The organism is Paenibacillus sp. NPDC057934 (assembly GCF_042887565.1).
Classification (GTDB): domain Bacteria; phylum Bacillota; class Bacilli; order Paenibacillales; family Paenibacillaceae; genus Paenibacillus_AQ.
Genome location: NZ_JBHVPB010000009.1, coordinates 173,014 through 288,356, shown reverse-complemented (window position 1 = coordinate 288,356; position 115,343 = coordinate 173,014). Strand labels below are relative to the sequence as shown.

The following is a 115,343-nucleotide window of genomic DNA, read 5'->3' as shown; positions in this document are numbered from 1 at the left end:
ATGATATAGCGATTAACTATAATGAAACGGTAGCGGATAAAACGGCACTTTCCTTTCCCTACACAGCGAGCACCGTGGAACTGACATCTGTAAAAAAAGCGGTTGTAGCGCTTGGAGAGGGAGTCACCTTAAAAGCACAAATTGTTGAAAGTGGAAGCAGCTTAATTCATTTGGTTGACCCGCAGGGGAACACGATACCTATAAGTAACAATAGCTTTATCATCCCACAAAATATCGCGCAGGATTATGCTGTGAACGTGGGGGACAGCATGAATGTTGAAATCAACAATACGCAGTACCATTTTAAAATCACAGCTATAAGTGAACAATATTTAGCCAAAAGCCTATATATCAGCCAGGATCTGGCTCACAACGCCGGGATTGAGATTGATCAAAAGATGGCGCTGGTAAAACTGCAAAATCCTGATAACACCGGACATCTTGCAGAACAATTGAAATTAGACAAAACCGTTTCCGACGTTACAACACGGCAAGATCTGATGGATAAAAGCAAAGATATCACCACTATGCTGAACGCTATCATCCTTGTGATTACTTTGGCTGCGGCGATGCTTGCCATAACGGTTATTTATAACATCACTTCTGTCAATATCCTTGAACGGACACGGGAGTATGCGACACTGATGGCTTTGGGTCATTCCAAAAAGCAGATCACCCGAATGATGTTAACCGAAAATACAGTTCTCACCATGTTAGGCAGCATAGTCGGACTTCCAGTGGGGTATCTTCTGTTTAGCTATTTGACAACCATTATTTCTCGCGGGGATTTGACGTTGACGAACAACCCAAGCATAATTGCCCTTTTAGGTGCAGTTGGATTTTCGCTTCTGTTCGTATTTCTGACCAATCTACTCTTGAGTCCTAAAATCAACAAAATATCTCTTGTAGAAACGCTAAAAGGAGTGGAGTAGAACAATGAAAACAGCTCAGAAAATCCTTTCTAAGGTTCCGGAAATTACAATCTTTTTCTGGATTGTCAAAGTGTTATCTACTGGGATGGGCGAGGTATTCTCTGACTATCTATTGACCACGATTAATCCCGTAATTGGTGTTATTCTCGGGCTAATAGGACTGGTAGGATCGTTGATCCTTCAGTTCTCGGTCCGACGTTATGTACCATGGATCTACTGGTTAACAGTTGTTATGATCAGTATATTCGGAACGATGGCAGCTGATATTTTGCATGTTGCATTGGGCATCTCTTATCAAGTCACGACAATATCTTTTGTGGTGGCAACAGCCGTTATCTTTGTTGCTTGGTATGTGTCAGAGAAAACATTGTCTATACACAATATTTTCACCAAACGTCGGGAGTTTTTTTATTGGTCCATTGTATTGGCCACGTTCGCACTGGGCACTGCAGTGGGAGATTTGACCGCAGGACCTCTGGATTTGGGTTATCTTCCCTCGGGTATATTGTTTGTAGTATTCATGATTATCCCCGCTTTGGCCCATCGGTTCTTTGGTCTGAAAGAAATTCCCGCCTTTTGGATCGCCTATATCATGACGAGACCACTGGGGGCTTCGTTTGCAGATTGGATGGGAACACCTAGAGTTGAAGGTGGGCTAGGATGGGGCAAAGGTCCAGTGAGCCTGGTCATGACTCTTATTATTATCGCCCTAGTCGGCTACCTGACACTCACTCACAAAAAGGTAAGGAACAGACATGTTGAATCAGAATCATAACAAGCATTTATACTACTCAAAAGAATGGGCCTGTGATCGGAATATCTGCTCACAGGCCCATTAGCTTAGGTTATCGAGTTCTCACAATTCTAAATCAAGTAGTTGGACATATTGTTGACCAGAATGCATATCTCGTTCATACCGATGTCCCTGCGGATTTCGCCGGGGCACAGAAATTTTAACAACATTCAGGTTGGCAAGGTGAAATATTTTAACTTGACCTGGTTCGACATGATAAAGCCGACCAATATTTTCATGGCTGATGGCAGGAGATTCTTTTAACTGTATATAATCATCCGGGGTTTCACAAAACAGATCTATTGTTATCCAAAAGGGGCCTGCGTTTTTGGAACGTACATATTTAGTGACATCTTCAATTTTTGGCATGGGATTTCCCTCCTGTCAAGAATTCCTCATATACGATTTTTACGAGTTCCAAAGGGGAGGTAACTTCTACTACATGGTTGAGTTTAAACTCGAAAATTTGCCCCTTTTCAATCTCGGCAGGGGAGAATGCAAAAGCAAATGAATGCAGTTGCTCGTTCAAATGGACCGGAAAATGAAGGAGCAATGGATTAAACACCTTGGCTACCTTAGTAGCTAACTCTTGAGTGGATGCAGTAACGACCAGAATTACACCAATTTCTTGCGGGACATAGGAGTCCGGCTCAATTGTCTCTCCTGAAACAGCATTCCAACCGTAAGGTTTAAGTTCAAAAGAATACTCACCCGGTATTTCTAACTCCGTCATTTTCGATTTCGCATAGTCACTCAGTGCATTGAGCCACTGCATGGGATTGCGCATGATTCGTTTGTCCCGTATCCCAACTATTGAGATCGTCTGATATCCTGCAGGGGCGGCTCCCTCAAGTTTCATAGTATACTGAGAAGCTTTTTTGATGGTCGTACCTGTTACCCGCACTCGACGTTCATCTAGTTGTGTATATAATGCAGTAGAAGTATCGATGGTGCCCGAAGGCTCAGTAAGTTTCTCTGGATCAACATTCTCATATAATAGGTGTGCAGAAACAGTGAACACGGTGCATCTATTATTAGTAGCCGTTGGTTCGACTGTAAAGCCAGTATCATCAAAGTTTAAAAATACGCCACCAGTCATGGGATTGGTTGTGCAGAGCGCGCCGCATTCGGCTATCTTTGCACCATGCCAAGCAGCAGCGACATTACACTTTCTCATAATCGGCATTGCTGCTATGATGGCTGTGTCCGTAGCTCTGCCACATAACACGATATCTGCTCCAGCTTCAAGTGCAGTAATAAAGGGTTCGACACCTGCTAAAGCAACGATATTGGAACATTCTGCAAAGGTTTCTGAAGATATGTTTGGAGCTGCCTCAAGAGGGTGAATCAAGCCAGCATTATATTTCTCCATGAGTATTTTAGGGTTTTGTTGAGTGTAGATTTTCGCTATTTTAAAGCTTAACTGTTCTTCCTCACAAATTTCCCTGCAAATGGCTGCCATCTCATCGACTCCATAATTGCTTCCACAAGTCCCGCAACTTCCAATTGTAACTGGGATGGATAGTTTTTTGGCCGCAATCATAATGAGCTGCATATCTTTTTTAATAGCTTCTTTCGCGTACTTTCCAATACCTTTTCCTAAGTAATAGGGTCCTGAATCTGTTGAACCAGCATCACACGAAATAATATCAGGTTTCATTTGGATCCCATTATCGAAAGCCTCTTTTGTAATCCCGGTTCCAATAGCGCCAAACGGTACAAATACTTTACAAGCATTCTCCATATCTTTAGCCTCCGTAAAAAAATAAACGTACTGGTAAAATAACCATAGCACGTTAATCATTATCGGACTAATATTTAAAACAATATACTTCCTATAGTTTTTTTATTATAAGTAGATCGCAAATCCACCTGAGTTGTAATTTATTCGATCGGAGGATTCGAAAAGACTTGGTTAATTATGTTTATAAGCTCTAAGAGAGCTTTGGATAAATAAGCGTTTTTTCTATAACAGATATACATCTTATGTTTGAAGTTACCACCGTCAAGGCGATAGTAGTCAACATCGTTTTCAAGGTTAAAATATTTAATATTTGATTCAAGAATGATTGTATGTCCGATCCCCTTAGACGTAAGCTTAAGTGCGGTTTGGATATTTTTTGTTTCTAAAATAATATTGGGATGGATTCCATACCATTTGAAGATTTGATCAGTAGTCTTTCTTAATCCTTGCTCTGGCGTTAAAAGAATGAAATCCTGCGTTGATAATTTTTGGAGATTGATCGTAGGCAATGAGTTAACACCTGAATAGGTTGGATGTATTATGCTAACTGGTGAAGGAGAGGCCAATAACAATTCATCTTCAAGTACATGAATATAGATGAGCGGTTGCTGGGGCTCTAATTGACTGCTGACGATAAGGTCTGTTTTTCCCTCCATTAGCGATATATTTAACTTTTCAAATGTGCCTTCAAAGATCTCAAGCTCCATATTGGGAAATTTCTTTTTAAATTCTGGAAATACTATTGGAAGAATCCACTGTCCCCATAGTGAAGAAATTCCTAAAGTAATTCTGCCTTGTTTATTTTCTCCGATATCATCTAATTCCAATTGCAAGTTTTTTTCAATATTTAACAGTTCTTTTGCTGCCGCTACGTATCGTTCTCCGGCATAGGTAAGTGTCAAAGGCACGGTACTTCGATCAAACAATTTTGCGCCAATTTCTTCTTCAACAGAATGTATTCTCTGACTTAGTGATGGCTGTGCTATATAAAGTTTTTTTGCAGCTTTCGAAAAGCTTCTTTCTTCTGCTACCGTTAGAACGTAGATTAGTTTTTTAGAATTCATAGGATTCACTTCCTTGGAGATGGCTTCAAATGAGTTCATATAAGGTTCATATAACGACATTACGATAAGTTCAGAAACAAATCAAATCAATAAGATAGCATTGGATAAGAGGTGCGTAGATGTTCAATATTTTAGTTGTAGATGACAATGATAATATCCGAAATTTGATCATTACCCGTTTACAGGGAGAAGGGTACCGTACCTTTCCCGCAGCCGATGGCGAGGAGGCTCTTGAGGTCATTGATCACGAACATATTGATCTGATGATCGCCGATATCATGATGCCCAAGATGGACGGTTATGTACTCACACGAGAACTGCGTTCTTCGAAATACATGCTACCGATCTTAATGATCACGGCCAGGGAACGGATTGAGGATAAGAAGATAGGATTTCGGGCAGGAACCGATGATTACATGGTAAAGCCAATTGATTTTGAAGAGATGCTGTTGCGGGTGGAGGCGCTTTTGCGTCGTGTGAAAATCAACAATGAGAAAAGACTAACACTAGGGGACGTCATTCTGGACTATGATACCCTCACTGTGGACACTGGCCTAGAAGAAGTGTTACTGCCACAAAAGGAGTTTCTTATCCTTTTCAAACTACTGAGCTATCCTAAAAAGATTTTTACACGCAGGGAATTAATGGATGAAATTTGGGGGCTGGATTCGGATAGTGATGAGCGAACCGTGGATGTTCATGTTAAAAGACTACGTGAGAAATTTGATCACTTATCCGAATTCAAGCTCGTCACGATCCGGGGGTTGGGTTACAAAGTGGAGAGAGGCATATGAACAGCAACACTGCCAAAACCAAACATCTATTAGGTTTTAAATCCTTATATGCTAAGCTCACGTTCGTATTTCTCAGTTTATGGTGGGGATTGAATTTAGTTATTATGGGTGTCATGCTGCGAGTAGTTACTATAGAACGTATCAGAATATTGTTTCCAGTCATCAAAGCAGTCGGTGGCGAATTCTATAACTTCATCTTGTACACAGTTTACGCTTTCGCGGCATGCATTGTGATGGGCACTATTATTATCATCCTTGTTGTGCGCAGTATAGTTAGTCCTATTAAGGCGATTTCCGATACAGCTCGTAAGGTTGCGAAAGGTGATTTTGATGTTTCCGTTAGTGTCCAAAGCAGCAATGAGCTTGGAATGCTTGCCGAAGATTTTAACACGATGACGCGGGAGCTAAAGAGTATCGACGCCTTGCGCAGCAGTTTTGTATCAAGCGTATCCCATGAGTTTCGGACGCCGATCACTTCCATCAAGGGTTATGTCGAAATGCTTCATGAAGATGCAGCCCATGTGAAAAAACTAACGGACGAGCAGCGGCTCCACTATTGTGATATCGTCCTTGATGAGAGTAACCGATTAATTGCGCTCTCTAGCGATTTATTACGTCTGTCTGAGCTTGACAGCCAAGTGATCCGTGAACAAGACCGCAGATTTTCGATTGACGAACAGATCCGCAGATCTGTTGTGATTCTTGAGCCGCATTGGTCAAAGAAAAATATTGAGTTTGATCTTGCGCTGTCCTCGGTCGATTATCTTGGTAATAAGGAATTATTACAGCAGGTATGGCTTAACCTGATTCAGAATGCAATCAAATTCTCTAATAGAAACAGTGAAGTATCTATTAGATTGTTTGAAGAAGATGGATACCTCATGATTCAAATCATGGATCATGGAATGGGTATTGCTGCAGCCGAGCAGGAGCGAATTTTCGAATCTTTTTATAAAGCTCATGAATCACGCTCTGGTGTAGGAAATGGTTTGGGACTCGCCATTGTGAAACGAATTATAGAAATAATGAATGGTCAGATTAGTGTGGAGAGTGAGCTTGGTAAAGGAACAACGTTCACAGTGAGATTGCCTGTAAATTGAAACGCGATCTTCATTCCCATCCCCCTTAATCTTCGTTCAGATATTTATGTCGAAGAAAAAGGGGGATTTGTGTGGGTTGAACGAAGTTGTGTAATGCTCTGACTTTTACTTATAACGATTATGTACTTTCTCTGGATAAAGATTTAGAACTTGTATAATATTCAAATTTTATTGCAATCATAGTACCAGTTCTAATAAGTTGTTTAAAAATTAGTTTATTTCCCAAGGCTTGACATGGAGTCAACTCCACAATATATGATGTAGTCCTAGAGGTTGTTTTATACAGCTTACTTTAAAACAATAAACGACAAGGGAGGATCAGTGTTGCAGACTACATTTTCAATCGGAGAAATTTCCAAGGAGACGGGTCTTAGCTACGATACGATACGTTATTACGAGAAAATCGGTCTGCTGCCGCCAGTGAAGCGTCAGGAAAACGGACGTAAGGAATACGAGAAGTCCCATCTCGATCGTTTCAACTTTATTTCTCGTTTAAAACAGACTCATATGCCTCTGAAAGAAATCGAGAGGTATATGACCCTTGCATCCGATCATAATTACGAGAACTGCTATAACTTACTGAATGAACACAAACTAAAAATCGAGTCGCAGTTGTCAGAAATACAAGCTACTTTGAAAATGGTAAGCAGCAAGATGGACTATTATACGGACCTGATCAAGCGTCAGGATCAGTAGTCAATTTATCGTTGTATATAGATAATGCGTATATTATTATCTCAGGAACATAAATTTTTGGGGGTTAGGGAATCAAATTAGGCTATCCTATCAATGCGGCCCTCGTCGTGTGAAGCCCAAATCCCACGGGTCCGTCTTCTGATACTCTAGAGATTATCGGAGTTGTCAATCTTCAGCATCTGTACAAACGCTTTATACAATACATGATCATTTGGAGGTTAGACCGATGAAATCAGTAGATAAAATCTATATCAACGGTTCGTTTGTAAAACCACACGGGGAAGAATTGTTTGATCTGTTTAACCCTGTGACTGGAAAGGAAATTGGCAGTGTTATTCTTGCGGACGCTGTAGATACTCGTAATGCTATTTTGGCTGCAAAAAAAGCTCTTGTAACATTTTCGAAAACAACGAAACAAGAACGAATCAAAATGCTGCAGCGGCTTCACGATGCTGTAGTTGCCAACGAGAGCGAACTTACCGAGGTCATGCTCGAAGAATACGGAGCGCCACTATCCTTTAGTTCATGGGCAGCACGCTATGCGGCAGAGTCCTTCCTCAATGCGGCGAAGACATTAAATGAATATCCGCTCGTACGAAACATTGGAACGACGGAAGTCGTGATGGAGCCCGTAGGTGTCGTTGGTTTAATCACGCCATGGAATAGCAATTACTCCTTTATTTGCAACAAATTATCTATGGCAATTGCGGCAGGTTGTACTGCTGTTATCAAACCAAGCGAAATGAGCGCCCTTCAGACGTATGCTCTGACTGAATGCTTACATCAGGCGGGGTTGCCGGCAGGTGTGTTTAACATCGTGACGGGACGTGGTGATGTTGTCGGTGCCGAGATTAGTTCAAGTCCAGATGTATCGAAAATTTCTTTTACCGGTTCTACGTTGGTCGGAAAGACTATTATGCGTGCAAGCGCTGAAACGTTGAAGCGGGTAACGCTTGAGCTTGGAGGGAAATCCCCGACGATCATCCTTGAAGATGCAGATTTATCTGAAGCAGTTAAACAAGTTGTTGCAGCTGGATTTATCAATAGTGGTCAGGCTTGCCTGAATGGAACCCGTGTTCTCGTGCCAGCAGCACGCCTTGATGAATTCTATCCGTTAATCAAAGAAGCTATTGGTGCGTTGAAGGTTGGCGATCCACACGACCCATCTACCACAATTGGCCCAATGGTAAGCCAAAAACAGTATGAGCGCGTGCAGCATTACATTAACCTTGGTATTGAGGAAGGCGCCAATGTACTCGTTGGTGGCGCAGGCAAACCGGATGGATTGGAAGACGGATTTTTTATTAAACCTACTGTGTTTATAAATGTTACAAATGACATGACTATCGCCAAGGAAGAAATTTTTGGTCCTGTCATTGCTGTGATCAGTTATAAAACAGAAGAAGAGGCGATTCAAATCGCTAACGATACCATATATGGTTTACAATCTTTCGTGGTTTCCGGCAGCGCCGAACATGCGCGTGTGGTCGCGTCACAAATTCAGTCGGGACGGGTGACCATTAACGGGGCTCCGCATGATCAGCATTCTCCGTTTGGCGGATTCAAGCAATCCGGAATTGGTCGGGAGTATGGGGTATTCGGCCTTGAATCTTATCTAGAAGCAAAAGCTATTTCAACTATTGGTACACTTTAACAGTCAAGCTCTCTATGTATATAAAGTCAGTCAGAGATCTCTGACTGACCTTTTTATTATATAAAAAGGGATATTTGCTGAATCATCTTCGGGAGGAAGAGTACCTGAGAACGGCAGATTCAGATGTTGCCACGCTTGACGTACGTGAGTACTTGATGACTTGAATTAGACCGTATGAAAAGATACACTGATACACATATTGATCAACTTTTACTGATATTACAAATTAAACAATGCTAATTGTTCTAACGATACATACAAGGTTTTTTCTATACTTTGGAAAAGGGAGAGTGCTTGATGAATATCTTATTGGCCGAAGATGATCCACGCTTTGGGCGCCTTTTTACTCATTTGTTGAAAAATAAAGGGAAATATAAAGTGGATTGGGTTACAAATGGAGAGGACGCATATAATTATGCGCTTGCTACTCACTATGATATTCTAATTCTGGATTGGATGATGCCAGTAAAAGATGGCGTACAAGTATGCCGACGTTTACGGAAAGAAGGATATAATGGAGCCATTCTACTTTTGACAGCAAAGGACTCTGTTCTAGATCGAGTAGAGGGATTAGATGCAGGGGCTGATGATTATTTAATAAAACCCTTTGAGTTTGATGAACTCAATGCCCGATTACGTGCTCTTTCACGCCGGAATTTCGCTCCCCTTCTGGAAGAGATTATCCATATGGATAACATTACTATCAATCGTACAAGCCGTACAGTGCATAGAAAAGGACAAGAAGAAATTCAGTTAACACAACGTGAATTTCAATTATTAGATTTACTAATTCAAAATAAAGGGAAAGTCTTAACCCGCGAAGTCATACTGGATAGAATTTGGGGATATGATACTGAAGTCACAAGCAATCCAATTGATGCAACCATTAAATTATTAAGGAAAAAAATTGATACTGTAGGTGAAAATACGCTGATTCAAAATATACGCGGGGTGGGTTTCAGATTTGATTAAGTTCGTGTTTGAGCGAATGCAAAAGCGGCGGCAAAGCGAAGATATGTTTGTGAAAATGCGTAATCGATTAACCATTATGTATAGCGGGATGCTTGTGCTCTTTCTTCTAGTATTCATCATTATTGTTTATTCTTCACTTTTTTGGATGGTCTCTTATCAGCAGAAAAAAGAGGTTAATTCTCTGGCAGATCAAAAATTGCTTGAAAGCCAAAATCTTTTAAAAAGCGATATGAAAGGGAATGATTCCAATAAAGATGGCAAAAAGACAATAACTCTTAATAATAATTACTTCTTTTATTATGTATACAATCAGCAAGGTGAACTTATCGCTGCAAATGAGACTATACCTGACTTACGTCAATCCCTATTACAAATGCTCAAGGATTGGAGTGTGAAATATACAGACGTATATAGGAATACTGAAAATCTAACTTCTTCAGAAAATGGAGATGAGTTTTGGAGGCAAAAAGATTCTAATGATGGTAATTTCGATAATCGGGGATGGGAAAAGGAACTTCAAAATAATTGGGATAAGGATACTACCTTAACCGTTTCTTCTGGTAAAAAAATTCACATGGCTATAATGGCGCGGATCATTTATGATGGGGACCAGCGAATTGGGAAGATGTACCTTGGACAAGATACTACTTATTATTGGACTATAATAAACTGGATGCTTACGATTTTTATTGGACTAGCCATTTTATTCTTTATTATCTCTTTCTTAGTAGGTTCTTCTATGTCCAAACGGGCTATGGTCCCTATTATTAAATCATATACTCAGCAACGGCATTTTGTTGCAGATGCTTCACATGAGCTCCGAACTCCGCTTAGTATACTTAATTCATCTATTGATGTTCTTGAACTAGAGGAAGGCGAGAATATTTCGGAATTTTCCCGGAATGTTCTAATGGATATGAAAGATGAAGTGAAAAGGATGGCAACTCTTGTTAATGATTTATTGTCTTTAGCTAGATCAGATGCAGGGTTAACTAATATTTCTTTTGAGACATTTGATTTTATACCCGTTGTAGAACAGCTTGACCGTTCGATTCAGCCTTTGGCTGTCTCACGAAATATTAAGCTGAATCTGCATACTCCTGCCGATCTTTTGGTTTCTGGAGATAAAGAAAGACTAAAGCAACTGCTATATATTTTACTTGATAATGCCATCAAATACACGCCTCAGCATGGAACGGTCAATCTCTTTCTTTCAATGAGCGTTAGTGATGATGATGAAAGCTTACTTATTCAAGTCCAAGATACTGGCATTGGAATACAACCGGCAGATCAGAAAAAGATATTTGATCGTTTCTATCGGGTTGATAAAAGCCGTACAAAGCAAATTGAAGGAACTGGAATTGGTTTAGCTATCGCAAAGTGGATTGTAGAAGAACACAAGGGTACCATAAAATTGTCAAGTCATTTAGGGGAGGGAAGTGTTTTTACAGTAAAAATCCCACAGATCAGCCCAAAATAACAACATACCAAAAGCATAACCCAATTCATTTACGAAAAGGGTTATGCTTTTTTTGCGTATATACAAAATTCGGAATGGGCATTTTTCATTAACTTTTCATTCTTCTATTATATTATTACCTCAGATCGAGGCAGTAATTCTCAGTTTGCTAAACTTAAAAGATTGGAGAGAAAACAATGAAAAAAAACAAAAGTTCTGATTTCTTACTCATTTTGTTAATTGTTATTCTAGTTGGGAGTTTCATTTATTATAAAACGGATGGTCGTTATTTAATGAATAGCCGATCATTTAATGATCATTCTTCAATGAGTAACGATTCAAACAATGATGATTCTTCGAACATCAATTCCAACGAAGATCATTCTTCAATGAATATGGGTACAAATACCAGTCCTTCAATGAATGGGAATTCGAACTATATGTCTATGGATAAAAGTAATGGAATGAATATGGGATCTACTGATCCCAATGCAACACCCGTAACAAAGTTAGTGGCACAGAATTTGAATGCTCCAGTTAAAACCTTCAATATTACCGCTCAAGTAGCCAATTTAAATTTAGGTGGCGGAGCTATGGTCGAAGCATGGACATACGGCGGAAGTGCACCGGGTCCAGAGATTCGGGTCAAAGAGGGGGATAGGGTGGTAGTGAATTTGACAAACAAGCTGCCTGAGGGTGTAACCATCCATTGGCATGGTCTGAATATACCAGGGGCAGTGGATGGGGTTGCTGGTGTTACACAGGACGCTATTAAACCTGGGGAAACCTACACTTATAATTTTATAGCAGACCAGCCTGGAACGTATTGGTATCATTCTCATCAACAAAGTGAAGTACAAACGGGATTAGGACTTTTTGGAGCTGTTGTCGTAGAACCCAAAGAAGAAACCATCAAATACGATAAAGATTATACCGTGGTTCTCCATGAATGGAATATCAACGGTCTATCCAAAAAGAAAAATAAAGACAAATTCAATGATAAAGACAATTTCAACAGCGGTAATCTAAATAATGAACTAGTGGAAGCCATGACAGATGTGAAATACAACATGTTAACGACCAATGGGACGATTGATAGTAAACATTTCGATGCAAAACCAGGTGATCTTGTTCGTCTTCGCTTGGTCAACACAGGTAATACAACTCATTTATTAACCTTACTAGGTATTCCATTCCAAGTTGTATCTCTTGATGGACGGGATCTTGTTGGTGGCCAAGCAATGAATCAAACGTTACTGCCAATTGGCGGAGGTAACCGGGTTGATATTAGCTTTAGAGTACCCGATAGCGGGAATGTTCAACTAGTAAACGCTGGACCGGATGCCAGTCAACCAAACAAGAGGGTATCCGTTAGTATTGGGAACGGAAACTCGACGGGTACAGCCACTTCAGATAATCCCAACAATTATAAACTGTTTGATTTTATGACATACGGTACCCCACAAAAGGGAATATTTAATTCGGGTTCTACCTTCACTCAAACCGTTGACATGGAATTGAGTTCAGGTAAAGCACCAGGCATGGATTGGGCATTTCTAATCAACGGTCAAGCCGCGCCAAATATTCAGCCGCTTGTAATTAAAGAGGGCGACACCGTAAAGATAAGGTTTGTAAATGACAGTAATGATATTCATCCGATGCACATTCATGGCCACACGCTCCAAGTCCTTACGCGCAATGGAAAGGCGGCAGAAGGAAGTCCGGTTTATTTAGATACACTGAATGTGTTACCGCATGAAACGTATGAGGTTGCATTCGTGGCGGATAATCCCGGCATTTGGATGATCCATTGTCATAATTTAAAACACGCGGCAATGGGGATGAATATGATGGTTAATTACGAAGGCATATCCACTCCGTTTGTAGTTGGAGGAACATCTGGTAATCATCCTGATTAAGGTGTTGGTCAAGTTATGAAGAAAAAAACAATCACACGATATCGTATTGGCGTTTGGAAAGGAATAGCCCCACTGTTGCTGCTTATGCTTATGCTGGCATCGTGGGTATCCATTCCGACTCAGGCACATGCACATGCCATCGCCGAATTGAAGATACCCGAACCGAATGCACAAATGAACGAAAGCCCCCCAAGGGTTGAAATACGCTTTAATGAGCAGATTGAAATGGGTATCGGCGGGGTCCAGGTATTAGATTCCTTGTCCAAATCCGTCACGGAAGAGAAGAGTTCCATTTCGGTGGACCGCCGTATCATTTCACTTGCCTTACCCAAGCTTGGGGAGGGGATCTACACGGTATCCTATTCGGTGGTATCAGCGGACGGACATCCGGTCTCCGGGTCCTATATCTTTGTGGTAGGAAATCCACCTAATGCTAAAGATGCATCCGTTTTTGATCTGCACGAGCAAATAGATCAATCCGGTCAGAATACATCCACTGAGATAAGCCCTAACAAGCTATTTTTATATGCGAGCAGAGGGCTGTACTATGTGTCTTTGATGATGAGTACCGGATTGATGTTGTGGTACGGATTACTACGGAACAATACAGAGGTTCAGCAGAGGCTTCTTGACAAATGGGGATTATGGACGGTCAGGGCGTTTGTGATTGCAAGCATCTTCTACGTATTTATTCATGCTCGCGATTTGATGCAGGACCAGCCGACCGCGGATTGGAGCAAGCTATTCACAACGACCGAGATTGGTATCTCCTGGCTGATATTAATCGTCCTGAGTGTTGTGGGTCTCCTTGTAATAAAATCTGGAATTGCCGTCAAAATGATCTGGTCAACCGCGCTTCTAATATTGGAGGGATTGAACGGACATGCTGCCGTTTATGAGCCGAAATGGTACTCGCTGTTGTTGGACATTGTCCATCTCGGGGGAGCAGCGATCTGGGCAGGAGGGCTGTCGTTTTTACTACTATTATGGTTCAAAAACCGTAAAGAAGCCGGCCGTTTTGCCGTAGCGTTCTCACAGGCGGCCTGGATCAGTATCATCTTGCTGACGCTGACAGGCACTTTGAGTGTTCTGTTGTTTCTCCCAAGTTTGTCGTATTTATTTTATACGTCCTGGGGAATTTTACTTCTTATTAAGACTTCGCTTGTACTGATGGTTATTGTGACCGGAGCTCTACTCAGGCGTAGAGTGCGCCGCGGTAACCTCCTGTCGGGTAATCTACTTAAACTTGATGTAAGCCTTATGGCGGCAATTTTAATTGTAGTGGGTATATTCACTTACATTAGCCCGCTTCCTGCCAATACACCATACTTCAAACATGTGATTGAGACGGACAAACAAATTGCCTTGCGTATTACTCCGAACGTTCCGGGAGAAAACCAATTTATCGTCAAAGTTTGGCTACTGGAGAAAACCGGAGAACCAAAGCGGGTCAAACTGTTGCTCCACTCACTAGACAAGCCGGAACTGGGGGCGATTGAAATTCCCTTAGACAAATCTGAGGACAAAGACAATGATAACATTCCAGATTTTATTAAATCAACTTATCAGGCAACAGGTCAATTCATTCCATTTCCGGGGAAGTGGAAGGCTGAAATTCGAATTCTGACTCAAGAAGATAACGAAATGGTACACGAAGAAGCCTTCCGGAATTACTGAGCTGTAAAAAGAGGATGCGTCAGGAAATTTAGAGTTTGCTTATTAAAACTATATGGATAGGATGTTGATTTTTATGAAAAAATGGTTGATTGCAGGATTTACCTATATGTTCTTGTTCCTGTTCGCAGGAATTGCTAGCGCCCATGTGACAGTTAAACCCATTGAGGTAAGCCAGGGATCATATGAGGTATTTACAGTTCGTGTACCAAGTGAGACGAGCGGGACAACGACCAAGCAAATTGAAATTAAAGTTCCAGACGGTGTCGAGGTGCTTCGAATTGAACCGAAATACGGTTGGACATATTCTCTAAATAAAGGTACAGGTGACAAAATTATTGGAATTGTATGGAAAGCTGAAGGTGAAGGACTGAAAGTGACTGAATTTACGGAGTTCCGTTTTCAGGGGAAAGTCGGTGTTGATGTAAAAGAACTGAACTGGAAAGCGTATCAAACCTATGCGGACGGTAGTAAGGTAGACTGGGTTGAAACATCTGACGGTCAATACCCTGCTTCTATAACGGTTGTTACGCCAGCGACCAGTAAGGATCAAGGTCACGGAGGTAGCACTGGAGCACAGTCTGGTGCTGCTGCAAATCAGACAAATATCAGTGGAAACCAACAGCAAACGGAATCTAACGGTTTTAATCGTGGAATGGCTATTTTTGACCGTGGAATCGCTATTGCAGCATTTATACTCGGAGTCATTGCTATTGTTATTTCCTTTGTCCGCAAACCACGAAAAGGTTGAAGCGGCAGTCTCAACAATGAAGGTTCAAATCATGATAATTCATACCTTTGGCAGAGATTTAAAGATTAATCCACAATTCATGTCTTGGGGTTCCCGCGTTCGTTTGTCTGGAGTGTAACGCAGATTTGGTGAGAAAGAGCCGGCGGGAGAATAACCGCCGGCTCTTACGCAAGTCATTTTCGAAAAAGAATAGAGCAGTGGAGGTACATAAGGTGCTCGTCATCACTCCTGGTTGCGGCTAGTAGCTTACTCTTCAGCGCTGACTGGCGCCTGGCATGTGTCGTGCTGTTGCCCGCTCCTATTGTCGCCTACATGAACATGTTGGAGAAGGACATAGGAGAAGTAGAAACACATTTTATTTTGAAAGCTGAATGGAACCAATCAATTCATTCAATTCGGACTGTAATTGCAGATGGAGGTTCTCTACGATCGAAAAATCTGTGGCCGCAACATAGTAGGCCTTAATTTTAGAATCGATGGCTTCGGCCTCCGCCAGATGTGAGGTGGCCTCTTTCATTTTTGCCGAGTAGCGTGCTTTGATACCGGCTATTTCGGCAGCATGGGCTTCATCGGTTCCAGGAGCTATAGTCCATGCATACATATCTAGGATCTCATCCCCGTCCTGATCTGGAAAGTATTCATGAGGAGCTGTACTGTCGAAGATGGCTGTTCCAAGTCTCGGGAATATCAGCATATCAAGACTGTTCGGATCAAAGCCGCAATGAAACACTTGGACTTCGATCCCTTTCGTTTCGGCAGCGGAGGCGAGCTTTTTCAGCAGAGTAGATTTGCCAGATCCCGCCCTTCCTTTGATGAAAATCCGTCTTTCCAGCTGAGCGGTCAAGCTTTGAATAAAATCGAAAGCCCCCCTCGGAGTCGCTGCTCCGAAAAACAAGTGACGCGGAGCCGTTGGCGAATCGCTCTCATGATCGGCGTATAATTCTTGAATTAAATCCTGCGCAATCTGATCGGCCTTAGAGAAATCCATGTTTTCGATATAAATTTTTTCCCATTCGTCATGAATCCGCAATGCTTTTGCGAACGTTTCATACGTTTTTGAATACGTCCTCTCAAGCTTGCCTCTAAGATTTTCTATCGTTACGTTGTGTTCCGGTAAAATAAGACTGTTATCAAACGCTTCCCCGAAATGGATATAGATGATTTCACAGGCCCCGATATCAGAAATCCCCTTACAGACTTGCCCGTCGACAATACCAACCTTCAATTCCGTTAAAATAATGCCATCCAGTTCTTCGCGACGGAGAGGGGAGTGGAAGCATTGCACATGCAAGCCTTTATCCAACAGACTATCCGCCAAACTTTGAATGACCGTCGATTTCCCCGTACCTTTGGGCCCCGTAAGGACGAATATCTTGTTTAGCCCATCAAATGCGGATTTATACAAGAAATAAGCTCCGTGCGCAGTGTTGCCTTGGGCAAAATAGTGAGATGATTTTAATGCCAACTTGAAACACTCCTTTGTGCCTATTCCGATTCGCAAAGATTTCAGAATAAGCATGATTGGGATAACTGCCTATTCAATTGTATATTCTGCATTGTAAAAAGTGGTGTTCGTCCTCTCCCATTTTTTCGTTATTTGTTGACCGGACTACAGAAGGACCAGTTTCACCCGGTATAAAAACTCCGGTTGTTTTTGCTAGACATGCACCCTATTGTGCTCCATCCATGCCGTGGCCAGTCGACCAACGATCGTGCTGGCGTCCGAACCGTCTAGCCATCGGTTGGCTTGTAATCAATACTGCTGGTATCCATGAGTGGTCAAACAATCCCTAGATATGGGAGTAGGACTCGATCTAAAATATTTGGCAGGTGAATCACGTTATATTAATGGTAAGAGTAGTGCGGAAGGTGACGGACACAAGAGTGTTGACACTAACTTGGCCTATCTGAATGACTGGTTTCATGGTGAATGAAGATAGATTTCAATTAAAACATATGGGCTTCTAGTCAATTATTCTCCTAATATTATTAATGAGGCTTTCTTGGCTACCTCTTCTTTGTCAAATGGAACTTGTCCAGAAGCCCATAAGTAACCAGCCTCAAGGATAATGCTGGCATATATCGGCACATAAAAACTCTTCTCTATATCTGCGTATATGAGATCTAAACTTTTTGATAATTTTTTTTTCAACTCAAATAACATTTTATCTTTCAATTGCGGGATTAAACTAAAATAACTGCTACGACATTGAAAATTTGGTGGTTGATGATAATCACACACAGCTAGAACGAGCTGATGAATGTATTCTTTATCGAATTTCATATTTCCTGATGTGTGTTTTTCAATGACAGCCGAAGCAGATTCATTAACAATGTAATCCAATAATTCGTATTTATCATTGAAATGGGCATAGAATGTAGCTCGATTTACTTGCGCTCCTTTTGTCAAATCAGCTACTGTTATTTTTTCAAAATCCTTCTCATTCACCAGTTTAACAAACGCATCTCCATAATGGAAATACGAAGATAAGAGTATCTGCAGCCAGAATTCGGTTCATTTCCTTGCGGACCTCGAGAGTGTGGACTTTGTTAGGATTAGACCAATCTCGTTCATCTTCCAATGTATACACAGGGTTAAATCCATCATGATGTAAATCGAGCAGATCTACCTCATGGTTATTTTTCTTCAAGCCTTCTACCAAACGCTGCATGACCTGATCTGTGAGAGAATCTTGGCGAGGGTGAGTGACAGTAACTTAGTATATAGATTAAGAACGATCGTTTAATGTAATATTTCACCGATGATACAGTTGATTCGAAAGGAGGCAGTAAGTTTACGCTTGCTTGTGACATGTGGTTCGCAAGCAAAGAAAAGGTATCTTCGGACAACCTGCTCAGAGAATATCGACAATCTTTAAGCCCAGACGTAGGAAATTTAGAATAATAATCGTTCACTCAAAGCGGGAGACAGACGAGTAAACACCTTTAAGAATAGACAGCTAAATAAGTCTCAAAACTCAAGCTGGCGCCAATACGCATTGAAATCACCAAAATATTCTCTTATTCATCCACAATATGGTATAGTAACAAATAGTGACATAGGTCTATTAACCTATACGCTTCGAGTAAGAGCCAGCTATTAAATAGATTTGTGTATAGTAAGAAAAAGAACTGCGGGGGGAGCAAGGTGTTTTGTCATCAGTGTGGGGCTAAGAATGCCTCGGATCAGAAAATATGCGAAAATTGCGGGGCCAGATTGTTAACAGAAGAAATGAGATTGGCCGTTCTGGAGATGGCTGCAGATACAGAGGTGCTTCGGCAGCCGAACACTTCGGCCGGAAAGCAAGAAGAGATTGCGCTGCAAGGGACGTCAACATCTACTTCTAAGAAAGGCAGTAGCCGGGTATTCCAGTGGGTCATTCCGTTATTGCTTGCAGGGGTCATTGGTACGGGACTTATGCTTTACTACAATCATGAATTGTCCATGAATCAGGAGGTAATGACTCTACAGCAGAACGCGAAGAAGGAGGCTTTGACTGGACGTTATTCGGATGCGGTTCAACTACTGGAGCAGGCTATTGAAAAAAGACCCAGCTACGCTGCTCTGACTCGGGACCGGGAACTGGCGGTCAAAGCCGCTCAAATTAAATCTCGGTTGGATATTGTCCCTAATCAGTTAAAATCACAGAAACTAAATGAAGGCGAGAAATCGCTGAAAGATATTGCGAACATGATCGGCAAGCGGGAAGAACCGCTATTCGCTCCCCTTCAGAAGGGACTTGCAGAACAGCAAACGATGCTGAAAGTGCTTCGCATCAAGGGCGAACTGGATAAACTGAGTACAATTAGTGCATTGGCGGACAAGTTGGATAGCATTCGCAGTCTTAATGGCCAGGAAGCTGCAGCAGTCAAAGCACAGATTATAAACAAAATTACCGGGATTAGTTATTCATCCGCTGAGGCCAAGCTGCGAAAGAAAGACTTTGCCGGAGCGCTGGCAGAAGTGGATACTGGATTGTTTTATAACTCGGATAATGAGAAGCTGACGGCATATCGTAAGCAAATTACTGAAGCAAAACGGGAATTCGAGAAGGCTCAGGCGAAGCGTATACAACTTGCCGAGCAGAAAGCAGCGGAAGAAGATTTGAAGAACCGCACGGCAGCGGTCAATGTGTCAGATCTCCAAGTGATTCTTGATGATTACGGTGATCTCTCAATCACTGGGACAGTCACGAACACCGCCACTCGCCCAATCTATTCCATTAGCCTCTATCTGGAGATTTATAGCAGCGATTCGGGAAGCTATATTGGAAGTACATATGCTGACGTTTCACCGTATAAGCTGAATCCTGGAGAATCAGGATTGTTTTCAACCTCATACTATGGGGTGTATCAACAGGTACAGGTCTCGGCTGCCAATGCATCGTGGTATCTAGAATAGGAGTATCGAAGAACATGAGTAAAGGAATTTGGATAAGCACATTAACATGTCTGGTTCTTGTTGGTTTGGGAGGCGGGGGCGCCTACATGATTCACCGGACGGCCGAGAACCAGTTGACTGGGCAACCGCTACTTGCGGTACAAGCCCCATTGAAGACGACCACAGAGACTATCAAGACACAGCCGGTAAAGACTCGGAAAGCCATCATTGATGACAGTCAGAAGCTGGTGGTCACTATCGAAAGTGGGACCGGACTCGGGTCAGGTTTTCTATATAACGATCAAGGCGACCTGTTGACGAATGCCCACGTCGTAGCTGGTTCGTCCCAAGTGACGATTCGAACACTGAATCATGAAGAATATAAAGGGAAAGTCATTGGAATCGGCACGGACACGGATATTGCTGTGGTTCGTGTTCAGGAGCTTAAGAAGCTCAAGCCGCTTCCTTTAGCAGAAGGTTACAAAGCAGCAGTAGGGGACGAAATTCTCGCACTTGGCAGCCCGCTGGGACTGGAGAATACGGTGACAACGGGTATTATTAGCGGACTTGGTCGCAGTTTTGATATTGATCCTTATACATACAGCAATTTGTACCAAATCTCTGCACCCATTACTCACGGGAATAGCGGAGGACCACTGGTTAGCGCTGAAACGGGAGAGGTGCTGGGCATTAATTCGGCTTCCGTCACCGAGGAGTCAGGATTCGGGTTCAGTATACCGATCGCAAGCATTCTGCAGCAGGCCAGAGAGTGGTCTAAGACCCCGATGAGCAAACTTCCAGATGTGGCTGGTACAAATGATTATGGTACAGATCATGACGGAGTCATAGTGGACGAGCGGGATATTGTCTCGTTTTTCTATCAATGTCTGAACAATGGTGATTATGTTACAGCCTATTCTCTTTTGGGTAGCGAATGGCAGGGTGGAACAAGCTATGAGAAGTTCCGAGAGGGATACCTGAATACCGGTTACATTACACTCGGACGCCCCTCCCTTGAAAAGCAAGCGGACAGTACTTTGGTCAAGGTGGACATTACTGCCGAAGAGCGGCGGAAGAGCGGTACCATCTATCAAAATTACCGGGTGAGTTACACGGTGGGTTATGAAAACGGAGAGATGAAGATTCTTCACGGTAAGGGGAAGAAATTTTAGATTGCGGAGAGAAGGGTGCATCGGTGCAAGCAGTAGTCGACCTCCTCAGCAAGCAATTATAACTGCAAAAGTACAGAGATCGTAAACCGCACGCATACGGATAAAGACGGGCACGGCAAATTTGACCACGACAGAGAGGAATTGATTTTTCATACTATTGCTACAAGGTCTTCTCCTTCGCTAAGGACAGGACCTTGTTTTGTTATTTGCTTAACCAACAACTCCAAGATGTGGATTTCTGCACTTTCTTCTTGGTTCAGTCTTAAATCGTTGTGAAATCAAGAATAGGCTGCTCGTATTATGGCAATATAATAAAAATAGAAAGGAGAGATTCCCTTGAGAAGAACGATAGCGGATTCCATTGTGGAATCCCTTCTGAATGCCGGCGTGAAGCGGATTTACGGCATTATCGGTGATTCGCTCAATGCCTTGCTTGATGCGATTCGTCGTTCCGGAAAAATAGAATGGATCCACGTCCGCCACGAAGAGGTTGCAGCGTTCGCAGCTGGCGCGGATGCCACCCTCAGCGGGGCAATCGCCGTATGTGCGGGTAGCAGCGGACCAGGTAATTTGCATCTCATTAACGGATTGTATGATTGCCATCGAAACCGGGTACCAGTACTTGCGATTGCCGCTCATATTCCGAGCAGTGAAATCGGCAGCGGCTTTTTTCAAGAGACCCGTCCGGACATGTTGTTTCAAGAATGCAGCTTCTTTTGTGAGGTCGTAACCGGGCCGAAGCAAATACCTCGAGCGGTTACGATGGCGATGCAAACCGCGACGGCAAGGTCGGGAGTGTCTGTCTTAGTTCTTCCTGGTGATGTAGCCGCTTTCGAATACGACGAAAGTTCGGTTCCGGAACGCGTCATCCATTCCACCCGGCCGATTGTCAGCCCTTCTACAGACGAATTGAAGACGCTTGCTGACTATTTAAACAAAGGTAAGAGGATAACCTTGCTATGTGGTGCCGGCTGTGCAGGAGCTCATGCTTCACTCATGAAGCTGTGCGAGAAGCTGCAATCCCCGATGGTCATAGCGCTCCGAGGAAAAGAATATCTGGAATACGACAACCCGTATTCCGTCGGATTAACCGGCCTCATTGGATATTCTTCCGGATACCATGCCATGATGGAATGCGATGTCTTACTCATGCTGGGCACCGATTTTCCATACCGGCAATTTTATCCGCAAGAAGCGACCATCCTTCAGGTTGATTTGGATTCCTCCCGCCTAGGCCGGCGAACGCCGCTCGCATACGGGGTGTGCGGAGACGTGAAGACGACGGTCGAAATGCTGTTACCCTTTTTAAAGGAACCGCACTCCCCTGATCATCTGCAGCGCTTTGCCGCACATTATGCCAAAGTTCGCGAGGAACTGGACAATCTTGCAAATCCCGGCCGGGCGCCTATTCATCCGCAATACCTCATGAAGGTAATCAGCGATCTCGCAGATGAGGATGCCGTTCTGACTTGCGATGTTGGGACGCCAACTGTGTGGGCTGCCCGATACTTGAGGATGAATGGAAAAAGAAGGCTTTTGGGCTCGTTTAGCCACGGAACAATGGCGAACGCCATGCCTCAGGCGATTGGGGCGCAGGTTGCACAGCCGGGACGCCAGGTCATATCGCTGTCGGGGGACGGGGGACTCACCATGTTGCTCGGAGATCTATTGACCCTTCGTCAGCATAAGCTCCCGATCAAGATCGTTGTCTTTAATAATGGTGCGCTTGGATTCGTGGAATTGGAAATGAAAGCAGCTGGCTTTTTAGAATTCGGCACGGAACTCGACAATCCAAACTTTGCGGTGCTGGCTCAAGCCATGGGAATCGAAGGAATCCGGGTCGAGGATCCGAATGACTTGGAAAGCGCAGTTCGCCGAGCGCTCGAACATGGCGGTCCGGTAGTGCTGGACGTCGTCGTCAATCGTCAGGAACTGGCTATGCCGCCGAAGATTAACTTCGAACAGGCACGCGGATTTACGATGTGGATGTTGAAAGCCGTTTTGAACGGGCAAGGCAACGAAATCATCGAACTGGCGAAAACCAATCTCCTTCGGTAATAAATAAGAGTACTTTTTAAATGCTTGTTGAAGACCGAATTATTGAAGTTAAGTGAGTTGCAGGAAAAGATGAAGACGGCATCAGGATGTGCATTCAAGCGGCTAGAAAAAAACAGTTGTTGCTTTGCTCGAATAATGATCAGACCAATCTATTTAAACCAAGTTGCTGAACCGGTGATTCTTTTGCCGGCTTTTTTATTTTATCGGAACAAGTTCGTGTCCTTATATGGCTCTACTGACGAGGAATGATTGCATGTTTTCTATTCTATTTTGATGAATGAGGCTTTTGATCCCACACCAAAATGAAGGAAGGGCGAGACGTTCTTCCTTTTCTCGCATGTACTCTTCTTCTTCATCTCTAATTTTCACGATAAACAGTAAGATACCAATCGTGTATTGACACAAATTTATCCTAATGTTAGGATAAATAATATTAGGACATCTAATATTATGGTGAATTAGTTTTGATAATTACTAGGACAAAGGAAGTATTAATAAAAGAGTAAAATATTAACTTGCTTACACACTGCCAAAAATATTTAACCAAGATTGAAATAGTCATGATTAGATTGTTTGCGATATATCCTAATGTTAGGATAATTTCAAATCATAGAAAGGAGCATTAGTTATGATTTCGAGTTTAAAAAGAATTAATGAACTGGCTGCAAAAGCACGCAATGAAAGCTTAACAGTTGAAGAAACGAAAGAAAGAGCACATTTAAGACAAGAATACTTGCGTGAAATTCGCGGACAACTATTGACGACTATGACTAGTTTAACGCTTGTAAATGAGTCAGGAGAAGACATAACGCCGACAAAGTTAGTCGTCGAAAAAACAAAAAAATATAGAAATGCATTTCCATTTTAAGCTGTTAAAAATAAGAACGTCTGATTAGATTGAATGGGAATAAATTAAATTTCAAGGAAGGTTATTACATGAAAAAATATCGGATTTATCCTGAAAAAGGAATGGAATTTGGCTTATATTCAATCGGGGATCATTTAAGAAACCCGTTGACTGGTCAACGGGTTTCTGCCCAGCAGCGGATTCAAGAAATAATTGAAACAGCGAAACTAGCAGAAGAGGCAGGTCTTGATGTATTTGCGGTAGGGGAAAGTCACCAGCCTCTATTTGCGACACAAGCACATACTGTTATTCTTGGTGCGATTGCACAGGAGACAAAAAACATTAAAATTGCTAGCTCTGCAACGGTACTCAGTACATCGGACCCAGTCCGTGTTTATGAAGACTTTGCAACGCTAGATTTAATTTCAAATGGACGAGCAGAGATTGTGGCAGGACGAGGCTCCCGACTAGGTGCATACGAATTACTTGGTTTTAATATACAAGATTATGAAGAACTTTTTGAAGAGAAACTTGAACTGCTTCTGAAAATTAACGAAGAAGAACGAATTACTTGGAATGGACAGTTCCGAACACATTAAATAATGCAGAAATATTACCACAGCCACTTAATGGTTCAATGCCTATTTGGCGTGCAGTAGGGGGACCGGCGGCTAGTGCCATTAAGGCTGGTTACGCAGGGGTACCGATGATGTTAACTACACTTGGGGGGCCCTCCAGAGCTTTTAAGCCAGCAGTAGATGGTTTTCGTGAAGCAGCCGGGCAGGGAGGTTTTGATCCTGCAACATTACCAATAGCAACAACAAGCTTAATGTATGTAGCAGATGACAGTCAAACCGCGTTACGCGAATATTATCCACATCTAAATAGTGCAACAATTCAATTAAAGGGTGGAGGGTATCCTAAACAACAATTTGCTGCAGCGACTGATCATCGGGATGCGTTGATGGTGGGATCTCCACAACAAATTATTGAAAAGATTTTATATCAATACGAAATGTATGGACACCAACGTTTCTTAGGTGAAATCGATGCAGGCGGAGTTACCATGGATCAAATGAGGAAAAATATTGAGCTTATTGCAACAGAAATTATGCCAGCCGTAAAAAAATATACAACGAAGTCATAAAGAGGAAGCAACTAAAATAAAAGATAATCTAAAAGGCACGATGATGCCAAATATTCTATTAATTCTTAACAAATTAATTTAGTCTTTAGGAGGTATACAAATGAATATTGAAATTATCAAACCACAAGATCAAGCTAAAGGGCAGTTTGATGGAGGGAAAATTAAAGAGCAAAAACCGATCGGCTTTTCCGGAGAAGGCTCTAAAATCGATCGGCTAGGCTCATTATTTTACTGGGCTTGGGCGAACTCGAATGAACCTGCAGAAATTGGCTTTCACCCACATCAAGGTTTTGAAATAATCACTTATGTGATTGAAGGTAAAGCTTATCATCGTGATACGCTTGGAACGGAAAGTATTGTAGACAAGGGTGGAGCCCAGCTAATGCAAACTGGCTCTGGGGTTCAACATGCTGAATCATTAAAAGAACCATCTGAAATTTTTCAAATTTGGTTTGAGCCACATTTAAGCCAGGCAATAAAACGTACACCTACCTATTCTCAATACCGTTCTGACGAATTTTCTGTAATCGTCGATAAAGAAGGAATAACGATTAAGACACTACTTGGTCACGATTCACCAATGAAAATTGTAACTGATGCGAAGATGTGGGAAATCAGTATACCTACTGGTAAGGTGTTTACCCATAGTCTTTTAGAGAATCGAATATTAGCTGGATTAGCTATTAGAGGCGATGGAGCTGCTTCATTAGATGCAAAAGCACCAACTCGATTTGAACATAAAGACTTCATTATTGTTCAATCAGGACAGGCTGGAGAAATAGCAATTCAAGCTTTAGAAAAAGATCTGACCATCTTTTTAATTGAAGTACCGACTGAAGTAGGGTATCCTTTATACAGAAAATAAAGCAATCCTAGTGGAATGTTTAGTGTTAAATAGGAGGATTTGGCTGCATGTATCAGGGAGATGAACAAAGTCAGATTGATTTAAGACTTTTCCGGGTCTGGTTAAAGGCGAGTAAAACTATTTTTGATAATGTCGTAAAAAAAATAGAGAGTTACGAAATTAGTCCAGAGAATTTCATGGTTCTGGAACTTCTTTATAATAAGGGATCTCACACAATCCAAACAATTAGTGAAATATTGTCTATTCCTAGTGGGAGCATCACTTACGTTGTAGATAAGCTTGAAAAGAAGGAATTCGTAAAAAGGGAGCCCAGTCTAACAGATCGTCGAGTTTCAAAAGTAGTTCTAACAGACAAAGGTCAAAATTTATTTCAAGAGATCTTTCCTCAACAAGTTGAAGTGATTTCAAAAAATTTATCTTTTATTAGTAATGAGGAAAAGATTCAGTTAACGGAACTTCTCAAAAGGATTGGACTTGGTGCCAGTCAAAGTTTGCGTTAATAAAATATCTTATGAACATAAAATGATCAGTGAATATATCGACTCAGTATGTTTCCAAGTTGAAAATATAATGTAAAAAGGCACTCAAAAACATCATCGAATAAACCGATGGTGTTTTTCTTTTTGCGTACTAAGCGGGAGTAGGATAAAGTTCTATGACATCAAGTTCTTGTAAACACTGAGACCGACAGACAATAAGTAATGAAGAAGGGCTTTATTCTTAACTATATACATATGTACAAAATACGGGTTTTGTGAATAAGTAATGGGTGAAATCCTGGAACAATATGTTCTTTAGTTATGTACAGTTATTTTCACACTTAGTACTTTACTATTTGTTCATGCCGTAATTTTTACGTTTCCGTTTTACAACTCAATTTAATTTCCTTTTTATTATTTTTTACTTTTAGTCCGATTTTCCTGAAATTGTTTTGTAACTGATATCCTGAGTGACCATACAATAATGTTTCTGTAGCAAAACGCGTCACTGTAGCTCATTGCTATGATAATGTACTTTAATAACGTTAAGTATATTTGGGCAATCACTGACTTCACTCATAAAGGTTCAATTCCTCTGACTAAAACTAATCGGAGTTCTCGCTTAAGTCTAATCTTCATTCATTTTTTGAAAGCGCATTCTTTTCACTTCGTCTCTTATACACCATAATATTACTCTACGTAATAATGAATTGTTATCTAGGTCGACTATTATAACATGACGATTTAGTCCATTCCTATATTTTACATCTCACCCTCAGCACGCTGGAGTAAAAAGCTATGTACAGTAGTTCTGCCCTTTCTTCTGTTTTAACTCTAATGGCTTACTTAATGGAATATGAGTAATTTAATGATCATAAAATTTAAAGGTTGTGGAGTAATCCAATTTAAGGAGGTCATTACTAATGATTCATGCCCAAAATGAACGTCAGATGAAGTCTCATCCAATTCTTTTGGAAGCAACACAGAGTGCAGCAAATCAAATTCTAATTACGTATGATCAGCGGACAGATTTAGAATCAGCAACGCATATTTCAAACTACTGGATTAGGAGTACTATGGAAACTCCTACAGGTATTGCAACTGTGGGAATGAGTGATGCCCTCATGTCTTCCAACTCAATACGTCCAGATATGGCCCAGATCACACCAATTGATAACTCAAATATGAGATTTCATATCACGTTTAGGGTTAATGCAGTGTCAGGTGTTTTGTATACCGTACTCCCCTGTTTTGTTAGCCTTGAGGGAATGACAGGTTATATGGGGGCGAATTGGGGCCCCGCAAGTAGAAATGTATTTATTAGTATGTAGAAATTAATAATGATTATTCATTGTTACATTTGTGCATTTAAATAAACCTGCCGAGTTCAAGTGAATCCGGCAGGTTTAAATTCTTCTAACAACTACACCGTTGGATGTCAGCTCTTTTCTCTTACAGTATTCTTATATTAACAGGTGCAGCACGTCTGCGAAATAATGACTAATATTACACATTACAAACCCCGTCAATGCAGCTATCATCACCATCTGATACATTCTTTTCTTCCAATTCCTGAAGTTTCTTCTCCTCATCCCAGACCGAGTTCAACACATTCAAGAAAACTTCCTCAGGCTGAGCACCTGACAGGGTGTATTTATTATTAAACACGAAGAATGGCACGCCTGAAATGTTTAGCTTCTTAGCTTCGGCGAAGTCTGCTTTGACCGAATCTGTATAAGCATCGGATTTAAGCATTTGCGCTACGTCGCGTTCATTAAGCCCCATCTCTCTGGCCAAGGAAATAAGCACGCCATGGTCGGCAATATTCATACGCTCTGAAAGGTATGCGCGAATGAGGCGTTCTGTTAATTCAGCCCCTTTTCCCTCTTTTGCTGCATAATGAGCCAAACGATGACCATCGAATGTATTCGCAATAACAACTTGGTCATAATTGACATCGAGTCCTGCTTCTTTTCTAATCATTTCCGCTACTTGTGCTTGCTTGACTTTCAATTGGTTGACACTCATTCCCTTTTCCCGGGCAAGTTGCTGGGTACTAAGCGTTCTATTTTCTGCATTCGGATCAAGTTGAAAACTGCGATACACAATTTCTACTTTATCTCCCATTGCAAACTTGCCTAGTGCATTTTCAAGTTTTCTTTTACCTATCACACAAAAAGGACATCCAAAATCCGACCAAACATCGATTCTCATGATTATTTCCTCCAATGAATTAAATTGATTTTCCATCGCTAAACAACAACAATAAAGACCCTTAATATCCATAATTAAGACGCAAAACTGTAACACTTCTTATGTTCTCATGGCTTGTAAATGAGTTTGGATACATAACTTTTTGCAGAACTACAACTTATCTAATCCCCTCTTTCAATTGATATTATTATAGACCTATATTATCCATAATAATTGATACAACTTCATTTTGCAATGACTTCATTGATTCGAATTACAATTAACCAATATTCAAATCTTGATTTGCAAAGATGAAAAATGTACACACTTCGTCAACTCTTCGAGTGTAATTTTTTGCGGATAATACTTCTTTATTCTGCACACCCAGAGGTCATCACTTTGCGCCTGCACTTCCATACCTAGCACGAAGAACCATTCAAACAACAGCGGGTACGCTTTTTCAGTTACACGTGGCACTCCATTATACAGAGGATTACTTTCAAAAAGAGAACGTCCTGTTTGTATTCTAGGTCCTGAAGGAAAGTAATCCTTCGTTTCGGAAAGCGTATTGGTGTTAAGAAATTCGGGAGGAAAGCTGAAGGATTGTGCGGATACGTTATTCTTTTCAAGCATATGCACATGATCTTCTCCAGTCAAGCAATGGATGCCAGGCGAATTAATAGAAATAGGACGCTCGTTTAGTATTCCTTTTAACTTTTCAGACGTAATCAAAATTATCGTTAACCGTTCTGGATATGGAAGAATACTGCAATCCTCTACGGCTACAAATTCTATGTTCACGGTGTGTTCCTTGTGTCTGTCAACCTGTGGCCTGATGATCACCTATCAAATAGTATAGTTAGTTGCTTCACTTATGCCAGTGTAACATACAAGTTCAATGGATATAATAACGCTATGAATCAAGACAGGGAGGAAATCATAGTGGCTATTAAACCGTTTCATATTCATGTCTCCGATGACACTCTTGACGATCTACAATATAGACTGCAGCACGTCCGCCTGCCAAATCAGTTAGAAGACTCCGGCTGGGAGAGAGGAACAGATTTAAGATTTTTAAAATCACTACTTTCCTATTGGCGGGATCATTACGATTGGCGTGCACAAGAATCTAAGTTGAACCGCTTGTCCCAGTTTCACTGTGAGATCAATGAGATCGATGTCCACTTTGTACACGAGCGTGGTAAAGGCCCTAATCCTATGCCAATTATTCTTACCCATGGATGGCCTGACAGCTTCCTTCGTTATCAAAAGATTATTCCTCTCCTTACCGATCCGGCTAGTCATGGAGGTGATCCTGAGGACGCTTTCGATGTCATTGTCCCTTCATTGCCTGGATTCGGATTTTCAAGTCGCCCTACTAAGCCTGGCTTTAACAATTATAGTGTTTCCCAGATGTGGGCTAAGTTAATGACACAAGAATTAGGCTACACAAAATTCGCCGCTGCAGGTGGAGATATCGGCTCTGGTGTGACTAGGTATTTGGCAGCAAATGAGCCAGAACTTTTATTTGGCATCCATCTAACGGATGTTGGCCTTATACGAAGTCTCATGACTTCACAAGATGCAGAACTTTCTGAAGAAGAAGTGCAATATAAGAAGAACGCTTCTTCATGGTTAGCGAATGAGGGCGGTTATATATCCATGCAATCTACCAAGCCGCAGACGCTTGCATACGGACTATCTGATTCGCCGGTAGGTGTGGCTGCTTGGATCATCGAGAAACTTCGCGCATGGAGCGATTGTAAGGGTGATCTGAGCCAGAGATACAGCAAGGATGAGTTATTGACTCATATCATGATCTATTGGGTGACTAACACCATAGGATCATCTACACAAATGTATTACGAAAATTCTCACTCCTTGCCGCCACTCGGTCACATAGAAGTTCCAACAGGCATGGCCATATTTCCTGCAGACATCGTGCTGCCTCCTAAATCCTGGGCTGAGCGAAATCTGAATATTACTCGTTGGACTACCATGCCTGCCGGCGGGCATTTTACCGCTATGGAAGAACCAGAGGCGCTGGCGAACGACATTCGCGCATTCTACAGACCTTTGAGAATGAAAAAATAAATAGTAGTCGAGTGTAGCCCGGAGCAACTTAAAAGCTCCTGAACCGCCGCAAGGGCTAGTTCAGGAGCTTCTTCAATGTAGATATGGGGCGTTTGATAATTCAGTTCACTTTATTGTCCTTTTTCCATTACCGCAAAATAATTCTGTTCATTATCTGCGAAGTTGAACACTCTGCCATTAGGAAGCTCTACAATTTCTCCAACGGTAACATTTTTGTTCTTCAAATCACTATATAACTGATCGAGATTGTTCGTGAAGTACATTAGAGAAGGTGTTCCCAGATTCATTCCAGGATTCATTTTAGCAACGAAATCCTTGTTATGAAGAACAATGCTAGTTGCTGCATCTTTTGGAGCAAGCTCAATAAATCTCACCGGGCCACTAGTTTCATCTGCAATTACCTCAAACCCTAGTTTTTCTGTCCAGAAGTCTCTAGATTCATCTTGGTTATTTACATACAACATCACTTGGCCAATTTTGTTAATCATAATTGTACACTCCTTAGGTGAAATAATTTATCTCAAGCATTGGCATTCTAACAATACAGGTGATAGTCGACTTATAAGATCGTTACTTAAACGACTCCAATCGCTCTTCCAGGCGATTCCAAGTCTCGGTGATTCCTTGCAGCATGCCCATATCCATAACGGTTTTAAGCGCCTCTGCCGATGTATATTCAGCACGATTTATTAGTTTAGTCTTGCCGCCCAGATCTATAAATTCCAACGTCATTAAGGTCGATGGCAGGGACTCATTTATATTACCCTCGGCATCACAGAAGTAATCGTTGTAGATGATCTTCTCCGTCTCGACGATTTCCTTATAAACAGCTTTCGCCCACGATTCCATGCCATAAAATGTACCTTGATTCGGATCAACGCACTTCATACAATAATGCCATACACCGCCTGGACGGAAATCGATGGTGCATACCGGGATCTCCCAGCCTCTCGGTCCCCACCAATGCTTGATATGCTCAGCTTCCTTAAACATCTGAAATACAAGCTCACGCGGAGCATCGAATACGCGTTCCAGTACCAGGAATCGATCGTTCTCTACTTTTGACACCATATTGTTTGACATTGTGACTATCCCTCCCAATCTAATATGATTACGGCTTATCCTTATTTTGCAGTTCACGTAAGTAATTATCCAAGTTATCGAACCGTTCTTCCATAAGATGACGGAAGGACTGCACCCAAGAATCCATCGCTTGGAAGGGCTCAGGCCGGAGTGTATATATCCGACGGTTCGCATCTATTCTTACTTCTACAATCCCGCTATCGCTAAGCACTTTCAAATGTTTCGACGCTTGTGGTTGACGTAGTCCTAATTGGTCAGCGATTTCGCCCACGGCCAGAGGACCGCTGCGCAACAATTGAACAATATTCATGCGATTCGGTTCAGCTAAAGCACTCAACATCGTTATATCCATTCCCGGACTTGTGCCGGACATGTTGCTCACCTCTGCATTTAATGGTTGTTATCTAACCATCTCCTTGATTTAGAGTGACTTTCAACCTGCTGATCACAATATACCCCATAAAGAATATTCTCGTCAAGGAATATTGAAGATAAATCCCACAGGAATTTGATACCAGATATTTAGATACTGGGCATCAAAGCATGGATTCATTCTCTACCCATTTCCAAATCTCATCAAAGAACGAAAAAAGCCCTCCTCCGCTACGTCCGAAGACGCATAGGAAGAGAGCTCTCTTGATAATAGAACAACAAAATTCTGAACATAAAATAAGCAATTCCACATAACCAACCCAACATAAAAGGAACGAAAGGCAGTCAGCTTCGACCTCAGCTACACACGGACTTTAGCATAACGATTGGCGGGACGCTTAAGCCCCAGATGCTCACGTAGCGTTCGTCCGGTATACTCTGTGCGGAAGACTCCTCTGCGCTGCAGCTCAGGGACAACCAGATTCACGAAGTCATCCAGACCGCCCGGCAGATGGGAGAATGAGACGTTAAATCCATCCGCTGCCCCCTTCTTGAACCACTCCTCCATGATGTCGGCGATCTGCTTCGGTGTTCCGGCAAGGGAGCGTTTGTTAGTCACTCGCTCGTATAGCTGGCGAAGCGTCAGACCCTTGTCCATCAGATCGAGGATACCCTTGAGGACGGTTTTACTCTGATTATATTGATCGAGATCCGGACGGAACGGCAGCGGCTCATCAAGCGGGTAGGATGAAACATCCTGGCCAAGATGATGGGAAAGGATATCCAGGCCTAACTGAGGAGGTGTCAAGCTCTCCGTGAGCGCGAGTCGCTCCTTCGCCTCTTCCTCTGTCCGGCCGATAATCGGCATAATGCCGGGCAATATTTTCAGATCATCACGGTTTCTTCCGTACTTGGCCATTCTCCCCTTAAGATCCTCATAGAACTGCTGACTTGCCAGCAGTCCCTCCGCTGAATAAGAGCTGACCAGGGCGAAGACGACCTCCGCTCTAGCTGCTGCCATCTCCTTGCCGGCCTCCGAAGCTCCCGCTTGAACCAACACGGGATACCCTTGCGGGGGTCTAGCCACATTGAGCGGACCATGAACCTGGAAGTGGTTGCCCTTGTGCTGAATCGTGTGCAGCTTATCCTTATCTGCGAAGTACCCGCTCTCTTTATCAAGGAGCAAAGCATCATCTTCCCAACTATCCCACAACCCTTGCGTTACATCCACGAACTCCTCGGCTCGTTCGTAGCGATTGGTATGCTCCAGATGTTTGTCACGGCCAAAATTACGCGCCTCCTCATCCGTTTGCGAGGTAACGACATTCCATGCCGCCCGCCCATTGCTGAGGTAATCCAGTGTCGCCAGCTTCCGGGCGATATGGTATGGCTCATTGTAGGTGGTAGATATTGTCGCTGCCAGTCCGATATGCTCAGTGGCAACGGCCAACGCCGAAAGCAAGGTGAAGGGCTCAGGGCGAACACTGATGGCATGGCTAATGCCCGATTCGAAGCGATCCCACACGTACAGCTCATCTGCATAGAAGAACATATCGAATTTCCCGCGTTCTGCAGTCTGAACAATGTTCCTATAATAATTGAAATCAAGCAGTCCTTGGGGATTCGCGTCAGGATGTCTCCAGCTGGAAATTTGCCCTCCCGCCGGGAAAAACATCATCGCCCCAAGCGCCATTTGCCGCTCTGGTTTGCTCACTTTTGTTAGCCTCCCTGTCATGTGTTCTTAACGTGAATAACGGTTGACTGGCCGTGTCAGGCCCAAGGTATCCCGCAGCGTACCCCCAGGATATTCTGTGCGGAATAGTCCCCTGCGCCGAAGTTCTGGCAACACTAGCTCTATAAAATCGTCGAGGCCTCCTGGGAGATGCGCGAATGGCATAATGAATCCATCGGCCGCTTCTTCTTTAAAATAAGTTTCCATCACATCCGCAACTTGCTCTGGTGTGCCTGCAAAGCTGTTATTGTAGATTTTTTTGAACAACTGACGCGGCGTTAGGCGCTCTTTTTCCAACAGCTGGATAACACGATCAATTCTGCTCTTGCTCTGATTGTTATTTTCCTGGCTAGGAATAAAAGGAAGCGGCTCGTCCAGCGACAAATGAGAGATGTCCTGCCCTAAATAATGTGACAGCAGATCCCGGCATAATGCATCAGGGATCAGGTCTCCGACAATTTCAAGCTGCTCCTTGGCCTCGGCTTCTGTCCTTCCGACAATGGGTATAAATGACGGCATGATTTTCACTTCATGTGGCTCTCGGCCATATTTGGACAAGCGTCCCTTCACATCCCGGTAGAATGCCTTTGCATCTTCCAGTGGAACGAATGGAGAGAATATAATCTCGGCTGTTCTCGCTGCGAGTTCCTTTCCGGATTCGGAAGCACCTGCCTGAACCAGGACAGGATGGCCCTGCGGCGGACGGGACACATTAAGCGGCCCGCGAACCTTGAAAAACTCACCGGAATGATTCAGGTAGTGTACCTTCTCAGGATCAGCGAATTCTCCCGACTCCTTATTCATTACAATGCTGTCTTCTTCCCAACTGTCAAACAGGCCCAGCGTGATATCGACGAACTCGGCTGCTCGTCTATACCGCGTGCTATGCTCCAGATGCGTTTCCTTATTGAAATTTTGTGCCTCTTCATCAGCTGAAGAGGTGATTACGTTCCATGCGGTTCGGCCCTTGCTAAAATGGTCCAGCGTTGCCATCTTCCGAGCTATATGATAAGGCTCGTTGTACGACGTAGAAATCGTAGGCGCCAGTCCGATATGCTTCGTAACAGATGCCAAAGCAGCCATTAACGTAATCGGCTCCGGACGGATGCTGTTTGCCCCGCGGATGCTGGAATCATAGCGATCCCAGACGTACAGATTGTCCGCATAGAAGAACAAATCGAATTTGGCGCGCTCCGCTGCCTGAACGATATTTTTATAGTAATCGAAATCCAGCATTTGCGAGGCGTCCACCTTCGGATGTCGCCAGCTAGCAATATTCTCGCCGGATGGATAAAACATCATTGCTCCAAGTGACATTTGACGATTATGATTCCCCATATAAGAGCTCCTCCCCAATACGAACGGCAATGCTGCCAATTCAATTATCAATCAATTATTTCAGAAAACCTTCTTGCTTCAACCATGCTTTAGCCACATCTTCCGGCTCTTTCTGCTCAGCGTCTACCTGTCTGTTCATCTCACGAATGGCTTGAAGGGATACTTTGTTGCTCAGCTTATTAAGCACTTCTTTAAGTTCAGGATGTGCTTTCAGTGTCTCATTGCGTACGAGCGGTGCAGCGTAGTAAGGAATAAAGATATGTTTATCGTCCTCCAGCGGAACGAGATTGTTCACCTCAAAAATACCTTTCGTAGCCAGGGTTATAATTACATCCGCTTCTTTATTTTTAAGAGCTTCCAGCTGCAGTGGTGGGCTGGAGATACCCATAAGCTGTTTAAAGTTAAATCCGTACGCTTCCTTAACGAGTCTATATCCGTCTGGACGGTTGGATTTTTCGATCAGCGGCTCTGCTGCAAATATCAATTGGTTTGAATGCTTCGCCAATTGAGTCAGATTAGTAATCCCATATTTATCTGCAACTTCCTTCCGTATAGCAAACGCGTACGTACTGTCAAACCCGAGCGGATCCAGCATGGTCAGATTTTCCTGCTCGTTCAGCATGGTCTTCACTTTGTTATATACCTTCTCAGGATCACGCTCTGGTGCCTGCTTTAAAATATTCATTAGAGCTGTGCCCGTATACTCCACATAGGCATCGACATCACCCTTCTTAATCGCTTCCCAGAGAATATTATTATCGAGCTTCACGGTTTCTACATTAATCGAAGTATTTTCCGTCACAATCAGTTTAAGCAACTGTTGCATAATATTTGACTCGGTATTCCCCTTAGTCGCGATAACGATTTTAGAGGACTTAGCATTACTGCAACCCGCAATAACAAGTACAAGGATAGCCAACAACAGAATGCTTACCTGCTTAAACGTACGCTTTTTCAATTTCTGAACGAATGATCTCTGAGATGTTTGCATGACTTTCTCTCCATTTCATATTTGTTTAGTAGGATTTATTCTTTCGCAGCCCTTTGGGCGTTAAGAATCGATTGAGTTGAAGCAGTCCGATATTGATCAGAACAACCAGTACAGATACAGGGATCGCACCTTCGAGAATTCGCGCTGTGTTCATATCATTAATCCCAGCCGTAATAACATCTCCAAGCCCGCCAGCAGCAATGAAGGTCCCGATTGTAGCCATACTAATCATCTGAATGGCCATAAGCCTTACACCTGCCAAAATATAGCTGCGTGCGATTGGGGCTTGAACCATCCATAGCAGCTGCCAGTTTGACATCCCCATCCCGCGACCTGCTTCAGACAGTGCAGGACTGACTGAAGTGATACCCACATAAGTATTCTGGAGTACTGGCAAAATGCCATAGAAGGTAAGCACGATCAGGGCTGGTTTAAATCCGATGCCGAACACTGGGACCATAAAGCCGAACAGTGCCAGAACGGGAATCGTCTGTACGGCAGAAACGACTGTAATAATAGAATTGGCCATTCTCTTATGGTACGAAAGATAGATTCCCAAAGGAATTGAAATCAGACAAGCCAATGCCAGAGAAAGTAGAGACAAATGGATGTGCTCCAACGTTTTTTCAACAACTATTGGCCAATCCTCCTGTAGCGTGTTCCAAAAATGGTTCAAGCGGCATCCCCCCATTCTTGGGAAGATCCATAACTTTCTCCCACCTGTTTTAACTCTAAATCCATAACTCTCATCATGTTCTAATCCTTTCTCCAAAACAAAAAGATCTCACCTTCCCGTCGCGTTAGCTTACAGGAAAATGAGACCTCCGAATGGTAGGGTCGACCTCTAAAATTATTAAATTACGATAATTGATAATCGCAATTTAATATTAAATTCATTTTAGGAAATTGTCAACGATTATTCTATATTTTCTTATCGGATTTATATGTTTTCTAAATTTGTAATGTGAGTTCGTTTATTTACGTTATAGCTCCTTGTTTAGCTCCACTCTTTCACTGCTCCAGTCCCATAGCTCAACTGCACGACTGACATCGTAGGACTCTTCGGAGGAGGCAATGTCCTTTGTACCGTCCCAGTACGTTCCACTCTTCACCGATTTTTTTAATACTAACTGAGCAAGATCATTGCCGGACTGTTTGGTTGAACGTATACCCGAACTCACGAAACGGAATAATGGCATGATATGATTCCAGGCAAATTGCATAACGGGATTATAGTCCCTGGCCAGTGCCGAGCCTTTACCGGGCATCATCCCAGGATTAAAGGCGACAACGGATACGGATGGCTTGGACTGCTGAACCCGGCGAGACAGTTCGTACGTAAAATACAGATTAGTAAGCTTGGAAGTCCCATAGCGGACCATACCCTTGGAAAAGTCGTTCAGATCGTGCAGGTTCTGATCTGAAGCCGCAGGGTCGGCCATGGTTCCCGGACTTGCATAGCGAACGGATGTCGCGGAATTGCCCCTTGATTGGTGCGTATCACTGCTGACTACAACGATACGACCCGGCTCCTCCAGTTGATTATAAAGTAGCCGCACAAGCAGGAAATGACCCATATGATTGACACCAAAGGTTGCCTCAAGGCCATCCGCGGTTACTTGAGTGCCCTGTACAAAAGCGGCGCCGGCATTGCAGACGATAGCATGAAGCGGAGGAAGATCTGTCTTCGTGAATTGGTCTGCGAATTGCTCAATCGACGAGAACGAAGATAAATCCAATACCATCGCAGTTATATGGGGATTACGAGTATCCTGAATCAAAGCTTGTGCCGCTTCCTTTCCTTTTTGCTGACTGCGTGATGCGATGACGACATGCCACTCGGTTGAAGAGCTGGCAATGACTCTTGCCGTTTCAAATCCGAGTCCTGTATTACCACCTGTAATAATGACTGTTTTTATAGCTGTCTGCATTTATCAATCACCTCTACTCTTCTTTTGAAGTTTCCGTGCAATTCGTACTGCTTGGATTTTCGAAAATCTCCCGAAAGTTCTGAATTTTAAACTCAATGATTTTTTGAATTTCAGACAATCTGGCAATTTCACTTTGAATATTCCGATTATGCTCCTCCAGTAGTGACAGTCTTCCAGGTATGGTCTCATCACCAGAACTCGTCATTTCCTGAAATTTCTTCATTTCTGCTATCGTCATTCCAGTCGCTTTCAATCGGGTCAGAAAAAGAATACTATGAATTTGTTCCCGGCTATAAACCCGATGCCCGTTTTTCTTCCGATCAGCATAGGGCAGCAATCCAATTTTCTCATAATAACGAATTGTATCTTCTGTTAGGCCTGTCAACTGTGCTGCTTCCTTGATGGAGGTGACTAGCTCCGGAATTTTCCGGATGAGATTAGCCCATTCAGTCTTACCAGGGAATTGGGACATTATTGTTAATGAAGCCTCCTTGTAGATGTAAATCCAGGGTCCACCGCATCTCATCTCTTTAGAATGGATTTGAAATATAGTGGCCTGTTAAATGTACAACTTGGAGTACACTCCAAGTCAAGCCATCCGATCTAGCGACTGTACTTCAATGTTGTTTCCTAAAATGATCTCGTTTAGTATGTAATCCCGTGCATACAAACAGAAAAACACCTCCAAAGTCGTTCACCACATCTTCTGATATGGGATCATTCTCTGAAAGGTGTTTTGTTTGTCCTGCCCAATTGGGGATAAATACCCTTATTATGGTAATTATGTTCACAGATTTTTAGGCAGTGTCATTTGTTCAAAGAGTTGTCTAACTTCCTCAGTAGAGAAAGCCTTAGACAATTCTTCATTAAAAGTGACCATAGCGCTATCTATTTTAGATTGTCCGAGATCTGTCAACGCTGTATAGATACTGCGGCGATCTTCATCACAAGAGATTCTTTCCAGCGCACCACAACTTCGCGCTTCGAAACGACTCACAAGTCTGGATATCGCACTTTGGCTCAGCCCGATCATGGATTCCAGTTGTTGCAATCGAAGTTTTTTCTCAGGCGCTTGCGATAAAAACATCAACAAATAAAAATCATTTAAAGAATAATTATGTTTTTCCATTAGCTTTGCCTCTAATTTATTCGCAACAGTACTTTGCATTTGTGTAAAGGCTAACCAGTTAGCGATAAGATTATTATTAGACGTAGTAGTCATCTTACACTTCCTTTCTAAAGGTAACGCTGTGGACCATCTATCCTATAATATCATAAGTGATAATGTAAGAGTTAATGATGCACTCGCAGGTTACCTTGTCCAATACACAGCAGCACTTGTTGCAATACAATCGTGAAATAAATAATTAGGGATGCAATTCCAGCTTCTTAGCTGTGGGCTTACCATACACTTTTATTCTAATGATAATCAATAGGAAGGCCAGCACAGCAAATCCAATTCCGCACCATACAAGCTGATGTACTCCCCATTGCACAAGAAACCAGCCGCCGACCGCTGTTCCAATTGTTATTCCTAAATTCGTGAAGGTTACAAACAAACTGTTTCCAAATTCAGGCGCTGATTGAGATTCGATAATTAGCCAGCTTTGACCAATGATAAGTCCACCGGCGTGTACAATACCCCATAAGAAAATCAGTGCAAACATAGCAATAAAATGATTTCCTAAAAAATATAACATCACATAAATACCTAGGAAAATTAGAGGAAACAATGCTGTTGTGAGCGTAATATTTTTCTGCACGAACCCGCCAAATATGAAGTTCCCCAAAATCATGACCACTCCGAAAATGAATAACATGATGCTGATCCAGGAGCCATTCATTTGTGTTATTTGTCCGAGATATTCGGCAAAATAGCTATATACAGAGAACATAGCGGCAAATAAAGACGCAACAGCTGCTATATTTAACCACAAAGCAGGTTTACGTAAAACGCTGAGTTGTTCTCCATAAGTCATTTTTTCTTTAACAGGCATTGAAGGAAGCCAGATCAATATGCCGATAAAGGCTATGATACTAATTATGGCACCAAACATGAAGGCAACTTCAACGGAAATCCGCTCCGCAAGAAAAGAGGTCAAAGGTACACCAAAGGCAAAGCCTGCTGTTATCCCTGTAAATACTTTGGTTACCGCTTGACTACTTTTCTCTGGAGAAACCAGTGAGCCTGCCACTACAAGAGCTACAGAAAAGAAAGCAGGATGCGCTAAAGCTGGTATAATTCGGAATGCCAGCATTACATTAAAGCTTGAAGCGAAAATATAAACAACGTTAGAGATCGCAAACAGCAGCACAGCGATTAACAAAATGAATTTACGATTGATCCCCGAAGAGAACAAGGTTACAAAAGGTCCAGACAAGGCAACGACCAAGGCAAATACACTAACCAGCCAACCTGCCTCTGAGGTAGAAATATTGAATTTCTGCGCTACTTGAGGTAGCACGCCGATAATTCCCATCTCCGTTGTGATGATTCCGAATACACCTAAAGCCAATACTACAATAAGCAGAGGGTTAGTTTTTGTCATTCCATCCTCCTCAAATCTGGATTAACGAAATCCCATCGCGTACTGTTTAGGGATGCTATTCTCCTGTTTCAGCGAGTCAGCAGCATTCAATGCCCAGTATGGATTCTTCAACATGCCTCGGCCTACGGCAACAAGGTCAGTATCTTCATTAGCAACAACTGCGTTCGCAACTGCCGGATCATCCAACTTACCTACGGCAATAACCGGAACTTGCAATTTCTGCTTAATCTCTCTAGCTAGCGAAATCTGATAGGCCGCCTGTGTTCCCGGGGCATTAGCAGCGGTTACAGGACCTTCACCCCCAGAGCTGACATGGAATATATCCACCCCTGCTTCCTTGTACGCTCTACTGATTTCCACAGCCTCAGGCAAATCATATCCTCCATCCGTGTATTCCTTGGCAGAGATCCGCATGATTAATGGCATGCCTTCAGGCATCTCACCTTTGGCTGCAACAATCACTTCTTTACCAAACAAAGTTAAATCCTGACCGTATTCATCTGTTCTGCGATTCGTTAACGGTGAATGGAATTGGTGAATGAGGTAGCCATGTGCACCATGCAGCTCGATGACGTCCACTCCAGCCTGCACCGCGCGTTTAACCCCGAGACGGAACTTCTCCACCATACCTTTCACTTCATCAGTAGTAAGTTCCCGCGGAGTCTTGGATTTAGAGCTAAAAGGAATAGCTGAAGGCGCAACCGGAACGGCAGCATCCTCTGCTTTACGTCCAGCATGGGCAATCTGAATTCCAACCTTTGCACCATGAGCATGCACGGCATCTACAATTCTAGCTAGAGCAGGGATTTGCTCATCGTTCCAGATTCCAAGATCGTAATCAGAGATACGACCATCCGGGTCTACATCTGTCATTTCTATAATGATCAATCCAGCTCCACCAACCGCCCGGCTAACATAGTGATTGTAGTGCCAGTCATTAGCAATACCATCTTTGTTGACTACGGAATATTGACACATCGGAGGCATAACGACACGGTTCTTCAATTGCAAGGAACTGAGTTCAAACGGACTGAATAAATAATTCATGATTTCTCTCCTCTGTATATGCAATTTGATCTGTAATCAACTTGCAAGTTGTAATACCAGCATCATGAAATATAGATGCATGCGTATGCATATAATATATTAAAATAAAAGTTCATTGTCAACTACGACTCTAAGAAAAGAAAAACATCGCCCCGTAAGGCGATGTAAATTAACTTATTGTTTTTCAATTGTCCGTATAACATGTCAGAACATCTATTTATGGAGTTATAGCAGATTTTTAGTTATCACTATCTCTTAGATTCTTACCCTATCTGGAAAAAAATCTGCTTTTTTCAGATAAACAACGTCGATTTTCTCATGTAAGGGCCCGTTTTGTTCCGTTCTTTCCTTAAGCTCAAGCCACTCCGGATCTTCTTGAAAAGCCTTAAAGTTCTGTTCCCGCGCAGCCAGATCCGGGTGCTCAAGTACGTAGTACAACCGATTCGTGGATTCATCCGCTTCCACCCAAAATTCAGTGACCTTCATATGATGTTTGGCGAAAATTGTTATTGTACCGTCCCGGAATCGATCCAGTATAGATTGCATGCGGCCAGGAATTACATGATAAATCCGCAGCTCATATAGCATATACATCCTCCTCCGTTCATTTTATGAATTCAAGTATGATTCCCGTTTGCATGATGTTTTATAGATTACCACCGACCAGCACTTTGACCGCCATCGACGTGAAGGATCTCACCAGTTACGAATTGGGCAGATTCCAGATACAGAATAGCATTCACAATATCTTGAGCCTCGCCCATTACACCAACAGGATGCAGCTTAGCCAAAAAATCATGTGTCTCTACAGGGTGCATCGGCGTTTTGATAATCCCTGGCGCTACTGCGTTTACGCGAATGCCTTTATCAGCATACTCAATAGCAAGTGATTTCGTTGCCGCCGCCAAGCCGCCTTTAGTCAGCGCAGCAAGAACAGAAGGCACACCTTTGATAGGCTGCTCAACGGCCCCACTCGCTGTGATGTTAACGATGTGACCGGAACCCGTCTTCAGCATCTCCGTCACCGCACGTTGGGTCACGTGGAAGAATCCTGTGAGATTGACCGCCAGCTTGGATTCAAGGTCTTCCTTAGTGTAGTCTGTGAATGATTTCGATATAAAAATGCCAGCATTGTTCACCAAAGTATCTATACGTCCAAAGCGCGATAATCCTTCTGTAATCAAACTTTCCGTAATTTGTGGATCTGAAATGTCGCCGATGACATAAGCGATGTGTTTACCTGTTGGATCGATTTCCTTAGCAGCTTCTACCAAGAGTTGCTCACGGCGCCCATTAATCACTACATTTGCACCTTGCTGTACTAACTCAATCGCTACTGCCTTTCCAATACCGCTGCTTCCGCCTGTAACTACTACCACTTTATCTTGAAAACTCATGTTGTTATCTCCTTTGTCTACCTTTTAATAGGTAATTATATTTATCTGCCCACTCATCATACAATGATATCTGCTATCATGTATAATACAGAATCATGATGCCAAATATCTATAATCAAGATACCCAAACTAACTTTACAGGAGGACAATATGGATATTCAGTTGCTCAAAGTGTTTTTCACCACAGCCCAGGAAGGAAGTATATCCAAAGCAGCGCAAAAATTAAACTTTGCCCAATCCAATGTGACGCATAAGATTCAACAGTTGGAAGCCGATTTGCAGACACAGTTGTTTTACCGTCACAATCGAGGCATTACACTTACCCCTTCCGGCCAAACCCTGATTACCTATGCGGAGAAAATATTGCATGTTATTCAAGAAGCGAGATTGGCCGTTGGAGACGCTGCTGTTCCTGCAGGACAACTACACATCGGGTCCCTGGAAGTCACTGCTGCCGTTCGGCTGCCTGCGCTGCTTACTAAATATCACGCCGAATATCCGGCGGTCGACATTTCTTTAATCACAGGTCCGACCGAGCAGCATCTTCATGGGGTTCTTCATTATGAGTTAAACGGAGCATTCGTCTCAGGTCCTGTGGAGCATCCAGAATTGGTTCAAGAAAATGTCATTGATGAAGAAATGGTACTTGTCACACCCCTTTCTCATCCGCCCGTTCAGACCATCCGTGACATACAGCTTCGCACGGTTCTTGTCTTTCCAAGCGGTTGCACCTATCGGTCCAAATTAAGCCAGCTGCTTCAGGAAGAAGGTATCTCACCCGATAAAATGATGGAGTTCGCGTCACTCGAAACGATCATCGGCTGCGTCAGCGCCGGTCTGGGCATTTCGCTTATGCCTCGTTCCATGGTAGTCGTGTCGGAGCAGCAAGGCCGTGTCCGCTGTCATATGATTTCTGACAAACATGCCACTGCCAAAACCGTGTTCATTATGCGAAAAGACACTTTAATGACACCTGCATTGTCAGCCTTCTTGTCGGAAATGCGTTCCCACTTTAGCTAAATTATTGGAATGACAATTCGAGCAATAATTAGGCCCATAAAGCAATGAGGGTCAACCAGAACCTATACATTGCTTTGCCTGGCTAGTACAAATTAAATGCGATTTTCAGTAAAATAGAACATATGTTCTATATACGTAAAAACATCATTTTTCTCGACATATGATTATTATTGTTCATTAATATCGCAAATAAGTCATAACGCCTTTAATTCACCTATCTGAACATCCAATCGCTTCGCTTTTCAAGCGAAAAAAATGCGATATTTACCGATAGCGAACATGTGTTCTTGTCGTGAAATAGATCGTTCACCGCAAAGAAAATTAATTTGAGGGGGAACTACGAAGAAAATCCCTATCCGTTGGAGTGCCATGGCTGCTGCTTCGCGCATTCGCCATCTGTCATCATTCATAGCCGCTTGACACTTTTCGAGAATGACCTGCTTTCTTAAAAGATCTGCATAATAGAAATAAGCCCCAGCGCCTGCAGCGCACAAAAAGGTAAAAACTCACAAGGAGTATTGATAGGCGCATCAGCAACAGTTTGGTTCACCCACTTTAAGATAAGGTTCCAAGCCTCGCTCGTGACCCTACTAGATTCAAAAGCATTCGCAAAGGTATCTGCAATCTCCAAATTCGCGCGTGGGAGATCATCATAGAACCTATTCTTTAATAATTTGCTGTTCATAATGCTCCTCCTTCATTTTGGGAACTCCAATGTAGTCCAAACTATATTTGCTATTTTAAAGTATTTATCAGGATGTTAAATGAAGTTTATTATAATCGGCATCAGCACACACCAAAAAAGCAGCTCGGAACTTCATGTTCCGAACTGCTTTAGATTGGACAACAGTCTGCTATTTTAAGAGCCAGCGCCTTTATAACGTCGTACCCCATAGTTCCAGGCCATCAGACCAATACCGAGGAATACCAAGCCAACAACAGGCGTCAATAGCGCCATGCCCTTCATCTCGTCACGCTGCAGGAAGAGCGCCGCTGGATAGATTCCCACAAACGCAAACGGGATAATCCAGGTGAGTAACACCTGAATCGCCCGGTTATAGATCGTCACCGGATAACGGCCATACGACTGAATGTTGTACATCAGCGGGAGAATCCCTGTTGGTGCATCCGAATAGAACGACAGCGAAGTCAAGGCGGTATAGATACCTGTATAGATCGCTACCGCGCTCAGTGTAAAGAGGATCAGCACCGGTATCGTCCACCATTCAAACGGAAGGCCAAGATTGGACCCGCTGATGGCCATGATGATGAGGCCGATGAAGGAGCCAACCAGCGCCGGCGGGTCTATATTTTCCAGGAAAATCTGAAACAGGTTATGCGCTGGACGCGTCAGAATACGGTCCATCTCACCCTTGACGATATAGCGCTCGCTGAAACCCCACATATTCACGAAACAGCTGAAAACGCCGAACGGCACCATAAAGAAGCCGTAGACGAACACCACTTCGTTCTGATTCCAGCCGCCAAGGCTGTTGGTATGCATGAATATAACAAGAATGAAAATAAAGTTCGTTGCTTGAAACAACAAATCCGATATGACCTCTACCCAAAAGTCAGCACGGTAGGTCAGCCGGGTCTTCATATAATTTTTAAGATACTCTATCACTAATCCAAAGTAATACAACCTTCCTCAACCTCCCTGCACGAACAGACGCTTCCGCGCTGCATGGTATAGCCAGACAATCGGAATGAGAAGCAGCAGGAACCAGAGAACCTGAACCCCTAACACATTCCATATTCCAACGCCCTGTACCCGTCCCGTGAATACGGAACCCGGCAGGTACGTGATTGCCTGAAACGGCAACACTTCAAGCACGGAGGACATCCAGCCCGGAAACAGGCTGATTGGCACGATAAGACCCGAGAACAGATCGACGACAACACGTTTCATCCGCATCATGCCCTCGTTATTTTCCACGAAGAAGGCCAGCAGACCCGTGATCACGTTAATCTGTGAGTTGATCAGGAAGCTGAAGAACAGCATGACCAGGAATCCGATCCAAGCAGACGGCTCCGTCGGCAGATTCACCGGGAACAGCAGCATGGCAATAGCCATACCGGGGATCATAAACAGCATAAACCGGAAGAGCCCTTCTCCAAGTCCCTGCATCATTTTAACCAGTACATAGTTATAAGGCCGGATGAATTGGATAGCGATACTGCCATCCCGTATATCCGTCGAGATTTCCCTGTCTAAATTGTTAAAGTAAAACGCGCGCGCCATCCAGGAAACTGCAACGTAGGTGGTCATTTGGGCAGCCGTAAAGCCGCCAAGTGCCTGTCCGTCACCGTAGATTGCTTTCCAGGTAAAATAGTTGACCCCGATGTTCAGCGTATAGATTAGGATACCCGAGTAATAATTCACCCGGTAAGCCAGCATCGTTAGAAAACGAATGCGAATGAAGTCCATATAGGCACCGAGCAACAGTTTGCGGCTGTTGCCCCCGGAGTCGGGCCTGCCCGTGGAACCACTCGGGGATGAAGGTGCCACACCGAGCATTTTAGACATGAACAACCTCTTTCCCGTCCAGCTCTCCTCGTGCTTCTTCCGGCTTCTCGGCAGAGCCAGACTGGTAGATGCTACGCACGATATCGTCCGTATTCGTCTCAATGATTTTGATGTCTGTGATGTCAGCCTGTCCGACCACGCGTCCCAGCACATCAGATACGTTCAGGTCCAGTGGAATCCACGCTTTGGCATTCAGGTCATTCTCCGCAGACCAGGTCACCGGCATGCCGTCCGTCCAATGATTGAGCTGTCCAAGCTTGGTGGCCGTTCCGAATTGGAATAGCACTTCCCGGCCGGTTCCCCAGCGTTGCTTCAGCTCTTCCAAACCTCCGTCATAAATAATCCGTCCGTCATCCAGCATAATGACGCGGGAGCAGAGTGCTTCAATATCCTGCAGGTCATGTGTCGTCAGAAGAATGGTCGTGCCATGCTCACGGTTCATATCCTTGAGGAAGTCGCGAATCTCCGATTTCACCACAATATCCAGTCCAATCGTCGGCTCATCAAGGAACAAGATCGAAGGATTGTGCAGCAGTGCCGCCACAAGCTCACAGCGCATCCGTTGCCCCAGACTGAGCTTACGCACCGGGCGATTCAAGAGATCTTGCAGCTCAAGCCGTTCCACCAGCTCGTCCAGTCTCTTCTTGAAGTCAGCTTCCGATACACGGTACACCTTGCGCAGCAGCTGGAAGGATTCAATAACGCCGATATCCCACCATAGCTGGCTGCGCTGTCCGAATACTACGCCGATATTACGAACGAACTTCTCCCGTTCTTCATACGGCACATAACCACCAACCGAAAGTACACCGGAGGTCGGCACAAGAATACCGGTTAGCATCTTGATCGTTGTGGATTTCCCGGCTCCGTTCTCCCCGATGTACCCGCAGATTTCTCCTTCGGGAATCGTGAAGGAAATGTCCTTGACTGCGGTGACTTCAGTGTATTCCCGTTTAAACAAATCAGCGAAGGCCCCTTTGAGGCCCTCGCGGTTTTTCTGGACTTTAAATGTCTTTCTTAAGTCCTGCACTTGAATGGCAGCCATATTATACCTCGCTAAACTAAGAGTTGAATGAACAGATTAATATTATAATGCACAACGTGAAAAAGCACTAGCCAAAATAAGCGGCTTCCAGATTGTGTATGGAAGCCGCTTAAAAGTTATAAGCATTAAACGATTCTAATATTGTCGCGTTGCTCGCCGTTGTTATCGTCGTTTAGATGACCTGAACGAGTAACCTTGGTCCGCAGATACTTCTCGTTGAAGGAGGAAACATCGCCCCAGAGCGGTACTCTTTTCACAACATTCATTCCCGCCGCCTTCAAAGCTTCCAGCTTTCTCGGGTTGTTGGTAATTAGGGTGACAGGTTTGTGGCGCAGGTGCTGCAGCACGCTGATCGCATCGGAGTAGTTCCGGGAATCATCTGCAAAACCAAGCTCCAAATTGGCCTCTACCGTATCGTATCCTTCTTCCTGCAAAATATAAGCCATCGCCTTGCTGAACAAGCCAATGCCTCTTCCTTCATGGTTGGCGAGATAGAACAAGGCGCCAGAGCCATTCTCTACGATCATTTTCATGGATTGATGCAACTGGAAGCCGCAATCGCAACGCTTGCTACCGAAGATATCCCCGGTATGGCAGATGCTGTGCATACGGATCAGCGCATCCTCAGAACCTTCAAAGTCGCCGTAGACCAATACGCTCGACTGTTGTCCCTCAGCAAGATTCAGGGAAGATAAACGTTTAATCAGGGCTTCTGTAGCTTCCGGACCGTCTTCTTGAAGCCGTTCTTCATCAGTAACTTTCAACCAGTTATACCATTTAAAAGTCACCGTCTCCCCGTCCAGATTGACTGGCAGAGTAATCGGGCCTACCAATATATTGGTGGACTCATCCATCGTAATCTTCTTAATTTTATTTTGTAGAATAGAAATGATATCAGGTTTAATCATGAGTACACCTTCCTTGAGTTCATTTATAGGTTATGTTTGTTAAACAGAATATTGCTGCAATTAGGCTGCACTAAACAAGTAACTATTTGTAAGTTAGTTTATCATTGTAATATAACTTCGTCAAGTTATAATATATATTTTAATATTTATAATTACTTAATGTAAGTTTGTGATATAATGAATGCAGAGGTGATGCCAATGAATGATTTCGACATGTGTCCGCGCTTCGAGAAAGCCGTTGATCTATTGAGCAAACGGTGGGTGGCCCTGATTGCTTTCGTACTCATCCCAGGCCCTCGTCGATTTGGCGAAATTGAGAGCTGTCTTTCGAACCTCAGCGGTAAAGTCTTGTCTGACCGTCTGAAGGAAATGGAGAATGAGGGAATTATCGAACGCAAAGTCTATCCGGAAATGCCGGTGCGAATCGAGTATTCGCTTACGAGTAAAGGTCATGCGCTAGCCCCGATCCTTGGGGAAATCAGCAACTGGTCTTCAGACTGGATTGAGCTTGGTGTAAAGATTTGATTCCCCGCGGCAAGCAAAAGCGCCCTTTCTGACTTCCCGTTCATACGGAAGCCAAAAAGGGCTGCTTTTGTGATTGGTGGGATTTCCTGGTCGCATTACGCGGCCTCAGAGATCCTTGCGCCCAAATATCCACAGGCCTAGCAAAAATGCTACTATGGTATATCCGGCGCCATACATAACGAAAGTGCCTGATGGAACATTGACAAAATTGTTGATTCCGAATGCAGCGGTTTGTAGCGAAACTACACTTCCGAGCTCTTTCAAATTGAACAGCTCCGATAGCATCTTTCGCTGCAATCCGTCTACCGGCATGAGCAGTGAAATGAATCCCGTCATATTTTTCAGCGAATTCATAATGTCAGGCTCCAGGCCAATCGAGGTCGACAGCTTTTCAATCATTCCCCCTAGCCAGCCCGCCCCATATAACATGGTCATAAATACACCATTCCCCAGCGCCGAGAACCAGCTCGATCCCAGCATAGATACCGTCACCAGCACAGGAACCGCAGATGCAAACAATAGAAATGACAAGATCCACGCGGTAAAGTCCATTGGTATTGCTGCATGAAATTTTGTGATCATCATAATAGCAACATATAAGAGCAAGGCATAACCCAGACCCAGCGTAACAAAACCCATCCAGCGACCCAGATACCATTTCCATCGCGGGAGCGGCCGGGGCAGCAGTGCCTGCAGCACTCCTTGCTCTGCTTCTCCCGCGATGGCTGAGAAAGAACTGAAAATAGCCAGAAACGCCAGTACGAATGAGCCAAAGAAGAATCCAAGCGTCAGTATAATTGTCCCATTGGTAAACCTGGCAATCAGCAATTCGGCACCACTTTGACTCCAGCCCTCATCAGGAATCCCATGCCTTCCCAAACTGGCTGCCACAAACCAAAAGGCCATTAAAAAAACTAGGGTCATCAGCATCGTTAATACCATGACGCGTTTACGCAGCATTTCTTTCCATGTCATCCCCATAATGATGCCCATTATCGCTCACCTCGATGGTTCAGCCCAGACAGGGCGTTCACAAACCATTCTTCTAGACGTTCTTTTTTACGGGAAACTTCATATAATGTCATCCCCTGCTCCATAATCAGCGAATTTAGCCAGCCCACCTGCTCTTCGCTATCCAGCTCGGCTTCCAGCCACACTACACTGCTGTCCTCGGCTTGTGCCGGGGCTAAGGCGTTTCCGTCTCTCTTCGCGTCAATGTCCAGTTTGATTACAAGACCAGTTCTCTCTTCCAGCCAAGACAGCAAAAAAGGCGAATAGCCGCCAACTTTAAAAAGCCAGCTCATTCGCTTGTGCAGCACCTCAGATACACTGCCGTGCCGCAGAATAACGCCGTTATTCAGCAGCGCCATTCGGTCGCACAGCATTTCAACATCCTCCAGCAGGTGGGAGTTGAGAAATATAGTCTTTCCCTGACTCTTGAGCCTCTTCAGGATACTGCGCACTTCGCTGCGTCCAATCGGGTCCATCGCCGAGGAAGGCTCGTCCAGAAAAATGATTGCGGGATCAGCCACCAGCGCACAGGCTAATCCCAGCCGCTGCTGCATTCCCTTGGAATAGTGCTTGACCTTATCCCGGCTACGGATACCGATCCCGACTTCTTCCATGACCTCGCGAACTCGCCTCTCTATGGAAGTAGACGCCATCCGGCTGAGCCGGGCATGCAGACTTACCACCTCTTGGCCTGTCAACCACTCCTGATAACGGTACAACTCCGGCAAATACCCGATCAGTGATTTAGCGTCCAGCGTACCGATTCTGTGTCCCATCAGAGAAGCGGTGCCGCTCGTTGGCTTAATCAACCCCACGAGCATTTTGACAAATGTACTCTTGCCCGCCCCGTTGGGGCCGAGGAAGCCGAAGGCTTCCCCTTTCCCTACAGTAATCGTGACATTTTGGCAGCCACGGCCGTTATCATATGTCTTGCTAAGTCCTGTGGTTTCGATCGCAGCAACACTCATGATTGGATCAACTCCTGCAGTTTAGCCATCAATTTCTCTTTACTATTGAATGTATTGCCTCCATTAAAGTTGAACAACTGTCCGTCCTTCACCCAAACGGCACTGTAATTCTTATAATCCTTACCCATAACGATCGTTTGCAGCATAACCGTTACATCAGCTACCTGAACTTGTTCGCTATTATCGTTAACAAATACCGGCATTGGAATTTCACCTGATAAGATCCCGGTTTGCTGCAAACTGCTCTTTAGGCTTTCAGGGAGTAGCGGGAAGTTGATCACCGCTTCCAGCGCTTCCTCTACTTTAATGGAAGGATCTACCGTCACTACTGGTGTCTTCATCTGCTGCAAGCTTGCCCAATCATTTTTACCTTCTGCAAGATTATAATTTACAATCTCAGGAATATGCAGCGTAATCGGCTTACCATCCACGGATTCAGGCAGCAGCTTTACCGCTCCTAATCGCTTCATGACTTCGTTTGTTTTTTGAACATTTAGACTAAGCTTAATCTCCTGGGAAGACGAAACGAATAGCTGTCCATGATTATTCCGAAGTGCAGCGCTCAAGGGAGAATAACCCAACGTCTCCTGTATTTGTGCAGGGGTCATATCTCCCGAAACCATGCCAGGCGTGCTCTCGAATGATCCAAAATCATTGACTGCTTCATGGAAGTTATCTCTATCGGTGAGCTGGTAGAACATATTGCGCACATCATTTTCATTGACAGCTGTGACTGTCTCCATGCGGAACTGGTTCAAAATCGCGGCCATGGCCGTGTTGCCAACTGGTGTTGCTAGGATTACGGCAAGAGCAGCCACGCCCGCTGCCGTCGCCACCCATTTGCTGCGCCGGGTCATTTTCCGGCGGCGTAATGGCACCTGATTCTCAGTAGAGTTATCCAAAACTCCGCTTATCCCCTCCTCCGGCATCTCTTCAGCTGTTAATTCAGGACTCAAGCTTATTGCAGCAGTCCCCTCTTCTATCTTTGAAGTCAGCCCCCATTCATTCCAACGGGAATTCATCGGCTCTCCGTCAAGGGTAGCTTGCAATCTGGCCCATGCCTCATCCGTTGCTTTTTTCTCTCTATCGTTGTTCAGGGGAAGTTTTGTCATCGGTTTCACCCTCCTTAATTTTTTAAAAATTTTCAATCGATTTGTGGTTGGGATTTAGCTGCTGTTTTCCTCAATCTTGTGGTAGCCCGGTTAAGCAACGTACCCACTACGGGTGCCTTTACCCCTAGCTCACCGGCGATTTCTGCATAACTGTAGCCCGAGTATTTCAGGAGCAGCACCTGCCGGTCACGCTCCGGCAATTCATCCAGCCATTCCCGTACACCCTCCTGATCCAGCTTACGAAGCACTACGTCTTCACCAGTTAGGGGTGTAGCTTCACTGCCTAAGAACAATTCCTGCTTGTCCTGCAATCGGCGTTCCCTGGCCTTCTGGGTCATATAGTCATATCCGATCCGGGTCAGCACCCTGTGGAGCCATGCGCCCAGGGCCGCGGGATCATCCGGTGGATTGCGATACAGCCTCAGGAATACATCCTGCGCCAAATCGTCCGCAGCCGCTTCATCCCTGATCAACGCCACCAATTTACGTCTTACAATGGGATAGTGTTCATAGAATATATTTTGAAATATTTCTGATTCCGGAATTTTCATTTTGTTTATACCTCCTTATCCGCTGCAGCTATAAGTAAGACGGCTAACGGCTATTTTTTGTATCAGAAGGGTTAGAAAAAAAATCATTTTTATCTTAAAACACGCAAAAAGACAGCCCTTAAAAGAGCTGTCTTTTACTTTTCCCAGTTTAGTGCTGGAATAAGCTAGAAATCTTCACAATTTGGTATTGAATTATCTAGTAAAATATAGTAATTTTAAATAGGCAACTAAACCATATTGAGAGGCGGAATTAAAATGGAAAAAATGTGTATGGAAATGATGATGAGCATGTGTATGGAGGATATGATGGCCAAGATGAACACCATGAAGATGTGCATGGAGAAGATGACTGAAATGAACATGATGGACATGGATATGGACATGATGATGAAGAAAATGCAAGACTGTGATGAAATGATGACAATGTGCATGACTATGATGCGCGAAGGAATGCAAATGTCTAAGTAATTCCATTGTCTGATTTATTTTTCTTAACCAAGTGAATCCCCAAAATTCACTTTACAAGAAGACCATCAAGTCTTGGCAGAGCAGACAACTGCATGCCATTTTTTTATGTTCACCTTTTCTCTTGTATCTCTTCCCCTGCTATCTAATACCGATATATTTACTCTGAATCACCTTCGCCAGTCTGATCCGTTCCAGCTTCAGCTCCCAGATCTTCTCTTTCAGCGAATTCTGATCCTCTGTAGGCTCATTCTCACGCAGCTTGTTGAACAATTCCACCAATACTGCATTAACTTCGTCAAATTGTACCCACAATTCCCGGACACTTTCTTCTCTTTGACTCTGAGCGGAAGCTACCGGAAGGTTCTTCAATCGCTCGATGATGTCAGCCTGCCACTGTCCATCGTTAATTGCTTTGGCGTAATTTAAAAGATCCAGATAATCATCGACTGACATGTGTACCGACTCCTTACTCTCTGTATACCAAGTATTATACTCGGTATTAAAGAAAATGCAATGCCTTATCCATAAAAAATTGTAAATTATTCTTTCTACTATAAAAAAAGCCCGGCCTCTCCACACGGAAGAAACCGGACTTGATTTCAATAAATCTATTACTTACCTTGTTTATTATGCCAGATTAAGGCATGTAATTGTGGCAGTACCCGTACTCGATTCAACGCAGGATCGGCGATCACCTTGTTGAACAGCCATTCCAGGCGCCTTAGCAGCCTTCCTGAGATGTCACCAGTCTCCTTAACATCTTCGTTACCCGGCTGCAGAAAGAGCTGTACATCCTCATACCGTCGATGAACCGATTTGGCATACTCCAAATCCTCTTCCCCAAAGACCACAACCTTCAAATTATGTGTGCCACGTCCATGATCCCTCATATTCCGCAGAATCCGGTCCAGTACATCCCAATCCGTCTTCATCCCCGAGCTTGGCGGCTTCGGACTGATGGTTAAGACATCCACATCGTAGAACCAATCCTGCCACCGACTGCCTTGAGTTTCGATAGCTACCTGAATACCTTTTCTATGAAGAAGGTCGATGAAATGCTTCATCCCCTCGCCAATCAGCGCCGGGTTGCCTCCAGAAATCGTTACGCTGTCAAAATTACCGTCAGCTAGCGACATCAGATCTTCTACAATCATTTCCGGCTCCAACAGGCGTACCTTATCTTTAGCTGTTCCATCCCAGGTAAAAGCCGAGTCGCACCAGCTACAGCGGTAGTCACAACCGTAAGTACGTACGAACATCGTTTTCACCCCGATGACCGCACCCTCGCCCTGTATAGTAGGGCCAAAGATCTCAATGACCGGCAGCTTACTCACAGTCACACCCCCCGTAACGGCGGTAAGACGGACCTTCTTCCGGGAGATCTTCGGCCAATACTTCCGCCCATGACGTTGGGGTCTCCCAGAGCTTCACAGAATATAGCGGCAGCCCGGCTTTCTTCAACTCATGGGCCGCATAGGATGACAAATTCTCAGCTGTTGTACGAAACGAGAGTTGGGCAACCTTGGAGCCAGAGCTGTACAGCGACTCAAGTACAGGTTCATTGCCTGTGGCGAGAAAAGCATGATCTAAACGATCAATCAGCACCTCTTGCACCCTTGCCTTGATTTCGCTAAAGTCAATGACGAAACCTTCGTTAGAATGCCCCTCCTGCATTGAAGGAACGCCCTTCAGCACAACCTCCAGCTTGTAGGTATGGCCGTGAAGATTGCTGCATTTCCCCTTATGCCCGATAAGCTGGTGGGCAGCGTCAAAGGTGAAGATTTTGCATACCGAAACCTCGTTCAGCATGAGTCACCCTTCTTTCTCTCCCCTTCGTACTGCGTCAGCCCACGGCTGCGCAAGAGGCACGCGGGACAAGTCCCGCAGCCACTTCCAATGATCCCGTTGTAACAGGTCAGTGTGCACTCACGAATATAATCAAAGTGGCCCAATTCGTCGGCCATTTTCCAAGTTTCTTTTTTATCCAGCCACATCAGCGGCGTATGAATCACGAATTCATAGTCCATAGACAGATTCAGCGTCACATTCAGCGATTTCACGAACACATCACGGCAGTCTGGATATCCGCTGAAATCGGTCTGGCAGACGCCTGTTACGATATGGTGATACCCAAGCTGCTTGGCAAGAATGGCCGCAAACGACAGGAACAGCAGATTCCGTCCATCCACAAAGGTGCTGGGAAGCTCATTCGCTGCTCCTTCTTCAATGGCGATATCATCCCGTGTCAATGCGTTGGGTGCCAACTGATTTAGCAGACCCAAATCGAGAATATGCTGTTTCACTTTAAAATCAGCGGCAATTTGCTGCGAAACCTCAATCTCGGCGGCATGCCGCTGGTTATAGTTGAACGTGACCACTTGCACCTCATCATAGTGTTGAAGCGCCCAGATCAGACAGGTCGTGCTGTCCTGGCCGCCGCTGAAGACGACCAATGCTTTTTTATTCATTTTTCGAAATCTCCTTTTTTTACAAAATAGGGTTAGCGGTTATCCACTTTTTCCGGGTAGAGATCATGATTCATTAGACGGTGCTCCGCCATTGCCTCATACTTTGTTCCCGGACGTCCCCAATTGCAATAAGGATCAATCGAAATGCCGCCCCGCGGAGTGAATTTACCCCATACTTCAATATAGCGCGGGTCCATCAGGCTGATGAGATCGTTCATGATGATGTTAACGCAATCCTCATGAAAATCTCCATGGTTGCGGAAACTGAATAAATACAGCTTCAGCGATTTGGATTCCACCATTTTTTGCTCCGGGATGTACGAGATGTACAGTGTCGCAAAATCTGGTTGGCCCGTAACGGGGCACAGACTGGTGAATTCCGGGCAATTGAACTTGACGAAATAATCGCGTCCCGGATGCTTGTTATCGAACGATTCCAGCACCTCTGGCGCATAGCCAAAATGGTACTGTGTTCCCTGATTGCCCAGCAGTGTAACTTCCTTCATTTCATCTTTCAATCTTCCTTCGGACATGACAAAAAATCCCTCTCTTTTCCTTCGGCCGGGGCCGGAATTGGAAAGAAGAACGAGATTTCGAAAACTTGGCTCTACTAAGAATAAACGAGTTCTGACCTATGGACAGAGTTATCCCGTTTATACGCGGAACATCATTCGTAGTGGCATCTGACGTCCCTTAAGGGTCTTAGTTTTTTATAGAGGGAGTTTGCGAACCTCTCCTGCGTGCAATGACGCAGACTTCTTCTTTAACTGATATCGTGCGTCTTGAACTATACCATGGGGTGTACGGGGATGACAAGTATAAAAACATAATGATTAAATGGATTGATTATTAATACAATAAATTGTTTAACGACGGCAAAAATGACGGATTCATTTTGGGCGAACAGGGTAACTTATAGCCTATAGATCATCTTCTAAAGGATGGGATCAGGTCATGGAACAGCAGGTACAACAACTCTCAGATTGGCTGAATACACAGGTGAACAAGACGATTCTCATTGAGAAGCAGGAGCTTTCCGATACGGACACCATTCATTTCAAGCTGGAAGGCGTCGATTACCGTGATGCAGATGATGTTATTGACGATTATCTGGACAGTGCGTTGATTCTTAGAGGTTCGGGAAGCACTTTGAACAGAGATGGCGAACTGGTGCGCTTGCCCCAGACTAATTTCGAAATTGCAGTCAGCGGGCTGCGACTCAATCGTTCGGATGCAGAAGCCGCAGAGGTGAAGACAGACCGTGCCCATTACACCTTGTCTAAAGAATGACACTTCGGAGCGTTTAATCCACATGTAATCTGTAACAAAATAACAACGCCTGCTTCGATTGGATAACAAAAAGAGGCTGCGGATAAACGCCCGCAGCCTCTTGCCTGTTCATATCTCACTACTCTTCGCCGATGATCTCCACTTCGGTTTCCAGCTCTACGTCAAATTTATTCTTCACGGTGTCTCTAACATGTTGGATCAGACCGATATAGTCGCTGGCCGTGGCGTGATCTGCATTTACAATAAACCCAGCGTGTTTACGGGACACCTCGGCACCGCCGATGCGGGTTCCCTGGAGTCCGCTTTCCTGGATTAACTGGCCGGCAAACCGTCCTGGAGGACGCTTGAAAACACTACCACAAGACGGGTATTCCAGTGGCTGCTTCGATTCCCGGAGGAATGTCAATTCATCCATGACCGACTTGATAGCTGTAGCTTCCCCTGGCTTAAGGGCAAACCGTGCCTCCAGAACAACGTATTCACCACTTGAAAAGATACTCTTACGGTATCCCCATTGCATTTGGTCACCCTGAAGCGTTATCAGCTCACCGGCCTTGTTCAAGACAACAGCGCTGTGAAGTACATCCTTGACCTCACCACCGTAGGCTCCTGCGTTCATATATAGAGCGCCTCCTACTGTACCAGGGATGCCGCAAGCAAATTCCAGACCCGTCAATTCCTGATCCAGCGCATAGCGCGATACATCAATAATTTTGGCGCCGCACTCGGCATACAACAGACCGTCGCGCACTTCCATACCGGTCAGGTCCGAGGTTTGAAGCACAATGCCGCGTACCCCTCCATCACGGATAATGACATTGGAGCCATTGCCAAGTACCGTGAGCGGAATACGCTGCTCATTCGCATATGTAACAATTTTCTGAATTTCTTCATAAGTAGCGGGAGCTGCCAATATATCTGCCCTGCCCCCCATTTTGGTAAATACACGTCCCTTTAATTCCTCATGACTTATAACGATGCCTGCTGTAACCATAGCTTGCAGATCGTTCTGAACTTTGCTGATATTCATATTGCATACCCCTTTGATGGAATAGAAATAAACCCGCTTGACGGGACATAAACTTGTAACTATAATGATTACAGGTTAAACATTAAAAATTAATTTTCATTATGGAAAGGAAGTTAACTCATGTCAACTTTAGTTATCGTCGCACACCCCAACCTTGAACAATCCAAGATCAATAAATACTGGCAGGAATACCTCAAGGCCAACACTGATGTTACCGTACACAATCTTTATGAGACGTACCCTTCAGAGGTTATCAATGTAGAGCGTGAGCAGAAGCTGGTGGAACAGCATGACCGCATCGTGCTTCAATATCCCTTCTATTGGTACAGCACACCGCCACTTTTGAAAAAATGGTTCGATTCCGTGCTTACCTACGGCTGGGCTTATGGCGAGAACGGCAACAAGCTGCATGGCAAGGAATTGCAGATTGCATTGTCCACCGGCGGTCCTAAGGAAGCTTATACACCAACTGGCTATAACAAATTCAGTCTAGAAGAGCTGCTTAGACCTATTGAAGCTACTTCCAATCTTATTGGTACAAAACTGCTGCCTTACTTCATTATCAGCGGTGCAATGACCATCACGGATGAAGAAATTCAAGCCTCTGCAATACAATATGCCAAACTAATCACTACCTAAGTTGCAAGGGTAGATGATCAGGCAACCACAACTTTAACAACGAACAGGCTCCCTTGTCAATGACGGGAGCCTGTTCTTCTATATATATATTTATATTATGGATGATTTTATGGCGATATAACCATTTTTCCTCACGGGAATTGGCTACAATCCAACAGCTTTGTAAGCCGCAAGCTCATATGGGAGACACAGCGGAACACCCGTGCGCGGATCTGGCATAATATCGGCCTCGATGCCGAACACTTCACGCAGAACCGGTGTAGTCATTACGTCAGCTGGCGCTCCTTCGCTAATGACTGTACCGGACTTGATCGCCACCATATGCTGCGCGTACCGGGAAGCATGATTCAAGTCATGAACTACCATGATGATGGTACGGCCCTTCTCTTCATTCAGCTTTTGCAGCAATTGCAGAACTTCCAGTTGATGTGCCATATCGAGGAACGTTGTAGGTTCATCCAAGAACAGAATATCCGTCTCTTGCGCCAATGCCATCGCAATCCAGGCGCGCTGACGTTGTCCTCCGGAGAGACGGTCAATCGGGCGGTCATGGAAGTCCGACATCCCCGTCTCAGCGATAGCATTAGAGATAATTGTGCGATCTTCTGGTGTCAATGTACCGAAGCCCTTTTGATGCGGATAACGACCGTAGCTGACCAATTCCGCCACAGTGAGTCCGTCCGGTGCTGTTGGGTTTTGTGGTAAAATCGCCAGCTGGCGAGCCACTTCTTTAGTGGAGAGGTTATGAATGGATTTTCCGTCCAGCATTACACTGCCGCTCTTCGGCTTCATGATCCGGGCCATCGTCTTCAGAATCGTGGACTTTCCAGAGCCGTTAGCCCCGACAAGCGCCGTTATTTTCCCTGTTGGAAGCGTGAGGTTCAATCCCTTAACTATAGTAGCTTCCGAGTACCCGATACTTAGCTGTTCTGTATTCAAACGTTCTGACATGATCTTCACTCCCTGTAGTTTTTCGGGGTAGGCCCGTTAATATTGGATTTGTAGAATAAATTAAGCTCTTGATTTGGCAAGTAAGTATAAAAAATAGGGTGCACCGATTACAGCCACTACGACGCCTGCCGGCACTTCCGCCGGCTGCATAATCCAGCGGCCGATGGTATCGGCAGCTAGTAACAGGAGTCCGCCTGTAAGGGCAGCGGCCGGCAGCAGCACTTGATGCCGCGGTCCGACCAGCCTGCGGGCCAGGTGCGGGGCGATCAGACCTACGAAGCCGATGCCGCCGCTGACCGCCACACAGGAGCCTGCAAGAGCAACTGCAGCAGCGAGTAGCAGCAGGCGTTCACGCTCCACCGGAGCGCCAAGCCCGGTGGACATCTGGTCGCCCAGATTCAATACATTCAGCACTCGGGCTTTATAGAACGCGAATGGCAGAAGAACGACAATCCATGGCAGCAGCGCCAGTACAAAGCGCCAATCGCCACCCCAGATCTTCCCGGCCATCCAGGTGGCTACGAATTGATAATTCTTGGGATCGAGCCTCAGCGCCAGCACAATCTGGTAGGCGTTGATCCCTGCGGCAACCGCGATCCCGATCAGCACAAGCCTTGCCGGGGACAGCCCTTCCCGGCGAAAAGCCAGGATGTAGATTAGCGCGGCTGTAAGGCCGGCGCCCAGCAAGGCTAGCAGTGGAAGCACGTAAATCGGCGCCGCCGTTGTAGCTGGAAAGAAAGAAATGAACAAGATGACCGCAAAACCAGCACCTGCGGTGATCCCTAAGGTAGAAGGTTCAGCTAATGCATTGCGCGACAAGCTTTGCAGTATACAGCCGGAGACTGCAAAGCCCGCCCCGACTAGCAGCGAAATCACGATACGAGGCAACCGGAAATCAAACAGGATCAGCTTCTGCTGATGATTTCCTTGTCCGCCGATCGTATGCAGCACCTCTAGTGGTGAGAGACGCATAAAGCCTGTATTCATGCTGATGATGAACACAGCAGCGATAAGAAAACCTAGCAGTAACAGAACCGTTATGTTCCTTGTACGTCTCTGCTTCTCATAAGAACTGAGGATGAGCTTGCTCATGACAGCGCCCCCTTCCGTCTGCTCGCCAAGTAAATAAAGAACGGTACACCGAGCAGCGAGATTAGAGCGCCGATCGGCGTCTCATAAGGTGCATTCAGGAGTCTGGCTCCAATATCTGCAAAGATCAGGAGCAGACTGCCAAGTACAGCTGAACAAGGAATCACCCAGCGGTAATCAATGCCTACCAGATAACGGGTAATATGAGGAATGAGCAGACCGACAAAAGCAATCGGGCCTACAGCCGAAACCGCCGTTCCGGCAAGCACCACAACCGTGACCATGCCTCCGGCCTGTACCAGCTTTGTATTCTGACCGAGTCCCGCTGCCACCTCGCTGCCGAGGCTGAGCAGTGTAATGGAACGAGACATCATCATTGCCACAACAAGAGCTACGAGAATTGGCGTTGCCATGATCTTAAGCTGACCCCATGTCGTTCCGGCGACCCCGCCGGCCAGCCAGAACGTTAAGTCCTGAGACAGGTGGAACAGGATCGCTACTCCCTGGCTGACAGCTAGCAAGAGCGCACTTACTGCAGCTCCGGCAAGTGTAAGCCGAATGGGTGTTAATCCATTGCGGGAGAGGGAGCCTATCCCGAACACAAGCAAGGCCGCTAACGCTGCGCCGATAAAACAAAACAGCATAATCAATGTGAACGGCATCGAAGGTGTAAAAGCAAAGGCTAAGGCTAGCGCAGCTGTCGCTCCGGCATTCAAACCAAGCAGGCCGGAATCCGCTAGCGGGTTGCGGGTCATCCCCTGCATCATAGCTCCAGCTACGGCAAAGCAGGCTCCAACCAGTGCCCCGGCGAGGGAGCGCGGGATGCGCAGCTCCCATATCACCTGATGCTGCCGTATGTCAGGATTAAAATGAAATACAGCTTCCCAGACTGTGGATAGTCTGATATCCGCTGCGCCTACTGAAATTGAGAGCGCGAGTCCGAACAGAATACCTCCCAAACCAATGATCAGAATGACAATCGCCGCTGTCGGCCGCGAAGTAATTGGAAGATCAGTTGTCCTTAACTTGGTACTATCTATGGAATCTGAATCCTGGGATGAAACCATTCAATAACTTGTCTCCTTATTGAGTAATAACAAGAATCATTCTCATTATCGCAAATATATGAAGTATGTACAATATCCCGATAACGACATCTACAAAAATTGCAGTGGATCATATGAAAAAAGCTTATTATTTAACGAGAAACTTCAATATATCGTCAATGGTTTTGGAATCTGCAGTCGCTCCGCTATACAACCAGGTGCTGTTGGAACTCAGCTCATAGACATGTCCTGATTTGACTGCAGGGATACTCTTCCAGGTCGCGCTGTTCAAAATTTCCGAGCTGTCCGATTTGTCACTGTTCACCAGGAAGATATGATCAGCTTTCAGTTCAGAGAGCTTTTCCAAAGAGATCGGATTCCATGTCGCTCTCTGATCCGTCGGAATTTCTGTCACCAGATTTGGTGAAGCCAGTCCCAGATCCTTATACAACACTTCCCCGCTGGCACGTGTCTCATCTACCAGGTAGAAATTCTTTTGCACCAGCCATAGCGCAGCGGCAGACTGTCCGCCCGCAACACTGGCAAGCTTCTCTTTAGCTTCTACGGCTTTCTGATCATAATCTTTGATCGCTTGCGCGGCTTCTGCACTCTTGCCGAGCAAGTCACCAATAGTCGTCAAAGCTTTGCGCCAGTCTTTGTTCAAGGCATCGCCAAGCACATACGTAGGTGCGATTTTGTTATATTGATCATACAGGCCGTTCTGGACGGCGGATTCCGAATCCACGATGATAAGATCCGGCGCAAAGCTAGTCACCGCTTCAAGCGGAAGATCATAGCTGATCGTCGGAACATCTTTTAATTCTGGAGACAGATACTCCTGTATTCCGTTTGGAACCGACCACTGCGCTACAGGTGTAACCCCCAGTGTAACCAAGTGATCTTCAAGATAGGAAGCAAGTACCCGTTGCGGCTTAGCAGGGATGATGACCTGATGACCCATGGCATCTGTTACCGTCTTCTCCTCCCCTTGACTCGGGGCTGCAGTAGCTTCAGCAGAAGGTGCAGTCGTTGATCCAGCAGCGCTATTAGCCGCGTTCCCGGCATTGTTATTGCCACAAGCAGACAAGATCACCATGAGGGCCGCTAAACCCGCCATCGCCAGCTTTGTGCTGCCTGATTTATTTCTTTTTAATGCAAACATTCAATATCCCCCTTGTATCTACTTCCATTCCTATTCTATATAAGACGAACTTAAGATTTGAACGTAAGGCTCGGTCGTCACTACGGTGGAATGTTTGGACTTCCGGCCGCTGTTGTTTCCAGATTTCATCTAAATAACCGCTTCTAGCGGTTGAAATCCGGACACAAGCTTAGGCTTCCGATGCGAGCTTTCCTTCGGAAAGCTTTTAGGCGGTCGCTTTCGCTCCTACAGTTCCAAACTTCCCCCTTCGTTTCTTCTCGCTTTTCGTTACTTTCTTTTGTTCGGCTTATAAAGAGTCATTACCTCTTATCTTAACACTTTTAAATGATATTGATTCTCATTATCTATGTCAACATAAATATTAAATATTCTACAGGGTTCGCGCCTGATTGACACCAACATACAATTCGAAACAAAAAAAGAAGCCGCATCGCGACTTCTCTTTAATGTACAGCTAATTCTGAGCTATTTGTTCAAATGATAAGGCACTGTGGCGACCACGACATCCTTCTGGTTCATTAGATAGGAACGAATCAAGAAACTGGTCTGGTTATGCAATAGAGCCTGCCACCAATGCTTCGTAATAAATTGCGGAATCAGGATCGTGATGTGATCTGTCGAAGCGGTCTTCCACTCCACCGTATCGATGAACTTGAGCAGTGGACGGAGAATGCTGCGGTACCGAGAGCGTAGGACAATAAGTCGTACACCCGGATTCCATTCCTCCCACTTCTGCTCCATCCGGTGAATCTCCTCTTCATCAAAACCGACGTACACTGCAACCACGTTATCCGTTAACGACTTTGCGTAACTAAGCGAATGCAAAACGGCGCGGGTAACACCAGCTACAGGCACAACCACGGTGCTTCCTTTAATGACTGGTTTATCCTTGTCGAGACAGATACGGAGCTGATCCGCCGTATTCATGTAGTGACCATGTATGCGGTAGAACACGAACATTACGATTGGCAGGAAGATAAAGGCCATCCACACACTGGAGAATTTGGTGATGATGAAAATCAGCGTAATCGTTAATGTCGTCAGCATCCCGATTGTGTTGACAACAAATTTACTTTGCCAGCCAGCCGGCTTCAATTTGTACCAGCGAACCATCATACCCAGCTGCGACAGTGTAAATGGAATGAACACCCCGACAGCATACAGTGGAATCAGGCCTTCTGTATTCCCGTGAAATGCGGCTACCAATAGTGCAGACATCACACCGAGGAAAATGATCCCGTTCGAGAAACCGAGCCGGTCACCACGGACCATGAATGCATGCGGCATGTATTTGTCTTTGGCGAACATACAGGCAAGCAGCGGGAACGCCGAGTAAGCGGTATTGGCTGCCAGGAACAAAATAACAGCGGTAATCCCTTGAATGAAGAAATACAGCACGCCGCGTCCAAAGGTGGATTCCGTGATCTGGGATACGACGGTAGCTTTCTCGTCAGGCACAATGCCATACCAGTACGCCAGAACGGTTATGCCTGTGAACATAATTCCTAGAATGAGGCCCATGGCCATTAGGGTTTTGGCCGCATTTTTCTCAGCAGGCGCTTTAAAGTTCGGAATGGCATTGGACACAGCCTCGACCCCGGTTAAAGCCGAACAGCCAGAGCTAAAAGCCTTCAGGAGCAGGAACAAGCTGACATTGGATACCGCAGTCCCGATTTCGGGAACATGGGCATGCGCGCCGCCCGTGGCATATTTTATAACCCCTGAAATAATTAAGACGAAAATGGAAATAACAAACAGGTATACAGGAACAGCAATGAAAGATGCGGATTCTGTTACGCCGCGTAGATTAAGTATCGTTAGGATGATAATTACGGTCACTGCAATAAGAACAGTATGCCCATGCAAGCTTGGAAAAGCCGATGTGATCGCATCAGTACCTGCGGACGCACTTACGGCAACCGTTAGAATGTAATCCACCAACAAAGAGCCACCAGCCAAAAGCCCGGTCGGAACACCCAGATTGTTCTTAGCTACGATATAAGCACCGCCGCCTTGTGGATAAGCAAAGATCGTCTGCCGGTATGATAAAATCAGAATCGCCAGCAGTCCCAATACGGCAAGTGCAATTGGCAGGGAGTACCAGATCGCTGTGAACCCCGCGGCGACCAGTACAATCAGAATTTGTTCCGTTCCGTAGGCCACAGACGAGAGCGCATCTGAAGACAGAACAGCCAGTGCTTTCACCTTGGATAACTTTTCATGATCGAGTTCGTTCGATTTCATCGGACGGCCGATCAAAAGTCGTTTTACTTTGCTTACCATTGTAGAAACAGTTCCTCTCTTTGTGAGTTGAATCGGTCATACCGTGCGCCGTTTTCACGGGTGGATTTCATAAATGCAGGCACAAAAATAAGCATACGGAAATGATCCGCACGCCTATGGCATGGTCATTATCCCACCTTTGCTTACGAGGTTAGCTGGCGGATTCGGGCTGTGGTAGCCCTACGGTCCCGGCCATATTGGCCGCTTCCGATTCACCCCTTTGGCATCGTATGCCAAGATTGGTTCCCCCGTTTTTCCTAGGAAAATTCAGCGCATATTCAACTTCTCACAAGGTCTAATATTAGTCTACAAAGTGCATCCAGTAAAGCGGTGAAAAAAATGAAAAAAGAATGAAAAAACATTCAAAACCCGCAAATTTTATATCGGGAACTGTCCGCTCTTTCATTCTCTTCTATTATCCCTTCGGCCCGTGTTTTTATAACATTTTGACGTTATTTGTGACGAATCAGCAGGGAATATTTATTGGTTGTACTTGATTATGCTTCTTCTGTTTCCTGCTCCAGAGGCTTGCGGCCAAACCAGAGTAAAACTGTGATCAAGGCAAAAGCGATTAACGCCATAAACGGAATCGTGATAAAACCAAAATAATTCAAATAATCCTTGTTACAAGGAACTCCCACCGTGCAAGGAATAATCTTGCTGAGAGCGGGAATTTTCTGTTCTGCGTAGTGATACAGTGAAATGCTTCCCCCGATAATGCTCAGCGGCAGCACATAAGGAATAATGCGCTTGTCTCCCCGGTACGTAGCAATGCCTAGCAAAAAGAGCTGGGGATACATAAAGATGCGCTGGAACCAGCAGAGCTTGCAGGGCTCATACTTTAGAACCTCACTCAAGTATAGGCTGCCTGCCACGGCCACCACTGACACAAACCAAGCCAGGTAAAGAGCGTTACGGCGGCAAAATAGGGAGAATTTACTCATTTCACTTGGCCTCCGCCGCTTTGGCTGCAGCATCTACTTCTGCCGAAATAGCGTCAAAGTTAAACGGTTCTGCGGATTTCACGCCATTAATGAAGAGGGTTGGCGTATTATTAACCCCTGCGTCGGAAGCTGTCTTAATGTCACGCTGCAGTTCGTCATAATACGTCCGATCCTTGATATCCTTGCGCAGCAGCTCCAGATCAATGTTCAGCTTTTCCTTCTCAGCCAAGCCTACCAAATAATCCTCGGTAGCCCACTTGGCATTCTCATCTCCCTGATTTGCATATACGGCATCAAAGAACTTCCAGAACTCATCAGCATTCTGATGATAAATGGACAGCGCAGCCAGTGAAGCTGTTTCGGAATCAGGACCGATAAAGGCCATATTCACAAAGTAAAAAGAGGCTTTTCCTGGCTCAACCAGTTCTTTCACGATTTGCGGTTTTATTAACCCCGTGAATTGGGCACAAGCGGGACATTTGAAGTCTCCAAATTCAACAATTTTGACCGGTGCATCCTCTTTACCCAGTCTCGGCAGCTCACTGTAATTGAAGCTCGTCGGCTCTGCCGCTGTGGTGGTGGAGGAAGTATCCTTGGATGCCATCATAAATAGGACTACAAAAATAATGACTACAAAGACAATTGTACCGATAATAAACATTGTGTTCGTCTGTTTCTGTTTATCTTGCTTGGTGCGGTCTCTCTCCTGTTTATTTAATTGAGAAGCCGCTGGACTCTTCTTCTTAGGTTTGCTCAAGGATCGTTCCTTTCTGTCCGTTACGGACGGGCATAGTATAATATTTTAAAATTATATAATTAAAGAACTCACCTTGGCAATCAATACTGTTGAGTTTGAGGCATGTAATGTGGAAAAATAACAAACAAAAAAAGCACAGCGCCGTTAAATGACGCTATGCCCTTGTACTATTAATCTATGAAATGCCTAAGCTCCGGCTTCTTCGGCGAGAATCTCTATCTTAAGCAGTTTGATTCGAGAGATACGCTTATGGTCCATTTCCTCAACACTAATCAAATGATTGTCGAATGTAATGGACTGGCCCATCTGCGGGGGATTCACTTCCAGTTTGGAATAGAGCCACCCACCCAGGGTATCATAATCATCGGTCTCCATGTGCAGACCCAGAAGGTCGTTGATCTCCTCGATCAGCATCAAGCCATCGATGGAGTATTCATCCTCCCCCAGCTTCTCCACACCGGGGCGCTCCTCATCGAATTCATCCTGGATTTCCCCTACGATCTCTTCCATGATATCTTCCAGGGTAACCATCCCAGAAGTTCCACCATATTCGTCAATGAGAATGGCGATCTGAGTCTTGGCCCGCTGCATGACCTTTAGCAACGCACTGATCTGGATGGATTCCGGTACGGTAAGAATCGGGCGAATCAATTCATGATACTGGGGAACACGTTCCCTGATCAAGTCCTTAATGTGAATGAAGCCAAGAATATGGTCCTTGTCGCCATCACAAACTGGATAACGAGTTCGCATGCCTTCAAAGGCAATATTAATGTTCTCCTCCACTGACAGATGATTGTTCAGACAAATCATTTCCGTACGTGGAATCATAATCTCTCGAGCCATCGTATCAGCAAATTCAAAAATGTTGTCAACCAGTGTCATTTCAGTGTTGTCAATCAATCCGCTTTTATTGCTTTCCTGCATCAGAATCCGAATCTCTTCCTCAGTATGAGCTGTTCCGAGCTCAGTTGGAGGCGTCAGTCGGAAAAGTCGTAGTAAGCCACGCGCCAGATTGTTGACAACCCAGATAAATGGAAACATTAGCTTGTAAAAGACATTCATCGGTCCTGCGGTTAGCAGAAGTACTGCTTCAGCCTTGTTGACAGCAATCGTCTTCGGTGCAAGCTCGCCAAGCACAATATGCAGCACTGTAATTAGCATGAAGGCAATAATCAGAGAGATCACATAAACCGTAGTTGCGCCAAAGCCCATACTAACCAGCAGCGGCCCAACCAGCGTCGCAATTGCCGGTTCACCCAGCCATCCTAGCGCGAGTGATGCCAGGGTAATCCCAAGCTGACAAGCAGATAGATAAGCATCTAAGTTGTGAACAATAGGTTTAACAGACAGCGCTCTTTTGCTGCCCTCTTCGATAAGTGAATCAATGCGCCCGCTGCGCACTTTCACCATCGCATACTCCACGGAAACAAAAAATCCGTTCAACAGCACCAATAAAATCATTAAACCTACATTTAATATACCGGGTAAAGGGTCGCTCAAATTTTGCTCCTATCCACCGTTCTCACACGGGGCGGATAGGCCCACCTCCTTCGTTTTTTCAAAATGTCAGCATGTAAATCGTTAGTCTTCTGAATCAATTCCCCAATGCTTTCAGCTCCTGTCTATAGTCACGAATATAAATATATACATTATTATATATTTATAATCTACACAGTCAAACCGCAGCGTATGACGGCATAATGAGGTTTTACCACAATTCTTTGACTTTTACTGATGAATTCGAGCTCTCATGCGTGTTCAGGCCGTTTCCAGAAGTTTCAATAATAAAAGCCCCTCCCCGGCAGTCCGGAGAGAGGCTTAAAAGTCCATTTTAGCGATAGTAACGTGTACCGGTGTTGCCGATAACACCAGGATATTGATAAGTAAGAGGTTCGTCGAAAGTCGCGTAATCAAAATTGATCATAAGTAACATGATGCGTTGTCCCGTTGTCGGGTCGCTAATGATGATGTGGTCACGTCCAGCTGCTTCCAATTTACCTTTGAAGATTTTAGCGTTCCAATCCTTATTGTTCTCATAGGTCATGTAGAATGTGCCAACCTTACCCAAATTCAGCCGTAAAATATTCTCGATGTAAGATTGTTCAAATACAGGGGCTGGTGCCGAAACTACTGTTCCTGATGGAGTCATTGGACTTCCGCTGGTTACTTGGGGAGGTACCGTTTGCATTGTGCCACCCATCGTACCCATTGTTCCCATTGGGGCCATGCTGTTTGACGTACCCATAGTGCCTGAAGATACACTTCCGATCGTGTAAGTAACAGGACGGTAAGGTTGTTGAACGATCATTGATAAATTACCTCCTAAAAATTAATCGGGAGCTTGCGCCCCCGGGCCTAATACACGGCTGGACAGTCTCCGCTTGTCGGAGAAAAGAAGCAATGAGCTTTAAAGCGGCCGGTATTACTCTGATTGTACCAAGTGTCTGGGCAATCACCTGCCGGACGGAAGAACCAAAGAGCATTGCTAGCAGGCCAGGTCCGTTCTCCCCCGATGGCTCTTTTTGCCAGACGAATATCGGCATCTCTCGCTCGCTGGTAGAAGTAACTCTTAGTCGGCGCTTCAAAACCTCCCGGACTTTGATACACCATATCATCGACATTGCGGATGTTTTTGAAGTCGAGGCAATTGCCCAAAATGCGGTTGACGCCGACATTGCCTACCATCAGCATCCCAAGATCTCCGTCCTCTTCAGCTTCCGCTCTCATTAGCCGCGCCAGTACTCTCACATCTGCCGAGTTCGCTTTAATGACGGCCACACGCGTCCCTCCTTGTAATGGCTACTTCGCAGAACAGCGATTTCGCTCTTTACTGCACGTTGTATTGTATGTGCATCCGCCCAAGAGGTGACAGTCCGTAGGCAATTTTAGCTTCCAATTCATAACTTCAGGAAATCATTCTATGGCTCGTAGATCATTTTGCGGGTCATTCCGCCATCAATCACAAGCTGGGTACCTGTCACGAAGTTATTGTCTTCTGCGCTAAGATACAGACAAGCACGGGCAATATCCTGAGGAGTGCCGACCCGCCCTGATGGATGCTGTTTATGGTCGATTGCACGCAGCTCACTGTAGTTCTCTGTTTCAATCCAGCCTGGACTAATACAGTTTACTGTAATACCATCCGGCCCTAGCGAGATCGCCATGGCATGTGTAAGCGCGGTGATCGCGCCTTTGGAAGCTGCATACGCTTCTGTATGAGCTTCAGACATCAGGGAACGTGTGGAAGAGAGGTTGATCACGGCGCCTCCCTGCGGGTTCCCCTTCATGATTTTTGCGGCCTCACGGGTTGCCAGAAAACAACTTCTGGCATTCGTATTCATCACCTTGTCCCAATCCTCGACCGACAGCTCGTACACGGAAGCGGTATGCGGATTGGAAATTCCGGCATTGTTGATCAAAATATCAATGGTACCGAAGGTTTCAACTGTACGCTGCATTAAAGCGACGATGTCGGCTTCACGGCTCACATCGCATAAGACGAAGAGGGCCTTTCCCCCATACTCGGCAATGTCATTCACCGTCTGGCGCCCCCGCTTCTCTTCCAACTCAGCAACGATCACGTTCGCGCCTGCAGTCGCATAACTCATCGCTATCGCTCTGCCGATCCCACGTCCCGCTCCTGTTACAATAACAGTCTTGTCCTTGAAGCTCATCCCTGTCACGTTCCTTTCATCTATGTAAATTTGTCGATAATATAAATATCCCCCTGTTCCGTGAACCGGAAACAAGGGGATTGTACAGGAAGCATAGGAGTATTGCAACGGCTACCTAGAGATCTTCAAGAATGACCGGCAGATGTAAAAGAAGGCTGGCGGAGGAATCCGTGATACCTGGTGCCCTGATAGCTAAGCTGCCCCTGATCTCCTTCCACGCTCATTCCGTATTCGGTGCCGTTCACCTTGAACTCCATTCTTGTTCCATCCTCCAACTCGTAGGTCAAATAGTAGTACGTCGTACTGGTTCGGCTCGATCCGCCTTCGTCCTGAAGCTGCTGGTGTCTGACTTCGCTTCGTTTGCTCACGATATGGGCAGGCGTGGTCAGCATGGGTGAGCTATTATTCCGACTCCATTGCAGCAGACCCCTGCCTGCAGATATAGCGACAATGCCAACCATCACAACGAGAAAGATCGGTATCACTGTTCCGGCAAAATCAAACATCCATGAAGGATCTGGGCCCATTCCCATGACATATTCCTCCTTATTCCCCGCGAGATTCCTCCGGCAGCCTACTCCGGGCGTTCCTGTACATGTATATGCCTGTTCCAGCTCATACAGCATCAAGAGTTGCTTCACGGCAGAAGAAATATGTGCCACATCTATAAAAACGCAAAAAGACCACTTCCTTCTCTTATCCTACAAGAAATGAAGTGGTCTCCAGTTATTCGATTCTACTGCCAACTCAAGCATGTACTAAGTCTAAGAAGTGCTTGGTTTCATCATCTTCGATTGGAAGCATTCCGTTCTCTGCCCAGCAGGCTCTGCATTGTTCTTCGGTCTCACACAGGTGGGCGTCGTCACAGTTGTAGCACAATTGCAGAAGGTTTCTAGTCATATAATCCGTTTCAAAAGTTGTCATAGTAATCGCTCCTATCGGATGGTTAGTTTGTGAAAAAAATAACTTTCTTTCTATGTGTTAAATATATCACAAGGTATCGCATTTGTCATGTGATTTTTTTCACATTTATGAGGAAAATTTTAAATAAGTTTTTTAGAAAAAAATAATACAAAAAAGCAGGCTCTCAACGAACCTGCTGTCTGTCGCTCCATACATAATTATAACACTCGCCAGCTTGCCCCACCGTTCGTGGTCTGCAGAAGAATGGAGCGCTTGTCCTCTTTCTTCTCGATCAAGAGCCAGCCAACCTCTGAGGAGAAGAATTGCAGCTTGACGATCTCTGGATACTCCAGCAGCTTGTCCTCTAGTACACTGCTTGACTTGAGCGCAGTCCAGGTCGCTCCCTGATCCTGCGTCTGGTATAACATGCTTCCATCTAGAATCCAACCGGTCGACAAATTCAGAAAAGTAGGGCTGAGATGACGATTCCCACCCGTCCTGCTCTTAAATCCAAACGTTCTGAACTTCCAGCTTTCCCCGCCATTGGCTGTGAAATAGCCGTCGTACGTAATACTGTTATCCTTATCCTTCTGGCAACCTACAGACATCCAACCTGTCGTTCTACCTCCACCGAAGAACTCTGGCCTGCCGGTAATCACCCGATCACAACCTTCAAAACGCTCGTTGATCAGGAACGGTGCGCCCTGCTGCCAGGTCTTCCCGCCATCGTTGGTTGTATAAATCTTGGGTAGTGCCCCCGTCTGCAGAGTGACGAAACCATGCATGCTATCCCTGAAGATCATCCCCGTTGTTACACCGGCCATGGGAATCGCCGGATTCGGCAGCTTAGGGTTGTATTGTTCATTCTGCATAACATTCTTCCAGGTCGCCCCGCCGTCCACCGTGGAATAGAGAGCTTTGCTCTCTTTGATCGCAGTAGTGTCCCATGAGGTCAATAGCCAGCCGTGGGTTGGAGAATAGAAATACATCGACGAAATCGGATTGGCATCCGGCAGGGAGGATACTTTCCAAGACTGCCCTCCATCCCTGGTTCGCAGCACAATCGTCTCCGTCATCCCGTACGCACTCCTGATGATCCAGCCATTACTTGGATCGGTGAAGAATATTTCCTTGCCATAGACAGGGTTAGATGGAAACTGCACATTAGCGGAAGGTGAAATATTAGCCCAGGTCGTACCGTTATCCTTCGTTATATACATACGCAGTTCGTTCTTCGTTACGCCCCAGGCCAGTCCCTCGGATTCGCTGAGTAGCTGAAAATCTGTCAGGCGGGTCTGAATCTGATACTTAGGATTATTCTCCGCATCCATATTCCGCGCATCAGGTGTTATCAATGTAATCGTCTGCCCTTCTTCCGGGGGCTCCGTAGGTTGTGGTGTCTGAGCAGGCGCCGCCGTTTTCGACATACAGGCCGACAGGATCAGCATGGACAGCATGAGTAGAAGCACAACACTCAGAACCTTGGAACCTTGAGTTTTGGACGGCAATGCGCTCTCTCCTCTCCGTTAATGGAATTACATCATCGTTCCGTACATTATTTATCGTTTCTGGAGTAGTCTGCGCTCAGCTTGCTGTTGCGATAGCCGTATAGTGCATAGATCAACAGGCCAATGACCAACCAGATTAGAAATCCGATCCAGGTCGCGCTCCCGAGATTATACATCAGATAGCCACAAGCCGCAGCACTGAGCAACGGAAGAAAAGGTACCCAGGGTACTTTGAAGCCCCGCTTCAAGGTGGGTTGACTATAACGTAAGGCAACGACGCCAATCGAAACAACTAAGAAAGCAAACAATGTTCCAATACTAGTCAGATTCGCCAGGCGGCTAAGCGGAACAAATCCGGTCAAGATAGCGCTGACTATTCCCATCATCCAGATGCTGCGATTTGGTTGCTGTGTTACCGAGTTGACCTTAGACAGGCTTTTCGGAAGCAGACCATCACGTGAAATGGCATAGAGCAAACGAGTCTGTCCATACATCATAACCAGCAGCACTGTAGTCATTCCTGTAATGGCTCCCAATGAGATCAATCCGGCAATCCCATTCTGGTCAACAAGTCGCAATGCATAAGATACCGGGTCGCTTACATTCAGATCATAATAAGGAACAATACCGGTTAGGACCAGGGACACGGATATGTACAACACCGTACAGATCACAACGGATGATATGATCCCAATCGGTATATCTCGCTGCGGACTCTTAACCTCTTCAGCAGCATTGGAGATCGCATCGAAGCCGATATAGGCAAAGAACACGGTCGCTGCCCCATTCATAACCCCATGCATACCGAAGGGGAGGAATGGCGACCAGTTCTCCGGTTTTATATAGAAAATCCCCGTAAAAATGAACAATAAAACTACAGCCAGCTTTATTACGACCATAATCGCATTAAAACGAGCTGTTTCTTTCGCTCCACGGGTCAGCAGCATGGAGATCAGTAGAATAATGACAACTGCTGGCAGATCGATAAAAGTACCTTTGTCCGAATTATACGCCCCGGAGAGCAATGTAGGCAAATGCAAGCCGAAGCCTTCTAGCAGTCCCTGAATATACCCGGACCAGCCACTACCCACTGCAGCAACTGCTACTCCATACTCAAGCACCAAATCCCAGCCAAGAATCCAGGCAAGCAGCTCGCCAAAAGCAACATAGCTGTATGCGTAAGCACTCCCGGACACCGGTAATGCGGAAGCCAGCTCGGAATAACATAAGGCGGAGAGTACGCAAGCAATGCCTGCCAGGATAAAGGACAGAATAATTCCCGGTCCAGCATGCTCGGCTGCTGCAACCCCGGTTACGACGAATATGCCTGTTCCGATGACTGCCCCCACTCCAAGCGCCGTCAAATCAAAGGCACCCAATGTTTTGTTCAATTTGTTAGTGTCGCCGCCCAGGACTGCGGTCAGCGATTTTTTTCGAAATAAATCCATTTCTTACTACTCTCCTATCAGGTAATTAAATTATACATTTAAAGCCCACAATAGCTTCCATAAACAACACTAATGTGGAAATGGTACACATAATCCTTCTTTTTTATCCTTAAATTGTGCGTTGACAGAATCGCCTTCGGGTATTGGATGAAAAGCAATCCTCTTGAAAACACTACCTGTAACGATTATGATGGATAAGATTGGACACAAAAAATTCGCAATTCGGAGGAGATGGAACAATGGCCCCCCCAAAGCCCAACCGCGTAGTCGTAATCGGTACAGGCGCCGTCGGAACAACAACCGCCTATACTTTATTGTTGCGCAGACGGATGCAAGAACTGGTATTGATCGACGTTAATCATCAGAAAGCGCTCGGTGAAGCGCTTGATATGAATCACGGCATGCCTTTTGTCGGCGGCGTGAAACTATGGGCAGGTACTTATGAAGATTGCCGGGATGCGGATATCATTATTGTAACCGCCGGCGCCTCCCAAAAACCGGGCGAGACTCGGATTGATCTGCTTAGAAAGAACATTTCAATTTTCAAAGACATCATTCAGAAAATAACCAAATACAATCAACATGCCATTCTGCTGATTGCTACGAACCCGGTTGATATTTTGTCCTATGCGACATTGAAAATAAGCGGATTTGACCGCAGACGCGTTATCGGCTCCGGTACCGTACTTGATAGCGCTAGATTCCGTTATCTGATCGGACGCCACAAAGAGATTGACCCGCGCAGTATCCACGGTCAGATCATCGGGGAGCATGGCGACTCTGAGCTGCCCGTTTGGAGTCTTGCAAATGTGGCCGGAATCGAGCTTGGCTTTGACGAGGAAGAACGTAAGGAAATTTTTGAGGATACCAAGAATGCCGCGTATGAAATCATCGACGCCAAAGGGTCCACATCCTATGCAATTGCCCTGGCACTCGACCGGATCGTTGTTTCGATCCTTCATAATGAAGGTGCTGTTCTGAACGTCTCGACACTGCTTAACAACTACAATGGCGTCTCCGATGTGTTCCTTGGTGCACCTTGCATTGTTGACCGTTCCGGCGTACGCGAGGTCCTTGATCTTCCACTGAACGAAGAAGAACAAGCCCTCTTCCAAAAATCAGCTGAGAAGCTCAAATCCGAAATCGCAAAGCTTGAACTATAAGCATTCTGTACAAGTTGCTGTCAGTCTTTTGACTGGCGGCTTTTTGTTACCTCTAAATCAAATGAGATGCTATAATCTGGTTCCAAAATGTCCTCGTCCAGCTTTATAGTTAACATAATAATTATTATGTAATCATATTAACAGTAGAGTACTACCGCTGCGGCAGCGATATCTGCAGTCTTGCCATAGCCTCTTCCTTCTCCCGGCTCGTAATATGCGTATACACCGTTGTCGTCTGGATGGACGAATGGCCCAGTAGCTCCTGAAGCGTCCGCAAGTCTGCACCTTTACGAAGTAACATAGTTGCGAAGGAGTGACGCAGCTTGTGGCTAGAATATGATCGGCGCTGGGAAGGAGGAATCTCCTCTTGAAAACGGTCGAACGTCTCAGTAGCGATCTGCTGAATGGCCCGGATAGAGAGCCGCCGTCCTTTTTGCGAGATAAACATGGCTTCCTCTTTGTTTCGCCAAGGTGCAAGCCGCTCGGACAAAGCCTGATCCAGAAATGGTGCAATATCCTCCGGCACTGGAATGTTCCGCCACTTCCGCCCTTTTCCGAACACTCTGAGCGAACGTCTTTCTACATTATAGTCACCCATATTTAGCGTATGGACTTCCCCTACCCGCAGGCCCATATACGACATCAGCAAAAAGAGGGCCAGATTGCGTTGTCTGTATTTGCCTTCTATGGCTGACATAAAGCGCTGCAGATCGCCTTCATCGAGATAGACAGGCTCCCGGTTCTTTTCCGTTTTGGATTTCTTAATTCCTGCTGCGGGATTATCCCTATGCACCTCCAGTTCAATCAGCGCTTTGAAAAAGCAGTTCACCGAAGCATGCTTGCGGTTACGGGTGGCATCGCTGACCCCACGTTCCCGGACAGAAGTCAGAAAGGAGACGACATGTAGCTTCTTGACCATATCTAGTTTTTTGCCGTTCAGACTGCCCAAAAACTCCTTTACATCTGCAAGATAGGATTTCTGCGTATAAGAGGTGTATCCGGCATCCTTCATCCAGATGAGGAAGGCATGCAATTCTTCTTCATATTCTTCATTCAAGTCGTCCACGCCTATGCTGCCCCTCTCTGTGATTTCGACAATCTATTGTACCATAGTTTGCCCCGCGCGAAAGCAGTCTTTCTTCCTAGAGGATGAATCCTGTACGCCTGCTAGCGCGTCATTCCACTCGATCCCATGCTTCTGAACCGTCAATAGAAATTCGGCCAGTGCTGGTGATTTCCACTTTTTATGATGATAAGCAATTTGGGTAGCTACACGCTGAGATTCATCATTCCAGTTCAGCTTGGCCATCTTGCCTTCGGCTAGCTCGCTTCTGACTGTGACCAGCGGTACAAATGATAAACCCAGTCCAGCCATCACACACTGCTTAATCGCCTCGATGCTCCAGAACTCCAGATTGGGATCGGGAAAAACACCATGACTGTTCAAATAATGCTCAAACAAGGTCCGGTAAGTACAGCCGGTCTCTGTATGAAGAATGGTCTCTCCTTTCAAGTGAAGCGGCTCGACTTCTTCATGGATCAGCAGCGGGTGATCCAGCGGAGCGATAAGCGCCATCTCTTCATGGATCAAAGTCTCAACGTACAGATCTTTATACTCAGTCTCCGGCTGCAGCAGAAAGGCTATATCCAGTTCTCCCGAACGCAAGAAGTCGGTCAGTTCCCAGCAAGCCCCCGGCTTGAGAATAATCTGGACCTGCGGATAACGGCCACGGAATTCCCGGATAATCCCCGGCAGACGAAAAGCCGCCAGCGATTCGGGCGCACCGATCCGCAATGTGCCTGTAATTTCACTGCCAGCGCGCAGTGCATCCTGAGCCATGGCATGCATCTTGGAAATTTCCTGAGCATAGGGTAGCAGACGGCGTCCCGCATCGGTCAGGATGATTTTTTTGCTGATTCGGTCAAATAAGGGCTGGCCCAATTCCCCCTCCAGCGCTTGAATCTGTGCGGTAATACTAGATTGTGCGTAATCCAGTTTCTGCGCCGCACGGGTAAAACTACCGCTCTCCACCACAACCAAAAAGGTAAATAAATGACGCGATTCCATGTGGCCTCCTGTCTATGAATTCAACCATCGGTTTTTCAGATGGATAAGATTCGATAATTCTGTTTTTCCAATGGGTTTATTATCTGATACTCTATAACAAAACACAAGGAAAGCAGGATTACTATTAATGAAGCAAACGTTACAACGTCATATTGGCATGCCACAAGCAATCGCACTATATATAGGGGCTGTACTTGGTTCTGGTATCTTGATTGTCCCCGGACTAGCTGCGGAAATGGCGGGCCCCGCCTCCCTACTGGCCTGGGGATTCATGACACTCCTGATCCTGCCGATGGCACTCTCCATGGGGCTACTCTCCGCCAAATTCCCCAATGCCGGGGGTGTATCCCACTTTGTCACCCTGGCCTTCGGACCAAAGGCAGGCGCTCTCGTGGGCTGGTTCTTCCTAATGTCCGTCCCGATTGGCGGCCCTGTCGCCTCCTTGACCGGAGCGGGTTATATGACTGCCGCCATGGACTGGGACAACAATATCAGAATTGCTCTGGCCGCTGGCATGTTAGCCATTGGACTTATCACTAACTGGATCGGCATGCAGCTAGCCGGTAAAATCCAGGTGGCCGTCGTCATCGCCATCGTGGCCGTGCTCGTATTTTCTTTTGCCGCAGCACTACCCCGTATGGAGAGTGTTCACTTTGCGCCTTTCGTGCCACACGGCTGGATGAGTGTTGGGCAAGCCGCAGCCATCCTATTCTGGTGCTTTATTGGCTGGGAGGCGGTCTCCCATCTCTCCGAGGAATTCAAAGACCCGCAGCGTGCAGCTGTAAAAGGGGTCACAATTGCCGCGATTATCGTCGGCGTCTTGTACTTCCTATCTGCCTTAGCCACTGTGGGCACACAAAGCTATCTCCAAGGTGGCTCTGACGCATCACTCGTCTGGATCATCAGCCAGCCGCTTGGCCACTGGGGCGGATTCATCGCCGGACTTACCGGCATGTTCATCTGCACGGCAACTATTATCGCTTATTCCAGCGCAGCCTCCCGGGTTGCTTTCGCCCTAGCACGACAAGGTTATGCGCCCAAGTGGATGGGAACTCTGTCGGCACGGTATAATACGCCCACTGGAGCTATCGGCTTTCTGTTGGGATGCTTTGTGATTGTCTTCGTACTATATGGAAGCAGCCTGCTCTCCATTACGACGCTAATCCAATTTCCGAACGCAACATTTATCCTGACTTATATTGGCGGCTGTGCCGCCGGAATTCGCCTTTTGCGCGGCAATCGGTTAGGCGTGATAATCAGTTGGATTTCTTTAGTGGCAACACTCGCTGTATTTCCGTTCACCGGTTGGGCGATCGGTTACCCATTGATCATCACCCTACTATTTGGGTTGCTTGCCTACCGTAGCAAAAATAGCAAAACAACTTCGAGTCAGAAAGATATTAAACTTACAACTGAAGGTAAGCGACATGAACTTTAATTCTCTTCAATGGGGATTAAAAAGTAAATATTAGAGATAGAGCCGGACCTCATGAACGTTCACAGGGTCCGGCTCTTTTTCATTAAATAATGTGATTGTGCGTTTTTCGAATTTATCCCATTTTATCAATCTAAATTATATAGTTAACATATTATTATTTATGTAAACTAACGATTTATTCATCTCGACCCCCTCAGATCAGATCTTTCATAAACGATGAAGCTTATCACCCGATTTTCTCATTTCCCTAAAAATGTAATCTATAGCTAACCCACTTCTTTGAGTGCTAACGAAAAAGCCTGTCTCTTCTTATCATAATGGTCTTAAGTGATTACATAATAAGGTAAAAGTAAGGCTCGTTTGGCCCCTATTCTTGCCCAAGAACCACTTATTTAATCGTTTTAAACTAAAACAGCGTATAATTTGTGTTATACGCTGTTTTTTTAGCGGCTTTTTGGCCTTACTTAGCCTCATTTCGGAGGACAAGAACTTGTACCTATTGCCGTAGATATTCTCCCCTAGACCGTAAAAAAACACTGATGTTAACTCAGTGTTTTTTTACGTATGATTCGACATAGTCATTCAAATCAATGCTATTGCGATTTATTGCAACAATTTGTAAATAGGAAACTTAAGATTCTCACTTAAGGCCCGGTCTTCACTACGGTGATTAGAATAACGGGAATGACTCCTGTATTTTCATTCAAACGGCTCCTTTTCTACAAACAACTGGAAAACTCCTGTTAATCACCTCATTACTAGCTAATTGCGGGATAAACGAGATTTTTAACGGGAGAAATTCCCTTTATTTATGACAAATACGGTGAAAGCAAATAGTTAACGGTATATTTTCCTGTTATTAAAGTGCCTCTTCAGCTCGAACGCGGGATACACAAGATACACCAAGTTACGATCTTATTTACAAAGGATTTCACCCGCCCAGGACGTTAGATTTTTAAGTTCACACTATATACCATTATAATTTTGCGAGATATTTGGCGGTGCGAATCATTTGGCTGGTAAAGGAGTTTTCGTTATCGTACCATGCTGCTATTTTCACCAGGGTATCTGTTCCTAGTTCCGTTACCTTGGTTTGCGTAGCGTCAAATAAGCTACCATAAGTCATGCCGATAATATCGGATGAAACAAGTTCTTCCTCTGTATAACCGTATTGCTCCGATTGGGACTGCTCCATTTTCTTGTTGACCTGCTCTGCCGTTACGGAACCGCCCACAACTGCTGTCAATTCTGTCAAGGAGCCCGCCATAACCGGTACCCTTTGGGATATACCATCTAGTTTTCCATCCAAGGAAGGAATTACAAGCCCTATTGCTTTTGCTGCCCCAGTTGACGTTGGGATGATGTTGCCGGCGGCAGAACGCGCCCGGCGCAAGTCGCCTTTGGCATGAGGGCCATCAAGGGTATTCTGGTCGTTTGTATAAGCATGTATCGTCGTCATAAACCCTTTTTTAATCGGCGTCAGTTCGTCCAGGTAATAGACCATTGGGGCCAGACAGTTCGTGGTGCAAGATGCGGCCGAAACAATAATATCCTCTTTAGTTAATGTGTGTTCATTTACACCATATACAATAGTAGGCACATCGTTTCCAGCTACGGTTGAGATGACCACTTTTTTTGCACCTGCCTCAATATGAGCTGTAGATGCTTTTTTTGTTGCGAAAAAGCCTGTACACTCTAGTACCACATCAATTTCCAAATCTTTCCACGGGAGTTTACCTGGATCTCTTTCAGCATAAATCGGAATAGACACGCCGTTTATGATTAAACTGTTATCGCTATACTCAATTTTCTCATTATAACGTCCCTGCGTTGTGTCGTGCTTTAGCAAATGCGCAAGCATCTTCGGACTCGTCAGGTCATTAATGGCGGCAATCCGATAACCTTCCTCACCAAAAAGCTGCCGAAGGGCAAGCCTGCCAATTCTTCCGAAACCATTTATTGCAATGTTAATTCCCACTATAATAACCACCTTTCTTCATCTTAGATCATATTATATCCCTGGAATCTTTGTGATACACTGTCATAAGTGAATACATTGACTATACTATCTGTTAGGAGAGCACTATGCCGCAAATTGACCGTCACAAAGACAGAACGGTAGCTATTGAATTTATTGCCGCCGATGATTTAGATTGTCTTCCCTATCCCGAGCGGCTTACATTAATCTTTGTTACTTCCGGTAGCATCAACGGTGTACTCAACGAACGACCAATAGCGGTTTCAGCACCCGGCGTTCTGTGTTTGTCTGAGGATGATACGATACAAATTTTCAAGAAGCATACTATCTCTGCGCAATCATTCAGTTATCATCCCGATGTTCTTAATAGCGTCCCGATTTCTGAAACGGAAGACTACTTTCCAATCTATCCTAAAATACAAACCGGGCTTTCACTTTTTCAGAACAATTCAACACGCACCGGAGTACCTTTTATTACCGAGAAAGCCTTTCCACAATTATTGGAGTGGTTTTTTGTGATTGGAACAGAAGTTTATGCGCAAAGCGATGCAAGCTGGTTATGTAGAATAAAAAAATATCTCATTCAGATATTGGGCTTGCTTGAGAATTTGAGCCTCAAAAATGAACAATCGCCTGTTGATCTAGTGCTGGAATATATACACACTAATTATTCCAATAAAATCACCTTGGAAGACTTAACAAAATGCGCACACTTGAATCGAGTATCGCTTAATAAGATGTTTCAGGAAAGATGCGGATTTACAGCAATGGGATATTTACTATCCCACCGCTTGAAAGTTGCTGCGGATCTTCTCACCCACACAGGGATGAACTTGAACGACATTGCACGTTCCACCGGGTTTGAGTATGACACTTACTTCATCAAACAGTTTACGGCTAAGAAAGGGTTGTCACCAACCGTATACCGGAATACCTCCCGCCAGTTCGCCACTTCTCAATAAGGGATTGGAGCGTGAACGGAGTATCGCTGCCAGTTGACAGGTTTAATTGCACAACTTCCTCCTGAATTATGTTCCTCTCGGAAGCGTTCTTTTACGGTTGAAGGTTCCTTAACCTTGATCAAAATCTCATGATCATAGGTGAGGTCGTTAATGGTCGGGTCTATGCTGACTGGTATACACGTCGGAACATGTTCTTGTCCCTCGACACTCCAAATTAACTACATCCTGTCGGGCAACGTATACTCGTTCCTATAAAGAAAAAAGCCGCTAAAAAGCCGCTAAATTAGCGACTTTTAATTGAGCTATGTTCTTCTGCCTCAATATCTTATAAGCAAAGTTGTTCAGATTCCTTCCCTCGTCCAAACACTGGCATGTTTTTTGGCGAAATCTATAAAAGATATGGGAGGTTTGCCGGTTACTTTTAATACCGTATCGGTGATTAAATCCTCTGACCCTTCCTCTCGAATTCTGCGGTCAAGTTCGGTCATGAACTCTGCATACTCCTTGTCTAGTCCTAACGCTACCCAGCTACGGGTGAGTTCATGATCTGCTATAGATGTATGCTTTATGATTCTTCCCGTTACATCGCTTATAATTTTACTGACGTAATCATGAGAGAGTGAATCCGGTCCGGTAATGATGTGATCCGTATTATGGGCATGCTCATCCACAAGTGCTCTTACTGCAACTTCTGCAATATCTTCAGCGGCGACAAAACCGATCTTCCCCTGTCCAGCAGCACTAATAATCCGATCTTGACTGGATATGGTTGCTGGATGCTGACCTTCGGTGAAATTTTGCATGAAATAGGATGGTCTTAGTACCGTCCACTCTGGGGCCTGCTTCTTCAACAATTGATGAACAGGGCCAAAGACTGGACCATTCTCTGAAATGGATGCACTGCTAAGCAGCACATAACGTTGTACGCCTTTTTCCAATGCGAGTTCGATAAATGGTCTCATGACTTTAACAGGTTCAGGATCGCCCACAGGTGCAACCAGATAAACGCGGTCAATGTTCTGCAATGCCGGGAGGAATGTGGAGCTATCGTACCAGTCGAATTGGACTTCATTTGCCGGGTCTGTAATGGCTTGAACATCCCTAAAAGTCGTAGTGAAGGACCACCCCAGTTGTCTCAGCTGTGCTGCAATTTTCTTTCCTGTTTTCCCTCTTCCACCTGTAATAAGGATTTTTTGTTGCTTCATCATCTATGATCCATCTCCTTGTTTTGTATGATTAGTTTAAAAAATTTAATCTTACACAGCTTCAAAATAAGAGCGTCGGGTTCCAGTAATCCTTAAACAGTGTTATTTTCCCGTCCCTTGTGTGTATGACTGAAATATACTTCTGATAATACGATTTTCCGGTTCCGAGAACCTCTCCGTTGCACGTATACTCAGCGACAATTTGCTCTCCAGATACGATTAGTTCAGGCGTTGAAAAAGACTGTATCTTTAGCAGCTTGAACAACTCTGTAACATAATTACGAATCTCTTCAATACCGACGAGTCTTTGTGTGTACCCTCCTGGAGCGTAAGGAAACTCGAAGACAGTATCTTCGCTAAAAAGGCTAAACCAGCTCTCAAAATCCCTTGCTACTAAATGATTTTGAAATGCATGTACAATTTCTACTGCCTGCATCTCATTTGAATTTCTGTTTGTCATCATTATTCCTCCTATTTTTCATGACCATTCAGTCCGAAATGATCAAAAAAATAAATTTATCAAGCACTTTTCCAGACTATTCAGTCTATAATAGATAAAATAATAATGAAGCCATACTTAGCTCCATTATTAATCCAATGCAGATAAACAAACCTTAACGTAATCATCCATTACGACAGGGTCATTCGTCATTTTGGCCAATTGTGTCAGAGAATGTCTTGCATAATTCAAATATCGTGCCAAGGCCCGCAGATCTCGATCGCTCGGTAATTCTCCATTCCTTTGGCCGCGAAGAAGAGTCTCATAAAAGACTTCTTCCAGGGTATCTAGATCTTTGGATAAAAACGCTCGGATCTCCTGGTCATGTGGCATCTGATCAATAGCCGAGAATATGATAAAGCATTCCCTTTGTCGGTCTGGATCTTTCAAAACAGCGGATGCTTCATGAAATACGTTGGTTATGCCTTGCTTTGCTGATTCAGAGGTTGTTAAGTACCTTATAACAGCCTTACTCTTCTCTGTAACATAATGCTTCAAGGCAAGGATAAATAAGTCCCGCTTCGTACCATAGGTGTCGTACAAGCTTTGCCTAGCAATACCCAATCCTTTCAAAAGCAGAGGCAGGGATGTTCCTTCATAACCATAATGGCCAAATACCTCCATCGCTTTATGCAGCACTTCTGTCGTATCGAACTCTTTATTTCTCCCCATTTCATCCTCCTTTGATCATTATCATAAACATTTCGGATCGTTCAGTCAAGAAAATATATTAAAACGATGCTAACTATATTAAAACCAAGCCTAACTCTCAATTGACAAAGGACTAGTCCCTAGGCAAAAAAACACAGCAATCGCATGAGAGGTACCTCACCTCATACAATTGCTGTGTTATCTTCTTAATAGTTTTGGAGAATGGTCTTGTTCTTCTCAAAGAAACGAGCGTTATGAGACGAAACACCGGCCATATCTGAGGCTGCAGGTTCCATGTACAGTTTTGCGCTGTTCACCGCTAGGACCGCATCATTAAAGGCACCAGCGATCAAGCGGACCTTGCTGCCGTAAGTGATACAATCACCGGCCCCGAATACCCCTGGGATACTGGTCCGCATCCGCGGATCAACTGTCAATCCGTAATCTTCCTTGGCTAAGCCCCAATTCAATAATTCGCCGAAATCACGATCAAATCCATGACTCACTACCACTTCATCGACAGCAACATATTCAATTTCACCAGTCTCTGCATGTTCGAGGGCCACCTTTTCTATTTTATCCCCCACCCCATGTAAGCGAGAGATACTATACGGTGTCATAACCGTCGCACCGGCCTTCATTTCTGCAACAGGTAGTTCATGTGCCGTGAATTGATCCCGTCTGTGGGCTACGGTGACATGCTTGGTCCATTTTACAATCTCGTTGGCCCAATCAACAGCAGAATCCCCTCCGCCAGAAATAAGAACACGCTTATCTTTGAATCTCGACAAATCCGTAATTGTATAGTGAAGATTCGTTAATTCATAACGGTTCGCACCTTCAACATCCAACTTTTGAACTTGTGTCATGCCCCGACCGGCACATAATATTAGTGTGCGAGAATAATGACGTTCCCCCGTTTTTGCTGTGATTACAAAGGTATTGTCAGCAAGGCGTTCCAGATGCGCAATTTCTTGGCCAAAGACAATCGTTGGCTCAAAGGTTCTGGCTTGTCTTTCTAAAGAATCAATTAATTGTTCACAAGGGATCGGATCAACTCCGCCAACATCCCATACCAGCTTCTCAGGATAGGTCCGCATGAAGCCGCCCAATTCCATTTTGGCTTCGATAATTTTGGTACGCATGGCTCTCATCCCGCTGTAGAAAGCCGCATACATTCCCGCCGGGCCACCGCCGATAATCGTAACATCATATACATCCATATCATGAGTATTCATTAAGGCACCAGCTTTTCTACAATATAGTCAACCAACTTGGCAGATCCGATTGGACCTTTAGCCTGGATATAATCATTGGTACTTAATGCATACACATGATTATTTTTAACGGCTTTCATGCCTTTCCAAAGCGGGTTGTCCTCTAATTCACTCATAGACTCCGTGCTATCAAAGTCGACCATGCTTCTTTTCTCCAGGAAAATATAATCCGGATCCATACTAGGTAAAATCTCGAGTGAAAACGGAGTGAACCATTCTGTCGAATCCTTTATGACTTCCGGACTTTTTAACCCAAGGGTATGATAAAAGAATTCACTAAGATCGTCCTTAGCTTGTGGCCCTAAATAACGGTACCGGGTAGGTTCTACACGAAGCACAAGTACGGTCTTGTCGCCGATCACTTGATGAATTGTCTCCTTGGCTTCATTCGCCTTCTGATCAAAGGCAGTTAACAACTTGTCTGCTTCCGCTTCTTTATTGAAAAGCACGCCCAGCTCTTTCATCGCGCTATGCAACCCAACCCCTGCATTCAGAGCGACGGTTGGAGCAATTTTGGACAATTCATCATAGACTTTGGTATCAAGGCCTTCACCCGGCGTAATGATCAGATCCGGCGATAAGCTGAGCAATTGCTCAAAGTTATATTCATATTGTGTTTGCGAAATCATGTTGACTCCATTTTTCTCCAAATAGGGAGACCGGTAATCCGGTTCAATTTCTGGAACAACTACTGCATGCTGCGGGGTAATTCCCATCTCAATTAAATCCTCTGCATAACTCGAACTCGTGACAAGAATGTTTTTGGGGTCAGTTGGAATCGTTACATTACCGAAAAAATCACTTACAACCCTTGTTTCACTATGATTTGCTGGCGCTTCTGCAGAAAACTCATCTTTCTTACTGGATTCGTTGGAACATGCAGCTAAAACAACAACCAATAGCGCTGTTCCAAGAAACTTGGACAATCTTCTTACCATTATGTACTCGCTCCTTTATGTATTGATAATAATTATCATTATCAAAGATTATCAAATAAAAAGCCATCCTTCCATAGCGAATGGTGCGAATTCAAATGGATTATTGTGCTACATCCTGCTAATGATTTTTCAATCTGCTAACCACTTGATCAATAATTATGGCCTGGCCAACGACTCCACATCCATCTACCCACAGACTTGTATCAATGTAGAAAACACGCTGATCTTTTACCGCCCTTAAATCCTTCCACTGCTGACTTCCGCTTAGTTTCTCCATATTTTCTTCAGTATTAAAATACTCCATCATGCGTTTCTCCACGAATAAATAAGCCGGATCAGCATCAGATAATTGATCGGTTGTACAAGGATTGAACCAACCCTCTCCGGCCTTTAAAGATTCGGGAAGCGCTAGCTCCAATCTCTGATACAATAGCTGTGACACTCCGCTGGAGTTGCCGCCCAAATACCGATATCCGAACGGTTCTACCCGCAAGACCATTACTGTGGCCCCTGATTCAATTATTGAGCTTAATTGTTGCCTTGCAGCATTCACTTTATTGTTCATTTGAACCTGGAGAGTGTTAGCTTCTTCTTGTTTATTAAACCAAGCGCCAAACTGTTGGAGCAGAATTTCTACATCATTGGTCAGACCGGTTATGATTGGAGCAACCCCGCGTAACTTCTTCTTGATATCTTCTGTTATGAAATGCCCTATAATGATCTCAGGCTGCTCTTGCTGAATAAATTCGATGTTAGTCTCATATTGGGGAACTTCCAGCAGTTTCACCCTATGCTTTTCAAATAGCTCTTGTTGATGCCGAGGCAATAGTAAAGGTGTTACCATAACAGCCTGGGGAATGATCCCTAATGAGATTAGAACCTCGGCGCAGAGTGCTGAGATTGATAATACCTGCCGCTCGCCCAAATGCTGAACATAATTCCTTGGTGACATACCTGCAAACTGTTTGAAGCGACGGCTGAAATAATGTACATCTTCAAATCCTATCTTTTTGGCAATTTCTTGTGAACTGGCTGAAGTTAATAGCAACTCCTCTTGAGCACGATGGATTCTGTAATTTGCCAGGTAGTCTAAAGGAGGCTTGCCACACATTTCACCGAATTTGCGAGAATAATGCCACTGACTGATGCCGGCAATTTGCGCTAGCTCTTCGCGAGTAATCGTCTCATGATAATGCTCCTGCATATAAGCAATTGAACGCAGAATTCCTTCTTCTGTCGTGTGCTGATCACTCGATGGTTTATGATATAAGTTTTTCAATAATCCGTATAAAAGAGCCTGCTGCTCTACAAACTGCTCAGCTGCTCCCATAGACTGCTGTGTATTTAAAGAATCACTAATACTCGTTAAAAAACCGCCGGTTAGCTGCACAATCTGGTATGTGTTACCTATCGGTACTTGCCAGTCTACTTTAATTACTGTTCCTTGTACTTTGAGAATGGAGCACGTATGAAATTGGATCTGCCAACCTGCTAAATCCAGATTTCCACCCTCTAATACCTCAACGAAAGAGTTCTCTTCAATGGCAATTAATTGACCAAAGGCTACGTGAACATACTGCCCGTTAATATTCCAAACCGCCTGGCCATCTGTGATCACGATTAATGTATGGGATGTACAATAATTGATTTCTCCAGCAGTCATCCATTTCTCAGATAACAATGTGGTCGACTCCCATTGAGCGATCCATGGGCTTACATTAGGTTGCTGTGGTTCTGTCCAACTCAAGATGTCTAACCCCCTCATATCCTCTATAACTCCATAACGCGCCCTTTTGTCCACATTACAGTGCAGAGACTTTCATTCTACACGAAATTGCCATGAGCTTGTAGTCGGAGCTGGACACAAAAAAACACCCCCAAATGCTATGCATTGGAGGTGTTCACTATTTCTATAATGCAAAAAAGTATAACAGCCTTCTTCCTCTTACTGCGGATGCGGAAGACTTAACTGCCAAGATACCCCGAAACGGTCGGCGGTCCAGCCGAATTTTTGGCTGAATGGATAAGCACCTAGTGGCATAAGGATTTGGCCTTGCTCCGACAGCTCAGCGAAGATCCTGTCAATCTCTTCTTCAGAATCGCACGTGACGAACAGGGAGATCGCCGGTGTGAACGTAAAGGCATGCTTGACACTGCTGTCGATACACATATAGACTTGACCGTTCAACGAAAATGAGGCCTGCACAACGCTTCCTTCAGTCCCGGCCTCATTGGGTCCATAACGCTTGATGCTGATGATTTCAGAGTTTTCAAACAAGGAGATATAGAAATTCATCGCCTCTTCAGCCTGTCCTTCAAACATTAGAAACGTGGATATTTTTTGTGAAACTTGTCCCATGTGTAGTCAACTCCCGTAGCTATTTTAAAATGTACTATTCTTATTTTAAAGGAGTTAGAAGGGAATTGCTACAACCCTCAACTCGGTTTGGTTACCATCCTTATTTCTTCTCCGCCGGAGGGAAAACAATCCTCTCGTATACCTTAAAAACAATAAATAGTATGAATCAATGTAAATCATCCGCGTTGTTTTTCCGCTTATGGTAAAAGAGCCCTCATAAGAGGACTCAAAGTTCATTACCATAAAATTTATTTACCCCTCCAGCATTCTTATAGGCCGTGAGGACGTTTTGTATTGCCTGTTTCTGACGTTTACTCAAAACTATGTCATTTACGTATACACCATCTCCAACATTTCGCACAATTGTTTTCTCAGCATTAGCCATCGCCTTTAACATTTTTAGGTCATTAAGATCAACACTGCTACTATAAACCTCTCGTACAGTACTATAAGAAAAATACTTTTTTATTGAACTACTTACTCTAAGTTCAAACAGTTGATCATCAGCTCTAATCTTAATCCGCTTTGTGTCAATTTCACGATTACCTACATAATTAACTACAAAGTGAAGATTTGAGACAATACCTTCTTCGTCTTTGATGAAATAAACGTAGACATCATTTTTGCCTTCATTTTCAATAGTTGTTTGTGCATAATATCCAGATATCTCTTGAACCTCATCCTTCTCTTCAATCAGACCGGACAATGCTTTTTTGACTTCTTCAGGTGATTTCGTAGATACCGGCGGTGTGTTCTGCGCCATATTTGAAGAACAGGCTGATAAGGATACGATGACGAGTAATGATAATATTAATTTTCTCATTTACTTCCCCAATTCTGCGATCTTAGCATCAATATCTGCTAGTTGTTGCTTGAGTTCAGCGAGTTCGTTCTTACGCTGTTTTATTAAGTTTTTGTATTCTCTGGATGAACCAGCATCTTTTTAGGCACACCTCCTTGCTAGATGTGTAGCTTTATTATCGGTGTTTCCAGGTAATTTTTATAATACTACGTGTCTACGTTTCATTGAATCATAACTTTGTTTTCCCTATCTTTTTCAAGATCCGTCTACCGTTTGAACTCGTGTCTTGATCCAAAGCTTCGAGATATCCAGAAAGCCGAAAACCCCGGTGTGTAATCCGTTAAGACTTTGATTAAGTTGTGCTCTTTTATTGACGTGACATCCAAAGAGCAGCCAGCAGTTGTCGCGGAGTAGGCTTTCCGCCTTATCCAGCAGCTCCGTCCGCCCCTTCTCATCCCGCTGGGCAAAATCCTCCAGTTCTCGGTGGATTGTAGTCTTCTGACTCTCCAGCAGGAGTGAATGCAAGTAATTGGCTTCGTTCTTGAAGTAATTGATCATTCCCCACTGCCAGTCATCCTCCAGAACTTCTTCGGCAAGCAGTAACTCTGCATGATCCAAGGCCCCTTCTGTACTGAATGTCTCGAAAGGGCGTAGCTTAAGGGTAAGTCCGACATCAGCACAACGGCGCTGCACCCATTCGGCCTCTTCACGTTCTTCTTTTTTGGACATGTAAGCAAGCGTCATTGGCTCTCCCTCATATCCACTCGCTGACAGCAGCTCCTTAATCTCCTTGGCTGAAGCTGGTACTTCTTCCCACATTCTCTGTTTACTGTTCCATGGCAAAAAACTGTCTGCTGGCGTTAACCTACTCCCCCCAAGCTCCTTAATCACCGTTACTTGATGATAAATAAGACGAAGCGCCTGACGGAATGCCAACTGATGATGCACACCTATTTTATGAAAGTTAAATATAAGATATCGGCTGCCCAGTGCCGGGTAATCGATTTCGTTGTCGTCCCCTTGTCCATGATCAAGCTCTTCCCTCTGCAAATCCGGAAGGTCATACTGCCGATCATACGAGACATCATGGGGCAGAAACCAAATGTCGACCTGATCCAGCAGTGGACGTAGCCCGTAATAGGAGTCAAACGCAGTCAATACCAAGCGATCATTGCGTAGCTCTTTAAGACGATAAGGTCCCGTTCCGATAATATCCATACTGAAATCTACATCGTACGGAATTATGGACATATGGATACTGCTAAACAAATGCATAAAGAACAGATTTGGCTGACTCAAACGAAAGTGAATACAATAATCCCCCTGAGACTCCGCATTAATGATATCGCGAAAAAAACACAAGGCCGAGCTATCCAAATCCCGTAGCCGCTGGAGCGTTGCTCTGACATCCTTGGCAGTCATGACCCGGCCATGATGAAAACGAACCCCTTTACGAAGATAGAACACCCAATGGGTATGTTCGTTATTGCATTCCCACATGTGAGCCAAACCGGGCAGAAAAGTATTACTCTGAGCGTCATAGGTCACCAGTGTGCTACAAATCTGTCCCAGTAAGTACGCTTCAAAAGCAGTATAGACAAAGGCCGGATCTAGCTTTTCCAGCTTCCGATTGCGCATCATCCGCAGCACATCCTGTCCGGAAGGAGAGTTCAGCTCACTGTGAAAACCCATTTGTTTATTAAGCGCGCCGAATAGACGCTCCTTCAAAGGTTCGTTGCCGCCGGCCATGCCGAACAGCGCAGTCGCCTCCTTTATCTTCCCCTTACCCATCAGCTCCTCAAAGCTGTCCTCAAGCACATCGTCGATACTTCGTAAAAAGGTAATCTGTGAAACTCTCCCTCTTCCCCGTCCGGGATGCCACTCAATCAAGGCCTTTTCTTCCAGCTTGCGCAGGATAAACTTCACATTGCGGGAAGTACAGCACAAGATCTCTGTAAGCTCATCTATCGTGACAGGAAGCGGCTCTTCCAGGCGAAAAGGAGTATTTAGCACGGCTGCGAGACTCATATAATGCGATGTGATGTTATGATTCATAGAGTATCTCCTTTTAAAAGGTGAAGAGAACGTATGATTTCTTACACTTTTACTTCCCCCTTTTTCAGATACAATTATACCTAAGATAAAAATAAAAACATAGAAAATCAGAACGGATTAGGAGCCATTTTCAATGAAACAACACTTGAAACACATTCACCCGCTTGCCTGGACGATTATTATTGGTACTTTATTTGGACGTCTAGTGACCTCCATGAGTATTCCATTTCTCTCGATTTACTTAACTCAGGTCCTTGGTGCCACCCCAACCCAGACAGGGATCACAGTAGCTGTCAGTTCATTGGCAGGCGTTCTAGTCAGCTTCTATGGCGGTTATATCTCCGATATCATCGGCCGTAAGCTTGTCATGCTGATCTCCGTATTCGGCTGGGCGGCTGTGTTCTTCGGCTTCTCTGAGGCACGTTATTTATGGGTCTTCTTCCTTGTGAACACACTCAATGGATTATGCAGGGCCGTGTTCGAGCCCACCTCACGTGCGCTACTGTCAGATATTACGCCTGCGGATCATAAGCTGCTGGTCTTTAACCTGAGATATGCCGCCATCAACCTTGGAGTTGTCTTCGGTCCCATTATTGGTTTGCAGTTGGGCGCTGCGGAGTCGACCTTCCCATTCCTGATCGCGGGGTTCATCTACATTGTCTATGGTTTGGTATTGTTCCTGCAGTTTTACATTCACCGTGCGAGTATGCCGTCCCGCTCTCATGCCACGGCTCCGCGTCTTCGGGAGGCGCTAGCAACTACAGGCCGGGACCGCGTCTTTCTGCCCGTGTTGATTGGAACCACCTTCTGTATACTGGGCTATGGTCATTTTGATTCTACCCTGGCGCAATATTTGGCAATGAATACGCATTTTGCAAACGGGAGACAGCTCTTCACCTACATGTTATCCCTTAATGCGGTTACTGTACTGGTTGTGCAATATCCCATTGTCCGGACGGCGCGAAAGTTCCAACCACTGATGCCTTTAATTCTGGGAAATGTCTGTATTGTCGCCAGCCTGCTGCTTTTTGGCATCAATAGCAGTGTCATTCTCTTGATGTCCAGTGTCGTACTGTTCACGATAGGAGAAGTATTGCTGTTCACGATGATGGATATGCTGATCGACCGCATTGCCAAGCCGGAATTTAAAGGGACTTACTTCGGCACGATTGGTTTCAACAACATGGGAAATGTATTAGCTCCCGTGCTGGGTGGAATTATGCTCGACCATTTCGGTGCGCTTAACGGCCCCGCGGTCTTTGTCCCACTCGCTCTGATCAGCGCGCTAGCTTTCCCCTTCCTGCTAACGGCTCATAAAAGACTAACCGCCCGTGAAAAAGCTGCTGCTAAAGCGAGAGAGACCATAAATATAGCTTAAATGTATACTCTATAAAATGGACAAGACCCGGTAAAGAGATGAGATCTCTTGGCCGGGTCTTTATTTTAGCGCATATGTGTGCGGGATCGCGAAGTGAACTATACTTCTAGAAACGATAAGTACCGTTGGACCAGTAGGCGAAATTACTTCTTTTACTACTTCTTTTACGACACAAGGCTTGAAGGTGCTTGAAAGGAAAATAATGAGAGTTTATATTGCCTATCTCCCTTATAGTTAACATATTATTTTTTCCGTAAACCATCGTGTGTGTTTCCTGAACATTGTGGAGATTCGCTCACTGACAAACTCCCTCAGATCTAAAGACTCTACGATCTCAGCATACCCGATGAGCCTCAGTGCTGTGTTACAAGCCGACTCATAATCGTACATATTCACGGTAAACAGTTGTTGTTCCCCCTCTTCTACCAAACTTATGATCTCCAGATTCCCGAGCGCATGAGCATACCTCAAGGTTTCCAAACGAGGAATAGCTGCGCGCTGTCCACCATGGCGAATCGCCGAAATAAAAGCGATGTTTGGCTTTTGCAACATCCTCCTAGTAAGCGGGCGGCAGCGTCTTTTCCAATTTCAAAAGGGCACTCTGCAGCTTCAATAATTCTAGGTGAAACAACAGGGGGAAAGTTCACTTTTTCTATTGTTTTGTTGATAGATATGATTAGCATGTAGTATATGCGTCGTATGTGATAGATATAGGGGTGTTTTCGATTTTCTATTGTGAATTTTTCATATGTTGAAATCGAAGAATTGGTTTTATATTTACTGATTCGTTGATTCTGTCGTTGATTCATTAGGTTGGACTGTCGTTTCGTTAGTTAGTTTAATTGATCTTTTAAGTTGATCAGTTACTATATCACCGCCCTTAATTAATCATATAGCCGAAAAAACGAAGTTATAGTTAACCTAATTATTATTATGTTAACTATTCTTCTCTCTCCTATTCTTCCCACCAAAAAAGCTTCGTCTCCCCCAAGAGGTAAACGAAGCTTTTAAAGGGCTATTCAAGTAACTACAGACGTTCTGTATAAGAGGTTCAAGAAGACAAAATACGCCCTCCCCCTCTTTTACTTCATAGAATTAATATTTAATGTACTGAAATATTGACTCGGGTTGCCTTGACTCGGATTAAACCGCTCCTGAAAAGCCCCATTCGTATAGCTGCCGATCACTCGGTGCCAAAAATTACGGGCCGGAATGTTGGCACGTACCTGCGACACCTTCCAGTCACCTGGAAACATGTCAAACAGCTTGTGCGCAGCCCAGGTGCCAACACCGGTACGGCGATATTTTTGCATCACAAAAAATTCTGTCATATAAAACTGCCCTTCCGTGCTGCGCAGTAGCCTGTCCACCAACGCAAAGCCAGCTGTGGCACCGTTCACCGTCATCAGATAGGCAAATTTATTGCTCCCACTGCTCCAATAGGCTTCCAGCCCTGGATACATCGGGAAAGAACCATCACTATTCACATCAAGCTCCAGATACTGCGTGAAGTCGTACAGATAGAACTGCATCAGATTGCTGATCAGTTGTTTACGTTCCTTGGGAACCAGTTCAATTCCAAGTTCCATGCGGTTCACCCCTGCAAGTCGCTTTTTTTATAACCCATCATATAACTTTGTCTCCTTGGGAGCAAGGCGCGCTCACCTTTAACCCCCTGCACTTCGGGCCAAGCCAAGTAAAACATGTTAAGATAGAGTAAAGTTAACCCAATGGAATACATATAAGAAGGTGTTATTGATGAGCATTCAAAAGACTAACGACCGCAAGCATCTGGACCTGAAGCTGCCGCTCATGCCCTGGTTCGTGCAGCAGTTTATCGATTATAAACGGCCTGACCTTTCTCCCTCCACCCTACTGGAGTATATCCGGGATTATGAGTCTTTTTTCAATTGGCTGCGTGCTGAGGGTTTGTCTATTGCAGACCATAATACCGGAATAACTCTGCTGGAGCTGGAGACGCTGCATATGGACAGCATTATCGGCTATCGGCTGCATCTCACGACCCGTGCAGAGAGTACGAACAGTAAGGTCACCGTCGCCCGCAAGCTCTCCTCTCTTCGGTCTCTGTTTCATTATTTGAGCCAAATTGCTGAAGATGAGGATTTCTACCCCCTCCTCAAGCGGAACATCATGGCCAAGGTGGAAATCAAACGCATTCACAAGCCGAAGGATACGGCGGCCAAATTGAAGGGTAAAATTCTGGAGGAAGAAGAGCTTCTGGAGTTCGTTGGCTACATTTATGAGGGGTACGGACGCGATGTAGAAGGTAACAAGCAAGCCTATTATTCTTTTCAAATCAATCGGGAACGGGATGCCTGCATCGCCAGTCTGATTCTCAACTCCGGTCTGCGTGTATCAGAGGTCGTCAATCTCAACGTGGATGATCTAGATCTGAACAATAAAATGCTGTATGTATATCGCAAGGGTCACAATGATGAAACCTTTAAAACCCCGGTCTATTTCCGGGAACAAGCCAAGGATGATCTCACTAATTATCTCGGCTTACGCTCCTCACGGTATAAGACTCCTAAGCGGGAAAAAGCGCTCTTCATCGCTCTCCCGAACGGCAGCCAGGAAGGCAAACGGATGACCAAGCGGGCCATGCAGGAGATGATCATCAAATACGCCAAGCGTTTTGGCAAGCCTTATCTGACGGTCCACAAACTGCGACATTCTTTCGCAACCGACTATTATTTGCAGAATGATATCTACAAGACCAAGGAGCAGCTTGGACACGCCTCTACGGAGACCACCGAGGTCTACGCCCATCTGACTGATAAAACGATGTCTGAAGCGATTGAACGTCGTCTGGAGTCCTAATTCCTCTCTCCCTCGGCGGCTCTGCCCTATCCACTAACTGGGCTGGAGCCGCTGCTTTTGTGACATGGGGGTTGTGGGACGTGTCGGGAAAGCGACATATGGAAAAATCCTCGGATTTCTATTGTGAATTTTTCATATAATGATGTTTGGTAAATAATGAGCGAAGGCGGAGCATTCTTCTTCGTTGCCGTTCGTTGTCATTCGTTTATTTTCTGTAAAAAAGAAAACGGATACGCCTTCCGAAGAAGTTTTGTATCCGTTCTCATAATAATTCATCTTTAATCGTTAAATCACGTGTTATAGATACCGTGTGGATTTCGTAGCCCGCTTGAGCCGTTCGATCTCCTGATCGGACAGTTTCTCCTTGCCAAGCAAGTGATTATACACTTGTTTCGTCGTAAACTCAGGCATTGCATTCACTTTCTTGTCTGTGAGGTCTGAATCCCAGATCGAACCGATAGTCGCACCTTTTAGCATTGTTTTACCAATATCTTTTAAAGAGGTGATCGTCTGTTTCTCATCCTTCATCGTGATTGCCTCCTGTGAAATTAATTGCCTTGCTACTTTAGTATTACGACTGTTATGTAAAAAAGGTACATCAAAACGCTGGTGAAATCAACTAATTCCACCCATAACTAGATAACTAGCGCCCATCCTTGTAGTCTTTCAGCGCTTCTCTGACTTCTGGTATGGCTGCCGTCCTCATTTCTTCGTCTTCGTCCAGCTTACCAGTCGGAAATCACTCATCCGTTGATCCTCCAATTTCCATTTCACTACATCCTTTTCTCCTCCATCTCATAAAAAAAGCAGAGCCGCTCATACTGACGCGTCTCTGCTTGAAGCTTGGGTGTCACCTGCCCCTTCGGCCGATTTTACCGGTACCAAAGCGGGTTTTGGGCTTGCTAATTTTGGGCTTCGGCGCATTGAAAAAGTCAGATCCGCCCTTTTTACGGGAAATGCTGCCTTTGCTTGTACCGCTATCCGACTTGCTGCTACCTCCGGTCACACTGCCTGGATCGGTGACACCCTTACTGTTGCCCCTACGGGTGAGCTGTCCTTTCCGTTCTACGGTGATCGGTGGCGCAATTTTTTTATCCTGATCGGTCGGCTTGTGATACGTTCCTTGCTTGGGCTTATATACATCCTTACTTCCATATCCCCGGTAAGAGCCATATCCGCCACCCGAACCGAACAAATCGCCAATCAGCCTGGCAGCAAGATACGTTTCCAAAAAGCTGGAGTTATAGTTGCTGCGCACATACTCTTCGGAATCGACTTCGACCAGCGTATCCTCCGGCTTTTTCGGGTCCTGTTGCAAATGGTACCACTGTTTGCCGTATACCAAGAACATATGTTCCGAATTAGCAGATGAGATCTGATCAGGCTTCTTCTGTGACGCCAGTTCATCTGCTACTTCCTCTACCGATTGGTCACTTGCCCTGTAAACATAGGAGGTGGAATGGCCATCCTTGTTTACCGATTCCAGCGGATAGTTCTCCTTAAGGTCGGGAGCGCTGCCGCATGCGGCAAGCAGGGAAGCCAGCAGCCCCAGTACCATGACTAAGGATAACAAGCGTGCTAACTGTCTTTTCATGGGCACCCTCTCCTATGAAGCCCGGATTACCCTTACATCTCCCGGGATCACTTTCTCACCTTCATACAGCATAAACCGTCCATTCTGCCATTCAATACGCAGCAGACGGAAGTCGTCGGACTGATACTGCCACACATGCTGCTCCCCCCCATTCATAAACGGGGTCTGCCCCGCCACTGCTACATGACCTTCGTATTCTTCCTCCAGGAAGAACTCATGATCATCCAGTTCCAGCGTCGTTGGCACTTCTGCAGGATTATCCAGCCGTCCGTCAATCGGTTTATACAACCCATATTGTAGCTGCTCCCGCTCCTCAATATGCAGATAGGCGATTTCACGTCCATCGCGTAGTGTCAGCACGACTGCATTCCGTCCCCGATTATGGGTCCTTCCAGTGACCTCATACGTAACCAGCGAGACTTCACAGATATCCCCGGGCGCAAGACTAAGCATGCTCTTGGGTACTGCCGGAGGCTCCGGCTTGGAGAATAAATTGCCTATGCGTTTCCAGATACTCAACCTCCATCAATCCTTCCTACAAAAAAGCTGAAATAATTAAAGCCCCGACGATATGCAGCGAACCGGAAAGCAAGCCATAGCCGATTTTCCCCTGCTGTGTCCCATGATCCAGATCCAGCTTGCCCCAAACGGCAAACAACAGACGCACGGTACGCTCAAGCAGCAGCAGCAGTACAAAAGACACCACCGATACAAGCAGCGCTTCCCCGAGCCGGTTTGAAGTTGCGATCGAGGTCGATAATATGTATGCCTGAGTCAGCAGCTTCAGTACGAGCCGAGTCGTGACAGCCATGTTGCCCGCTTTCAGTTCCGCAATATCGTTATAACGGGTAAAAAGTGAATCCACGTACATCAGTACGAACAGCAAAATAACACTGCATACTGTCCACACCACCATGGACACCAGTATATGGAGATCCATTACCTTCAGCCCCCGCTACATTAATTTTCATAACCTGTACTTGCATAGATAAAAGCGAAGGAGAAACGATCCCACTGTCTCCCCTTCGCCTATTCATATTAAGCCGCTATTCCGGCTCTGCCTGTCTTACTTCTTGTCGTATTGCTTAAGAAGAGCTGCCAGTTCGTCTTCGACGGCCTGGTCCTTGGTGAGCTTCTCGAATTCGTCGTCCAACGATTTGCTGCCCGAACTCATTTCGTTGCTGGCTTCCGCCTGTGCTTCTGCTTGTAGCATCTTCTCTTCCATACGTTTGAGGCCTGCTGAGGCCGAGTCGGAGCTGAATCCACTCATAGCTTTGTTGATTTCAGTTTGCGCTTTAGCAGCGTTATAACGCGCTACCAGCGTTTCGCGCTTGTTCTTCATCTGAGCAAGCTGTTTGCGCATCTCATCCAGCTTACCGCGCAAGTTGTCTGCAGAGGCTTTATTCTGATCAAAGCTGGCTTTGTACTCCACCAACTTGGCTTCCGCCGCTTTCTTCTCTTCAAGTGCACGGCGGGCCAGATCAACATTACCTGCTTGAGCAGCCGCGTGAGCCTGCTGGTTGCGCTTGTCAACCAGTGCTTCCTGTTCTTCGTAAAGCTGTTTGAATTTCTTCTCGATCGCGATCTGAGCAGCTACCGCTTTCTCAGCATCCTCCAGATCCTCAGTCATATCGCGGATATACTGATCCGTCATCTTAATCGGATCTTCCGCCTTATCGATAATCGAATTAATATTGGACATTGTGAGATCGCGTAATCTTTTAAAAATAGACATTGTTCATTCCTCCAAAAGAAAAGTTTAAAAAACTGTTTGTTATCTCTTACGCAAAGATGCCGCCGCCGTTTCAATTTTGTTGCGATAAATACTGTTCCACTTTGGCATTAACAATTTCCACAACCTGTTGAATGTCTTCCTTAGTCAGATCATCATAATGAATGCCCATGACTACCGTCACCGATCTCCGCAGTGCGGTCGCTACCTTATGAGCAATTCCCTCACTCAAAGTATGCTCTTTGTGATGAGGAACGGCCGAGGTTAACACTTCAACTTGATCCCCGATCAGAAAAGCTGTACTGGCTGCGCCGATATGACTTACACCACCGGTAATAAGCAGCAGCAGATCACGGCCAACCTCCAGTGCGGTCAGTTCAATATCGCCCGGATGATATTTCTCGTCAGCCAATTTCATTGCCTCCTCTTATATTAACCGAATCATCAAGAAATAACTTCCTTCCCACCTGCTACGGAGGTAAGGTGAGACCTCTGTTACTTACTTTATTATATCACGGGATTGGCTGTTCCTGGTAGCACACCAGAAACCTTACCTATAGATCATGCTTTGTTAATAGTTTGGAGAACAGTCCCGAAGAATACGGGGGCTGCACCTATATTTTTATATAATTCCGCGAATTTCGTCCAAAGAACTGATCTTTTCTTCTTCCATAAAATTCCACAATTCGTCGACCAGCGTGCTGCCGCCCCGCAGGTTCATGAAGTTGTAAGTACCCACCTGAACTACCGTAGCGCCGGCCATAATAAATTCAATAATATCCGTGGCTGAGGTGATTCCGCCCATGCCCATGACCGGAATGTTCACGTTCTTGGCCACCTGATGCACCATCCGTAGTGCAACTGGCTTAATAGCCGGGCCGGATAATCCGGCATATAGATTGTTGAACACACTGCTTCGTTTTCGGACATCAATCTTCATCCCTGAAATGGTATTAATGAGCGAGACGGCGTCCGCACCTTCCGCTTCGCACATTTGTGCCATCACGGCGATATCCTCCGCTTGGGGCGACAGCTTCACCGCGAGCGGAAGCCGCGTAGCCCGCCGCACGGCCCTTACCACTTCTTGCGCAGCAGGTGTTTTGATGCCAAATGCGATCCCGCCCTCCTTGACGTTCGGACATGAGATGTTCAGCTCGATCATGTCCACCGCAGTTGTTCCGGCGCGCTCGCGAGCGTCTGCGTCCCGCTGGATCAATTCTGCGCCGAGCACATAGTCCTCAAGTGTCCCCCCGCCAAGATTGACGATACGAACCGTATCTAGGGTCTCCCAGTAAGGACATTCCTTGGCGAGGAACGCTTCTATTCCGGGATTCTCCAGTCCAACGCTGTTGAGCATACCTGAAGCTGTCTCGTATACGCGAATACCGGGGTTGCCCGCCTTGGGATGCAGCGTCAGACCTTTGCCGGAGATCCCCCCTAATGTGGACACATCGTACATTTTCCCATACTCATGTCCAAATCCAAAGGTGCCGGAGGCCATGACAATCGGATTCTTAAAATGAACATTGCCAATCTTGGCACTCAGATTAATCATGGAAAATCACCTCTTCCGCCAGAAAGACAGGTCCGTCCGCGCAGGCTTTGCGCTGTCCGTCACGACAAGACACACTGCAGACTAGACAGGCACCGATGCCGCAGGCCATCCGGTTCTCCAAGGACAGATACACCCGAGTTTTGCTTCCAGCTTCGATAGCAGCTGTACCCTTCTGCTGGGCTGATTTCAGCATGGGATGTGGTCCACATACGAAGATATGATCATATTCATTAAAATCAACGCTGTCGAGGATCCGTCCACCCACATCCACCGTTAAGGATGCAGCGCGGGAAGAAAAGGCCTCCGTGCGGAAGGCTTCCCTGCTGAATCCCAAGTAAACGTCACTGCCGGGCAGCTTCTCGGCGCAATAAAAAAGCGGGGCAATGCCGATCCCCCCGCCTACAAGCGCTACTTTCCCGGAGACAAGCGGAAACCCGCTGCCAAATGGCCCTTCCAGATTTACCGTGTCACCAGGATTTAAACCAGCTAATATTGCTGTACCCTCGCCAACCACATGATACAGAAATTCAACCCCGTCATCGTTCACTTGATGTATGCTAAGCGGCCTGGACAGCAGCGGATAGGCCCCCCATGCCCGCAGCATGTAGAATTGACCCATTTGTCCGCCATGATTCCCCCCCACCCTGAGATGGAAGACCCCTTCTGCCAGCCGTTCGTTACTTATAACTGTCGCCACGTTATCAAGCTCCTTCAAATTTAATCTTATTAAAGATTGCCTTAGAAGGAGCTTGAAATCTGTGACAATATTCACACTAGCAACAATCTATTTTCTATTCCACAGCCCGCGCTCATAAGCTTTGGGCACCTGATTTACGCCTCCCAGCGCTTCCTCTGCATGCAGCGCCCAATAAGGATCACTCAGCATGCCACGGCCAATCGCGGCCAGATCGGCCCGTTCATCTGCTACTACGGCCTGCGCATCCTCATAGGATTCCAAGCGCCCTACCGCAATCACAGGTACCTGCAGTCCGGTCCGTATGTACTCGGCCAGATCCGCCTGATATGCCGGAACGGCATTCGGCCCGCCATTGGAACCGATAGGACCTTCCCCGCCGGATGATATATGAAACAAATCTACTCCGGCATCGCGATAGCGGGTGCAGAATTCAAGCGCATACTCGCGGTCATATCCCCCGTCTACATATTCCTTGGCTGAAACCCGCATGATGACAGGCATGTCCGCTGGCAGCACTTCTTTGACGGCTCTGACTACCTCCTCACCGAACAAACCCAGATCCTTGCCATACTCATCTTCTCTGACATTTGTCAGCGGGGAATGGAACTGATGGATCAGGTATCCGTGCGCACCATGGATCTCCACGCTGTCAAATCCCGCCTCCACCGCTCTGCGCGCAGCTTCGCGATAAGCTGTCACCAGTTCGGCAATCTCTTCACGTGACAAAGCCTTAGGAGTCTTAGAGCGGCTGTCGAAAGGTATCGCAGACGGTGCTACCGGCGGCTCGGCATCCACTGCCTTGCGTCCAGCATGGCCGAGTTGAATCGCAATTTTGGCACCATAACCATGCACGGCATCTGTGAGCCTGCGATAAGCTTCAACCTGCTCGTCATTCCAAATACCGGTGTCTTTGTTCGTGATGCGGCCATCCGGATGAACGCCCGTCATCTCTACAATAATAAAGCCTGTACCACCAACGGCACGGCTGACATAATGCACAAAATGCCAGTCATTAGGGATGCCATCCTGCTTGTCTACGGAATATTGGCACATTGGAGGCATCACAATCCGATTTTTCAGCGATAAACCTTTCAATTCATAAGGGGTGAATAAATTCGGCATACTTGTCTCCATCCTTCCCTGATCCTTATTTATCGGGCAGTTTTATTGTCCCGTTCCATAAGTATACACGCATTGCCTGCTGGAAGAAATAATGGCTACAGAACGAAGGAGACAGCATAAAATCCGGCATTCTGGGAGATAACAAAGGAAGATAATGGCCGTGATTATGACAAAAAAGGAGGTACTTTCGGATGAATGATCTGTCCAAGGGCTGGAGACTAACCCTTATGGTAACGGCGATCTGTGCCCTGCTACTTTCTCCCCCGGCACCATTAAAAGCTTTAGCTACTGCTAATCAAACACCCGCGCAGCGGATTAGCGCCAACGATCCTGAGGCCTCTTTTTCGAATGGAAATCCCGCAGGGCCTGCTGAGACAACCTCTTCCAAGGAGGCAGCCCGGCCGCGGAAGGATTCCAAAGGGCTTACACTGAGCCAACTGCTGCACAAATATCCTGAGACGATCAAGACCAGCGGCCCCCGGCGGAAGATCATCGCCCTCACCTTCGATGATGTGCCCGACCCGCGTTTTACTCCACAATTGCTAGATGTCCTCCGCAAGTACAAAGTGAAGGCCACCTTTTTTGTCGTAGGAAGCCGGGCAGAGAAACATCCGGGACTTGTTGCCCGTATGATCAGGGAAGGGCATGTCATCGGCAACCACTCGTATAATCATCCACAGTTCGTGAAGCTGAGACTGAATGATTTTCGAACACAGATCGTTCGTACTGAAAATATTTTACAAGCCATCGCTGGCTATAAACCCCGCCTGATCCGCCCTCCTTATGGAGATATCAATGAGCAGCAGCTGAAATGGGCGAAATCACATGGCTATAAGCTGGTCAACTGGAATGTGGATTCGCTAGACTGGAAGGGACTCTCCAAGACGCAGGTCAAGAACAATATCCTCTCTCATGCCGGCAAAGGAGCGATCATTCTTCAGCATGGTGGAGGAGGACATGGGAGCAACCTGAGGGGTAGCATACAAGCGCTGCCCGAGGTGATTTCGAGCCTGCGACAACGGGGCTACACCTTCGTTACAGTTCCCCAGCTTCTGCAAATTTCCAAAAGTAAATAACAAAAAAGGAGGACGCCGCTATCAGCGGTCATCCTCCATTTGTATTTCATGCTAAGTTTTAATGAACTATTGAATAACGTATAATTGTACATACTGATAACCAAAGTCAGCTACAAAGCTCGGACTTCCTGGGATAAAAATATCAATCCGGTTACCCTTGATGGCACTCCCCATATCAGTAGCCGTAGCAACAAAAGCGGACTTTGGCAGTCCAGGGTGGGTATAACCCGTCACCAAAACTTTGGTGCCGATCGGAATGACGGAAGGATCTACAGCAATTGTCCCCAGCTTCAGTGGGTTGCCAAGGTAATCGACCGCGCCCCATTTCCCGTTCTCGCTGCTAGCAGACGAGTAAGCAGAAGCTTTGACTTGCAACGTCCGGTCATAATTGAATACTTTTCCCCAAGCTGACACGGTATTGGTCTCTGGTTGAACGTTGAGATTGGCAGTAATGACCTCCGCTTTGGCAGATTCACTTTGGGCGACAAATGTGGGCGTTTTGCCAGGGATGTTCAGTTTCAAGCCTGAATAAATGTTGGTTGCAGACACCTGCGGGTTAGCTTTCATAAGGGCGTCTACACTGACCCCGTATTCCTTAGACAACGTATAGAAAGTGTTCCCTTCCTTGGCAGTGTGGATGCCGTCAGCATGGACAGGAACGGCTTGCAGCGCAGCGCTGATTCCTACAAGAGCAGCAAAGGTTTTGATCATTTTGAAATTAATCTTCATTTCTTCCTCCTTGGTTTACAATGCACGGCGGCCGGTGAACAGCGCACTGCGCAAGTCTTTACCCTGTAGCTATGTATGAATTACTAAGGGCATCAAAATGCAGCTCTTTGTAAACTAACAGAATCGAATATATCACAATTCTGTAACCAGTGCCAAAGCAATTGTTACCATTTTGAAAGAACTGTTCTTTTTAACGAAAAAGAGACCTTTAATTTGGAGAACAATATAGATTACATAACTTTAATTATGTTAACCTATATTTCACTATCCGACCTACATCGGCAAACTTTCGGCAAATTAACCCAAAGATTTTACACAGATTTAACAAAACTATCTTCTTCAAATAGTAAAATGGTAAAATACGATAAGCCGAAATTACGGCTGCACCGCCACCAAAGCGGTAACGAAAGAAAAAAAGAATGACGTGGAGGGGCCATGAGCAAAATGATCGAAGAAGAGAAAAAGAATATCTTTAGCAGCAGTCCTGCCACTGCCTATCTTAACCGTGACCTCAGTTGGGTCGAATTTAACCGCCGGGTGCTGCAAGAGGCCCAAGATGTGGACAACCCCTTGATGGAACGGGCCAAATTTCTGGCTATTGTGTCCAGCAATCTGGATGAGTTCATCAGCGTGCGTGTAGCGGGTATCCAGGATCAGATTCGTGCAGGATATACGAAAAAAGACTTCACCGGTTATACTCCATCCGGCTTGTACAAACGCCTCTTCAAACGGGTCTCCAAAATCATTGCCGACCAGTACCGCACCTTCCGCGATATCTCCAGGAATCTGCACAAGGAAGGTATTGTCTTCGTAGATTACGGTGATTTGACACATGCACAGGAGCTTTCCATAGAGCAATATTACCGAGACATTATTTACCCTGTACTTACACCGATGGCAGTGGATCAGAGCCGTCCATTTCCGTTAGTACATAGCCAATTCATTTATCTCGCGGTGGTTCTCTCCCGTAAAAATGCTCTGGAGGAAGAACCGTATTTTGCGATCCTGCAAATTCCGTCCAATCTTCCAAGATGTATCCCTCTGCCCCATCGCTCCAACAGCAAGAAGCGGCAGTTCGTATTCATAGAGGATGTTATCAGACATCATATCCAGACCTTGTTCAGCGGTTATGAGCCGGTCTCGGTTAGCGAGTTCCGCCTGACACGCAATTCGGACCTTACGATTGACGAGGAAGGCGCTGAGGACCTCCTGGAGGAGATTGAAAAGGAGCTTCGCAAACGCAGACGCGGCGTACCGGCCCGTCTGGAAGTGCAAAAAGGTATTCATCCCTATGCGCTGGAGCAATTGCAGGCTGAATTCGAAATCGAAGATTTCGTATTTGAGATTGACGGTCCGCTGGATCTCGGATTCCTGCGCCAGTTTGCAGGCAGCCTTAAGGGCTTCAGTTATTTGAACTACCCTCCGGTGGAGCCACTGTATCCGGTGGAGTTTGAAGAGAATGAGGATTTCTTCGAGGTGCTGCAAGAGCGTGATGTGCTTGTATATCATCCGTACGAATCCTTTGATGCGATGGCAGATTTTATTATTCAAGCTTCTGAAGACGAACAGGTCATGGCGATCAAAATGACACTGTATCGGGTCAGCGGCAATTCTCCGCTGATTACTGCCTTGGCGAATGCCGCCGAATCAGGCAAGCAGGTCACCGTCGTAGTTGAGCTGAAAGCTCGCTTTGACGAGGAGCGCAACATTGCCTGGGCGCGTAAACTTGAGCAGTCCGGATGCCATGTCGTGTACGGCCTGGTTGGGCTCAAGACCCATGCCAAGATCACGCTGATTGTGCGCCAGGAAGGCACAGAGCTGAAACGGTATGTACATGTCGGCACCGGTAACTATAATGACAGTACCGCCAAGGCTTACACGGACCTTAGTTTGTTCACCGCGAATACCGATATTGGTCTGGATGCTTCCGAGCTGTTCAATCAAATGACTGGCTACTCTGCCAATTATGACTGGAATTCGTTCATCGTCGCGCCAACCAACATGAGCCTGTCCATACAAAAATTGATGCAGCGTGAGGCTGAGCATGCCGCGGCTGGACGTCCGGCCCGTATTATCGCCAAGATGAACTCCTTGTCCAACCAACAGGTCATCGACGACCTCTACATCGCTGCTCAAGCTGGCGTATCCATTGATCTCATCGTGCGCGGAGTCTGCTGCCTGCGGCCGGGGATTGAAGGATTAAGCGAACGGATTACGGTGCGCAGCATCGTGGACCGCTTCCTGGAGCATTCACGCATTTATTATTTTGAGAACGGCGGCAACCCTGAAGTCTATCTGTCCAGTGCAGACTGGATGACACGAAATCTGACCCGGCGGATCGAGCTGATGTGCCCTGTGCATGACAGTACCATCCGGGAGCAAATCATCAAGATTCTCGAGCTGACACTGAGCGATAACACCAAATCCAGTTTCCTCCAGCCTAATGGATATTATGAACGCGCAGACGACAAAAAGGCCCCTTCCCGGAGCCAGTTTGCTGCTATGGATGTTACACGTTGGAAGGGAAGTCGAGCTTTACCTTTAGACCCCAAACGTTCCTGAATGCCTTCAGAGCGTTCTCAATATCCTCAAGACCGATCAGAATCGCTGAGTTGCCCTGAAGGCTCATATGGAGGGTATTCCCTTGCATATGGCCTTCTAGGCCTCTGACAACACCAATCTCGGTGCTATCCAGCGCAATGCTTAACTGAACAAGCGTTCCAAGCTTGTGGATCCATTCTTCGTCGGAAGCCAGTAAAATGTCCTTGTGTTCGGTGGACAATTTCTGCTTCCGGCTTTTTGTGCTATAGGAAGAAATCATGGCACACAGGATGAGCTGTCGATGTGTGAGACCGCGAATGGGCGAGTTCATTAGCCAATATCTTGTATGCCGCTTGGATTGATAATAGTTAATATTCGATCCCGTTCGGTGCAGCATGATGGAGACATAGACCAGCATCTCGATCTCCCGGGTATCCCCTTCGATCTTCAGCATGGACAGTAGGCTTCGCGCGAGTTTGTGAATGTGATCCAGATGTGTCTTCGAGGTGCGGATATCAAAGCGGATGATGGTATCCAAACTGAATTCCAGAGCGCTGTCCCGTACCGGTTGCTCCGGCTTCAACAGATCATGCAACATGCCTTCCCGCAAGCCTTCGCCGCTAATAACGGCCTGCACAGCACCGACATACTTATACACGGTGTGGAAAATAATCAAACCGGAGACAATGATATCGGCCCGGCTTTTGGACAACCCGTCTAGTTCCTTCCGTTTCTCAAGCGGCAATGCCGGCAGTGTAGCCATGAATTGCTCAATCGTCTCGGATGACAGCGTATATCCGTGCGAATTCGGCAGTGAGTAATCATTACTCTTTTGATCCAGCTTACCCAGTGACCGCAGTGTGCCGCCCAGTCCGAACAGAGGTAGACCTTCCCCGGTAGTCAGCCAGTCATGCTCCACAAGCCGCCCCAGCACATAAGCCTGAAGCTTATGAACCTGCTCTCCAGTCCAGTTGCCGCCGTGGCCGAACATAATATTGGTATTCACAGCTCCGAACGGAAAAGAAATGCTGTGCTGATAGCGACGGGCTCTAAACAGCGTGATCTCCGTGCTGCCGCCCCCGATATCGATAACAAACCCATCCTCGACATTAAACGCATTGATCACCCCGAGGAATCCAAAATAGGCTTCCTGATGACCACTGATCACTTCAATCGGAATGTCTGAAGCTTCGGATAGGAAAGATATAATTTCAGCCGAATTAGCGGCATTACGAATAGCTGCCGTCGCACCTGCCCGGACTCTCTCCACACCGAATCCGTCGCAGATCTCCTTGAACTGACGTAGCACCGGCACAACGGTCTCCATGTCCTTCCGATCCAGCCGGCCGTCTCTTGTTATTTTCTCACTCAATCGGGCGGAGTATTTGCATTCCTTTATGATCTTATAGCCTCCCGCCGGCGTCGTGTCATAGATTACCAGACGAATGGAGTTGGAGCCAATATCAATAATGCCGATCCGGCAGAGGTCATCTTTCATATGTATGTACTCCTTTTCAGGTTCATTAACCACTTATTATACATGGTTTGGAAGCATAAATGAACTTTAAAACAAAACGGCCGCCGGTAACCTACCGGGGGCCGTTTTATATGTTATGCATTACAGCACTTTGCTCAGGAAATCCTGAGTCCGCGCATGCTTGGGATTACCGAAAACTTCTGCAGGAGTCCCCTGCTCAACAATAAAGCCCCCATCCATGAACAGAATGCGGTCCCCGACTTCTCGGGCAAAGCCCATCTCATGCGTCACAATCACCATGGTCATGCCATCTTCAGCCAATTTTTTCATGACCTCCAGCACCTCACCGACCATTTCAGGGTCAAGGGCTGATGTTGGCTCATCGAACAACATCACATGCGGCTGCATGGCCAAAGCACGGGCAATTGCGATCCGCTGCTTCTGTCCCCCGGACAACTGATTAGGATAGGCATCCTTTTTATCCTCCAGACCAACGGTACGAAGGAGATTCAGAGCGAATTTCTCAGCTTCCTGCTGCGACTGCTTCTTCACCTTGACCGGGGCCAGGGTAATGTTCTGAAGCACGGTCATATGCGGGAACAGATTGAATTGCTGGAACACCATGCCCATCTTCTCACGGGTAAGGTTGATGTCATGCTTGCGCGAGGTAATCGACTCGCCCTCAAAGGTGATCTCACCGCCAGTTGGCTGCTCAAGCAAGTTCAGACAGCGCAAAAAGGTGCTTTTGCCAGAACCACTGGGGCCGATCACCACGACAACCTCCCCTTTATGGATCTCCAGATCAATGCCCTTCAGGATTTCCAGTTTGCCGAAATGTTTCTCCAGTTTCTTAACGGCGATCATCGGTGTTCAGCCTCCTTTCGAGTCTGCCAAGCAACTTAGACATGGTAAAGGTCAACACAAAGTACATCACAGCAACGACAATTAACGGTGTAAACCCGTCATAGGTAATCGTAGTTACCGCACGGGACTGGAACATGAGATCTGCCACCCCGATAAAAGAAACGATCGAGGATTCCTTGATAATCGTAATAAATTCGTTACCGATAGCTGGAAGTACGCTTTTCAAAGCCTGTGGCAGCACAATGTGGCGCATCGTCATTGCCTGTCTCATGCCGAGGGAACGTGCAGCCTCCACTTGTCCCCGGTCTACGCCTTGAATCCCCGCCCGGAAAATCTCGGCCAGATATGCGGAGCTGTTAATGGACAGTGTAATCGCACCCGATTGTACTGCGCTGAATTCGATACCAAAGCTGGCCAGACCATAGTGAATCAGGAAAAGCTGCACCAGCATCGGTGTACCGCGTAGGAACTCTACCCAAGCCGTGGCAATAAATCTAAGTACAACCAGTTTGGACATGCGAAGCAGCGCAATGGCAATCCCCAGTACAAAACCGAAGAATACGCCGAGCACGGCCAGTAGCAAAGTGTACTGTAGACCAGACAGGAAAAAGTTCCGGTAATCATAAGCTAGATTAAAAATATTCATTATACCTGTTCAACCTCCAATCTCCAAAAAAATAGAAAACAGCGGAGCAAGCACCGCTATTTTCTGTAAGTACAGCTGTTCATTCCAATGGATAACAGATTGATTACTTTTCAGCCAGTTCGCTTGCAGCTGTCACGTATTCGTCAATCTTGCCTTCGGAATTCAGTCGGCTCAGTGTCTTGTTGACTTGATCCAGCAACTCTGTGTTGCCTTTCTTGATTCCTACCACATAGCCGTCATCTTCAGCTTCTGGTTTGGCATCTGTGATCACGATTCCTTTGACGTTCTTGACAAAGGATTTGGCAACAGGACCTTCAATAATTGCAGCATCTACGCGGTTGGATTGAAGTTGCAGCACGATCTCGGAGATTTTGCCAAGGGAAGTTAATTGTGCACCTTCAATGCCTTTAGCGAGCTCTTCCTGGATCGAACCGGTTTGAACACCGATCTTCGTTCCTTTAAGCGAGTCCATCGTGGAGAACTTGTCCTTATCCGCTTCGCGAACAACCACGGATTGCTCTGCTTTGTAGTAGATGTCGGACAGTTCCACCGCTTTCTTGCGTTCTTCCGTCGGACTAAGGCCGGAGATAACCATATCAATTCTTCCGCTCGACAATTCATTCAGCAGGGAATCAAATGGCAAGTCTTTGATGACAAGCTCCGCTCCCATGTCGGCGGCAATATCTTTAGCAATGTCGATGTCAAAACCGACAATGCTGTCTTTACCGTCAACAACCTTGTGAAATTCATAAGGCGGGAAATCCGCGCTGGTGCCCAGTGTTAGTGTTTTTTTGGCAGCCGATCCGGTGTTGGCCTCTCCGCTAGCTGCGGAATCATTTCCATTCTTATTTTGACCGCAGGCCGTTAGTAATCCTACTGCAAGCAGCAAAGTTAGTGAAAGTGTACCCCATTTTTTCATTTCTATATCTCCCCTTTTCTGTATTTAGCGTATGCTGTTTAATTAGACCGATTTATTATAAATCAGTTCGTATGAATATGCAAAGACATTTTTGCTACAAATGTGCTTATTCATATGTCATTTTCAGCAAATTAGATGCATTTTGCACAGTGTTTACATAAAAAGTATATACTGAATTTGAACCCTAACATTCATTTCTGGAGTATGGTTCATCACACAGATTCAAAGGGTATTAACATGCTAACATACTGTTGCCAGGCGCATAATCCTTGCTCCGAGCCTATTCATTAAGGAGGTGCTGTCATGCTTTTGGAGGCGTTATACCATGTTCCCCGTGACAAGTGGGCCTATGCTTACGATACTGAAACCATTCATTTGCGTGTCCGTACCAAACGGAACGATGTAGATCATGTAACGGCCCTGACTGGCGACAAATATGACTGGAAACATACCTATTATGAAGTCCGGATGGACAAAGCCGCTTCCGACGATAGGTTCGACTATTGGGAGGCAGCTGTCAGACCCAAATACAAACGGCTGTGTTATACAATACGAATCAGTTCTGGCTCCGAAGTGATTTATTTGCTTGATAACGGCATTATTCGTCACGAATACCCCACCCCGCCGAGTCATTATTATGAATTTTCTTACATTCACACAATCGATGTGTTCAAGGTTCCAGAGTGGGCCAAAGATGCGATCTTCTACCAAATCATGACGGAGCGGTTCGCAAACGGAGATCCGGCGATCAGTCCCGAGGGTACGGAGGAATGGGGCGGAAGGCCAAAGCTGGACAATTTTTTCGGCGGAGACCTTCAAGGGGTGCTGGATCATCTGGACGACCTTCAGGAACTCGGCATCAACGCTATTTATTTCACCCCACTCTTCCTCTCCCCCTCCAACCATAAATATGACATTGTGGATTATAAAAAAGTCGACCCCCATTTTGGTGATAATGCCCTACTAAAGCGTGTGGTGCAACAATGCCATGCACGGGGTATACGCGTCATGCTGGATGCAGTCTTCAATCATTGCAGTGACCAGTTCCCTCCCTTTCAGGATGTACTACAAAAAGGCGAGTACTCTGTGTACAGGCACTGGTTTCATATTAATTCTTTTCCGGCCGAGATTGTCGATGGGATTCCTACCTATGACACCTTCGGTTTTTTTGGCAATATGCCCAAGTTCAACACGGCCAATCCGGAGGTCAGATCTTATCTGCTAGAAGTTGCCGAATATTGGATCAAGGAGATCAAAGTAGATGGCTGGCGACTGGATGTTGCCAATGAGGTGGACCACCATTTCTGGCGGGACTTCCGCAAAGTCGTAAAGAATGCCAACCCGGAAGCCTATATTGTCGGAGAGGTGTGGAGCGATTCACTAACCTGGCTGCTCGGTGATCAATTTGATTCAGTTATGAATTACCCCTTCTCAGGAACGGTGCTGGAATTCTTCGCTGGTGGTATGAATGGCGTGACATTCGGACATCGGATCGGCGGACTGCTCATGCGTTATCCGCAGCAGACGAATGAGGTGGTCTTCAATCTTCTTGGCAGTCATGATACCCCGCGCTTGCTGACCTGTGTGGGTGAAGATAAACGTCGCCTGAAGCTTGCGGTTGTCTTCCTGTTCACCTTCATGGGCACACCCTGTATTTATTACGGAGATGAGATTGGCCTTAGCGGTTATGAGGACCCGGACTGCCGAAAATGTATGGAGTGGGACCCAGCCAAGCAAGACCGGGAGTTATATGACTTCTATCGGATGATGATTGCCCTGCGCAAGGAGCATAAGGCGCTGCGCGAAGGACGGTTCCGCCTGCTACATGCCACTGAGAGCGATGCCTGCATCGTCTATGAGCGTGCCGACGACAAGCTGCACTTCACGATCTGGATGAACAACATGCCGGAACAGCGCACGCTGAGCCATCCTATGGAGACCTATGACTGGCAAGATGCACTGACAGGAGAACCTGTTGTTCCACAGAACGGAATCATGAATATTCGCCTGGAGCCCTATGGCTACCGGATACTCACTCGTAATTTAGATTGAAAAAAACAGGCTGTTCCTTGTGCCATCGTTTATGGCAGGAACAGCCTGTTTCATTATTCTTCTGGCAGGTCCGTTACAGCGCCTTTCGCTGCTGAAGAGACCAGACGCGCGTACTTGGCAAGCGCGCCTCTTGTGACTTTAAGCGCTGGCTTGTTCCATGCCGCCCTTCTGCGCTCCAGTTCGTCCGGTGTAACCTCGAATGAGATCTCCTGAATCTCACTATCGATCGTTACCAGATCAGCAGTCTGCAGCAGTGCGATTGGTCCGCCTACCTGCGCTTCCGGGGCCACATGGCCCACGACAAAGCCGTGGGAACCACCGGAGAATCTGCCGTCGGTAATCAACGCTACATCACCGCCGAAGCCTTTTCCGACAATCAACGCGGTTACCGAGAGCATTTCTGGCATGCCGGGACCACCCTTAGGACCACAATAACGGATAACGACAACATCGCCTTTGCGGATTTCATTGTTCAGAATGGCATCCGTGGCCTCAGTTTCACTGTCATACACTTTCGCCGGACCGGTAAAGCGAAGCTTCTTCATCCCCGACATCTTGGCGATCGCTCCTTCCGGCGCCAGGTTACCCCGCAGCACAACCAGCGGTCCGTCCGCCTTAAGCGGCTGGTCGAACGGGCGGATAATATCCTGATCTTCCGGAAGCGGATCAGCCTCAGCCAAATTCTCCGCCAGCGTCTTACCAGTGACCGTCAGGCAATCCCCATGCAACAGTCCTCTTTCCAGCAGCACCTTCATGACGCCAGACACGCCACCGATATCATTCAAATCCTGCATCACGTATTGACCACTCGGTTTAAGATTCGCAATATGTGGAACTTTGACGCGTATGCGCTCAAAATCATCATAAGTCAAATCAACCCCTACCGAATGGGCAATCGCAATCAGATGCAGGAATGCATTGGTGGAACCTCCGAGTGCCATGACTAGCGTTATGGCATTCTCAAAGGCTTTTTTCGTCATAATATCCCGCGGATAAATCTCTTTCTCCAGTAGAGTCAGCACCTGTTTTCCTGCCTTAGCGCATTCCTCTGCTTTATCCGGGGAAATCGCAGGCGTCGAGGAAGATCCGGGCAGACTCATGCCCAGCGCTTCGGCAGCGGAAGCCATCGTATTGGCGGTATACATGCCGCCACAGGCACCCGGGCCTGGACAGACGCTGCATTCAATCTTGTGCAGCTCCTTCTCGGTCATTCGGCCGTCATGATACTGTCCGACCGCTTCGAAGGCCGTAACGATATCCACTTTCTTGCCATCCAGCGTACCCGGTTGAATCGTTCCACCGTATACGTAGACTGCTGGCAGATTCAGTCGACCAATCGCCATCAGACAAGCCGGCGTGTTCTTATCACAGCCGCCCACAGCGACGAGTGCGTCCAAGCGTTCTGCGCCCATGACAATCTCAATAGAGTCGGCAATAGCTTCCCGGCTGGGCAAGGAAAAAGACATGCCTTCATGACCCATTGCGATTCCATCTGCAACGGTGATCGTGTTGAAGATGAGAGGCGCACCGCCGTTATCTTTCACTCCTTTTTTAGCCTGGACCGCTAGTTGGTCGATATGCATGTTGCACGGGGTGACCTCACTCCAGGTGCTGGCGATGCCGATCATCGGCTTCTTGAAATCCTCGTCTGTAAAGCCTACCGCCCGGAGCATCGCCCGGTTCGGCACACGATTAACGCCCTCGCTGATGACTTTGCTGCGTATTCTCAGATCTTTACTTGTTGACATGTTCTCACCCTTTTCTGTTAGATCAACTCATATAGCTCGTGGAGCCGTTCCCTATAGCTTTTCCAAACTTCGCATTTAATTGCTACTTCGTAGACATCCGAATTGCTAAAGGGAGAATTAGTGAGGTAAGAATCATCCTACCCTTATATATTTGTATGCAATATATCGCATATGTATATTAAAATCAAGTTATTTTCCACATTAAAAACCGCTCCCAAAGATCAATTACTCTTAGGGAACGGTTTATTGTAGTTTAATCTTTATGTTTTACTGGGAGAATCCTGGATTCTAGCCTGTAATCTTCTTATAGATGTCAATGTACTGCTGTGCAGATACATTCCAGCTGTAATCTCCCGCGAAGGCGTTCTTCGTGATTCTTTTCCAATGCTCAGGTTGGTTATAGGTGGAAATCCCCC

Annotated in this window: 112 protein-coding genes, 3 pseudogenes and 2 riboswitches (2 of these 117 only partly in view); of the genes and pseudogenes, 34 read left to right on the top strand and 81 right to left on the bottom strand. The window is 45.5% G+C overall.

The genetic code is table 11. The features are described from left to right. On the top strand, window positions 1-932 hold the final stretch of the coding sequence (locus tag ACFVRY_RS21755; protein ID WP_387502392.1) for an FtsX-like permease family protein. It extends 2,389 nt beyond the left edge of the window; 932 of the gene's 3,321 nt are visible here — the last part of the coding sequence; its start codon lies beyond the left edge, outside the window; it ends in the stop codon at window positions 930-932. 4 nt (window positions 933-936) lie between these two features. Then, window positions 937-1,707, top strand: a complete 771-nt coding sequence (locus tag ACFVRY_RS21750) for a COG4705 family protein (protein ID WP_387502391.1) — start codon at window positions 937-939, stop codon at window positions 1,705-1,707. 81 nt (window positions 1,708-1,788) lie between these two features. Here the strand turns inward: ACFVRY_RS21750 and ACFVRY_RS21745 are convergent, their stop codons facing one another. From ACFVRY_RS21745 to ACFVRY_RS21735, 3 genes are all read right to left on the bottom strand, one after another. Then, window positions 1,789-2,094 (bottom strand): DUF4387 domain-containing protein, encoded by a 306-nt coding sequence (locus ACFVRY_RS21745; protein WP_387502390.1) that lies wholly within the window; start codon window positions 2,092-2,094, stop codon window positions 1,789-1,791. Next, the gene (locus ACFVRY_RS21740) at window positions 2,081-3,469 is read right to left on the bottom strand and encodes an acyclic terpene utilization AtuA family protein (RefSeq protein ID WP_387502389.1); all 1,389 of its coding nucleotides are present in this window, start codon (window positions 3,467-3,469) and stop codon (window positions 2,081-2,083) included. The genes ACFVRY_RS21745 and ACFVRY_RS21740 overlap by 14 nt, the downstream gene beginning before the upstream one ends. 140 nt (window positions 3,470-3,609) lie before the next feature. Beyond that, on the bottom strand, window positions 3,610-4,533 hold the full coding sequence (locus tag ACFVRY_RS21735) for a LysR substrate-binding domain-containing protein (RefSeq protein ID WP_387502388.1): 924 nt from the start codon (window positions 4,531-4,533) through the stop codon (window positions 3,610-3,612). Window positions 4,534-4,652: 119 nt separating this feature from the next. On the opposite strand from ACFVRY_RS21735, the gene ACFVRY_RS21730 reads away from it, so the two are divergent. The 9 genes from ACFVRY_RS21730 to ACFVRY_RS21690 all read left to right on the top strand — a co-directional run bounded on the left by ACFVRY_RS21730 (window position 4,653) and on the right by ACFVRY_RS21690 (window position 15,552). After that, window positions 4,653-5,327 carry a response regulator transcription factor gene (locus tag ACFVRY_RS21730; RefSeq protein WP_387502387.1) on the top strand — a complete coding sequence of 225 codons (675 nt, stop codon included), beginning with the start codon at window positions 4,653-4,655 and terminating at the stop codon, window positions 5,325-5,327. Beyond that, window positions 5,324-6,427, top strand: coding sequence for a sensor histidine kinase (locus tag ACFVRY_RS21725; protein WP_387502386.1), 1,104 nt, complete (start codon window positions 5,324-5,326; stop codon window positions 6,425-6,427). Before ACFVRY_RS21730 ends, ACFVRY_RS21725 begins: the two co-directional genes overlap by 4 nt. Before the next feature lie 324 nt (window positions 6,428-6,751). Further along, window positions 6,752-7,123: a MerR family transcriptional regulator gene (locus ACFVRY_RS21720; protein WP_387502385.1), complete on the top strand. Its 372-nt coding sequence runs from the start codon at window positions 6,752-6,754 to the stop codon at window positions 7,121-7,123. 226 nt (window positions 7,124-7,349) lie between these two features. Then, the gene (locus tag ACFVRY_RS21715) at window positions 7,350-8,777 is read left to right on the top strand and encodes an aldehyde dehydrogenase family protein (protein WP_387502383.1); all 1,428 of its coding nucleotides are present in this window, start codon (window positions 7,350-7,352) and stop codon (window positions 8,775-8,777) included. Between the two features lie 297 nt (window positions 8,778-9,074). Further along, window positions 9,075-9,749 (top strand): response regulator transcription factor, encoded by a 675-nt coding sequence (locus tag ACFVRY_RS21710; RefSeq protein ID WP_387502382.1) that lies wholly within the window; start codon window positions 9,075-9,077, stop codon window positions 9,747-9,749. Next, window positions 9,742-11,229 (top strand): sensor histidine kinase, encoded by a 1,488-nt coding sequence (locus tag ACFVRY_RS21705; RefSeq protein ID WP_387502381.1) that lies wholly within the window; start codon window positions 9,742-9,744, stop codon window positions 11,227-11,229. The genes ACFVRY_RS21710 and ACFVRY_RS21705 overlap by 8 nt, the downstream gene beginning before the upstream one ends. 176 nt (window positions 11,230-11,405) lie before the next feature. Then, window positions 11,406-13,127, top strand: a complete 1,722-nt coding sequence (locus ACFVRY_RS21700; protein WP_387502380.1) for a multicopper oxidase family protein — start codon at window positions 11,406-11,408, stop codon at window positions 13,125-13,127. A 15-nt stretch (window positions 13,128-13,142) separates the two neighbouring features. Continuing rightward, on the top strand, window positions 13,143-14,804 hold the full coding sequence (locus ACFVRY_RS21695; protein WP_387502379.1) for a copper resistance CopC/CopD family protein: 1,662 nt from the start codon (window positions 13,143-13,145) through the stop codon (window positions 14,802-14,804). 73 nt (window positions 14,805-14,877) lie between these two features. Then, the gene (locus ACFVRY_RS21690; RefSeq protein WP_387502378.1) at window positions 14,878-15,552 is read left to right on the top strand and encodes a YcnI family copper-binding membrane protein; all 675 of its coding nucleotides are present in this window, start codon (window positions 14,878-14,880) and stop codon (window positions 15,550-15,552) included. 355 nt (window positions 15,553-15,907) lie between these two features. On the opposite strand, the gene ACFVRY_RS21685 is transcribed toward ACFVRY_RS21690, so the two are convergent. The 3 genes and pseudogenes from ACFVRY_RS21685 to ACFVRY_RS21675 all read right to left on the bottom strand — a co-directional run. Then, a complete protein-coding gene (locus tag ACFVRY_RS21685; RefSeq protein ID WP_387502376.1) occupies window positions 15,908-17,017 on the bottom strand; it encodes a PRK06851 family protein in 1,110 nt (369 codons plus the stop codon). Between the two features lie 507 nt (window positions 17,018-17,524). After that, window positions 17,525-18,001, bottom strand: coding sequence for a TetR family transcriptional regulator (locus tag ACFVRY_RS21680; protein ID WP_387502375.1), 477 nt, complete (start codon window positions 17,999-18,001; stop codon window positions 17,525-17,527). A 4-nt stretch (window positions 18,002-18,005) separates the two neighbouring features. After that, a pseudogene (locus ACFVRY_RS21675) lies at window positions 18,006-18,248 on the bottom strand (NAD(P)H-dependent oxidoreductase); the annotation flags it as partial. A gap of 416 nt (window positions 18,249-18,664) precedes the next feature. On the opposite strand from ACFVRY_RS21675, the pseudogene ACFVRY_RS21670 reads away from it, so the two are divergent. The 9 genes and pseudogenes from ACFVRY_RS21670 to ACFVRY_RS21630 all read left to right on the top strand — a co-directional run. Next, a pseudogene (locus tag ACFVRY_RS21670) lies at window positions 18,665-18,766 on the top strand (zinc-ribbon domain-containing protein); the annotation flags it as partial. An 18-nt stretch (window positions 18,767-18,784) separates the two neighbouring features. Further along, window positions 18,785-19,954: an FxLYD domain-containing protein gene (locus tag ACFVRY_RS21665; protein WP_387502462.1), complete on the top strand. Its 1,170-nt coding sequence runs from the start codon at window positions 18,785-18,787 to the stop codon at window positions 19,952-19,954. A 14-nt stretch (window positions 19,955-19,968) separates the two neighbouring features. After that, on the top strand, window positions 19,969-21,105 hold the full coding sequence (locus tag ACFVRY_RS21660; protein ID WP_387502374.1) for a S1C family serine protease: 1,137 nt from the start codon (window positions 19,969-19,971) through the stop codon (window positions 21,103-21,105). Between the two features lie 336 nt (window positions 21,106-21,441). Then, the gene (gene poxB / locus ACFVRY_RS21655) at window positions 21,442-23,163 is read left to right on the top strand and encodes a ubiquinone-dependent pyruvate dehydrogenase (protein ID WP_387502373.1); all 1,722 of its coding nucleotides are present in this window, start codon (window positions 21,442-21,444) and stop codon (window positions 23,161-23,163) included. Window positions 23,164-23,791: 628 nt separating this feature from the next. Continuing rightward, the gene (locus ACFVRY_RS21650; protein WP_387502372.1) at window positions 23,792-24,031 is read left to right on the top strand and encodes a DUF896 domain-containing protein; all 240 of its coding nucleotides are present in this window, start codon (window positions 23,792-23,794) and stop codon (window positions 24,029-24,031) included. Between the two features lie 68 nt (window positions 24,032-24,099). Beyond that, window positions 24,100-25,157 (top strand): annotated as a pseudogene (locus ACFVRY_RS21645) (LLM class flavin-dependent oxidoreductase). Between the two features lie 100 nt (window positions 25,158-25,257). Beyond that, window positions 25,258-26,022 carry a pirin family protein gene (locus ACFVRY_RS21640; RefSeq protein WP_387502371.1) on the top strand — a complete coding sequence of 255 codons (765 nt, stop codon included), beginning with the start codon at window positions 25,258-25,260 and terminating at the stop codon, window positions 26,020-26,022. Window positions 26,023-26,069: 47 nt separating this feature from the next. Then, window positions 26,070-26,522: a MarR family winged helix-turn-helix transcriptional regulator gene (locus tag ACFVRY_RS21635; RefSeq protein ID WP_387502369.1), complete on the top strand. Its 453-nt coding sequence runs from the start codon at window positions 26,070-26,072 to the stop codon at window positions 26,520-26,522. Window positions 26,523-27,424: 902 nt separating this feature from the next. Beyond that, a complete protein-coding gene (locus ACFVRY_RS21630) occupies window positions 27,425-27,832 on the top strand; it encodes a hypothetical protein (protein WP_387502367.1) in 408 nt (135 codons plus the stop codon). Between the two features lie 175 nt (window positions 27,833-28,007). Here ACFVRY_RS21630 and ACFVRY_RS21625 read toward each other — a convergent pair whose 3' ends face one another. Both ACFVRY_RS21625 and ACFVRY_RS21620 read right to left on the bottom strand, forming a co-directional pair. After that, window positions 28,008-28,715 (bottom strand): DsbA family oxidoreductase, encoded by a 708-nt coding sequence (locus ACFVRY_RS21625; protein WP_387502366.1) that lies wholly within the window; start codon window positions 28,713-28,715, stop codon window positions 28,008-28,010. 270 nt (window positions 28,716-28,985) lie between these two features. Further along, window positions 28,986-29,495: a hypothetical protein gene (locus ACFVRY_RS21620; RefSeq protein ID WP_387502365.1), complete on the bottom strand. Its 510-nt coding sequence runs from the start codon at window positions 29,493-29,495 to the stop codon at window positions 28,986-28,988. A 114-nt stretch (window positions 29,496-29,609) separates the two neighbouring features. Between ACFVRY_RS21620 and ACFVRY_RS21615 the strand changes: the two genes are divergently transcribed. Next, the gene (locus ACFVRY_RS21615) at window positions 29,610-30,788 is read left to right on the top strand and encodes an epoxide hydrolase family protein (RefSeq protein ID WP_387502364.1); all 1,179 of its coding nucleotides are present in this window, start codon (window positions 29,610-29,612) and stop codon (window positions 30,786-30,788) included. A 110-nt stretch (window positions 30,789-30,898) separates the two neighbouring features. Here the strand turns inward: ACFVRY_RS21615 and ACFVRY_RS21610 are convergent, their stop codons facing one another. From ACFVRY_RS21610 to ACFVRY_RS21545, 14 genes are all read right to left on the bottom strand, one after another. Further along, entirely contained in the window at window positions 30,899-31,276 is a 378-nt protein-coding gene (locus ACFVRY_RS21610; protein ID WP_387502363.1) for a VOC family protein, read from the bottom strand. Window positions 31,277-31,358: 82 nt separating this feature from the next. Then, complete coding sequence (locus ACFVRY_RS21605) at window positions 31,359-31,871, bottom strand: SRPBCC domain-containing protein (protein ID WP_387502362.1); 513 nt, start codon at window positions 31,869-31,871, stop codon at window positions 31,359-31,361. Window positions 31,872-31,899: 28 nt separating this feature from the next. Further along, window positions 31,900-32,244, bottom strand: a complete 345-nt coding sequence (locus ACFVRY_RS21600) for an ArsR/SmtB family transcription factor (RefSeq protein ID WP_387502361.1) — start codon at window positions 32,242-32,244, stop codon at window positions 31,900-31,902. Window positions 32,245-32,604: 360 nt separating this feature from the next. Then, on the bottom strand, window positions 32,605-33,957 hold the full coding sequence (locus ACFVRY_RS21595; protein WP_387502360.1) for an LLM class flavin-dependent oxidoreductase: 1,353 nt from the start codon (window positions 33,955-33,957) through the stop codon (window positions 32,605-32,607). Between the two features lie 27 nt (window positions 33,958-33,984). Further along, window positions 33,985-35,313, bottom strand: coding sequence for an LLM class flavin-dependent oxidoreductase (locus tag ACFVRY_RS21590; protein WP_387502359.1), 1,329 nt, complete (start codon window positions 35,311-35,313; stop codon window positions 33,985-33,987). 55 nt (window positions 35,314-35,368) lie between these two features. Then, complete coding sequence (locus ACFVRY_RS21585; protein ID WP_387502358.1) at window positions 35,369-36,304, bottom strand: glycine betaine ABC transporter substrate-binding protein; 936 nt, start codon at window positions 36,302-36,304, stop codon at window positions 35,369-35,371. 25 nt (window positions 36,305-36,329) lie between these two features. Further along, window positions 36,330-36,980 (bottom strand): ABC transporter permease, encoded by a 651-nt coding sequence (locus ACFVRY_RS21580; protein ID WP_387502357.1) that lies wholly within the window; start codon window positions 36,978-36,980, stop codon window positions 36,330-36,332. A 307-nt stretch (window positions 36,981-37,287) separates the two neighbouring features. Next, a complete protein-coding gene (locus tag ACFVRY_RS21575; protein WP_387502356.1) occupies window positions 37,288-38,235 on the bottom strand; it encodes an SDR family NAD(P)-dependent oxidoreductase in 948 nt (315 codons plus the stop codon). 13 nt (window positions 38,236-38,248) lie between these two features. Beyond that, on the bottom strand, window positions 38,249-38,707 hold the full coding sequence (locus tag ACFVRY_RS21570; protein WP_387502355.1) for a MerR family transcriptional regulator: 459 nt from the start codon (window positions 38,705-38,707) through the stop codon (window positions 38,249-38,251). Window positions 38,708-39,022: 315 nt separating this feature from the next. Beyond that, a complete protein-coding gene (locus tag ACFVRY_RS21565) occupies window positions 39,023-39,457 on the bottom strand; it encodes a MarR family winged helix-turn-helix transcriptional regulator (RefSeq protein WP_387502354.1) in 435 nt (144 codons plus the stop codon). A gap of 145 nt (window positions 39,458-39,602) precedes the next feature. Then, entirely contained in the window at window positions 39,603-40,784 is a 1,182-nt protein-coding gene (locus tag ACFVRY_RS21560) for an MFS transporter (protein ID WP_387502353.1), read from the bottom strand. Between the two features lie 21 nt (window positions 40,785-40,805). Next, a complete protein-coding gene (locus tag ACFVRY_RS21555; RefSeq protein ID WP_387502352.1) occupies window positions 40,806-41,831 on the bottom strand; it encodes an NADH:flavin oxidoreductase/NADH oxidase in 1,026 nt (341 codons plus the stop codon). A gap of 255 nt (window positions 41,832-42,086) precedes the next feature. Beyond that, window positions 42,087-42,419 carry an NIPSNAP family protein gene (locus ACFVRY_RS21550; protein WP_387502351.1) on the bottom strand — a complete coding sequence of 111 codons (333 nt, stop codon included), beginning with the start codon at window positions 42,417-42,419 and terminating at the stop codon, window positions 42,087-42,089. A gap of 65 nt (window positions 42,420-42,484) precedes the next feature. After that, complete coding sequence (locus ACFVRY_RS21545; protein ID WP_387502350.1) at window positions 42,485-43,228, bottom strand: SDR family NAD(P)-dependent oxidoreductase; 744 nt, start codon at window positions 43,226-43,228, stop codon at window positions 42,485-42,487. A gap of 150 nt (window positions 43,229-43,378) precedes the next feature. Between ACFVRY_RS21545 and ACFVRY_RS21540 the strand changes: the two genes are divergently transcribed. After that, window positions 43,379-44,248 carry a LysR family transcriptional regulator gene (locus ACFVRY_RS21540; RefSeq protein ID WP_387502349.1) on the top strand — a complete coding sequence of 290 codons (870 nt, stop codon included), beginning with the start codon at window positions 43,379-43,381 and terminating at the stop codon, window positions 44,246-44,248. A 445-nt stretch (window positions 44,249-44,693) separates the two neighbouring features. Here ACFVRY_RS21540 and ACFVRY_RS21535 read toward each other — a convergent pair whose 3' ends face one another. The 5 genes from ACFVRY_RS21535 to ACFVRY_RS21515 all read right to left on the bottom strand — a co-directional run bounded on the left by ACFVRY_RS21535 (window position 44,694) and on the right by ACFVRY_RS21515 (window position 48,731). Next, a complete protein-coding gene (locus tag ACFVRY_RS21535) occupies window positions 44,694-44,933 on the bottom strand; it encodes a hypothetical protein (RefSeq protein ID WP_387502348.1) in 240 nt (79 codons plus the stop codon). A gap of 174 nt (window positions 44,934-45,107) precedes the next feature. Then, entirely contained in the window at window positions 45,108-45,851 is a 744-nt protein-coding gene (locus ACFVRY_RS21530) for an ABC transporter permease (protein ID WP_387502461.1), read from the bottom strand. 48 nt (window positions 45,852-45,899) lie between these two features. Beyond that, window positions 45,900-46,694 carry an ABC transporter permease gene (locus tag ACFVRY_RS21525; protein ID WP_066365165.1) on the bottom strand — a complete coding sequence of 265 codons (795 nt, stop codon included), beginning with the start codon at window positions 46,692-46,694 and terminating at the stop codon, window positions 45,900-45,902. Window positions 46,695-46,770: 76 nt separating this feature from the next. Further along, entirely contained in the window at window positions 46,771-47,823 is a 1,053-nt protein-coding gene (locus ACFVRY_RS21520) for an ABC transporter ATP-binding protein (protein ID WP_387502347.1), read from the bottom strand. Between the two features lie 125 nt (window positions 47,824-47,948). Continuing rightward, a complete protein-coding gene (locus tag ACFVRY_RS21515; protein ID WP_387502346.1) occupies window positions 47,949-48,731 on the bottom strand; it encodes a GTP cyclohydrolase II in 783 nt (260 codons plus the stop codon). A 198-nt stretch (window positions 48,732-48,929) separates the two neighbouring features. Between ACFVRY_RS21515 and ACFVRY_RS21510 the strand changes: the two genes are divergently transcribed. After that, window positions 48,930-49,256, top strand: a complete 327-nt coding sequence (locus ACFVRY_RS21510; protein ID WP_066361338.1) for a winged helix-turn-helix transcriptional regulator — start codon at window positions 48,930-48,932, stop codon at window positions 49,254-49,256. A 105-nt stretch (window positions 49,257-49,361) separates the two neighbouring features. Here ACFVRY_RS21510 and ACFVRY_RS21505 read toward each other — a convergent pair whose 3' ends face one another. From ACFVRY_RS21505 to ACFVRY_RS21490, 4 genes are read right to left on the bottom strand one after another with little or no spacing between them, the layout of a single operon-like run. Beyond that, window positions 49,362-50,249 (bottom strand): ABC transporter permease subunit, encoded by an 888-nt coding sequence (locus tag ACFVRY_RS21505; RefSeq protein WP_387502345.1) that lies wholly within the window; start codon window positions 50,247-50,249, stop codon window positions 49,362-49,364. Beyond that, window positions 50,249-51,235: an ABC transporter ATP-binding protein gene (locus tag ACFVRY_RS21500; protein WP_387502344.1), complete on the bottom strand. Its 987-nt coding sequence runs from the start codon at window positions 51,233-51,235 to the stop codon at window positions 50,249-50,251. The genes ACFVRY_RS21505 and ACFVRY_RS21500 overlap by 1 nt, the downstream gene beginning before the upstream one ends. Next, window positions 51,232-52,347, bottom strand: a complete 1,116-nt coding sequence (locus ACFVRY_RS21495; protein ID WP_387502343.1) for a hypothetical protein — start codon at window positions 52,345-52,347, stop codon at window positions 51,232-51,234. Before ACFVRY_RS21495 ends, ACFVRY_RS21500 begins: the two co-directional genes overlap by 4 nt. Window positions 52,348-52,379: 32 nt before the next feature. Continuing rightward, the gene (locus tag ACFVRY_RS21490; protein WP_387502342.1) at window positions 52,380-52,898 is read right to left on the bottom strand and encodes a sigma-70 family RNA polymerase sigma factor; all 519 of its coding nucleotides are present in this window, start codon (window positions 52,896-52,898) and stop codon (window positions 52,380-52,382) included. Between the two features lie 255 nt (window positions 52,899-53,153). Here ACFVRY_RS21490 and ACFVRY_RS21485 point away from each other — a divergent pair, with 255 nt between their 5' ends. After that, window positions 53,154-53,366 carry a hypothetical protein gene (locus ACFVRY_RS21485; RefSeq protein ID WP_066361351.1) on the top strand — a complete coding sequence of 71 codons (213 nt, stop codon included), beginning with the start codon at window positions 53,154-53,156 and terminating at the stop codon, window positions 53,364-53,366. Window positions 53,367-53,504: 138 nt separating this feature from the next. Here the strand turns inward: ACFVRY_RS21485 and ACFVRY_RS21480 are convergent, their stop codons facing one another. The 5 genes from ACFVRY_RS21480 to queF all read right to left on the bottom strand — a co-directional run bounded on the left by ACFVRY_RS21480 (window position 53,505) and on the right by queF (window position 56,367). Beyond that, on the bottom strand, window positions 53,505-53,819 hold the full coding sequence (locus ACFVRY_RS21480) for a hypothetical protein (RefSeq protein WP_387502341.1): 315 nt from the start codon (window positions 53,817-53,819) through the stop codon (window positions 53,505-53,507). A gap of 158 nt (window positions 53,820-53,977) precedes the next feature. After that, complete coding sequence (gene queE / locus ACFVRY_RS21475; RefSeq protein ID WP_387502340.1) at window positions 53,978-54,700, bottom strand: 7-carboxy-7-deazaguanine synthase QueE; 723 nt, start codon at window positions 54,698-54,700, stop codon at window positions 53,978-53,980. Beyond that, complete coding sequence (locus ACFVRY_RS21470; protein WP_387502339.1) at window positions 54,693-55,175, bottom strand: 6-pyruvoyl trahydropterin synthase family protein; 483 nt, start codon at window positions 55,173-55,175, stop codon at window positions 54,693-54,695. Before ACFVRY_RS21470 ends, queE begins: the two co-directional genes overlap by 8 nt. Beyond that, window positions 55,169-55,834: a 7-cyano-7-deazaguanine synthase QueC gene (gene queC, locus ACFVRY_RS21465; RefSeq protein ID WP_387502338.1), complete on the bottom strand. Its 666-nt coding sequence runs from the start codon at window positions 55,832-55,834 to the stop codon at window positions 55,169-55,171. The genes ACFVRY_RS21470 and queC overlap by 7 nt, the downstream gene beginning before the upstream one ends. Window positions 55,835-55,866: 32 nt before the next feature. Next, window positions 55,867-56,367 (bottom strand): preQ(1) synthase, encoded by a 501-nt coding sequence (queF, locus tag ACFVRY_RS21460; RefSeq protein ID WP_175370159.1) that lies wholly within the window; start codon window positions 56,365-56,367, stop codon window positions 55,867-55,869. Window positions 56,368-56,530: 163 nt separating this feature from the next. Then, a riboswitch (PreQ1 riboswitch) is annotated at window positions 56,531-56,574 on the bottom strand. Between the two features lie 214 nt (window positions 56,575-56,788). On the opposite strand from queF, the gene ymzB reads away from it, so the two are divergent. Then, entirely contained in the window at window positions 56,789-57,124 is a 336-nt protein-coding gene (gene ymzB, locus ACFVRY_RS21455; protein ID WP_387502337.1) for a protein YmzB, read from the top strand. Window positions 57,125-57,242: 118 nt separating this feature from the next. Here ymzB and murB read toward each other — a convergent pair whose 3' ends face one another. After that, on the bottom strand, window positions 57,243-58,154 hold the full coding sequence (gene murB / locus ACFVRY_RS21450) for a UDP-N-acetylmuramate dehydrogenase (RefSeq protein ID WP_387502336.1): 912 nt from the start codon (window positions 58,152-58,154) through the stop codon (window positions 57,243-57,245). Between the two features lie 120 nt (window positions 58,155-58,274). Between murB and ACFVRY_RS21445 the strand changes: the two genes are divergently transcribed. Beyond that, the gene (locus ACFVRY_RS21445; protein ID WP_387502335.1) at window positions 58,275-58,793 is read left to right on the top strand and encodes an NAD(P)H-dependent oxidoreductase; all 519 of its coding nucleotides are present in this window, start codon (window positions 58,275-58,277) and stop codon (window positions 58,791-58,793) included. Between the two features lie 144 nt (window positions 58,794-58,937). Here ACFVRY_RS21445 and ACFVRY_RS21440 read toward each other — a convergent pair whose 3' ends face one another. The 14 genes from ACFVRY_RS21440 to bcaP all read right to left on the bottom strand — a co-directional run bounded on the left by ACFVRY_RS21440 (window position 58,938) and on the right by bcaP (window position 74,561). After that, window positions 58,938-59,744 (bottom strand): ABC transporter ATP-binding protein, encoded by an 807-nt coding sequence (locus ACFVRY_RS21440; protein WP_387502334.1) that lies wholly within the window; start codon window positions 59,742-59,744, stop codon window positions 58,938-58,940. A gap of 60 nt (window positions 59,745-59,804) precedes the next feature. After that, the gene (locus tag ACFVRY_RS21435; protein WP_387502333.1) at window positions 59,805-60,836 is read right to left on the bottom strand and encodes a FecCD family ABC transporter permease; all 1,032 of its coding nucleotides are present in this window, start codon (window positions 60,834-60,836) and stop codon (window positions 59,805-59,807) included. Next, the gene (locus ACFVRY_RS21430; protein WP_387502332.1) at window positions 60,833-61,900 is read right to left on the bottom strand and encodes a FecCD family ABC transporter permease; all 1,068 of its coding nucleotides are present in this window, start codon (window positions 61,898-61,900) and stop codon (window positions 60,833-60,835) included. The genes ACFVRY_RS21435 and ACFVRY_RS21430 overlap by 4 nt, the downstream gene beginning before the upstream one ends. A 127-nt stretch (window positions 61,901-62,027) precedes the next feature. Then, the gene (locus tag ACFVRY_RS21425) at window positions 62,028-63,041 is read right to left on the bottom strand and encodes an iron-hydroxamate ABC transporter substrate-binding protein (RefSeq protein WP_387502331.1); all 1,014 of its coding nucleotides are present in this window, start codon (window positions 63,039-63,041) and stop codon (window positions 62,028-62,030) included. Window positions 63,042-63,506: 465 nt separating this feature from the next. Beyond that, window positions 63,507-65,324: an APC family permease gene (locus ACFVRY_RS21420; protein WP_387502330.1), complete on the bottom strand. Its 1,818-nt coding sequence runs from the start codon at window positions 65,322-65,324 to the stop codon at window positions 63,507-63,509. Window positions 65,325-65,449: 125 nt separating this feature from the next. After that, window positions 65,450-65,607: riboswitch (cyclic di-AMP (ydaO/yuaA leader) on the bottom strand. A gap of 214 nt (window positions 65,608-65,821) precedes the next feature. Then, window positions 65,822-66,268, bottom strand: a complete 447-nt coding sequence (locus tag ACFVRY_RS21415) for a disulfide oxidoreductase (RefSeq protein ID WP_379464000.1) — start codon at window positions 66,266-66,268, stop codon at window positions 65,822-65,824. A 1-nt stretch (window position 66,269) separates the two neighbouring features. Beyond that, window positions 66,270-67,025: a DsbA family protein gene (locus ACFVRY_RS21410; protein WP_387502329.1), complete on the bottom strand. Its 756-nt coding sequence runs from the start codon at window positions 67,023-67,025 to the stop codon at window positions 66,270-66,272. 186 nt (window positions 67,026-67,211) lie between these two features. After that, complete coding sequence (locus tag ACFVRY_RS21405) at window positions 67,212-68,528, bottom strand: hemolysin family protein (protein ID WP_387502328.1); 1,317 nt, start codon at window positions 68,526-68,528, stop codon at window positions 67,212-67,214. A 331-nt stretch (window positions 68,529-68,859) separates the two neighbouring features. Beyond that, window positions 68,860-69,336 (bottom strand): spore coat protein GerQ, encoded by a 477-nt coding sequence (gerQ, locus tag ACFVRY_RS21400; RefSeq protein WP_387502327.1) that lies wholly within the window; start codon window positions 69,334-69,336, stop codon window positions 68,860-68,862. A 47-nt stretch (window positions 69,337-69,383) separates the two neighbouring features. Beyond that, window positions 69,384-69,806, bottom strand: coding sequence for a cell wall hydrolase (locus ACFVRY_RS21395; RefSeq protein ID WP_387502326.1), 423 nt, complete (start codon window positions 69,804-69,806; stop codon window positions 69,384-69,386). Window positions 69,807-69,946: 140 nt separating this feature from the next. After that, complete coding sequence (locus ACFVRY_RS21390) at window positions 69,947-70,702, bottom strand: SDR family NAD(P)-dependent oxidoreductase (protein ID WP_387502460.1); 756 nt, start codon at window positions 70,700-70,702, stop codon at window positions 69,947-69,949. Window positions 70,703-70,827: 125 nt separating this feature from the next. Next, a complete protein-coding gene (locus ACFVRY_RS21385; RefSeq protein WP_387502459.1) occupies window positions 70,828-71,229 on the bottom strand; it encodes a DUF2500 domain-containing protein in 402 nt (133 codons plus the stop codon). Window positions 71,230-71,823: 594 nt separating this feature from the next. Further along, complete coding sequence (locus tag ACFVRY_RS21380; protein WP_387502325.1) at window positions 71,824-73,113, bottom strand: WD40/YVTN/BNR-like repeat-containing protein; 1,290 nt, start codon at window positions 73,111-73,113, stop codon at window positions 71,824-71,826. Between the two features lie 47 nt (window positions 73,114-73,160). After that, window positions 73,161-74,561, bottom strand: a complete 1,401-nt coding sequence (bcaP, locus tag ACFVRY_RS21375; protein WP_387502324.1) for a branched-chain amino acid transporter BcaP — start codon at window positions 74,559-74,561, stop codon at window positions 73,161-73,163. 239 nt (window positions 74,562-74,800) lie between these two features. Here bcaP and ACFVRY_RS21370 point away from each other — a divergent pair, with 239 nt between their 5' ends. Next, entirely contained in the window at window positions 74,801-75,724 is a 924-nt protein-coding gene (locus tag ACFVRY_RS21370) for an L-lactate dehydrogenase (protein WP_066361404.1), read from the top strand. Between the two features lie 151 nt (window positions 75,725-75,875). Here the strand turns inward: ACFVRY_RS21370 and ACFVRY_RS21365 are convergent, their stop codons facing one another. Next, the gene (locus ACFVRY_RS21365; protein WP_387502458.1) at window positions 75,876-76,736 is read right to left on the bottom strand and encodes a tyrosine-type recombinase/integrase; all 861 of its coding nucleotides are present in this window, start codon (window positions 76,734-76,736) and stop codon (window positions 75,876-75,878) included. 87 nt (window positions 76,737-76,823) lie between these two features. After that, the gene (locus ACFVRY_RS21360; protein WP_387502323.1) at window positions 76,824-77,792 is read right to left on the bottom strand and encodes a LysR family transcriptional regulator; all 969 of its coding nucleotides are present in this window, start codon (window positions 77,790-77,792) and stop codon (window positions 76,824-76,826) included. Window positions 77,793-77,919: 127 nt separating this feature from the next. Here ACFVRY_RS21360 and ACFVRY_RS21355 point away from each other — a divergent pair, with 127 nt between their 5' ends. Then, a complete protein-coding gene (locus ACFVRY_RS21355; protein WP_387502321.1) occupies window positions 77,920-79,230 on the top strand; it encodes an APC family permease in 1,311 nt (436 codons plus the stop codon). Window positions 79,231-80,206: 976 nt separating this feature from the next. Here ACFVRY_RS21355 and gap read toward each other — a convergent pair. Further along, complete coding sequence (gap, locus tag ACFVRY_RS21350) at window positions 80,207-81,208, bottom strand: type I glyceraldehyde-3-phosphate dehydrogenase (RefSeq protein WP_387502320.1); 1,002 nt, start codon at window positions 81,206-81,208, stop codon at window positions 80,207-80,209. Window positions 81,209-81,315: 107 nt separating this feature from the next. Here gap and ACFVRY_RS21345 point away from each other — a divergent pair, with 107 nt between their 5' ends. Then, entirely contained in the window at window positions 81,316-82,170 is an 855-nt protein-coding gene (locus ACFVRY_RS21345) for a helix-turn-helix domain-containing protein (RefSeq protein WP_387502319.1), read from the top strand. Window positions 82,171-82,511: 341 nt separating this feature from the next. On the opposite strand, the gene ACFVRY_RS21340 is transcribed toward ACFVRY_RS21345, so the two are convergent. The 9 genes from ACFVRY_RS21340 to ACFVRY_RS21300 all read right to left on the bottom strand — a co-directional run bounded on the left by ACFVRY_RS21340 (window position 82,512) and on the right by ACFVRY_RS21300 (window position 91,956). Beyond that, on the bottom strand, window positions 82,512-83,378 hold the full coding sequence (locus ACFVRY_RS21340; RefSeq protein WP_387502318.1) for an NAD(P)H-binding protein: 867 nt from the start codon (window positions 83,376-83,378) through the stop codon (window positions 82,512-82,514). A 58-nt stretch (window positions 83,379-83,436) separates the two neighbouring features. Continuing rightward, a complete protein-coding gene (locus tag ACFVRY_RS21335; RefSeq protein ID WP_387502317.1) occupies window positions 83,437-83,838 on the bottom strand; it encodes a nuclear transport factor 2 family protein in 402 nt (133 codons plus the stop codon). 126 nt (window positions 83,839-83,964) lie between these two features. Next, on the bottom strand, window positions 83,965-84,546 hold the full coding sequence (locus ACFVRY_RS21330; RefSeq protein ID WP_387502316.1) for a TetR/AcrR family transcriptional regulator: 582 nt from the start codon (window positions 84,544-84,546) through the stop codon (window positions 83,965-83,967). A gap of 185 nt (window positions 84,547-84,731) precedes the next feature. After that, the gene (locus tag ACFVRY_RS21325; protein WP_387502315.1) at window positions 84,732-85,763 is read right to left on the bottom strand and encodes an NAD(P)/FAD-dependent oxidoreductase; all 1,032 of its coding nucleotides are present in this window, start codon (window positions 85,761-85,763) and stop codon (window positions 84,732-84,734) included. Next, a complete protein-coding gene (locus ACFVRY_RS21320; RefSeq protein ID WP_387502314.1) occupies window positions 85,763-86,740 on the bottom strand; it encodes an ABC transporter substrate-binding protein in 978 nt (325 codons plus the stop codon). The genes ACFVRY_RS21325 and ACFVRY_RS21320 overlap by 1 nt, the downstream gene beginning before the upstream one ends. Window positions 86,741-86,858: 118 nt before the next feature. Continuing rightward, window positions 86,859-88,487, bottom strand: coding sequence for a helix-turn-helix domain-containing protein (locus ACFVRY_RS21315; protein WP_387502312.1), 1,629 nt, complete (start codon window positions 88,485-88,487; stop codon window positions 86,859-86,861). A 198-nt stretch (window positions 88,488-88,685) separates the two neighbouring features. Further along, entirely contained in the window at window positions 88,686-89,099 is a 414-nt protein-coding gene (locus ACFVRY_RS21310) for a VOC family protein (RefSeq protein ID WP_387502311.1), read from the bottom strand. A gap of 226 nt (window positions 89,100-89,325) precedes the next feature. Further along, window positions 89,326-89,922 (bottom strand): putative periplasmic lipoprotein, encoded by a 597-nt coding sequence (locus ACFVRY_RS21305; RefSeq protein WP_387502310.1) that lies wholly within the window; start codon window positions 89,920-89,922, stop codon window positions 89,326-89,328. 234 nt (window positions 89,923-90,156) lie between these two features. Then, on the bottom strand, window positions 90,157-91,956 hold the full coding sequence (locus ACFVRY_RS21300) for an ABC transporter substrate-binding protein (protein WP_387502309.1): 1,800 nt from the start codon (window positions 91,954-91,956) through the stop codon (window positions 90,157-90,159). A gap of 133 nt (window positions 91,957-92,089) precedes the next feature. Here ACFVRY_RS21300 and ACFVRY_RS21295 point away from each other — a divergent pair, with 133 nt between their 5' ends. Further along, window positions 92,090-93,334: an MDR family MFS transporter gene (locus ACFVRY_RS21295; RefSeq protein WP_387502308.1), complete on the top strand. Its 1,245-nt coding sequence runs from the start codon at window positions 92,090-92,092 to the stop codon at window positions 93,332-93,334. 234 nt (window positions 93,335-93,568) lie between these two features. Here the strand turns inward: ACFVRY_RS21295 and ACFVRY_RS21290 are convergent, their stop codons facing one another. Both ACFVRY_RS21290 and ACFVRY_RS21285 read right to left on the bottom strand, forming a co-directional pair. Further along, complete coding sequence (locus ACFVRY_RS21290; protein WP_387502307.1) at window positions 93,569-93,886, bottom strand: hypothetical protein; 318 nt, start codon at window positions 93,884-93,886, stop codon at window positions 93,569-93,571. 530 nt (window positions 93,887-94,416) lie between these two features. Next, entirely contained in the window at window positions 94,417-94,923 is a 507-nt protein-coding gene (locus tag ACFVRY_RS21285; protein ID WP_387502306.1) for a GNAT family N-acetyltransferase, read from the bottom strand. Window positions 94,924-95,092: 169 nt separating this feature from the next. Here ACFVRY_RS21285 and xerS point away from each other — a divergent pair, with 169 nt between their 5' ends. Next, window positions 95,093-96,175 (top strand): tyrosine recombinase XerS, encoded by a 1,083-nt coding sequence (gene xerS, locus ACFVRY_RS21280; protein WP_387502305.1) that lies wholly within the window; start codon window positions 95,093-95,095, stop codon window positions 96,173-96,175. A 297-nt stretch (window positions 96,176-96,472) separates the two neighbouring features. On the opposite strand, the gene ACFVRY_RS21275 is transcribed toward xerS, so the two are convergent. The 9 genes from ACFVRY_RS21275 to ACFVRY_RS21235 all read right to left on the bottom strand — a co-directional run bounded on the left by ACFVRY_RS21275 (window position 96,473) and on the right by ACFVRY_RS21235 (window position 102,875). Beyond that, window positions 96,473-96,703 carry a hypothetical protein gene (locus tag ACFVRY_RS21275; protein WP_387502304.1) on the bottom strand — a complete coding sequence of 77 codons (231 nt, stop codon included), beginning with the start codon at window positions 96,701-96,703 and terminating at the stop codon, window positions 96,473-96,475. Window positions 96,704-97,025: 322 nt separating this feature from the next. Next, complete coding sequence (locus ACFVRY_RS21270; protein WP_387502303.1) at window positions 97,026-97,769, bottom strand: DUF4247 domain-containing protein; 744 nt, start codon at window positions 97,767-97,769, stop codon at window positions 97,026-97,028. A 12-nt stretch (window positions 97,770-97,781) separates the two neighbouring features. Further along, window positions 97,782-98,288: a DUF4178 domain-containing protein gene (locus ACFVRY_RS21265; RefSeq protein ID WP_387502302.1), complete on the bottom strand. Its 507-nt coding sequence runs from the start codon at window positions 98,286-98,288 to the stop codon at window positions 97,782-97,784. Between the two features lie 16 nt (window positions 98,289-98,304). Next, window positions 98,305-98,709 carry a DUF350 domain-containing protein gene (locus tag ACFVRY_RS21260; RefSeq protein WP_387502301.1) on the bottom strand — a complete coding sequence of 135 codons (405 nt, stop codon included), beginning with the start codon at window positions 98,707-98,709 and terminating at the stop codon, window positions 98,305-98,307. Between the two features lie 126 nt (window positions 98,710-98,835). Further along, window positions 98,836-99,504, bottom strand: a complete 669-nt coding sequence (locus ACFVRY_RS21255) for a PspA/IM30 family protein (protein ID WP_066361474.1) — start codon at window positions 99,502-99,504, stop codon at window positions 98,836-98,838. Window positions 99,505-99,574: 70 nt separating this feature from the next. Further along, a complete protein-coding gene (lpdD, locus tag ACFVRY_RS21250) occupies window positions 99,575-99,913 on the bottom strand; it encodes a prenylated flavin chaperone LpdD (protein ID WP_387502300.1) in 339 nt (112 codons plus the stop codon). A gap of 210 nt (window positions 99,914-100,123) precedes the next feature. After that, entirely contained in the window at window positions 100,124-101,056 is a 933-nt protein-coding gene (locus ACFVRY_RS21245) for a dihydroorotate dehydrogenase (protein WP_387502299.1), read from the bottom strand. After that, entirely contained in the window at window positions 101,049-101,753 is a 705-nt protein-coding gene (locus tag ACFVRY_RS21240) for a dihydroorotate dehydrogenase electron transfer subunit (protein ID WP_387502298.1), read from the bottom strand. Before ACFVRY_RS21240 ends, ACFVRY_RS21245 begins: the two co-directional genes overlap by 8 nt. An 87-nt stretch (window positions 101,754-101,840) precedes the next feature. Next, window positions 101,841-102,875 (bottom strand): NADH:flavin oxidoreductase/NADH oxidase, encoded by a 1,035-nt coding sequence (locus tag ACFVRY_RS21235; protein WP_387502297.1) that lies wholly within the window; start codon window positions 102,873-102,875, stop codon window positions 101,841-101,843. A gap of 191 nt (window positions 102,876-103,066) precedes the next feature. Here ACFVRY_RS21235 and ACFVRY_RS21230 point away from each other — a divergent pair, with 191 nt between their 5' ends. Then, window positions 103,067-103,951 carry a polysaccharide deacetylase family protein gene (locus tag ACFVRY_RS21230; protein WP_387502296.1) on the top strand — a complete coding sequence of 295 codons (885 nt, stop codon included), beginning with the start codon at window positions 103,067-103,069 and terminating at the stop codon, window positions 103,949-103,951. A gap of 66 nt (window positions 103,952-104,017) precedes the next feature. Here the strand turns inward: ACFVRY_RS21230 and ACFVRY_RS21225 are convergent, their stop codons facing one another. After that, a complete protein-coding gene (locus ACFVRY_RS21225; protein WP_387502294.1) occupies window positions 104,018-104,680 on the bottom strand; it encodes a 3D domain-containing protein in 663 nt (220 codons plus the stop codon). Between the two features lie 444 nt (window positions 104,681-105,124). Here ACFVRY_RS21225 and ppk1 point away from each other — a divergent pair, with 444 nt between their 5' ends. Further along, the gene (gene ppk1 / locus ACFVRY_RS21220) at window positions 105,125-107,242 is read left to right on the top strand and encodes a polyphosphate kinase 1 (protein ID WP_387502457.1); all 2,118 of its coding nucleotides are present in this window, start codon (window positions 105,125-105,127) and stop codon (window positions 107,240-107,242) included. Here the strand turns inward: ppk1 and ACFVRY_RS21215 are convergent. The 4 genes from ACFVRY_RS21215 to ACFVRY_RS21200 form a co-directional block, all read right to left on the bottom strand. Then, the gene (locus tag ACFVRY_RS21215) at window positions 107,190-108,719 is read right to left on the bottom strand and encodes a Ppx/GppA phosphatase family protein (RefSeq protein WP_387502293.1); all 1,530 of its coding nucleotides are present in this window, start codon (window positions 108,717-108,719) and stop codon (window positions 107,190-107,192) included. The genes ppk1 and ACFVRY_RS21215 overlap by 53 nt on opposite strands. Before the next feature lie 120 nt (window positions 108,720-108,839). Continuing rightward, window positions 108,840-109,562: an amino acid ABC transporter ATP-binding protein gene (locus ACFVRY_RS21210; protein ID WP_387502292.1), complete on the bottom strand. Its 723-nt coding sequence runs from the start codon at window positions 109,560-109,562 to the stop codon at window positions 108,840-108,842. Then, a complete protein-coding gene (locus ACFVRY_RS21205; protein ID WP_066361493.1) occupies window positions 109,549-110,208 on the bottom strand; it encodes an amino acid ABC transporter permease in 660 nt (219 codons plus the stop codon). The genes ACFVRY_RS21210 and ACFVRY_RS21205 overlap by 14 nt, the downstream gene beginning before the upstream one ends. A gap of 103 nt (window positions 110,209-110,311) precedes the next feature. Beyond that, a complete protein-coding gene (locus ACFVRY_RS21200; protein ID WP_387502291.1) occupies window positions 110,312-111,127 on the bottom strand; it encodes a transporter substrate-binding domain-containing protein in 816 nt (271 codons plus the stop codon). A gap of 303 nt (window positions 111,128-111,430) precedes the next feature. Between ACFVRY_RS21200 and ACFVRY_RS21195 the strand changes: the two genes are divergently transcribed. Continuing rightward, the gene (locus tag ACFVRY_RS21195) at window positions 111,431-113,179 is read left to right on the top strand and encodes an alpha-glycosidase (protein ID WP_387502290.1); all 1,749 of its coding nucleotides are present in this window, start codon (window positions 111,431-111,433) and stop codon (window positions 113,177-113,179) included. A 53-nt stretch (window positions 113,180-113,232) separates the two neighbouring features. Here the strand turns inward: ACFVRY_RS21195 and ilvD are convergent, their stop codons facing one another. After that, entirely contained in the window at window positions 113,233-114,927 is a 1,695-nt protein-coding gene (gene ilvD / locus ACFVRY_RS21190) for a dihydroxy-acid dehydratase (protein WP_387502289.1), read from the bottom strand. A gap of 288 nt (window positions 114,928-115,215) precedes the next feature. Beyond that, window positions 115,216-115,343: the final stretch of a glycogen synthase GlgA gene (gene glgA / locus ACFVRY_RS21185; protein WP_387502288.1), read on the bottom strand. It continues 1,297 nt past the right edge of the window; the window shows 128 of its 1,425 coding nt (coding positions 1,298-1,425); its start codon lies off the right edge, out of view; the stop codon is at window positions 115,216-115,218.

Excerpts from the sequence above, each read along its gene's own strand:
- ACFVRY_RS21575 (WP_387502356.1), bottom strand. The coding sequence starts at position 38,235 with ATGCAGACAGCTATAAAAACAGTCATTATTACAGGTGGTAATACAGGA.
- ACFVRY_RS21200 (WP_387502291.1), bottom strand. The coding sequence starts at position 111,127 with ATGAAAAAATGGGGTACACTTTCACTAACTTTGCTGCTTGCAGTAGGA.
- ACFVRY_RS21330 (WP_387502316.1), bottom strand. The coding sequence starts at position 84,546 with ATGGGGAGAAATAAAGAGTTCGATACGACAGAAGTGCTGCATAAAGCG.
- ACFVRY_RS21370 (WP_066361404.1), top strand. The coding sequence starts at position 74,801 with ATGGCCCCCCCAAAGCCCAACCGCGTAGTCGTAATCGGTACAGGCGCC.
- ymzB (WP_387502337.1), top strand. The coding sequence starts at position 56,789 with ATGGAACAGCAGGTACAACAACTCTCAGATTGGCTGAATACACAGGTG.
- ACFVRY_RS21490 (WP_387502342.1), bottom strand. The coding sequence starts at position 52,898 with ATGAAAATTCCGGAATCAGAAATATTTCAAAATATATTCTATGAACAC.
- ilvD (WP_387502289.1), bottom strand. The coding sequence starts at position 114,927 with ATGTCAACAAGTAAAGATCTGAGAATACGCAGCAAAGTCATCAGCGAG.
- ACFVRY_RS21730 (WP_387502387.1), top strand. The coding sequence starts at position 4,653 with ATGTTCAATATTTTAGTTGTAGATGACAATGATAATATCCGAAATTTG.
- ppk1 (WP_387502457.1), top strand. The coding sequence starts at position 105,125 with ATGATCGAAGAAGAGAAAAAGAATATCTTTAGCAGCAGTCCTGCCACT.
- ACFVRY_RS21440 (WP_387502334.1), bottom strand. The coding sequence starts at position 59,744 with ATGTCAGAACGTTTGAATACAGAACAGCTAAGTATCGGGTACTCGGAA.
- ACFVRY_RS21305 (WP_387502310.1), bottom strand. The coding sequence starts at position 89,922 with ATGAGAAAATTAATATTATCATTACTCGTCATCGTATCCTTATCAGCC.
- ACFVRY_RS21235 (WP_387502297.1), bottom strand. The coding sequence starts at position 102,875 with ATGCCGAATTTATTCACCCCTTATGAATTGAAAGGTTTATCGCTGAAA.
- ACFVRY_RS21625 (WP_387502366.1), bottom strand. The coding sequence starts at position 28,715 with ATGAGAATCGATGTTTGGTCGGATTTTGGATGTCCTTTTTGTGTGATA.
- ACFVRY_RS21550 (WP_387502351.1), bottom strand. The coding sequence starts at position 42,419 with ATGCTATATGAGCTGCGGATTTATCATGTAATTCCTGGCCGCATGCAA.
- ACFVRY_RS21535 (WP_387502348.1), bottom strand. The coding sequence starts at position 44,933 with ATGAACAGCAAATTATTAAAGAATAGGTTCTATGATGATCTCCCACGC.
- ACFVRY_RS21415 (WP_379464000.1), bottom strand. The coding sequence starts at position 66,268 with ATGAGTAAATTCTCCCTATTTTGCCGCCGTAACGCTCTTTACCTGGCT.
- ACFVRY_RS21270 (WP_387502303.1), bottom strand. The coding sequence starts at position 97,769 with ATGAAAAGACAGTTAGCACGCTTGTTATCCTTAGTCATGGTACTGGGG.
- ACFVRY_RS21485 (WP_066361351.1), top strand. The coding sequence starts at position 53,154 with ATGGAAAAAATGTGTATGGAAATGATGATGAGCATGTGTATGGAGGAT.
- queF (WP_175370159.1), bottom strand. The coding sequence starts at position 56,367 with ATGTCCGAAGGAAGATTGAAAGATGAAATGAAGGAAGTTACACTGCTG.
- ACFVRY_RS21700 (WP_387502380.1), top strand. The coding sequence starts at position 11,406 with ATGAAAAAAAACAAAAGTTCTGATTTCTTACTCATTTTGTTAATTGTT.
- ACFVRY_RS21435 (WP_387502333.1), bottom strand. The coding sequence starts at position 60,836 with ATGAGCAAGCTCATCCTCAGTTCTTATGAGAAGCAGAGACGTACAAGG.
- ACFVRY_RS21660 (WP_387502374.1), top strand. The coding sequence starts at position 19,969 with ATGAGTAAAGGAATTTGGATAAGCACATTAACATGTCTGGTTCTTGTT.
- ACFVRY_RS21425 (WP_387502331.1), bottom strand. The coding sequence starts at position 63,041 with ATGTTTGCATTAAAAAGAAATAAATCAGGCAGCACAAAGCTGGCGATG.
- ACFVRY_RS21740 (WP_387502389.1), bottom strand. The coding sequence starts at position 3,469 with ATGGAGAATGCTTGTAAAGTATTTGTACCGTTTGGCGCTATTGGAACC.
- ACFVRY_RS21365 (WP_387502458.1), bottom strand. The coding sequence starts at position 76,736 with ATGAAGGATGCCGGATACACCTCTTATACGCAGAAATCCTATCTTGCA.
- ACFVRY_RS21520 (WP_387502347.1), bottom strand. The coding sequence starts at position 47,823 with ATGGCTGCCATTCAAGTGCAGGACTTAAGAAAGACATTTAAAGTCCAG.
- ACFVRY_RS21545 (WP_387502350.1), bottom strand. The coding sequence starts at position 43,228 with ATGAGTTTTCAAGATAAAGTGGTAGTAGTTACAGGCGGAAGCAGCGGT.
- ACFVRY_RS21735 (WP_387502388.1), bottom strand. The coding sequence starts at position 4,533 with ATGAATTCTAAAAAACTAATCTACGTTCTAACGGTAGCAGAAGAAAGA.
- ACFVRY_RS21745 (WP_387502390.1), bottom strand. The coding sequence starts at position 2,094 with ATGCCAAAAATTGAAGATGTCACTAAATATGTACGTTCCAAAAACGCA.
- ACFVRY_RS21640 (WP_387502371.1), top strand. The coding sequence starts at position 25,258 with ATGAATATTGAAATTATCAAACCACAAGATCAAGCTAAAGGGCAGTTT.
- ACFVRY_RS21245 (WP_387502299.1), bottom strand. The coding sequence starts at position 101,056 with ATGATTAATCTGAGTGCCAAGATTGGCAATGTTCATTTTAAGAATCCG.
- ACFVRY_RS21495 (WP_387502343.1), bottom strand. The coding sequence starts at position 52,347 with ATGACAAAACTTCCCCTGAACAACGATAGAGAGAAAAAAGCAACGGAT.
- ACFVRY_RS21510 (WP_066361338.1), top strand. The coding sequence starts at position 48,930 with ATGAATGATTTCGACATGTGTCCGCGCTTCGAGAAAGCCGTTGATCTA.
- ACFVRY_RS21230 (WP_387502296.1), top strand. The coding sequence starts at position 103,067 with ATGAATGATCTGTCCAAGGGCTGGAGACTAACCCTTATGGTAACGGCG.
- bcaP (WP_387502324.1), bottom strand. The coding sequence starts at position 74,561 with ATGGATTTATTTCGAAAAAAATCGCTGACCGCAGTCCTGGGCGGCGAC.
- ACFVRY_RS21690 (WP_387502378.1), top strand. The coding sequence starts at position 14,878 with ATGAAAAAATGGTTGATTGCAGGATTTACCTATATGTTCTTGTTCCTG.
- ACFVRY_RS21335 (WP_387502317.1), bottom strand. The coding sequence starts at position 83,838 with ATGATGACAAACAGAAATTCAAATGAGATGCAGGCAGTAGAAATTGTA.
- ACFVRY_RS21650 (WP_387502372.1), top strand. The coding sequence starts at position 23,792 with ATGATTTCGAGTTTAAAAAGAATTAATGAACTGGCTGCAAAAGCACGC.
- ACFVRY_RS21695 (WP_387502379.1), top strand. The coding sequence starts at position 13,143 with ATGAAGAAAAAAACAATCACACGATATCGTATTGGCGTTTGGAAAGGA.
- ACFVRY_RS21445 (WP_387502335.1), top strand. The coding sequence starts at position 58,275 with ATGTCAACTTTAGTTATCGTCGCACACCCCAACCTTGAACAATCCAAG.
- ACFVRY_RS21205 (WP_066361493.1), bottom strand. The coding sequence starts at position 110,208 with ATGAATATTTTTAATCTAGCTTATGATTACCGGAACTTTTTCCTGTCT.
- ACFVRY_RS21585 (WP_387502358.1), bottom strand. The coding sequence starts at position 36,304 with ATGCAAACATCTCAGAGATCATTCGTTCAGAAATTGAAAAAGCGTACG.
- ACFVRY_RS21355 (WP_387502321.1), top strand. The coding sequence starts at position 77,920 with ATGAAGCAAACGTTACAACGTCATATTGGCATGCCACAAGCAATCGCA.
- ACFVRY_RS21725 (WP_387502386.1), top strand. The coding sequence starts at position 5,324 with ATGAACAGCAACACTGCCAAAACCAAACATCTATTAGGTTTTAAATCC.
- ACFVRY_RS21505 (WP_387502345.1), bottom strand. The coding sequence starts at position 50,249 with ATGGGCATCATTATGGGGATGACATGGAAAGAAATGCTGCGTAAACGC.
- xerS (WP_387502305.1), top strand. The coding sequence starts at position 95,093 with ATGAGCATTCAAAAGACTAACGACCGCAAGCATCTGGACCTGAAGCTG.
- ACFVRY_RS21225 (WP_387502294.1), bottom strand. The coding sequence starts at position 104,680 with ATGAAGATTAATTTCAAAATGATCAAAACCTTTGCTGCTCTTGTAGGA.
- ACFVRY_RS21500 (WP_387502344.1), bottom strand. The coding sequence starts at position 51,235 with ATGAGTGTTGCTGCGATCGAAACCACAGGACTTAGCAAGACATATGAT.
- ACFVRY_RS21605 (WP_387502362.1), bottom strand. The coding sequence starts at position 31,871 with ATGTCAAACAATATGGTGTCAAAAGTAGAGAACGATCGATTCCTGGTA.
- ACFVRY_RS21390 (WP_387502460.1), bottom strand. The coding sequence starts at position 70,702 with ATGAGCTTCAAGGACAAGACTGTTATTGTAACAGGAGCGGGACGTGGG.
- murB (WP_387502336.1), bottom strand. The coding sequence starts at position 58,154 with ATGAATATCAGCAAAGTTCAGAACGATCTGCAAGCTATGGTTACAGCA.
- ACFVRY_RS21470 (WP_387502339.1), bottom strand. The coding sequence starts at position 55,175 with ATGCTGAACGAGGTTTCGGTATGCAAAATCTTCACCTTTGACGCTGCC.
- ACFVRY_RS21635 (WP_387502369.1), top strand. The coding sequence starts at position 26,070 with ATGTATCAGGGAGATGAACAAAGTCAGATTGATTTAAGACTTTTCCGG.
- ACFVRY_RS21530 (WP_387502461.1), bottom strand. The coding sequence starts at position 45,851 with ATGAAGACCCGGCTGACCTACCGTGCTGACTTTTGGGTAGAGGTCATA.
- ACFVRY_RS21255 (WP_066361474.1), bottom strand. The coding sequence starts at position 99,504 with ATGTCTATTTTTAAAAGATTACGCGATCTCACAATGTCCAATATTAAT.
- ACFVRY_RS21590 (WP_387502359.1), bottom strand. The coding sequence starts at position 35,313 with ATGGGGAATCATAATCGTCAAATGTCACTTGGAGCAATGATGTTTTAT.
- ACFVRY_RS21560 (WP_387502353.1), bottom strand. The coding sequence starts at position 40,784 with ATGACAAAAACTAACCCTCTGCTTATTGTAGTATTGGCTTTAGGTGTA.
- ACFVRY_RS21570 (WP_387502355.1), bottom strand. The coding sequence starts at position 38,707 with ATGTCCCAATTCCCTGGTAAGACTGAATGGGCTAATCTCATCCGGAAA.
- ACFVRY_RS21615 (WP_387502364.1), top strand. The coding sequence starts at position 29,610 with ATGAATCAAGACAGGGAGGAAATCATAGTGGCTATTAAACCGTTTCAT.
- ACFVRY_RS21630 (WP_387502367.1), top strand. The coding sequence starts at position 27,425 with ATGATTCATGCCCAAAATGAACGTCAGATGAAGTCTCATCCAATTCTT.
- ACFVRY_RS21325 (WP_387502315.1), bottom strand. The coding sequence starts at position 85,763 with ATGAATACTCATGATATGGATGTATATGATGTTACGATTATCGGCGGT.
- queC (WP_387502338.1), bottom strand. The coding sequence starts at position 55,834 with ATGAATAAAAAAGCATTGGTCGTCTTCAGCGGCGGCCAGGACAGCACG.
- ACFVRY_RS21715 (WP_387502383.1), top strand. The coding sequence starts at position 7,350 with ATGAAATCAGTAGATAAAATCTATATCAACGGTTCGTTTGTAAAACCA.
- ACFVRY_RS21300 (WP_387502309.1), bottom strand. The coding sequence starts at position 91,956 with ATGAATCATAACATCACATCGCATTATATGAGTCTCGCAGCCGTGCTA.
- ACFVRY_RS21665 (WP_387502462.1), top strand. The coding sequence starts at position 18,785 with ATGAGATTGGCCGTTCTGGAGATGGCTGCAGATACAGAGGTGCTTCGG.
- ACFVRY_RS21540 (WP_387502349.1), top strand. The coding sequence starts at position 43,379 with ATGGATATTCAGTTGCTCAAAGTGTTTTTCACCACAGCCCAGGAAGGA.
- ACFVRY_RS21430 (WP_387502332.1), bottom strand. The coding sequence starts at position 61,900 with ATGGTTTCATCCCAGGATTCAGATTCCATAGATAGTACCAAGTTAAGG.
- ACFVRY_RS21565 (WP_387502354.1), bottom strand. The coding sequence starts at position 39,457 with ATGACTACTACGTCTAATAATAATCTTATCGCTAACTGGTTAGCCTTT.
- ACFVRY_RS21285 (WP_387502306.1), bottom strand. The coding sequence starts at position 94,923 with ATGGAACTTGGAATTGAACTGGTTCCCAAGGAACGTAAACAACTGATC.
- ACFVRY_RS21345 (WP_387502319.1), top strand. The coding sequence starts at position 81,316 with ATGCCGCAAATTGACCGTCACAAAGACAGAACGGTAGCTATTGAATTT.
- ACFVRY_RS21260 (WP_387502301.1), bottom strand. The coding sequence starts at position 98,709 with ATGGATCTCCATATACTGGTGTCCATGGTGGTGTGGACAGTATGCAGT.
- ACFVRY_RS21610 (WP_387502363.1), bottom strand. The coding sequence starts at position 31,276 with ATGATTAACAAAATTGGCCAAGTGATGTTGTATGTAAATAACCAAGAT.
- ACFVRY_RS21320 (WP_387502314.1), bottom strand. The coding sequence starts at position 86,740 with ATGGTAAGAAGATTGTCCAAGTTTCTTGGAACAGCGCTATTGGTTGTT.
- ACFVRY_RS21275 (WP_387502304.1), bottom strand. The coding sequence starts at position 96,703 with ATGAAGGATGAGAAACAGACGATCACCTCTTTAAAAGATATTGGTAAA.
- ACFVRY_RS21215 (WP_387502293.1), bottom strand. The coding sequence starts at position 108,719 with ATGAAAGATGACCTCTGCCGGATCGGCATTATTGATATTGGCTCCAAC.
- ACFVRY_RS21210 (WP_387502292.1), bottom strand. The coding sequence starts at position 109,562 with ATGATCGCCGTTAAGAAACTGGAGAAACATTTCGGCAAACTGGAAATC.
- ACFVRY_RS21290 (WP_387502307.1), bottom strand. The coding sequence starts at position 93,886 with ATGTTGCAAAAGCCAAACATCGCTTTTATTTCGGCGATTCGCCATGGT.
- ACFVRY_RS21420 (WP_387502330.1), bottom strand. The coding sequence starts at position 65,324 with ATGGTAAGCAAAGTAAAACGACTTTTGATCGGCCGTCCGATGAAATCG.
- ACFVRY_RS21515 (WP_387502346.1), bottom strand. The coding sequence starts at position 48,731 with ATGATTAAACCTGATATCATTTCTATTCTACAAAATAAAATTAAGAAG.
- ACFVRY_RS21750 (WP_387502391.1), top strand. The coding sequence starts at position 937 with ATGAAAACAGCTCAGAAAATCCTTTCTAAGGTTCCGGAAATTACAATC.
- ACFVRY_RS21600 (WP_387502361.1), bottom strand. The coding sequence starts at position 32,244 with ATGTCCGGCACAAGTCCGGGAATGGATATAACGATGTTGAGTGCTTTA.
- ACFVRY_RS21340 (WP_387502318.1), bottom strand. The coding sequence starts at position 83,378 with ATGATGAAGCAACAAAAAATCCTTATTACAGGTGGAAGAGGGAAAACA.
- ACFVRY_RS21310 (WP_387502311.1), bottom strand. The coding sequence starts at position 89,099 with ATGGGACAAGTTTCACAAAAAATATCCACGTTTCTAATGTTTGAAGGA.
- gerQ (WP_387502327.1), bottom strand. The coding sequence starts at position 69,336 with ATGATCGTTCAACAACCTTACCGTCCTGTTACTTACACGATCGGAAGT.
- ACFVRY_RS21385 (WP_387502459.1), bottom strand. The coding sequence starts at position 71,229 with ATGGGCCCAGATCCTTCATGGATGTTTGATTTTGCCGGAACAGTGATA.
- ACFVRY_RS21360 (WP_387502323.1), bottom strand. The coding sequence starts at position 77,792 with ATGGAATCGCGTCATTTATTTACCTTTTTGGTTGTGGTGGAGAGCGGT.
- ACFVRY_RS21555 (WP_387502352.1), bottom strand. The coding sequence starts at position 41,831 with ATGAATTATTTATTCAGTCCGTTTGAACTCAGTTCCTTGCAATTGAAG.
- ACFVRY_RS21195 (WP_387502290.1), top strand. The coding sequence starts at position 111,431 with ATGCTTTTGGAGGCGTTATACCATGTTCCCCGTGACAAGTGGGCCTAT.
- ACFVRY_RS21295 (WP_387502308.1), top strand. The coding sequence starts at position 92,090 with ATGAAACAACACTTGAAACACATTCACCCGCTTGCCTGGACGATTATT.
- ACFVRY_RS21480 (WP_387502341.1), bottom strand. The coding sequence starts at position 53,819 with ATGTCAGTCGATGATTATCTGGATCTTTTAAATTACGCCAAAGCAATT.
- ACFVRY_RS21710 (WP_387502382.1), top strand. The coding sequence starts at position 9,075 with ATGAATATCTTATTGGCCGAAGATGATCCACGCTTTGGGCGCCTTTTT.